The 112379-nt window shown below is 72.0% G+C and carries 109 protein-coding genes and 3 pseudogenes (1 of these 112 running past the window's edge); 65 read left to right on the plus strand and 47 right to left on the minus strand.

Annotated features, from left to right (window positions below; translation table 11 throughout):
* Positions 1-6: 6 nt before the first annotated feature.
* Positions 7-594: an Rv1733c family protein gene (locus SSP29_RS47960; protein ID WP_107436457.1), complete on the minus strand. Its 588-nt coding sequence runs from the start codon at positions 592-594 to the stop codon at positions 7-9.
* A 192-nt stretch (positions 595-786) separates the two neighbouring features.
* A complete protein-coding gene (locus SSP29_RS47965; RefSeq protein WP_089107325.1) occupies positions 787-1371 on the minus strand; it encodes a YcxB family protein in 585 nt (194 codons plus the stop codon).
* Between the two features lie 252 nt (positions 1372-1623).
* On the opposite strand from SSP29_RS47965, the gene SSP29_RS58990 reads away from it, so the two are divergent.
* On the plus strand, positions 1624-1794 hold the full coding sequence (locus tag SSP29_RS58990; RefSeq protein WP_167450189.1) for an alcohol dehydrogenase catalytic domain-containing protein: 171 nt from the start codon (positions 1624-1626) through the stop codon (positions 1792-1794).
* The gene (locus SSP29_RS47970; RefSeq protein WP_089107326.1) at positions 1791-2540 is read left to right on the plus strand and encodes a GNAT family N-acetyltransferase; all 750 of its coding nucleotides are present in this window, start codon (positions 1791-1793) and stop codon (positions 2538-2540) included. Before SSP29_RS58990 ends, SSP29_RS47970 begins: the two co-directional genes overlap by 4 nt.
* On the opposite strand, the gene SSP29_RS57950 is transcribed toward SSP29_RS47970, so the two are convergent.
* Positions 2501-2902: a MarR family winged helix-turn-helix transcriptional regulator gene (locus tag SSP29_RS57950; protein ID WP_245883574.1), complete on the minus strand. Its 402-nt coding sequence runs from the start codon at positions 2900-2902 to the stop codon at positions 2501-2503. The two genes, SSP29_RS47970 and SSP29_RS57950, sit on opposite strands and share 40 nt — an antisense overlap.
* 184 nt (positions 2903-3086) lie before the next feature.
* Between SSP29_RS57950 and SSP29_RS47980 the strand changes: the two genes are divergently transcribed.
* Positions 3087-4187 (plus strand): ABC-2 transporter permease, encoded by a 1101-nt coding sequence (locus tag SSP29_RS47980; protein WP_089107327.1) that lies wholly within the window; start codon positions 3087-3089, stop codon positions 4185-4187.
* A gap of 188 nt (positions 4188-4375) precedes the next feature.
* Positions 4376-5167, plus strand: coding sequence for a putative protein N(5)-glutamine methyltransferase (locus SSP29_RS47985; protein WP_089107328.1), 792 nt, complete (start codon positions 4376-4378; stop codon positions 5165-5167).
* 163 nt (positions 5168-5330) lie between these two features.
* Here SSP29_RS47985 and SSP29_RS47990 read toward each other — a convergent pair whose 3' ends face one another.
* The gene (locus SSP29_RS47990) at positions 5331-6011 is read right to left on the minus strand and encodes a hypothetical protein (RefSeq protein ID WP_150136372.1); all 681 of its coding nucleotides are present in this window, start codon (positions 6009-6011) and stop codon (positions 5331-5333) included.
* Between the two features lie 64 nt (positions 6012-6075).
* Between SSP29_RS47990 and SSP29_RS47995 the strand changes: the two genes are divergently transcribed.
* Positions 6076-6567, plus strand: coding sequence for a CGNR zinc finger domain-containing protein (locus tag SSP29_RS47995; RefSeq protein WP_218036977.1), 492 nt, complete (start codon positions 6076-6078; stop codon positions 6565-6567).
* Positions 6568-6727: 160 nt separating this feature from the next.
* Here the strand turns inward: SSP29_RS47995 and SSP29_RS48000 are convergent, their stop codons facing one another.
* Positions 6728-7477 (minus strand): hypothetical protein, encoded by a 750-nt coding sequence (locus SSP29_RS48000; protein WP_089107331.1) that lies wholly within the window; start codon positions 7475-7477, stop codon positions 6728-6730.
* A 135-nt stretch (positions 7478-7612) separates the two neighbouring features.
* Positions 7613-9691, minus strand: coding sequence for a SpoIIE family protein phosphatase (locus tag SSP29_RS48005; RefSeq protein ID WP_089107332.1), 2079 nt, complete (start codon positions 9689-9691; stop codon positions 7613-7615).
* A 275-nt stretch (positions 9692-9966) separates the two neighbouring features.
* On the opposite strand from SSP29_RS48005, the gene SSP29_RS48010 reads away from it, so the two are divergent.
* From SSP29_RS48010 to SSP29_RS48025, 4 genes are all read left to right on the plus strand, one after another.
* The gene (locus SSP29_RS48010; protein WP_089107333.1) at positions 9967-10839 is read left to right on the plus strand and encodes a hypothetical protein; all 873 of its coding nucleotides are present in this window, start codon (positions 9967-9969) and stop codon (positions 10837-10839) included.
* Positions 10840-10962: 123 nt separating this feature from the next.
* Positions 10963-11331 (plus strand): hypothetical protein, encoded by a 369-nt coding sequence (locus SSP29_RS48015; RefSeq protein ID WP_089107334.1) that lies wholly within the window; start codon positions 10963-10965, stop codon positions 11329-11331.
* A 105-nt stretch (positions 11332-11436) separates the two neighbouring features.
* The gene (locus tag SSP29_RS48020; protein ID WP_089107335.1) at positions 11437-13452 is read left to right on the plus strand and encodes an NADPH-dependent 2,4-dienoyl-CoA reductase; all 2016 of its coding nucleotides are present in this window, start codon (positions 11437-11439) and stop codon (positions 13450-13452) included.
* 23 nt (positions 13453-13475) lie between these two features.
* Positions 13476-14021: a PadR family transcriptional regulator gene (locus SSP29_RS48025; RefSeq protein ID WP_089107336.1), complete on the plus strand. Its 546-nt coding sequence runs from the start codon at positions 13476-13478 to the stop codon at positions 14019-14021.
* 123 nt (positions 14022-14144) lie between these two features.
* Here the strand turns inward: SSP29_RS48025 and SSP29_RS48030 are convergent, their stop codons facing one another.
* The gene (locus SSP29_RS48030) at positions 14145-14690 is read right to left on the minus strand and encodes a hypothetical protein (protein WP_089107337.1); all 546 of its coding nucleotides are present in this window, start codon (positions 14688-14690) and stop codon (positions 14145-14147) included.
* A gap of 168 nt (positions 14691-14858) precedes the next feature.
* Positions 14859-15821: a fibronectin type III domain-containing protein gene (locus SSP29_RS48035; RefSeq protein WP_089107338.1), complete on the minus strand. Its 963-nt coding sequence runs from the start codon at positions 15819-15821 to the stop codon at positions 14859-14861.
* Between the two features lie 385 nt (positions 15822-16206).
* Between SSP29_RS48035 and SSP29_RS57955 the strand changes: the two genes are divergently transcribed.
* On the plus strand, positions 16207-16893 hold the full coding sequence (locus SSP29_RS57955; protein ID WP_089107339.1) for a glycoside hydrolase family 75 protein: 687 nt from the start codon (positions 16207-16209) through the stop codon (positions 16891-16893).
* A gap of 61 nt (positions 16894-16954) precedes the next feature.
* On the opposite strand, the gene SSP29_RS48045 is transcribed toward SSP29_RS57955, so the two are convergent.
* Entirely contained in the window at positions 16955-17716 is a 762-nt protein-coding gene (locus SSP29_RS48045; RefSeq protein ID WP_089107340.1) for an SDR family NAD(P)-dependent oxidoreductase, read from the minus strand.
* Positions 17717-17877: 161 nt separating this feature from the next.
* Here SSP29_RS48045 and SSP29_RS48050 point away from each other — a divergent pair, with 161 nt between their 5' ends.
* Positions 17878-18513, plus strand: coding sequence for a TetR/AcrR family transcriptional regulator (locus tag SSP29_RS48050; protein ID WP_089107341.1), 636 nt, complete (start codon positions 17878-17880; stop codon positions 18511-18513).
* Positions 18514-18520: 7 nt separating this feature from the next.
* On the opposite strand, the gene SSP29_RS48055 is transcribed toward SSP29_RS48050, so the two are convergent.
* The 4 genes from SSP29_RS48055 to SSP29_RS58995 all read right to left on the minus strand — a co-directional run bounded on the left by SSP29_RS48055 (position 18521) and on the right by SSP29_RS58995 (position 21166).
* Complete coding sequence (locus tag SSP29_RS48055) at positions 18521-18931, minus strand: PTS-dependent dihydroxyacetone kinase phosphotransferase subunit DhaM (protein ID WP_089107342.1); 411 nt, start codon at positions 18929-18931, stop codon at positions 18521-18523.
* On the minus strand, positions 18924-19523 hold the full coding sequence (gene dhaL / locus SSP29_RS48060; protein ID WP_089107343.1) for a dihydroxyacetone kinase subunit DhaL: 600 nt from the start codon (positions 19521-19523) through the stop codon (positions 18924-18926). Before dhaL ends, SSP29_RS48055 begins: the two co-directional genes overlap by 8 nt.
* Before the next feature lie 51 nt (positions 19524-19574).
* Positions 19575-20567 carry a dihydroxyacetone kinase subunit DhaK gene (dhaK, locus tag SSP29_RS48065; protein ID WP_089107344.1) on the minus strand — a complete coding sequence of 331 codons (993 nt, stop codon included), beginning with the start codon at positions 20565-20567 and terminating at the stop codon, positions 19575-19577.
* A 323-nt stretch (positions 20568-20890) separates the two neighbouring features.
* The gene (locus tag SSP29_RS58995) at positions 20891-21166 is read right to left on the minus strand and encodes a hypothetical protein (RefSeq protein WP_089107345.1); all 276 of its coding nucleotides are present in this window, start codon (positions 21164-21166) and stop codon (positions 20891-20893) included.
* 741 nt (positions 21167-21907) lie between these two features.
* Here SSP29_RS58995 and SSP29_RS48075 point away from each other — a divergent pair.
* Entirely contained in the window at positions 21908-23287 is a 1380-nt protein-coding gene (locus SSP29_RS48075) for a DASS family sodium-coupled anion symporter (protein ID WP_245883571.1), read from the plus strand.
* A gap of 77 nt (positions 23288-23364) precedes the next feature.
* Here SSP29_RS48075 and SSP29_RS48080 read toward each other — a convergent pair whose 3' ends face one another.
* Together SSP29_RS48080 and SSP29_RS48085 are read right to left on the minus strand one after the other, a co-directional pair.
* Positions 23365-24501, minus strand: a complete 1137-nt coding sequence (locus SSP29_RS48080) for a DUF475 domain-containing protein (RefSeq protein WP_089107416.1) — start codon at positions 24499-24501, stop codon at positions 23365-23367.
* 106 nt (positions 24502-24607) lie between these two features.
* Entirely contained in the window at positions 24608-26197 is a 1590-nt protein-coding gene (locus SSP29_RS48085; RefSeq protein ID WP_089107346.1) for an oleate hydratase, read from the minus strand.
* 331 nt (positions 26198-26528) lie between these two features.
* Here SSP29_RS48085 and SSP29_RS48090 point away from each other — a divergent pair, with 331 nt between their 5' ends.
* The 7 genes from SSP29_RS48090 (at position 26529) to SSP29_RS48120 (ending at position 32943) form a co-directional block, all read left to right on the plus strand.
* Positions 26529-27749 (plus strand): PAS domain S-box protein, encoded by a 1221-nt coding sequence (locus SSP29_RS48090; protein WP_089107347.1) that lies wholly within the window; start codon positions 26529-26531, stop codon positions 27747-27749.
* Complete coding sequence (locus tag SSP29_RS48095; RefSeq protein WP_089107348.1) at positions 27746-28126, plus strand: STAS domain-containing protein; 381 nt, start codon at positions 27746-27748, stop codon at positions 28124-28126. Before SSP29_RS48090 ends, SSP29_RS48095 begins: the two co-directional genes overlap by 4 nt.
* A gap of 2 nt (positions 28127-28128) precedes the next feature.
* Positions 28129-28551 carry an anti-sigma regulatory factor gene (locus tag SSP29_RS48100; protein WP_089107349.1) on the plus strand — a complete coding sequence of 141 codons (423 nt, stop codon included), beginning with the start codon at positions 28129-28131 and terminating at the stop codon, positions 28549-28551.
* Complete coding sequence (locus SSP29_RS48105; RefSeq protein WP_438363850.1) at positions 28548-29555, plus strand: SpoIIE family protein phosphatase; 1008 nt, start codon at positions 28548-28550, stop codon at positions 29553-29555. The genes SSP29_RS48100 and SSP29_RS48105 overlap by 4 nt, the downstream gene beginning before the upstream one ends.
* A 41-nt stretch (positions 29556-29596) precedes the next feature.
* Complete coding sequence (locus SSP29_RS48110; RefSeq protein WP_167450190.1) at positions 29597-30805, plus strand: PAS domain-containing sensor histidine kinase; 1209 nt, start codon at positions 29597-29599, stop codon at positions 30803-30805.
* Between the two features lie 358 nt (positions 30806-31163).
* Positions 31164-31889 carry a hypothetical protein gene (locus tag SSP29_RS48115; protein ID WP_089107352.1) on the plus strand — a complete coding sequence of 242 codons (726 nt, stop codon included), beginning with the start codon at positions 31164-31166 and terminating at the stop codon, positions 31887-31889.
* 22 nt (positions 31890-31911) lie between these two features.
* Positions 31912-32943, plus strand: coding sequence for an Acg family FMN-binding oxidoreductase (locus tag SSP29_RS48120; protein WP_150136377.1), 1032 nt, complete (start codon positions 31912-31914; stop codon positions 32941-32943).
* Positions 32944-33035: 92 nt separating this feature from the next.
* On the opposite strand, the gene SSP29_RS48125 is transcribed toward SSP29_RS48120, so the two are convergent.
* Both SSP29_RS48125 and SSP29_RS48130 read right to left on the minus strand, forming a co-directional pair.
* Positions 33036-33485: a pyridoxamine 5'-phosphate oxidase family protein gene (locus SSP29_RS48125; RefSeq protein WP_089107353.1), complete on the minus strand. Its 450-nt coding sequence runs from the start codon at positions 33483-33485 to the stop codon at positions 33036-33038.
* A 250-nt stretch (positions 33486-33735) separates the two neighbouring features.
* Positions 33736-36159 carry a SpoIIE family protein phosphatase gene (locus SSP29_RS48130; RefSeq protein WP_089107417.1) on the minus strand — a complete coding sequence of 808 codons (2424 nt, stop codon included), beginning with the start codon at positions 36157-36159 and terminating at the stop codon, positions 33736-33738.
* Positions 36160-36778: 619 nt separating this feature from the next.
* Here SSP29_RS48130 and SSP29_RS48135 point away from each other — a divergent pair.
* Together SSP29_RS48135 and SSP29_RS48140 are read left to right on the plus strand one after the other, a co-directional pair.
* Entirely contained in the window at positions 36779-37651 is an 873-nt protein-coding gene (locus tag SSP29_RS48135) for a universal stress protein (RefSeq protein WP_174856073.1), read from the plus strand.
* Positions 37652-37801: 150 nt separating this feature from the next.
* Positions 37802-38428, plus strand: a complete 627-nt coding sequence (locus SSP29_RS48140; RefSeq protein ID WP_089107419.1) for a hypothetical protein — start codon at positions 37802-37804, stop codon at positions 38426-38428.
* A gap of 206 nt (positions 38429-38634) precedes the next feature.
* On the opposite strand, the gene SSP29_RS60715 is transcribed toward SSP29_RS48140, so the two are convergent.
* The 3 genes from SSP29_RS60715 to SSP29_RS48155 all read right to left on the minus strand — a co-directional run bounded on the left by SSP29_RS60715 (position 38635) and on the right by SSP29_RS48155 (position 40490).
* A complete protein-coding gene (locus SSP29_RS60715; RefSeq protein ID WP_245883572.1) occupies positions 38635-38784 on the minus strand; it encodes a hypothetical protein in 150 nt (49 codons plus the stop codon).
* Between the two features lie 161 nt (positions 38785-38945).
* Positions 38946-39521 (minus strand): 2-oxoacid:acceptor oxidoreductase family protein, encoded by a 576-nt coding sequence (locus tag SSP29_RS48150; protein ID WP_089107354.1) that lies wholly within the window; start codon positions 39519-39521, stop codon positions 38946-38948.
* 78 nt (positions 39522-39599) lie between these two features.
* Complete coding sequence (locus SSP29_RS48155; RefSeq protein ID WP_089107420.1) at positions 39600-40490, minus strand: universal stress protein; 891 nt, start codon at positions 40488-40490, stop codon at positions 39600-39602.
* 436 nt (positions 40491-40926) lie between these two features.
* Here SSP29_RS48155 and SSP29_RS48160 point away from each other — a divergent pair, with 436 nt between their 5' ends.
* Positions 40927-41154 carry a DsrE/DsrF/DrsH-like family protein gene (locus SSP29_RS48160; protein ID WP_150136383.1) on the plus strand — a complete coding sequence of 76 codons (228 nt, stop codon included), beginning with the start codon at positions 40927-40929 and terminating at the stop codon, positions 41152-41154.
* A gap of 87 nt (positions 41155-41241) precedes the next feature.
* Here SSP29_RS48160 and SSP29_RS59000 read toward each other — a convergent pair whose 3' ends face one another.
* From SSP29_RS59000 to SSP29_RS59005, 3 genes are all read right to left on the minus strand, one after another.
* Positions 41242-41766 (minus strand): universal stress protein, encoded by a 525-nt coding sequence (locus SSP29_RS59000; RefSeq protein WP_167450191.1) that lies wholly within the window; start codon positions 41764-41766, stop codon positions 41242-41244.
* A gap of 523 nt (positions 41767-42289) precedes the next feature.
* Entirely contained in the window at positions 42290-44599 is a 2310-nt protein-coding gene (locus tag SSP29_RS48170) for a heavy metal translocating P-type ATPase (RefSeq protein ID WP_089107356.1), read from the minus strand.
* Positions 44600-44630: 31 nt separating this feature from the next.
* Positions 44631-44780, minus strand: a complete 150-nt coding sequence (locus SSP29_RS59005) for a hypothetical protein (RefSeq protein ID WP_167450192.1) — start codon at positions 44778-44780, stop codon at positions 44631-44633.
* A 553-nt stretch (positions 44781-45333) separates the two neighbouring features.
* On the opposite strand from SSP29_RS59005, the gene SSP29_RS48175 reads away from it, so the two are divergent.
* Both SSP29_RS48175 and SSP29_RS48180 read left to right on the plus strand, forming a co-directional pair.
* A complete protein-coding gene (locus SSP29_RS48175) occupies positions 45334-46065 on the plus strand; it encodes a CBS domain-containing protein (RefSeq protein WP_089107357.1) in 732 nt (243 codons plus the stop codon).
* A 158-nt stretch (positions 46066-46223) separates the two neighbouring features.
* Positions 46224-47228: an Acg family FMN-binding oxidoreductase gene (locus SSP29_RS48180; protein WP_089107421.1), complete on the plus strand. Its 1005-nt coding sequence runs from the start codon at positions 46224-46226 to the stop codon at positions 47226-47228.
* 23 nt (positions 47229-47251) lie between these two features.
* Here SSP29_RS48180 and SSP29_RS48185 read toward each other — a convergent pair.
* Positions 47252-47476, minus strand: a pseudogene (locus SSP29_RS48185) (hydrogenase maturation protease); the annotation flags it as partial.
* 352 nt (positions 47477-47828) lie between these two features.
* Here SSP29_RS48185 and SSP29_RS61480 point away from each other — a divergent pair.
* Positions 47829-47999 carry a hypothetical protein gene (locus SSP29_RS61480; protein ID WP_167450193.1) on the plus strand — a complete coding sequence of 57 codons (171 nt, stop codon included), beginning with the start codon at positions 47829-47831 and terminating at the stop codon, positions 47997-47999.
* A gap of 274 nt (positions 48000-48273) precedes the next feature.
* Positions 48274-49299, plus strand: a complete 1026-nt coding sequence (locus tag SSP29_RS48190; RefSeq protein ID WP_089107359.1) for a 6-phosphofructokinase — start codon at positions 48274-48276, stop codon at positions 49297-49299.
* A 42-nt stretch (positions 49300-49341) separates the two neighbouring features.
* Here SSP29_RS48190 and SSP29_RS57970 read toward each other — a convergent pair whose 3' ends face one another.
* Positions 49342-50232, minus strand: a complete 891-nt coding sequence (locus SSP29_RS57970) for a universal stress protein (protein WP_089107422.1) — start codon at positions 50230-50232, stop codon at positions 49342-49344.
* Positions 50233-50856: 624 nt separating this feature from the next.
* Here SSP29_RS57970 and SSP29_RS57980 point away from each other — a divergent pair.
* The 4 genes from SSP29_RS57980 to SSP29_RS48220 all read left to right on the plus strand — a co-directional run bounded on the left by SSP29_RS57980 (position 50857) and on the right by SSP29_RS48220 (position 53726).
* Positions 50857-51072, plus strand: coding sequence for a hypothetical protein (locus SSP29_RS57980; RefSeq protein ID WP_089107360.1), 216 nt, complete (start codon positions 50857-50859; stop codon positions 51070-51072).
* A gap of 127 nt (positions 51073-51199) precedes the next feature.
* Positions 51200-52714: a DUF1254 domain-containing protein gene (locus SSP29_RS48210; protein WP_089107361.1), complete on the plus strand. Its 1515-nt coding sequence runs from the start codon at positions 51200-51202 to the stop codon at positions 52712-52714.
* Complete coding sequence (locus SSP29_RS60725) at positions 52711-53136, plus strand: hypothetical protein (RefSeq protein ID WP_150136385.1); 426 nt, start codon at positions 52711-52713, stop codon at positions 53134-53136. The genes SSP29_RS48210 and SSP29_RS60725 overlap by 4 nt, the downstream gene beginning before the upstream one ends.
* Before the next feature lie 380 nt (positions 53137-53516).
* The gene (locus SSP29_RS48220) at positions 53517-53726 is read left to right on the plus strand and encodes a hypothetical protein (protein ID WP_089107362.1); all 210 of its coding nucleotides are present in this window, start codon (positions 53517-53519) and stop codon (positions 53724-53726) included.
* A gap of 75 nt (positions 53727-53801) precedes the next feature.
* Here the strand turns inward: SSP29_RS48220 and SSP29_RS48225 are convergent, their stop codons facing one another.
* The gene (locus tag SSP29_RS48225; RefSeq protein WP_150136386.1) at positions 53802-53984 is read right to left on the minus strand and encodes a hypothetical protein; all 183 of its coding nucleotides are present in this window, start codon (positions 53982-53984) and stop codon (positions 53802-53804) included.
* A 329-nt stretch (positions 53985-54313) separates the two neighbouring features.
* Between SSP29_RS48225 and SSP29_RS48230 the strand changes: the two genes are divergently transcribed.
* The 4 genes and pseudogenes from SSP29_RS48230 to SSP29_RS60735 form a co-directional block, all read left to right on the plus strand.
* The gene (locus SSP29_RS48230) at positions 54314-55165 is read left to right on the plus strand and encodes a universal stress protein (RefSeq protein ID WP_089107423.1); all 852 of its coding nucleotides are present in this window, start codon (positions 54314-54316) and stop codon (positions 55163-55165) included.
* A gap of 35 nt (positions 55166-55200) precedes the next feature.
* Positions 55201-55356: a hypothetical protein gene (locus tag SSP29_RS60730; protein ID WP_174856074.1), complete on the plus strand. Its 156-nt coding sequence runs from the start codon at positions 55201-55203 to the stop codon at positions 55354-55356.
* A gap of 13 nt (positions 55357-55369) precedes the next feature.
* A complete protein-coding gene (locus SSP29_RS48235) occupies positions 55370-57769 on the plus strand; it encodes a glycoside hydrolase family 65 protein (protein WP_174856075.1) in 2400 nt (799 codons plus the stop codon).
* An 18-nt stretch (positions 57770-57787) separates the two neighbouring features.
* Positions 57788-57940: pseudogene (locus SSP29_RS60735) on the plus strand (universal stress protein); the annotation flags it as partial.
* Between the two features lie 245 nt (positions 57941-58185).
* Here SSP29_RS60735 and SSP29_RS57990 read toward each other — a convergent pair.
* Positions 58186-58343 (minus strand): annotated as a pseudogene (locus SSP29_RS57990) (DUF1918 domain-containing protein); the annotation flags it as partial.
* A 241-nt stretch (positions 58344-58584) separates the two neighbouring features.
* On the opposite strand from SSP29_RS57990, the gene SSP29_RS48250 reads away from it, so the two are divergent.
* Positions 58585-59613: an alcohol dehydrogenase catalytic domain-containing protein gene (locus SSP29_RS48250; protein ID WP_089107424.1), complete on the plus strand. Its 1029-nt coding sequence runs from the start codon at positions 58585-58587 to the stop codon at positions 59611-59613.
* Between the two features lie 38 nt (positions 59614-59651).
* Here the strand turns inward: SSP29_RS48250 and SSP29_RS48255 are convergent, their stop codons facing one another.
* Positions 59652-59864, minus strand: coding sequence for a hypothetical protein (locus SSP29_RS48255; RefSeq protein ID WP_089107364.1), 213 nt, complete (start codon positions 59862-59864; stop codon positions 59652-59654).
* A gap of 434 nt (positions 59865-60298) precedes the next feature.
* Here SSP29_RS48255 and SSP29_RS48260 point away from each other — a divergent pair, with 434 nt between their 5' ends.
* The 7 genes from SSP29_RS48260 (at position 60299) to SSP29_RS48290 (ending at position 67515) form a co-directional block, all read left to right on the plus strand.
* The gene (locus tag SSP29_RS48260; RefSeq protein ID WP_089107365.1) at positions 60299-61603 is read left to right on the plus strand and encodes a sigma-54-dependent transcriptional regulator family protein; all 1305 of its coding nucleotides are present in this window, start codon (positions 60299-60301) and stop codon (positions 61601-61603) included.
* Between the two features lie 66 nt (positions 61604-61669).
* Entirely contained in the window at positions 61670-63190 is a 1521-nt protein-coding gene (locus SSP29_RS48265; protein WP_089107366.1) for an aldehyde dehydrogenase family protein, read from the plus strand.
* Positions 63191-63205: 15 nt separating this feature from the next.
* Positions 63206-63583, plus strand: a complete 378-nt coding sequence (locus SSP29_RS48270; protein ID WP_089107367.1) for a DUF779 domain-containing protein — start codon at positions 63206-63208, stop codon at positions 63581-63583.
* Positions 63584-63593: 10 nt separating this feature from the next.
* The gene (locus tag SSP29_RS48275; protein ID WP_089107368.1) at positions 63594-64607 is read left to right on the plus strand and encodes a zinc-dependent alcohol dehydrogenase; all 1014 of its coding nucleotides are present in this window, start codon (positions 63594-63596) and stop codon (positions 64605-64607) included.
* A 51-nt stretch (positions 64608-64658) separates the two neighbouring features.
* Positions 64659-65774: an NAD(P) transhydrogenase subunit alpha gene (locus SSP29_RS48280; RefSeq protein ID WP_089107369.1), complete on the plus strand. Its 1116-nt coding sequence runs from the start codon at positions 64659-64661 to the stop codon at positions 65772-65774.
* The gene (locus tag SSP29_RS48285; protein WP_089107370.1) at positions 65771-66091 is read left to right on the plus strand and encodes an NAD(P) transhydrogenase subunit alpha part 2; all 321 of its coding nucleotides are present in this window, start codon (positions 65771-65773) and stop codon (positions 66089-66091) included. Before SSP29_RS48280 ends, SSP29_RS48285 begins: the two co-directional genes overlap by 4 nt.
* Before the next feature lie 5 nt (positions 66092-66096).
* Positions 66097-67515 (plus strand): NAD(P)(+) transhydrogenase (Re/Si-specific) subunit beta, encoded by a 1419-nt coding sequence (locus tag SSP29_RS48290; protein ID WP_089107425.1) that lies wholly within the window; start codon positions 66097-66099, stop codon positions 67513-67515.
* 218 nt (positions 67516-67733) lie between these two features.
* Here the strand turns inward: SSP29_RS48290 and SSP29_RS48295 are convergent, their stop codons facing one another.
* A complete protein-coding gene (locus SSP29_RS48295; RefSeq protein WP_089107371.1) occupies positions 67734-68315 on the minus strand; it encodes an Rv1733c family protein in 582 nt (193 codons plus the stop codon).
* A 377-nt stretch (positions 68316-68692) separates the two neighbouring features.
* Here SSP29_RS48295 and SSP29_RS48300 point away from each other — a divergent pair, with 377 nt between their 5' ends.
* The gene (locus SSP29_RS48300) at positions 68693-69523 is read left to right on the plus strand and encodes a universal stress protein (protein WP_150136391.1); all 831 of its coding nucleotides are present in this window, start codon (positions 68693-68695) and stop codon (positions 69521-69523) included.
* 144 nt (positions 69524-69667) lie between these two features.
* On the opposite strand, the gene SSP29_RS48305 is transcribed toward SSP29_RS48300, so the two are convergent.
* The 7 genes from SSP29_RS48305 to SSP29_RS48335 all read right to left on the minus strand — a co-directional run bounded on the left by SSP29_RS48305 (position 69668) and on the right by SSP29_RS48335 (position 80229).
* On the minus strand, positions 69668-70090 hold the full coding sequence (locus tag SSP29_RS48305) for a hypothetical protein (RefSeq protein WP_089107372.1): 423 nt from the start codon (positions 70088-70090) through the stop codon (positions 69668-69670).
* 78 nt (positions 70091-70168) lie between these two features.
* Positions 70169-71383, minus strand: a complete 1215-nt coding sequence (locus SSP29_RS48310; RefSeq protein WP_089107373.1) for a globin domain-containing protein — start codon at positions 71381-71383, stop codon at positions 70169-70171.
* A 97-nt stretch (positions 71384-71480) separates the two neighbouring features.
* The gene (gene adhE, locus SSP29_RS48315) at positions 71481-74150 is read right to left on the minus strand and encodes a bifunctional acetaldehyde-CoA/alcohol dehydrogenase (RefSeq protein ID WP_089107374.1); all 2670 of its coding nucleotides are present in this window, start codon (positions 74148-74150) and stop codon (positions 71481-71483) included.
* Between the two features lie 193 nt (positions 74151-74343).
* Positions 74344-75054 carry a CBS domain-containing protein gene (locus SSP29_RS48320; protein WP_150136393.1) on the minus strand — a complete coding sequence of 237 codons (711 nt, stop codon included), beginning with the start codon at positions 75052-75054 and terminating at the stop codon, positions 74344-74346.
* Positions 75055-75113: 59 nt separating this feature from the next.
* Positions 75114-77798 carry a pyruvate, phosphate dikinase gene (ppdK, locus tag SSP29_RS48325; RefSeq protein WP_089107375.1) on the minus strand — a complete coding sequence of 895 codons (2685 nt, stop codon included), beginning with the start codon at positions 77796-77798 and terminating at the stop codon, positions 75114-75116.
* A gap of 141 nt (positions 77799-77939) precedes the next feature.
* Positions 77940-79496, minus strand: coding sequence for an oxidoreductase (locus tag SSP29_RS48330; protein ID WP_089107376.1), 1557 nt, complete (start codon positions 79494-79496; stop codon positions 77940-77942).
* A 196-nt stretch (positions 79497-79692) separates the two neighbouring features.
* Complete coding sequence (locus SSP29_RS48335) at positions 79693-80229, minus strand: TetR/AcrR family transcriptional regulator (protein ID WP_089107377.1); 537 nt, start codon at positions 80227-80229, stop codon at positions 79693-79695.
* Between the two features lie 75 nt (positions 80230-80304).
* On the opposite strand from SSP29_RS48335, the gene SSP29_RS48340 reads away from it, so the two are divergent.
* The 7 genes from SSP29_RS48340 to SSP29_RS48375 all read left to right on the plus strand — a co-directional run bounded on the left by SSP29_RS48340 (position 80305) and on the right by SSP29_RS48375 (position 87336).
* Positions 80305-81354 carry an aldo/keto reductase gene (locus tag SSP29_RS48340; protein WP_089107378.1) on the plus strand — a complete coding sequence of 350 codons (1050 nt, stop codon included), beginning with the start codon at positions 80305-80307 and terminating at the stop codon, positions 81352-81354.
* Positions 81351-81887: a hypothetical protein gene (locus SSP29_RS48345; RefSeq protein WP_089107379.1), complete on the plus strand. Its 537-nt coding sequence runs from the start codon at positions 81351-81353 to the stop codon at positions 81885-81887. Before SSP29_RS48340 ends, SSP29_RS48345 begins: the two co-directional genes overlap by 4 nt.
* 10 nt (positions 81888-81897) lie before the next feature.
* Positions 81898-82920: an SDR family oxidoreductase gene (locus SSP29_RS48350; protein ID WP_089107380.1), complete on the plus strand. Its 1023-nt coding sequence runs from the start codon at positions 81898-81900 to the stop codon at positions 82918-82920.
* Positions 82921-83173: 253 nt separating this feature from the next.
* A complete protein-coding gene (locus SSP29_RS48355; RefSeq protein WP_089107381.1) occupies positions 83174-84076 on the plus strand; it encodes a universal stress protein in 903 nt (300 codons plus the stop codon).
* Between the two features lie 95 nt (positions 84077-84171).
* Positions 84172-85068 (plus strand): universal stress protein, encoded by an 897-nt coding sequence (locus tag SSP29_RS48360; RefSeq protein WP_089107382.1) that lies wholly within the window; start codon positions 84172-84174, stop codon positions 85066-85068.
* A 565-nt stretch (positions 85069-85633) separates the two neighbouring features.
* A complete protein-coding gene (locus SSP29_RS48370) occupies positions 85634-85864 on the plus strand; it encodes an SHOCT domain-containing protein (protein ID WP_089107383.1) in 231 nt (76 codons plus the stop codon).
* Complete coding sequence (locus SSP29_RS48375; RefSeq protein ID WP_150136396.1) at positions 85861-87336, plus strand: multicopper oxidase family protein; 1476 nt, start codon at positions 85861-85863, stop codon at positions 87334-87336. Before SSP29_RS48370 ends, SSP29_RS48375 begins: the two co-directional genes overlap by 4 nt.
* A gap of 103 nt (positions 87337-87439) precedes the next feature.
* Here the strand turns inward: SSP29_RS48375 and SSP29_RS48380 are convergent, their stop codons facing one another.
* The 4 genes from SSP29_RS48380 to SSP29_RS48395 all read right to left on the minus strand — a co-directional run bounded on the left by SSP29_RS48380 (position 87440) and on the right by SSP29_RS48395 (position 90151).
* Entirely contained in the window at positions 87440-87739 is a 300-nt protein-coding gene (locus tag SSP29_RS48380; RefSeq protein ID WP_150136397.1) for an SHOCT domain-containing protein, read from the minus strand.
* 127 nt (positions 87740-87866) lie between these two features.
* The gene (locus tag SSP29_RS48385) at positions 87867-88238 is read right to left on the minus strand and encodes an MFS transporter (protein ID WP_167450194.1); all 372 of its coding nucleotides are present in this window, start codon (positions 88236-88238) and stop codon (positions 87867-87869) included.
* A complete protein-coding gene (locus tag SSP29_RS48390; RefSeq protein ID WP_145969067.1) occupies positions 88187-88492 on the minus strand; it encodes an MFS transporter in 306 nt (101 codons plus the stop codon). Before SSP29_RS48390 ends, SSP29_RS48385 begins: the two co-directional genes overlap by 52 nt.
* An 87-nt stretch (positions 88493-88579) precedes the next feature.
* Positions 88580-90151: an oleate hydratase gene (locus tag SSP29_RS48395; protein WP_089107386.1), complete on the minus strand. Its 1572-nt coding sequence runs from the start codon at positions 90149-90151 to the stop codon at positions 88580-88582.
* Between SSP29_RS48395 and SSP29_RS48400 the strand changes: the two genes are divergently transcribed.
* A complete protein-coding gene (locus SSP29_RS48400) occupies positions 90056-90469 on the plus strand; it encodes a universal stress protein (protein WP_107436461.1) in 414 nt (137 codons plus the stop codon). The two genes, SSP29_RS48395 and SSP29_RS48400, sit on opposite strands and share 96 nt — an antisense overlap.
* Positions 90470-90833: 364 nt before the next feature.
* Here SSP29_RS48400 and SSP29_RS48405 read toward each other — a convergent pair whose 3' ends face one another.
* From SSP29_RS48405 to SSP29_RS48415, 3 genes are all read right to left on the minus strand, one after another.
* Positions 90834-91535 (minus strand): response regulator, encoded by a 702-nt coding sequence (locus SSP29_RS48405; protein ID WP_089107387.1) that lies wholly within the window; start codon positions 91533-91535, stop codon positions 90834-90836.
* A gap of 77 nt (positions 91536-91612) precedes the next feature.
* Positions 91613-92290: a CBS domain-containing protein gene (locus SSP29_RS48410; RefSeq protein WP_089107388.1), complete on the minus strand. Its 678-nt coding sequence runs from the start codon at positions 92288-92290 to the stop codon at positions 91613-91615.
* 39 nt (positions 92291-92329) lie between these two features.
* Positions 92330-92794 carry a cyclic nucleotide-binding domain-containing protein gene (locus SSP29_RS48415; protein ID WP_089107389.1) on the minus strand — a complete coding sequence of 155 codons (465 nt, stop codon included), beginning with the start codon at positions 92792-92794 and terminating at the stop codon, positions 92330-92332.
* A gap of 205 nt (positions 92795-92999) precedes the next feature.
* On the opposite strand from SSP29_RS48415, the gene SSP29_RS48420 reads away from it, so the two are divergent.
* The 14 genes from SSP29_RS48420 (at position 93000) to SSP29_RS48485 (ending at position 109841) form a co-directional block, all read left to right on the plus strand.
* Positions 93000-94469: an amino acid permease gene (locus SSP29_RS48420; protein WP_275539794.1), complete on the plus strand. Its 1470-nt coding sequence runs from the start codon at positions 93000-93002 to the stop codon at positions 94467-94469.
* A gap of 24 nt (positions 94470-94493) precedes the next feature.
* Entirely contained in the window at positions 94494-95699 is a 1206-nt protein-coding gene (locus tag SSP29_RS48425; protein ID WP_089107391.1) for an arginine deiminase, read from the plus strand.
* A 12-nt stretch (positions 95700-95711) separates the two neighbouring features.
* On the plus strand, positions 95712-96713 hold the full coding sequence (gene argF, locus SSP29_RS48430; protein ID WP_089107392.1) for an ornithine carbamoyltransferase: 1002 nt from the start codon (positions 95712-95714) through the stop codon (positions 96711-96713).
* Positions 96714-96716: 3 nt separating this feature from the next.
* On the plus strand, positions 96717-97640 hold the full coding sequence (locus tag SSP29_RS48435; RefSeq protein ID WP_089107393.1) for a carbamate kinase: 924 nt from the start codon (positions 96717-96719) through the stop codon (positions 97638-97640).
* A gap of 107 nt (positions 97641-97747) precedes the next feature.
* Positions 97748-100006 carry a formate C-acetyltransferase gene (gene pflB, locus SSP29_RS48440; protein WP_089107394.1) on the plus strand — a complete coding sequence of 753 codons (2259 nt, stop codon included), beginning with the start codon at positions 97748-97750 and terminating at the stop codon, positions 100004-100006.
* Positions 100003-100740, plus strand: a complete 738-nt coding sequence (gene pflA / locus SSP29_RS48445) for a pyruvate formate-lyase-activating protein (protein ID WP_089107395.1) — start codon at positions 100003-100005, stop codon at positions 100738-100740. Before pflB ends, pflA begins: the two co-directional genes overlap by 4 nt.
* 183 nt (positions 100741-100923) lie before the next feature.
* On the plus strand, positions 100924-101550 hold the full coding sequence (locus tag SSP29_RS48450) for a DoxX family membrane protein (RefSeq protein ID WP_089107396.1): 627 nt from the start codon (positions 100924-100926) through the stop codon (positions 101548-101550).
* A gap of 157 nt (positions 101551-101707) precedes the next feature.
* Positions 101708-102613 (plus strand): universal stress protein, encoded by a 906-nt coding sequence (locus SSP29_RS48455; RefSeq protein ID WP_089107430.1) that lies wholly within the window; start codon positions 101708-101710, stop codon positions 102611-102613.
* A 24-nt stretch (positions 102614-102637) separates the two neighbouring features.
* Complete coding sequence (gene adhP / locus SSP29_RS48460; protein WP_089107397.1) at positions 102638-103660, plus strand: alcohol dehydrogenase AdhP; 1023 nt, start codon at positions 102638-102640, stop codon at positions 103658-103660.
* Positions 103661-103665: 5 nt separating this feature from the next.
* On the plus strand, positions 103666-104526 hold the full coding sequence (locus tag SSP29_RS48465; protein ID WP_089107431.1) for a universal stress protein: 861 nt from the start codon (positions 103666-103668) through the stop codon (positions 104524-104526).
* Between the two features lie 166 nt (positions 104527-104692).
* Positions 104693-105706: a type I glyceraldehyde-3-phosphate dehydrogenase gene (gap, locus tag SSP29_RS48470; RefSeq protein ID WP_089107398.1), complete on the plus strand. Its 1014-nt coding sequence runs from the start codon at positions 104693-104695 to the stop codon at positions 105704-105706.
* Between the two features lie 179 nt (positions 105707-105885).
* The gene (locus SSP29_RS48475) at positions 105886-108582 is read left to right on the plus strand and encodes a bifunctional acetate--CoA ligase family protein/GNAT family N-acetyltransferase (RefSeq protein WP_089107399.1); all 2697 of its coding nucleotides are present in this window, start codon (positions 105886-105888) and stop codon (positions 108580-108582) included.
* Positions 108583-108602: 20 nt separating this feature from the next.
* Complete coding sequence (locus tag SSP29_RS48480) at positions 108603-109331, plus strand: CBS domain-containing protein (protein ID WP_089107400.1); 729 nt, start codon at positions 108603-108605, stop codon at positions 109329-109331.
* 15 nt (positions 109332-109346) lie between these two features.
* A complete protein-coding gene (locus SSP29_RS48485; protein WP_089107401.1) occupies positions 109347-109841 on the plus strand; it encodes a flavodoxin domain-containing protein in 495 nt (164 codons plus the stop codon).
* 152 nt (positions 109842-109993) lie between these two features.
* Here the strand turns inward: SSP29_RS48485 and SSP29_RS48490 are convergent, their stop codons facing one another.
* From SSP29_RS48490 to SSP29_RS48505, 4 genes are all read right to left on the minus strand, one after another.
* Entirely contained in the window at positions 109994-110914 is a 921-nt protein-coding gene (locus SSP29_RS48490) for a DUF1918 domain-containing protein (RefSeq protein ID WP_089107402.1), read from the minus strand.
* A gap of 86 nt (positions 110915-111000) precedes the next feature.
* Positions 111001-111657, minus strand: coding sequence for a potassium channel family protein (locus tag SSP29_RS48495; RefSeq protein ID WP_089107403.1), 657 nt, complete (start codon positions 111655-111657; stop codon positions 111001-111003).
* Positions 111654-112313: a potassium channel family protein gene (locus tag SSP29_RS48500; protein ID WP_089107404.1), complete on the minus strand. Its 660-nt coding sequence runs from the start codon at positions 112311-112313 to the stop codon at positions 111654-111656. The genes SSP29_RS48495 and SSP29_RS48500 overlap by 4 nt, the downstream gene beginning before the upstream one ends.
* Positions 112310-112379, minus strand: partial view of a cation-translocating P-type ATPase gene (locus tag SSP29_RS48505; protein WP_150136403.1) — the 3' end only. 2789 nt of this gene lie beyond the right edge of the window; only the last 70 of its 2859 coding nucleotides appear in the window; its start codon lies off the right edge, out of view — the gene reads right to left on this strand; its stop codon occupies positions 112310-112312. The genes SSP29_RS48500 and SSP29_RS48505 overlap by 4 nt, the downstream gene beginning before the upstream one ends.

A 112379-nucleotide genomic window follows, 5' to 3' on the forward strand; every position in this document is an offset into this window, starting at 1 on the left:
CGGGTTTCAGGCGCGCCCACGGGTCCAGTCCGGCCCGGTGCGCGCCCACTCCTGCTCCCACTCTGCGAGCCGGTGGCGCAGCGCCACCCGGCGCACCACGCCATGGCCGACCAGCACCAAGGCCGCCGCGCCGCTCGCCCCGCACAACCCCACGGTGACCGTGTGCTGCCAGACCGCGACGGCGTCGGGCGGCGGGGCGACCCCATGCCCCTGCCGGTCGAACCACACGTCCACCACGTCACCGGTCCGGGTCCCCGCCGGCACCCGGGCCAGGACGGTCTTCGTCCCCTTGCCCGGGACCGTCCAGCGCACATTCGTCTCGTAGGCGTGCGCCCGGTCGCCGCCCTGCACCGAGGGCAGCTGATCCGGGGAGCCGCCGACGACCGCGGCCCGGACCATGTGCCGCTCGGCCCGCTCCACCGCCGCCACCGACCGCGCCTGCTCGTAGGCCCACAGCCCCGTCAACGCCCCCGCCAGGGGCGCAGCCACGCCCAGCAGGACCGCGACGGCCAGCGCGATCCACGCCTCCACCACGTCGGACTTGCGCCGCAGCGGGTTCTGCCGCCAGCGCCAGCCACGCACCCGGGTACGCATGTCGACCTCCTCGCCGCCACAAGAGCCGGAGGGCCGGACAGCCGGTCCGCAGCTCCCAGCGTGCCCCCGCTCGCACGCGAGCGTCCACACGGGAGTGATACCCCGTACGGAGTACCCGGCCCACCGTCCTCGGGCACGGACGCGGTACCGGCTGAAGCGCGGGTTCCGCCGCGCGCCCCGGCCGGCCGCCGGTCAGGCACTGTGACCGTCGGGGGGAGCGGAGGGGGCAGGGGGAGCGGTGGGGTCTTCGAGGTACTGGGTGAGCAGGTCGCGGCAGACGGGGACGAGTGCCGCGTCGGACAGACCGCGCTTGGGCACGATCACGGAGGCTCTGTCCGTGCGGTCCAGGAGGACGAACTGTCTGTCGGACTCCGTGAACGAACCGAAGTGCGACCAGGCGAAGGCAGTGGTCTGCCCCTCCACACGGATCGTCAGGGCTTCCGGTCCGATCTCCACCTCGCGCGCCAGCCGCGTTCTCGGTGAGCGCCGCCCGATCGCGCGTGCCCTGCGGCGGAGACTCCGGCGGGTAGTGACGGCGAACGCTCTGACGACATGGTGGACGAGGACCATGGCGAGGAGCAGGGCGGGAATCCACCACTGCCAGGCCGGTGCGGCGACGGCCAGCAACACCAGCAGGCCCCACAGGGTCACGAGAACGACGACCGCCTGGCCCAGTGCCCGCCTCCGCAGACGCCGCCGCACGGGAGCGTCGGTCATCAACTCAAGGAGGTCGTCGGCCTCCGGGACGTACCTCAGCGTCAGCGTCGGCTGCATCATCCCCCCTGCCCTCGACGAGCGAGCCCGCGCATCGTAGTCGTGGGTGCCGGAGAAGGGGAGTGCCGTGCGGCGGGGGCCGGGAACGACCACCCGGAGGTGCCGGCGGGGCGGTGAAGGGACCAGGTCAGGCCCCAGATCATTGCGGTCGTATGAACGATCCGCGGGTGCGGGAATAGCTGCCGGGTGCTCGTCCTTGGCGCTGAGTGCCGCTGCCGGGACACCGGTGAAAGCACCAGAGAGCGAGGAAACACGATGCCCAAGGCGTACGTCCGCACGGCGGGGGTCGACCCCGTGGACCGGAACCTGCGGAACGGCTTCTGCCGCCCCGGCGAGGGAGGGACGCGCTTCCCGGGCGTCCTCGGCAGCGAGGCCGCCGGTGTGGTCGAGGCGCTCGGCGAGATCGTGATCGAGGTCGCCGGATGAGCGTCCCGAACTCCCGCGAGAGCGCCCCGCACATCCTGGACAACCCCGCCCGCGCCTCGCTCACCGGCCCGCACGCCCTCTTCGCCGAGCGGCGCGGCCGGATCCTGCGCTATCCCGTCGGCGTCTCCCCATGGCTGGCGCTGCCCGACGCGCCCGACGCGGACGACTGGGCGGATCTCGCCGCGCTGGCCGGCCCCGGCGCGGAGGTCCCGCTGCCCGGGTACCGCGGTGAGCTCCCGGACGGCTGGGAGCTCACCATGAACATCGCGGGCGTACAGCTGGTGGACGAGGGCATGGAAGCGGTCCCGGAGCCGGCCGCGGTCCGGCTGGGACCGGCCGACGTACCGGAGATCCTCGACCTGGTCGAACGCACCCGCCCCGGCCCGTTCCTGCCCCGCACCATCGAACTCGGCACCTACCTGGGCATCCGCCGGGACGGCAAGCTGATCGCGATGGCGGGGGAGCGGCTGCACCCGCCGGGCTGGACCGAGATCAGCGCGGTCTGCACCGACCCGGCGTACCGCGGCGAGGGCCTCGCGACCCGGCTCATCCGCGCGGTCGCGCACGGCATCCGGGAACGCGGCGAGACCCCGTTCCTGCACACCGGCGCCGAGAACACCACCGCGATCCGGCTCTACGAGTCGCTCGGCTTCCGCCTGCGCCGCCGTACCGCCTTCATCGCGGCCAGGGTGCCGGAGCCGCTCGGTCAGTCGCCGGCCGAGCCCGCCGAGGTCCCGGCGTTGTAGCGCTCCAGGTATCCGGCGAACCTGACCAGATCCGCCTCCGGCCAGTCCGCCAGCCGCTCCCGGAAGGCGGCCCGGCGGCTCTCCGTGACCTGGGCCAGGATCTCCTGCCCGGCCCCCGTCAGATGCAGCACCTGGACCCGGTGGTCCTCCGGGTCCAGACGCCGCTCGATCAGCCCCGCCCGCTCCAGCGCCGCCACCTGCCGGCTGACCGTCGACTTGTCCAGCGCGTAGTGCGCGGCCAGATCGGTGGCCCGGCAGCCGCCGCTCTCCTCCAGATGCCCGAGCAGCGTGTACGACACCAGCGACAGCTCGGGGTGCATGCGCCCGGCCGACGCCCGGGCCCGGCGCGCGAAGATCGTCATCTCGCGCTGGATGGTCTCGACTGCCGTCTCCGCCGTTGTCACGGGAACACCTTCGACGGCCGCGCCTTCCACAGCAACGCCCACACGGGAATACCTCCTCCGACGGTCTAGTTGTATAGTACAACTTGCCAGTGAGTTGTATAAGCCAACCAGTTTGGCCGGAAGGATCTGGAGGTCGTACGCGATGAGGTCACCGGCTCTGCGCCATGTGCTCACGCACCTGATCACCCCGCTGCTGATGTGCCTGGGCATGGGGCTCGCATATATGGGCGCCTTCGTCCACCCGGAGCCCCACCACATGCCGGTGGCCGTGGTCGGGGCCGGACCGGAAGCGAAGGTGTTGGCGCAGACCATCAAGGACACCGCCGGCGACAAGCTCGACGTCCGTACCGTCCCCACCCGCGCCGCGGCCGTCGACCTGCTCAAGTCCCGTACCGTGACCGGCGCCTATGTGCCGAGCGCAAAGGCTCCGGAGCTGATCGTCGCCAGCGCCGCCTCCGACATGGGCGCCACGGCCGTCGAGAAGGTCTTCACCCCGCTCGCCGACAAGCAGGGCGTCCCCCTCAAGGTCACCGACGTGGCCGAGCCGGTCGCCGACGACCCCACCGGACAGGGCCTCTTCTTCCTGCTGATCGCCGTGAGCATCGGCTCCTACGCCTCGGTCGCCGCCCTCGGTGCGGCCGGCGCGGCGCTCCCGATGCGGATACGCGCCCTGTTGGCGCTCGGTGTCTCCGCCGTCGTCAGCGGCATCGGCGCCCTGCTCGCCGGACCGGTGTTCCACCTCGCCCACCACGACCTGGCCGGGGTCTGGGGCATGGCCTGGCTCTACTCCGCCGGCATCCTCCTCATCGGCGTCGGCCTGCACACCTTCCTCAAGCGGTGGACCACGCTGACCATGATGGTGCTGTTCGTGATGCTCAACTTCACCAGCTCCGGCGGGTTGTTCCGCCCCGAGCTGCAGAACGGCTTCTTCGGCACCCTGCACGCCTTCTGGAACGGCGCCGGCTTCGTCGAGGGCGTCCGCAGCCTGCTGTACTTCGGCAGCGACGGCCTGAGCCGCAACGTGTGGACCCTCGCGGTCTGGCTGCTGGCCGGCCTCGCGGTCACCGCGATCGCCGCGGCCCACGAGCGGACCAAGGCGGCCCCGGCCGCCTCCGTGGCCGTACCCGACTCGCCTGCCGAACTGGCCGAACTGGCCGAACTGGCCGAACTGGCAGAGGAGGCCGAGCTGGCAGAGGAGGCTGAGGAGGCCGAGGAGGAGACCGCAGAAGCGGTCGGCGTCTGACCGCCCCGCCGTCCCACCACCCGTTCGCCCGTTCGCCCGCCCGTTCGCCCGCCCGCCCGCCCGCCCGCCCGACCGACCGTCCGACCGTCCGTCGGGCGGTCGGGCGGTCGGGCGGTCGGGCCGTGCGTGTGTCCGCACGGCCGGTAAACCATCTGACCAGCCCCCGGCGTCCGGATAGGCTCCCGTTGATGACCTCACTCTCCGACTCCGATACCGCCACCACCGCCGTCGTCTCCGCGCTGCGCGCCGCCGGTTGCGTCTTCGCCGAGGACGAGGCGGAGCTGATCCTCGGCACCGCCCGCACCCCGGACGAACTGGCCGCCATGGTGGACCGGCGAGCCGCCGGACAGCCCCTCGAACACGTCCTCGGCTGGGCGGAGTTCCATGGGCTGCGGATCCTGGTGGAACCCGGCGTGTTCGTGCCCCGCCGCCGCACCGAGTTCCTGGTCGACCAGGCCCTGGCCCAGGCCCCCGGCGCGTCCGTCGTCGTGGACCTTTGCTGCGGCTCCGGCGCGGTCGGCGCCGCCCTCGCCGCCGCCCTCGGGAACGTCGAACTGCACGCCGCCGACATCGACCCGGCCGCCGTCGGCTGCGCCCGCCGCAACATCGCCCCCTACGGCGGCCACGCCCACGTCGGCGACCTTTTCGACGCCCTGCCCGCCGCCTTGCGCGGCCGGACCGGCATCCTCGCGGCCAACGTGCCCTACGTCCCCAGCGACGAGGTGGGGCTGCTGCCCGCCGAGGCCCGCGAGCACGAGCCGCTGGTCGCCCTCGACGGCGGTGGCGACGGTCTCGACGTGCTGCGCAGAGTTGCCGCGGGGGCGTGCGACTGGCTCGCACCCGGCGGCTGCGTCCTGGTCGAGACGAGCGAGCGCCAGGCCGAGGACTCCGTGGAGACCTTCCGCCGCGCCGGCCTGACCACCCGGCTCGCCGCCTCGGAGGAGCTGTACGCGAACGTCGTGGTCGGCGTACGCGACTAGGCCCTCTCCGGAGTCGTGATCACGGGGCGGAGGCTGGGCACGGAGATGCCCGTGCCGCGCGGCCGAAGCCCGGCCGCGGAGTTGTCGTACGTCCTGTCGTAGCGGGTCGCCGGCCTTCGCCGGCCTTCGCCGGGCTTGGTTCCGGGCCGGAGTGCTCGGCGGATCAGTCCTCGGACAGGAGCCAGCCGATGCGCAGTTCTTCCGCACCGGGGCGGAAGGTCCGCATGAGCTCGGCTCGCTCGGGGTCGTCTTCGGGGAGGTTCTCGGCCAGGAGGGCCTGTGCGGCGACTGTCTGGGGCCGGGCGCCGAGCGCGGCGCGCAGGTGAAGTGAGCGGCGCAGCATCGCGAGCCGCTCGGCGGGTTCCTTGTGCGGTGCGAGGTGCCGGATGATGTAGGACTCGAAGTAGCCGTCGCCGGACTCCGTCGCGATCCGGAGAGCTGTCTCGTAGCGCGGGAGGGCGCCGGCCGCGTCCTCGTCGATGTTGTCCAGCAGGACGGCCCAGTGGTACTCGGCCCAACCGCGCAGCTTCTCGTCGCCGTGCTCGACCGCCGCGCGGTAGCCGGCCTCGGCCACGGTGCGGTCGTCGGCGCGGGGGACGCGCTGGAACAGCAGGCGGCTGTAGGCCAGTCGAGCCGTGAGCAGATGCGCGGTCGGCGATGCGGGATCGAGCGCCGCGACCGCTTTCTCGGCCTCCTCGTGACCTTCGATCCGGAAGAACCAGCGGTCGACGGCGATCTCCGCACGAAGCTCGGGCTCGGCGTCCGGGCCCAGGACGGCCAGCGCGGCGTCCCACTCCCCGAGCAGCAGCAGGCGGCGTGCCATGTAGGTGTCATCAGGTAACATGGCACCTACATTAGGAAGCTGCGATGTAGGTGGTCAAGTGCAATACGGTGACTACATTGGTAACGTGACGCGGTTGGCCGTCGAACTGGCCAACACCGGGACCCTCGACCAGCACGGCGAACTGGTCGCCGCGTTCTTCGCGGAACACGAGATCGCTCCGCCACCGGGCGGTGACTACGGCGAGCTGCCGGACCTCGTGCGTACGGCCCTGGCGCAGTCGGTCGACGGTGCCGCCCCCGAAGCCGTGCACCGCCTGCTGCGCGACTATCCGCCGGAAATGCACCTGTCCGACCATGACGGCCTCGGCGGCTGGCACATCCACTTCAGCCGCAACGGCACCCCGGCCGAGCGCTGGGCCGGCCAGCTGATCGCTGCCGAGCTCGCCCGGGTCGTGGCCGGGGATCCGGCGGTGACGCTGGGGCGGTGCGCCGCGGCCGGGTGCGGGAACTACTTCGTTGACCAGTCGCGGAACCGGACACGCCGGTTCTGCTCCAACGCGTGCGCGAGCCGGACGACGGTCGCGGCTCATCGGGCCCGGACGGCGAAGAACTCCTAGCGGGTCAGTTGTGGAGCAGGCGCCGGCAGACGATCGCCCGGCCCGCTTCGGTCTTCGGTCTCCGGTCCGGCGAAAGCGGTTCCCGTCGTGCCCGCTGTGTGTCGGCCGACCGCGCCACCGCGCCACCGGGCCGACGGCCCGGTGGTCGGCTGGAAACGGCCTAGGTGGTGGCCCCGCTCCCCGAAGGGCTCGGTGACGGTGAGCGGTCGCCGGGGCGCTGCCACGGGCCGCCGCGGTCGTGCATGCCGCTGCGTCCCATGCCCGTGAAGTCGCCCGAGAGGGCGCCGGACGCGGTCAGCTTGCCGTCGCCGCCGCGGGTGCCGATCAGGAAGGCCGTCGCGTCCTTCTTCAGCGCGTCGGAGTCGCCCCGTACCTTGACGTCCGAGCCCACGGTCCACGTCCACGACGTGCCGTCGTCGCTCTTCACCGTGACCTGGTCGCCGTCCACCTTCTGGACGGTGCCCCGCTGCCAGACCCGTACCACGTACTTGCCGGTGTCCGGGTCCTTGACGGTCGCCTCGCCGTGCACGCCCATGCCGCCCATGCCGAACCAGCCGGGCCCGGGGCCCCGCCCGTCCGGCGAGGAGGGCGCCGAGGGTGCGCCGGAGGCGGCCGGGGGCGTGGTGGAGCCGCTGTCGCCCGAGCCGGCGGCGAAGGCCACCGTGCCGCCCAGGGCGAGCGCCCCGGCGACGAAGGCCACGGTCACCGCGCGCACGCGGATCGACTGACGGCGCCACAGGTCGCGCAGCGGCGCGCCCGGCTCACGGTCCGGTCCCGGCCCGGCAAGGACCTCCGACGGGGCTTCCCACTCCGGGGCGGCGGCCTGCGGGGGACGGTCGGGCATCGGGGGGATCGACGGTTCGGTTCCGTCGACGTCACGGCGGTCTTCCTGCTCCGGTTCGTGCGTCACGGCTCGCTCCCATCGGCGAACGGCACGCGGCATCGCGCGATGCATGCCTCTCTGTGAATTGTGGGCGTTCGCCGATAAGAACCTGGTAATCAGTCCCTGTGAATTCGATGAATCCGGGACCTTTGGTCCTTTCCGCTACGGCAGTTCCCGGGCCCGTGCGATGAGCAGCGCCACGTCGTCGTGGTTGTCGGGGTGGTGCAGCTCCCGCAGCAGCAGGTCGCAGGCCTCCTCCAGGGGGCGGGCGGGATCGTCGAGCAGGGCCAGCAGCTCGTCCAGCCGTTCGTCCAGGGAGTGCCTGCGGGTCTCGACCAGACCGTCGGTGTAGAACACCAGCTCGTCGCCGGGTTCGAAGTCGACGGTCGTGGTGGCGAAGGGGATACCGCCCACGCCCAGCGGGACCCCGGTGGGCAGGTCGAGGAGTTCCGGCGGCCGGCCGGGGCGGACCCGGGCCGGCGGCAGATGGCCGGCGTTGGCGATCCGGCACCGGCGCAGATGCGGGTCGTACACGGCGTACACGCAGGTGGCGATGGAGTGGTCGAGGCCCGACGTGGTCTTGTCCAGGTGTTCGAGGAGCACCGCAGGATCGAGGCCGAGTGCGGCCAGGGTGTTCGTCGCGGTGCGCAGCCGGCCCATCGTCGCGGCCGCGTTGATGCCGCTGCCCATCACGTCGCCCACCACGAGGGCCGTTCTGCCGCCGTCCAGCGGGATGACGTCGAACCAGTCGCCGCCCACCTCGACGGTGGCGCCCGCCGGCTGGTAGCGGGAGGCGACCTCCAGGCCGGGGGTGACCCGGGGATGGGTGGGGAGCAGGCTGCGCTGGAGGGTCAGGGCGGTGGTGCGGGCGTTCTGGTACCAGCGGGCGTTGTCGATCTGCACCGCCGCCCGCGCCGCCAGTTCCCGGGCCAGCAGCAGATCGTCGTCGTCGAAGGAGGCCGGATTGCGGGTGCGCCTGAGGTCGAGGGCGCCCAGCACCTCGCCGCGCGCGATCAGCGGCACGGCCAGATACGAGTGCACCCCGGCCCGGGCCAGCAGCATCGCGGCCTCCCGGGAGGGTGCGATCCGCGCCAGGTCCTCGTCCTTGACCTGTGGGACGACGACGGCCTCCCCGGTCCGCACGCACTCGGTGATCAGCCGGTCCGGCGCGTACCGGGCGACCGTGCCCGGCGCCGCGGCGGCCTGGACCGCGTCCGCCTCCTGCTCCGCGCGCACGGCCAGGGCCCGGAGCACGGCCGGCTCACCCGGGCCGAGCGTGCTGCGCCGGCCCTCGACCACGGTGTCCAGCAGGTCCACGGCCGCGAAGTCGGCGAGCTCCGGCACGGCGACGTCGGCCAGCTCCCGGGCGGTGCGCTCCAGGTCCAGGGTGGTGCCGATGCGGGCGGAGGCGTCGGCGATCACGGCCAGGCGCCGGCGCGCGTGCTCGGCCTCGACCCCGGCCCGGTACGGCTCGGTGATGTCCACCACCGACGTGGCCACACCCAGCACGTTGTCCAGCGCGTCCTCCAGCCGGTAGACCGACACCGACCAGATGTGCTCCTCGTCCGGGTCGGCCGGCGTACGGCCCACCGCGGACTCGTCGATGACCGGCTCACCGGTGTGCAGCACCCGCAGGTACGCCGACTCCAGGGCGTCGGCGTCCAGGGAGGGCAGCACCTCGCGGATCGTCCGCCCCACGTGCTCCGCGGCCGGGACGCCGTTCATCTGTTCGAGGGCCGGGTTGACCGACACGAACCGCAGCTCCGTGTCGAGGACGGCCAGTCCGATCGGCGACTGCTTCACGATCCGCTCGGACAGCGCCACGTCCTGCTCCAGCCGGCGCACCGTCGACTGGTCGGCGGCCAGACCCAGCGCGAACACGTCGCCGTTGTCGTCCATGAGCCGCATGTTGCGGAACTCGACCACATGGGTGGTGCCGTCCTTGTGGCGGATCGGGAAACCGCCGGCCCAGCTCCGCCCGGTGCTCATCACGTCCGCGAACAGCTTGCCGACCAGTTCGATGTGGCGCTCGTCCACCATCAGCCGGGCCGCGTACTGCCCCAGTGCCTCCCGTGCCGTGTAGCCGAACAGCTCCTCCGCCTGCGGGCTCCACAGCACGATGCGCCCCTTGGCGTCCAGCACCACCGAGGCCACGCTCAGGACGTCCAGCAGCCCGCCCGGCCGTACGGGTCCGCGCACGGGCTCCCGGCCCTCCGGCGCCGAAGCCTCGGCTGAACTCATCGCACGCACCGCCTTCGAACCTCCGCACGGCACGCCGTCCCCCGTGCCGACTCCCCTTGTTCTATCGCGCTCACACCCGACTCTCCGACGCCGCCGCCGACTTTTCCACCATCTCTCAACAAGGCGGCATCCGTATGGCGAAGCGACCAGAGGGGCGGCAGGGGCGTGAGTTCACTTTCCCGTCCCGTCATTGGTCTGTACATGTCCGGCGGGCCCGCGCCAGACTGACCGGCGCACGCGCGTCCCACCCCCCAGATACCGAGGAGTAGGCTTCCATGCCCGCGTCCACCCGGCAACGTTGTCGCGCAGGCCTGACCGCCCTGGTCGCCCTCGCCACCACCCTGGTCCTCGCGACCGCCGCCCCGGCCTCCGCCGCCGACACCTGGACGGAGACCGGCTCCGACCGCGCCGACCCGCTCACCGAGAGCCAGGGCCTGACCTCGGTCGAGGTCCCGGCCAACAGCCCCAACCGGTACACCGGCATCGGCACCATCCAGCTCAGCGTCTCCAGCCGCGGCTGGAACCACGTGGGCGACCCCGACGAGTCCTACGACGGCTACTACGTCGAGCCCTACCAGGCGGACTCCGGCACCGCCAAGATGTACCGGGTGCAGGCCCCCGACGGCACCTGGTCGGAGTACGTCCACACGCTCGCCTCCGGCGAGGCCCTCAACAACTCCTGGGACGCCATCACGCCCGACAGCCAGTACATGCTCTCGGGCGAGTACGGCACGATGACCCGCTTCCTGGTCTTCCCGACGCCGGGCGCCAACAAGAGCACCTCGCCGTCCGCGAACCTCCCGCTCGCGTCCGTCGTCAACCTGGACCACGCCGTGCGTGACGTGCAGGGCTGCGACTTCTCCAGTGCCACCACGCTGCTGTGCTCCTCGGACGACCCGGACGGCAGCCTCTTCGGCTACACCAAGCCGCTCCTGCAGATCGACCTGTCGGCCCAGCCCGGCTCCGGCAACGTCACCGGGCATGTCACCGCGCTGCGCCAGCTCCCGCTGCGCAGCTCCTGCTCGGGCACCTTCGAGGCCGAGGGCATCGACTACGACCGGCGCAGCGGCACCCTGCGCGTCATCGTGATGTCGCCGAGCATCTGCATCCTCACGGACAGCAAGACCTACAAGTTCACCCGGGGCTGAGCCCTCTGCGGCTGCTCCCGACGGGTGGTGCACCGCCCGGAAATCGGTGCTTTTCTGTTGGCATGGCGCGGTTCGCGGGGGAACCCGTGGCACCGCGCCATCGCCATGAGAGGAGCGATCACGATGGTCCGTGAGCGACTGCACGAGGAACCCGTCTCGCTGGAGATCAGCGGATGCAACAAGGAGGACGCCCGGATCGTGTTCGACGCGCTGTGCCAGTGCTTCGAGTCCGACCGGGCCGCCGAGGACGTGCCGCAACAGCTCCACGAGACCCGCCCGATGGTGTGGCTCGGCACGTTCGAGGTCACCGACGCCCACGAGTGCACCCCGCCGCCCCGGCTCTCGGCCACGGTCGAGGCCGACGCGCAGGGCGGCTACTGGGCGATCAGCCGGCTTCATGCGACCCTCGACTCCCTGTTCGCCGTACGCAACCTGTCCTCCGCCTCGGGCGACCAGGAGAGGGAACTGCACGTCCTGCTCGAAAGCCGGTGACCGGTGATCTGAGACACGTCACACCGGAGCCCTTGTGCAACTAGTTGCATAATCCGTGCGCGGTCCTCTACAACTACGGTGACGACACCGCGCACGGAGGGCCCGATGAGCCGTTACCCGCACCTGCTGCAACCCCTCGACCTCGGCTTCACCACGCTGCCCAACCGCGTGCTCATGGGCTCCATGCACGTGGGCCTGGAGGAGGCCGAGCGCGGCTTCGAACGGATGGCGGAGTTCTACGCGGCCCGGGCCCGCGGGGGAGTCGGCCTCATCGTCACCGGCGGCATCGCACCCAACGACGAGGGCCGGCCGTACGAGGGCGGCGCCAAGCTCACCACCGAGGAGGAGGCCGAGCGGCACCGGACCGTCACGGAGGCCGTGCACCGCGAGGGCGGCCGGATCGCGATGCAGATCCTGCACTTCGGCCGGTACGCCTACCACCGCGACCTGGTCGCCCCCAGCCCCCTCCAGGCCCCGATCAGCCCCTTCCCGCCCCGCGAGCTGACCGACGCCGACGTCGAGCGCACCGTCGACGACTACGTCCGCGCCGCCCGCCTCGCCCGGCAGGCCGGCTACGACGGTGTCGAGGTCATGGGCTCCGAGGGCTACCTGATCAACGAGTTCATCGCGGCCCCGACCAACCGGCGCACCGACCGCTGGGGCGGCTCGTACGAGAACCGGACGCGGTTCCCCGTCGAGATCGTCCGCCGGGTGCGCGAGGCCGTCGGCGACGACTTCATCATCGTCTACCGGCTGTCCATGCTGGACCTGGTGCCCGGCGGGTCGACGCTGGACGAGGTCGTCACGCTCGCCAAGGCCGTGGAGGCCGCCGGGGCGACCATCATCAACACCGGCATCGGGTGGCACGAGGCCCGCATCCCGACCATCGCCACCTCGGTCCCGCGCGGCGCGTACACCTGGGTCACCAAGAAGCTGATGGGCGCGGTGTCCGTCCCACTGGTCACCACCAACCGCATCAACACCCCGGAGGTCGCCGAGGAGTTGCTCGCCGAGGGCTTCGCCGACATGGTCTCCATGGCCCGTCCGATGCTCGCCGACCCCGACTTCGTCAACAAGGCCGCGGCCGGTACCCCCGAGGCCATCAACACCTGCATCGGCTGCAACCAGGCCTGCCTCGACCACACCTTCAGCGGCAAGATCACCTCCTGCCTGGTCAACCCGCGCGCCTGCCACGAGACCGAGCTGGTCCTCGCCCCGACCCGGCTGAAGAAGCGCGTCGCGGTGGTCGGCGCCGGTCCGGCCGGCCTCGCCTGCGCGGTGTCCGCCGCCGAACGCGGCCATCAGGTCACGCTGTTCGACGCCGCGGCCGAGATCGGCGGCCAGCTGAATGTGGCCCGCAAGGTCCCCGGCAAGCAGGAGTTCGACGAGACCCTGCGCTACTTCCGTCACCAGCTCGACGCCCACGGCGTGGACGTACGCCTGAACACCATGGTCGAGCCCGAGGACGTCACCGGCTACGACGAGGTCGTGGTCGCCACCGGCGTCACCCCGCGCACCCCCGACATCCCCGGCGTCGACCACCCCCGCGTCCTCGGCTACCTCGACGTGCTGCGCGACAACGCCCCCGTCGGCGACCGGGTGGCGATCCTCGGCGCCGGCGGCATCGGCTTCGACGTCGCCGAGTACCTCACCGACGGCGGCGACAAGGCGAGCGACGACCCGGCGACGTACTTCAAGCACTGGGGCGTCGACATGGACTACCAGGGCCCCGGCGGGCTGGCCGCCCCCGAGCGCCCCGCGCCCCCGCGCACCGTCCACCTGCTCCAGCGCAAGACCGGCAAGGTCGGCGCCGGACTCGGCAAGACCACCGGCTGGATCCACCGCACCGAACTCAAGCACCGCGGCGTCACCATGGTCCCGGGCGCGCAGTACGACCTGATCGACGACGCCGGACTGCACGTCACCGTCGACGGGGAGAGCACCGTCCTGGAGGTCGACACCGTCGTGCTGTGCACCGGGCAGGAACCGCGCCGGGGCCTGTACGAGGAGCTGGTCGCCGCCGGCTGCAGCGCGCACCTCATCGGCGGCGCCGACGTCGCCGCCGAGCTGGACGCCAAGCGGGCCATCAAGCAGGGCACCGAGCTGGCGGCCGCCCTGTGAGCGGCCGTCCCTAGGATGAGCCCATGTCACTCCCGCACGCGATCCTCACCGCCCTGCTCGAAAGGCCGTCGTCGGGGCTTGAGCTGACCCGCAGGTTCGACAGGTCGATCGGTTACTTCTGGTCGGCCACGCACCAGCAGATCTATCGCGAGCTCGGAAAGCTGGAGTCCGAGGGCTACATCCGCACCCTGCCGGCCGAGCAGCCGGCCCGCGGGCAGAAGAAGAGCTACGAGGTCCTGCCCGCGGGCCGCGCCGAACTGGCCCGCTGGACCGCCGCCTCCCAGGACCCCAAGCCCCAGCGGGACGTGCTCCTGCTGCGGCTGCGCGCGGCCGCGGTCGTCGGCACCGAGGGTCTCGAAGCCGACCTGCGCCGCCATCTGGAGCTGCACCGGCGGCAGTTGGCCGAGTACGAGGAGATCCAGCGCCGCGACTTCCCGCCGGGCAAGGACGCCCGCGAGGACCGGCTGCGGCATCTGGTGCTGCGGGCCGGCATCGACCTGGAGACCTTCTGGACGCAGTGGCTCAGCCATGCCCTGGAGGAGTTCGGCGAACTGCCTGACCTGCCCTGAGGGCAGCGCCCCGTAAGGGGCGCGGGGCCGGATCCGATATGCGGCTGCCGCCGCGCGGGCGCGACCGGCCACGACGGCGCCGCAGCCGGCAGACGGCGGATCGCGGCGGTTCCGGCGGAGCGCTCAGAGCCGGTACGGCTTCGAGCGCTTGCGCAGGTACCAGCCCGTGGCGATGACGCCCGAGCCGACCAGCGCCGCGCCGATGCCCAGCGTGAGCGGCCCGTAGTCGCGGGCGGCGCCGCCCAGACCGCCCATCACGCCCCGGGAGGGCGCGGCCGACCTGGTGGTGGAGGAGGTCGTCGGCGCCGCGGCGGTGCCGGACACGATCACCGACTGGGTGCCCGCCGTTCCGCCGTTGGAGCAGACGACGACCACCGTGTAGGTGCCCGTCGGCACCCCCGACCAGGCCGCGGACTGGCTCACGGTGGTGCCCGCCAGAGCCACCTGCCGTCCCTGGGCGAAGGCGGTCTGGCCGCTGTTGAGCAGCGAGGCGTTGCCCCAGCTGCCGTTGCTCTGGGTGCAGGCGCTGGTGACCACCGAGACCGTGGTGCCGATGGTGCTCACCGAGATCCCCGAGAGCGCGGCGGACGGGCCGGCGAGCCAGGTCGGGAACGCGGCGGCGGCCGCCAGGGTCAGGCCGGAGCGGAGGAGAAGGCGTGTAGTGCGCATGGTCTGTCCTCCGGCGGCACGGTTGGCGGAACGTCCCTTGCGCCGCCGAGGGTCGGGAAACGCCCGTGCTGCCACAGGTTCAGCGAAAGGGGCCCCGGCGTGTACCGCACCCGGAGGGCGACCGGCCAGGTGACTTCTTCCCCCGTCCGGCCCAGGCCCGGATGCGCGTCAGGTGCCCGTCGTCACGGTCCGCTCTGCCGACCAGCCGCCCCAGGTGCCGTCCGGCAGCCGCGCCCGGAGCCGTACCCGGTGCACGGCCCCATGGTCCCGGCCCACATAGAAGCTATAGGTCGCACGGCCCTTCGGCGGGGTGCCTCCCCACACCAGGGAGGTGGTCGTACCGCCGTCGAGCCGGATCTGGTATTCCGTGACCACACCGTCCACCTGCGGCGGATCCCAGGCCAGATCGAGGTAGTAGGCCCCGCTCTCCTCGTGGGTCCGCGCCGTGAAGGCGGCCGGCGCGGTGTCCCGGCCGTCGCCGGTGCCCGGCGTGGTGAGCCGTACCGCGGTGCTGGCGGGCGAGAGGTTGTCGGCCGCGTCCCGGGCCCGGACGGTGAAGACATAGCGGGTGCCCGGCCGCAGCCCGGTGACCACCGTCGCGGTCTGGTTCCCGCCCACACTGTGGATCTTGGCGCCGCCCTGCCAGATCTCGTACGACACCACGGCCCGGTCGTCCTTCGAGGCGCCCCAGGACAGCTGTACCGCACGGCTGCCCACGGCCCGGCCGTCCGGCCGCGCGGGACGGGTCGGCGCCGAGCGGTCCGCCGCGACCATCGCCGGCGTGGTCGCCCGCACCGCACGGCTGCGCGGCCCGAGGCTGCCGTCCCCGCCCCGGGCCCGCACGGTGAACACATACACCGTGGACGGCCTGAGCCTGGTGACGTCCACCATGTGCTCGGACCCCGGGACTTCCTCGATCTTCGTGGTGCCGCGATATACCTCATAGCCGCGGATCCCGGAACCGTCCGGCAGCGCGTTCCACATGACGTGCACGCTGGTGGCGCTTCCGGCCGCCGCCGTGACCCCCGTCGGGGCACCGGGAAGCCGGCCGCTGTCACCGTCGGCGCCGCCGCCCCAGCCGCAGGACGACACCGACAACAGGACGCAGACCACGACGGCAACTCGGCGCACGGTTCCGCCTCCCCGGGGACGGCAGCACGGCAATGGTCCGGACCAATATGGCCTGCCCGGGATGCGGACATCAAGAGGGCCGTATTGCAGACGGCGGGGGAGAGTTACGTATGCTGAGTGCTCTGCGGTCGAACTTCCCCGGAGAAAAGGGGAGTTCGCGCCTGCGGCGCGGAACGCTGTCGTCGCTGATCCCGCGCCGGCACGGGCGGCCGGGGCGGCCTGGGCTGACACCGGCTCAGCGCCCCGGCCCTCGGCTGCCTCTCACGAAGTGTCAGTTTCGTTGCTCCGAACGGCCCTGTACGGCCTTCGCTTGCTGGCTCGGCCGCCGGACCAGCACCAGATTGTTCCGGTGACTCCATGTCCCCCACGAAAAGGGCTCCTCATCGTGCGTGTCCAGTCGCTGACGCTGGCCGCGGCCGGCGCCGCCCTGCTCGCCCCGGCCACACTGCCCGCCCCCGCCGCCTCCTACGCGGCCCAAGGTGACCGGCACCGGATCACCGCCACCGACCTGCTGGCCCGGGTGCAGGACTGCGCCCAGGTCTCCAAGGGCCGCTACCGCTCCGACGCCGGTACCGCCGCCACCGTCCCCGTGTGCGACACCCGGCAGGCCGTCTTCTGGAAGGCCGACCTCGACATCGACTGCGACGGCCGGCCCACCGCCCACTGCAACCGCACCGCCGACCCGGCGTTCTCCGCCGCCACCGCCTTCCAGCAGTCCGACGGCAGCCAGCTCAACGCCGAGAAGCTGCCGTACGTCGTCGTGCCCGGCGTCAGCGGCCGCTGGAACCACCGGGCGTCCGGCGTCCGGGGCGGCGCGGTCGCCGCGGTCATCTACAAGGACCGCGTGCAGTACGCCGTCGTCGGCGACACCGGACCGCGCGACATCATCGGCGAGGCCTCCTACGCCACCGCGAAGGCGCTGGGCGTGAACCCCGACCCGCGGGTGGGCGGGGTGCCTTCCGGCGTCACGTACATCGTCTTCAAGGACTCCGGGATCCAGCCCATCGAGGACCGCGAGGCGGCGGAGGCGGAGGGGGAGCGGCTGGCGGAGCAGTTCGCCGAGGACGACTGACCGGGCCGGTCGGCCGCCGCCGGCACTGCGGGCAGGGCGGCCGTACCTTCGGCGGTGCGGGTCAGACGGCCGCCCAGCCGTTGTCCACCGGCAGGATCGCGCCGTTGATGCTGCCGGCCGCGTCCGAGGCCAGGAAGACGATCGCCGCCGCCTGATCCTCGGGCTCGGAGACCTGGCCCACGTTGCCGAAGTACGGGCCGAGCGCGGCCGGCCCGTGCGCGCCGTCCTCCGGGTCGACGCTGATACCGGTCCTGGTGCCGCCAGGGGCGATCGCGTTGGCCCGGATGCCGTGGTTGCGGTACATCACCGCCAGGCTCTTGGTCAGGCCGACGACACCGTGCTTCGAGGCCGTGTAGGCGGCCCCCGCCGCGCTGCCGCGCAGGCCGGCCTCGGAGGCGGTGTTGACGATCGCGCCCCGGCCCGCCGCCAGCATGTGCGGCAGCACCGCCCGGGTGAGCAGGAACGGCGCGGTGAGGTTGACGCGTATCACCCGCTCCCACTCCGTGTCGGCGACGTCCGCGAGCGCCGACATCCGGTCCATGATCCCGGCGTTGTTCACCAGGACGTCCACCCCGCCGAACCGGTCCACGGCGGTCGCGACCACCTGGTCCACCACGGACTGCTCGCTGAGGTCACCGGTGACGGCCACGGCCGTACCGCCCGCCTTCTCGATCTCCTCGACCGCCGTGCCCGCGGCCTCGGCGTTCAGGTCGGCGACCAGGACCCGGGCACCCTCCCTGGCGAAGGCCAGGGCGGTGGCCCGCCCGATCCCCGATCCCGCCCCGGTGACGATGACGCCGCGCCCGTCGAGTCCGCTGGCCATGTGGTGCTCCCATCAGGTGGTTCGAGGGCGCGCTGCGCCCGGTGCGGTCACACCCTACGACTTAATGTCTTCGAGTGACATAAAGTCGTGGCGGGAATTTTCCGCCACCTGGTTCCTCGGGGAGAATCCCGGTACAGCAGTCACCGGCACCGGAGGGACAGATGACCGCAGGGGGACGCACGGGACGACCGCCCCTGACCGAGGAGCGCAAGGCCGAGACCAGACTGGAGATCGCCCGCGCCGCCGTGGACCTGTTCGTCGCCCAGGGGGTGGCCGCGACCACGGGCGAGCAGATCGGGCAGGCGGTCGGCGTCTCGGCGCGCACGGTGTGGCGCTACTTCCCGAGCAAGGAGGCCTGCGTACGACCGCTGTTCGCGGCCGGCATCGAGGCCGTCGCCGACTGTCTGCGCGCCTGGCGCCCCGGCCAGCCGCTGGAGGAGGCCTTCGAGGACGCCGTACCGACGGACAGCCGGCTGGTGCGCGGCCCCGACCGCGCCACCATGGGCGCCCTGGTCCGCCTGACCCGCGGCGAACCGGGCCTGCGCGCCGAGTGGCTGCAGTCCTACGACGAGGCCGAGCCGGCGTTCGCCCGCGCCCTCGCCGAACGCTCCGGGCTGCCCGCCGACGACCTGCGGCCCACCATCCAGGCGGCCATGTTCAACGCGGCACTGCGCGCGGCCGTCGAGCACTATGCCTGGCGCGTCGCCGACGAGACCACGGACCCCGCCGGGGCGGAGGCCGAGCTCACGGCGACCATGCGCTCGGCCCTCGCGGTGGCGGCGGAGGGGCTCGCTTAGGGGGTTCTCAGACCTTGCGGTAGGTGTATGCCTCGGCGGCTGCCGCCTCCACCGCGTCGAGGCCGGCCCCGGTGGCCGCCGTGACGACCGCGGCGATCGCGCCCTCGACGAACGGGGCGTCCACCAGCCGGGTGCCCTCCGGGAGTTCGTCGCCCTCGGCGAGCAGCGCCTTCACGGTGAGCACCGCGCTGCCCAGGTCGGTGAGGACGGCGACCCCGGCGCCCCGGTCCACGGACGCGGCAGCGGCGGCGATCAGCTCGGCGCTGGTGCCGAGCCCGCCGCCCTCGGTGCCGCCCGCCGGGGCGAGCGGCACCGCCGTGGCGCCGCCCGCCAGCCCCTTCGCCAGCTCCGCGACGGACGCCGCCACCTCCGCGCTGTGCGACACCAGCACGATCCCGACCAGCTTGTCGTCACTCACCGGCCGCCTCCGCGAGTGCCGCGACGAGCAGCGCCGACGAGGTGGCGCCCGGGTCCTGGTGGCCGATGCTGCGCTCGCCGAGGTAGCTCGCCCTGCCCTTGCGGGCCTGCAGCGGGATCGTCGCCTCGGCGCCCTGCTCGGCGGCGGCCCGCGCCGCCCCGAAACCGTCGCCGAGCGCGTCGACGGCCGGCACCAGGGCGTCGATCATCGTCTTGTCCCCGGGCGCGGCCCCGCCGAGCGCCATGACCTTGTCCACCCCGGCCCGCAGCGCCTCGGCGAGCTGAGCCTCACTGACCTCGGCCGCGTCGCCCAGCGCCTTGCCGGTGCTGCGCAGCAACGTGCCGTACAGCGGCCCGGACGCGCCGCCGACCGTGGAGATCAGCCGGCGTCCGGCGAGCGTCAGCACGGCACCCGGGGTGTCGGGGGCGTCCTTCTCCAGCGTGGCGACCACCGCCTTGAACCCGCGCTGGAGGTTGCTGCCGTGGTCGGCGTCCCCGATGGGGGAGTCGAGGGCGGTGAGCCGCTCCGCCTCGCGGTCGACGGAGGCGGCGGTCGCCGCCATCCAGCGGCGGAAGAAGTCGGCGCCGAGCACTGGGTCTCCTTGCGTTGCGGTACGGACGCGGGTCGGTGCTGTCTCTCTCGCTCACATTCCCCAGCGCAGCGCCGGTGTCCTCACCGGCGCGTCCCACAGTCGCAGCAGCTCCTCGTCGACCTGGCAGAGCGTGACCGAGGCGCCGGCCATGTCCAGAGAGGTGACGTAGTTGCCGACCAGTGTGCGGGCGACGGTGACACCCCGCTCGGCGAGCACCCGCTGGACCTCTGCGTTGAACCCGTACAGCTCCAGGAGCGGGGTCGCGCCCATGCCGTTGACCAGGACGAGGACCGGGTTGCGCGGCGGCAGGTCCTCCAGGACGGCGTTGACCGCGAAGTCGGCGATCTCGCCGGAGGTCATCATGGCCCGCCGCTCCCGGCCCGGCTCGCCGTGGATGCCGATGCCCAACTCCAGCTCGCCGGGCGGCAGATCGAAGGTCGGGGTGCCCTTCGCCGGGGTGGTGACGGCGCTCAGCGCGAAACCGAAGCTGCGGGAGTTCTCGTTCACCTGGCGCCCGACGGCCTCCACCCGCTCCAGCGGCTGCCCCTCGGCGGCTGCCGCGCCCGCCACCTTCTCGACGAACAGGGTGGCGCCGGTACCGCGCCGGCCCGCGGTGTACAGGCTGTCGGTGACGGCCACGTCGTCGTTGACGAGCACCTTCGCCACCTGGATGCCCTCGTCCTCGGCGAGTTCGGCGGCCATGTCGAAGTTGAGCACGTCGCCGGTGTAGTTCTTCACGATGAACAGCACCCCGGCCCCGCTGTCCACGGCCGCGGCGGCCCGGGCCATCTGGTCGGGCACCGGGGACGTGAACACCTCGCCCGGACAAGCGGCCGACAGCATCCCGGGGCCCACGAATCCGCCGTGCAGCGGCTCGTGCCCGGAGCCGCCTCCCGAGACCAGCGCGACCTGCCCGGCGACGGGGGCGTCCCGCCGGACGATCACCCGGTTCTCCACGTCCACGGCGAGGTCGGGATGAGCCGCCGCCATACCCCGCAGCGCATCCGCCACGACGGTCTCCGGAACGTTGATCAGCATCTTCATGTGATCCTCCAAATTACGTTACCAGACTAGTCTCTGACCTGCTCCTTCGCAGGTCAGAGTAGGTTTCGCGGGTTCTTGGTCCTGGCGCCCCGTGGCGGTCCGGAGCGGGTTGCAGCGAGGCTGATGCTGACTCAATGCCGACTTTGGTGACTGTTCGTCAGGTGCAGGTGGGGGCCGTGACCGCGAGCGGCGCAGTTCTCCTGAGCGCAGTATCGACCTTGCGCGCGCGATGGTCACCTGCGCGGGCTCGTCAGGCGCACTTGAGAGGCTCAGGCTGCTTCCTCGTTGCCTGTGATGCCGGGGACCGGTGCAGGCCGAACGGTTCAGCGAGGACTACCACGGCACGTACGCAAACCCGCCCGGCCCTGGGCGGTGCCGTTGCACTGGCACGGGGCCATCGGCGGGATGGAGGTCGCTCGGGTGCCGGCCCACATCTGTAAAATCCACGAGATTTCCAACGCCGCGCTGTATTGGCCGCCGGTGCGGTCGTAGACGACGAGACAGGGGTGGACGTCGGCATCGTGCACGCGGCCCAGGGCCACCGCCGCGGAAACGGGCACGGCGGCCAGAACGTGCAGTCGCCGCAGGAAACGTGCCACATCTCCGCCACGGCGTTGGTGATCTGCAAAAGATACAGGTCACCGGTTTCGGTGGCGGGACAGAGGGCCGCGGCGGTGTCCGTGCAGGCGGCGAGCGCCGCCGGGACGGCGAGGGGCACATGAGCGTCGCCGTCTGAGGTTCCCCAGCCGACCCGGACGGCGCCGCGCTCGTCGATGAGGATGCGGGAGTCATCGTCTCCCAGGCCCCGCAGCCCATTCACGCAGCCGGATGCGGTTGGCCGTCCGACGCACGTCCTGACTCTTCGGGGATGTCGGCGCGGTCCACCTCCGCAATCAGGAACTCCCCGTTGTCCAGCGGGATTCGCACCAACTGCGCCATCGATGTCCCCCGTCCTGCCGCGCTGCCACAGACCTCCGTCGTCATACGACGTGCCGTTGCCGGACACCGATCGGTCAGCCGTTTCCAGTGAGCCGACAGCACGACCGACGGCGCGACGAGCATCCCGTGCCCGCTGAAGGCGGTAGGCCCACGCGTGGTGCCGTTCGGCCCCCGGACCGGGGCCGGTCGCCCGCTGCCGGACCACGTTTCGCTCCTCCACCGTGGACACCAAAGCTCACCCCCAGCACCGGCCGGACGTACAAGGCGGGCTGGGCCCTACGCATGGGACGGACGCCATGACCCCTTTCCGCGACACCGAAGGATCACCTGCCGGAGCGGCACCGGGCGGCACGGCGGCTCCGCCTCGTGCGCCCGCGCTGTGGTCAGCGGCCAAATGGATCGTGCCGATCGTGGTCGGGCTGACCGTCTATCTGCTGCCACAGCCGGACGGGATCAAGTCCGGGGGATGGGCCGTGCTGGCCATATTCACCGGCACGGTGCTCGGCCTGATTCTGCAGCCGCTACCGCTCGGAGCGGTAGCCCTGGTCGGTCTGACCATGACGATGATCACCGGGACGCTCGAACCGGACGTCGCATTGGGCGGCTTCGCCGAGCCGACGATCTGGCTGATCGTGGCTGCCTTCTTCATCTCCCTCGGCATCACCAAGACCGGTCTCGGCCGCCGCATCGCCCTGATGTTCGTACGCGCCCTCGGCCGCAGCAGCCTGGGCCTCGCGTACGGCATCACCCTCACCGACCTGGTGCTGGCCCCCGCCACGCCCAGCAACACCGCCCGCTCAGGCGGTGTCATCCACCCCGTGATCCGCTCGCTGAGCACCAACGCCGGCTCGCACCCGGGCGATGAGAGCCGCCGTAAGCTGGGCGCCTACCTGAGCGTGACCGCGATGCAGATCAACGCCGTCACCAGCGCCATGTTCCTGACCTCCATGGCCGCCAACCCGCTGGTGCAGAAGCTCGCCGCCGACCATGGCATCCATCTCACCTGGACCAACTGGGCACTTGCGGCCCTGGTGCCCGGCCTGGTCGCCCTGCTGGTGCTGCCGGCCCTGCTGTACCGCGTCTTCCCGCCCGCCGAGCGCGCGACGCCCGAGGCACCGCGCCAGGCCCGCGAGCAGCTCGCCGCACTCGGACCGATGTCCCGTCAGGAGTGGACGATGGCAGGGGTGTTCGTGCTCCTGCTCCTGCTCTGGTCGGTCGGCGGCCAGGTCTGGGACCTCTCGGCCACTGTTTCCGCCTTCACCGGTGTGGCCCTGCTCCTCGTGACCGGGGTGCTGACCTGGGAGGACCTGGCGGCGGAGAAGGCGGCCTGGACCACCCTGGTGTGGTTCTCCGTCCTGGTGATGATGGCGGGTCAGCTGCAGGAACTCGGAGTGATCGACTGGTTCAGCCGCACCATCACCGACGCCACGTCGGGCGTGGGCTGGGAGTGGGCGTTCGTGGTCCTGACGCTGGTCTACTTCTTCTCCCACTACCTGTTCGCCTCCAACACCGCGCACGTGGCGGCGATGTACGCCGCCTTCCTCACCGCCGCCACCGCCACGGGCGCACCACCGGTCATGGCGGCCCTGGTCCTCGGTTTCGTCAGCTCCCTCTACGGCGGCCTCACCCACTACGCCTCCGGCCCGGCTCCCGTCCTCTTCGGCGGCGGCTACGTCACCCTCGGCGAGTGGTGGCGCACGGGTCTGATCGCCGCCGGCGCCGACATCGTGATCTGGATGGGTGTGGGCGGGGCGTGGCTGAAGCTGCTCGGCCGTTGGTGAGCCTCGCACCTGCGGGTGTGGGCCCCGGGTCTCGTGCCGGGGCCCACACCCGCATCACGGCTTCGTCGGATCCAGGGCTACGGGACCGAGACCCTGGCCGCTGTCTCCGTATCCGGTTCGGCCGCCGCGAGGGCCCGATTGTGGCGGACGGAGGACCAGAACGACCAGCCGATCAGGACGACGCCGACGAGGCCGGTGATGACCTCGTTGATCTCGTACTGGATGGTGACCATGAGGATGACGGCCAGGGCGCCGATCGCGTAGTGGGCGCCGTGCTCCAGGTAGACGTAGTCGTCCAGGGTGCCCTGGCGGACCAGGTACACGGTGAGCGAGCGGACGTATACCGCGCCGATGCCGAGGCCGAGGGCCATGAGGACGATGTCGTTGGTGATGGCGAAGGCGCCGATCACGCCGTCGAAGGAGAAGGACGCGTCCAGCACTTCCAGGTACAGGAACATGAAGAACGCGGCACGGCCGGCCAGGACGACCGCCGATCGCGGCCGGCCGGTCCGGGCGGCCGCTTCCTCCGCCTCTTGTTCCCGTTCCTCCTCATCATCCAACCGGTCCTCGAAGAAGCCGGAAAGACCGCCGACGATCAGGTACGTGATCAGACCGGCGATGCCCGCGACCAGGACCGTCTGCCCCTTGTCGACGTGCACGCCGCCCTCCTGGTGGGCGTGGGCGGCGAAGGTGAAGGACGTGACCAGCAGAACGACCAGGGCGATGCAGACCGACAGCATGTCGACCCTGCCGAGGCGGGCCAGCGGCTGTTCGATCCGGCGCAGCCACTGGATGTCCCGGTCCTCGAAGATGAAGTCGAGGAAGATCATCAGGAGGAACATGCCACCGAAGGCCGCGATCGCCGGGTGGGCGTCGGTCACCAGCTGCTGGTAGCGGTCCTTGTCGGTCAGGGCCAGATGGACCGCGTCGTACGGATTCAGCCGTGCGGTGATCGCGACGATGACGACAGGGAAGGCCAGTCGCATCCCGAACACCGCGATGAGCACGCCCACCGTGAGGAAGATCCTCTGCCAGAACGCGTTCATCTTCTTCAGTACCCCGGCGTTCACGACAGCGTTGTCGAAGGACAGCGATATCTCCAGGACGGCGAGGATCGCCACGACGCCGAGGGCGGTCCAGCCGCCGTAGAGCACTCCCAGAACCAGGCCGAGCGCCGTGCACACGAACGCCCCTCGAAAGGTCTTCACCAGCACGGCCATCCACTCCTGTCGTCATGCGGTCGCCAACGGACAGTACACACAAGGACATACGGCAGGCCCGGCCCGCGCCGCACTGCGCGGGCCGGGCCAGGTACCACCCTCAGCCCATGGTGGTCCTGAGGACGCCGAAGGCCGTCTTCGGGTCGGCCAACGCGTGGTGGATGCCGGGGATCTGCCTGTCGAGGCCGAGCAGCCCGTGTACGGCGTGCATCGCGCCGCGCACGGAGTACTCGACGGTGAAGACCACGTCCTCGGGAATCTCCGTGAACTGACCGAGGAAGGCGAAGTTGGCCGCGCCGCGCGGCAGGACCGGTGGCCGGTCGTGCACCGTGCGGGGGGCGAACTGACTCGTGATGTAGGGCATCATCACCGGAACCACGGTCGTGGTCATCGCGACCTGGTCCTCGATGTCCGACATGTTCAGGTGGCCGAGGAGCTCGGTGAGGATCTCCCTGCCGGTGGCCCCGGCCATCGGCTTGTCCACGAAGTCGCCGACGTTGTCGACGAACAGGCCGTAGCCCCACAGGGTGTAGACGTCCTCGGGCTGCCCCTCGAAGTGCGGTGCGTGCGGCACCACGATCGACATCAGCCAGTTGGAGTCCTTGAACGTCATCAGCGCGCCCGTCCCGGGCAGGTTGCCGGACAGCTCCTCGATGCGGTGCAGGAGCAGCGGGCTGCGCATGGTGAGGGTGAAGGACTCCCACTTCGCCTCGTCCACACTGCCGTTGAACGCGGACGGGCGCCCGAAGTCCTCGGCCTTGGCGGCGATCGTCTCCCACAGCCGCCAGCCACCGTCGCGCTTGTCGCGGATCAGCTCGGGCACGATGTCGTCGCCGCCGTAGGCCGCGTCGGCGGTCATCGAGCCCAGCGTGAGGAACGCGTAGTCCGTGTCCCCGACCTCGTAGGTGTCAGGCTGCCCGGCGCGCTCGACGTGCAGGCGCACGACGCGCCGGGCGCCCCGCTCGTCGGTGGTGAAGTCGACGTCGGTGACCCGCACGCCGTGCTCGAAGCGCACACCGTGGCCCTCCAGCCAGGCCCGCAGCGGACGGATGATCGAGTCGTACTGGTTGAGGCGGGTCCGGCGCACCCCGGACAGGGTGTGCATACGCGGGAACTCCTGCATGAAACGCAGGAAGTAGCGCTTGAGCTCGATGGCGCTGTGCCAGTTCTGGAAGGCGAAGGTGGTGCGCCACATGGCCCAGAAGTTGGTCTCGAAGAAGTGCGGGGAGAAGAAGTCCTCGATCCGCCGGGCTCCGATCACCGCCTCCGGCAGCATCAGCAGCCGGACCAGCTCCAGCCGGTCCCGGGCGTCGAGGCCGTAGTCCGAGGCGTCCAGGACGGTGGCGCCCTTGCCGATGAGGCGGGCCTTGGCATCGGTGGGCCACTTGGCGTTGAACGCCCGGATCTCGTCAAGCACCGTCACCGACGGGTCGGCCGGCGTGGGGATCGTCCCAAGGAGGTTCCACAGGCAGGTGTAGGCCTCCTCCTCCAGCATGCGTCCGCCCCGGGTGACGTATCCGGTGGGCGCGCCGCGACCGTCCATGGATCCGCCGGCCACCGGGAGCTCCTCCAGGACGAGGATGTTCTCGCCCGCGAAACCGCCGTCCCGGACGAGGAACGCGGCGGCCGCCAGTGATGCGATGCCCCCGCCGACGAGGTATGCGCGGGACTGCAGTGGAGCGTCTGACATGACGTCCCTCCGTTCTGCCGCCCGGACACGCCGGGCGGCCGGTTGTGATCGATTCCAGTCAACCCGGGGGCCGGTCGCGCAGGCAGGGGCCGGATGTCCCCGTCCCGGCGCCGATGGACCCACTCGGGAAACCGGTGTCGTCGAGGCCGTGTGCGGAGCGGACGAACCCTCGTGTGTCCGGCGGTGCCGGCAGGAGGCCTCCGGCCGGGCCGGGGGCTGGCTGACCGTCGGCTCCGGAGCCCGCTAGCATCAGTGCGCCGGGGGGCAGGTGGGCGTCGCTGACCAGGACGCCGGGGTGGAGTTTCACGAGGTGAAAAGGGGTGGGGCGGCCATGACTACGCCATCAGTGGACGAGCAGGATCCGCGGGCCGGACTGCGGGACCTGGTAACGATGCTGGACGCGCTCACCGACCATGCTGTCATCAAGCTGGGGCCGGACGGCGAGGTGGTTCGCTGGAGCCGTAGCGCCCAGGCGATGACCGGCTACACCGAGGACGAGGTCGTGGGACGTCCGCCGGCGCTGCTGCGCACCCAGGAGGATTGTGACGCGGGACTGCCGGAGCAGGAACTGGAGACGGTCCGGCGGGACGGTCCGCGGTCGTTCCAGGGCTGGTTGGTCCGCAACAACGGTGAGCGGTTCCTGGCGCACATCAGCCTGACGCCGGTGGCCGGCGGGGACGGGGCGGTGACCGGCTTCGTGGAGGTCCTGCGGGATGTCACCGAGACCGCCCGGGCGGAGTCGCTGTTCCACGGTCTGCTGGAGTCCGCCCCGGACGCCATGGTCATCGTGGGTACCGACGGACGCATCGCGCTGGTCAACCGGCAGGCCGAAGTGCTGTTCGGCTTCGACCGGGCCGAGCTGGTCGGCCGGGAGATCGAGATGCTGGTGCCGCCGCGGTTCCGGGACCGCCACGTCGGCCACCGCAACGGTTTCCTCTCCAACCCCAAGGTGCGGCCGATGGGCGCCGGCCTGGAGCTGTCGGGGCTGCGCCGCGACGGCACCGAGTTCCCCATCGAGATCAGCCTGAGCCCTCTGCAGACCGCCGAGGGCGTGCTGGTGGCGGCCGCGATCCGCGATGTCACCGAACGCCGGGAGACCGAGCAGCGGCTGCAACGGCAGCGCGACGAGATCCTGGAGCTGTCCACGCCGGTGATCCAGGTGTGGGACAAGGTGCTGGTGATGCCGATCATCGGGACGCTGGACACGCTGCGGGCCACCCGGCTGACCGAGGGGCTGCTGGAGAAGATCGCGCAGTCCCAGGCGGAGGTGGCCATCCTGGACATCAGCGGGGTGCCCACCATCGACACCCAGGTCGCCCAGCATCTGCTGAAGACGGTGCAGGCGGCCGCGCTGATGGGGACGGTCAGCATCATGAGCGGGGTGCGTCCGGAGACCGCGCAGTCCATGGTGCATCTGGGCATCGACATGGGACGCCTGCGCTCCCGCAGCACCCTGCAGGACGCGTTGCAACTGGCCCTGGCCGTGCTCGCCGAGCGTGCCGGGACGGCGGAGGCCGCCGCCCGCGCCCTGACGTCCGGAGAGCCGCGATGACCGACGACGTGGTACCTGTCATGCAGATCGGTGACACGTTGCTGGTGGCGTTGCAGGGCGACCTGGACGACACCACCGTGATCCGGATCGAGGAGCAGCTCACCCGGGAGGTCTCCCAGACCTCCGCCACCGGCATGCTCATCGACGTCAGCCGGCTGAGCGTCGTCGACTCCTTCATCGCCCGGGTGCTGGCCCGCATCGTGGCCATGGTTCGGCTGCTGGGCGCCCAGGCGGCCGTGGTCGGCATCCAGCCGGCCGTGGCCATCACCCTGGTCGAACTCGGTGTCCCCATGGGGCACTTGGACACTGCGCTCAACGCCGAGCAGGGCTTGGCACTGCTTCGTCGGCTGCGCCGCGGCGACACCGGTACGGACTGACCATGCCGACGGAGACGGGCCGGGAACCGGCTGTTTTCGACATGGTCGACGAGTCCGACCTGATACGCGTCCGCAAGGTGCTGCGCACCGAGGCCGAGGCGACGGGGCTCAACCTGGTCGACACGACCAAGCTGATCACGGCGGGCAGCGAGCTGGCCCGCAACATACTCAACTACGCGACCGGCGGCCGAGGCCGGATCAGGATCGAGCAGGTGTACCACCAGGGGAGACGCGGCGTGCGGGCCACGTTCGCGGACGACGGACCGGGCATCGAGGACATCGACCAGGCGATGACCGACGGGTTCAGCACCCGCGGAAGCATGGGTCTGGGGCTGCCCGGCGCCCGTCGTCTGGTGGACGACCTGACCCTGACATCTGCTGCCGGTTCGGGTACGACCGTGGTGATCGTGAAATGGCAGCGGTGAGCGGGACCGAGCACCGGCTGTGTGCGATCAAGGCCGAGGAGGACGTCGGCGCGCTGCGCCGAACAGTGGCCCGGATGGCGGCAACCCAGGACGGACTGCGTCCAGGTACCGCCGAGCTGGTCGCCACCGAACTGGGTACCAACCTCGTCCGGCACACCGGCGCCGGCGGTCATGTGCTGGCCCGCAGGAGCGGAGACGGGATCGAACTGATCTCCGTGGACCGCGGTCCCGGCATGCCTGCCGGGACCCTCACCCGCGTTGCTGACACGTCGACCCCCCCGGTGTGGGGGCAGGGGCTGAAAGCGGGCCTGAACGTCGTGCGGCGGCACGCAGCCGAGTTCGACAGCTACTCCACCCGGCGCGGCACGGTCGTCTACGCCCGGCTCGGCGCCTCGGTACCCGTCGACAACGGATGGCGTTCTGCGGGTGTCAACGTGCCGTACGGCGGTGACGGCGAGTCCGGTGACGCGTGGGCTGTCGTACCGGACCGCCGGCTGTCCGCCGTGGTCGTCGACGGTCTCGGGCACGGGCCGGCGGCCGCCGTCGCGGCTCATGCCGCGATCACAGTGTTCGAACGTGAGACGGTCGCCGATCCCGCCCGGTTCATCCAGCGTGCCCACGAGGCGATGCGAGCCACCAGGGGCGGGGTGCTGGGCGCCTGCCTGATCGACCCGGAGCGCGGCGAGCTGACCTTCGTGGCCGTCGGCAACATCACCGGACGGGTGCTCAACGGCGGTCGGGTCGTTCATCTGCTGGACCGGCCGGGCACCCTCGGCACGCACCTCCCGGTCCCCACCACCCGCCCTCAGCAATGCCCGTGGGGAGCCGGCTCGACCCTGATCCTGACCTCGGACGGGATCCGCTCCGGCTGGAACCTCGACGACTACCCGGGCCTGCTGGAACATCACCCGGCGGTCATCGCCGCCGTAGTCCACCGTGACCACGGTCGGCCCACCGACGATGCCACGGTGCTCGTGGTCCGCGACACCCGTGACGCGGCATGATGGACCAGGCTCAGCTCATCTCAGGCGAAGGACGATCAGGCATGGGAAACCCGGGAAGCCTCCGCCCGTATGACGGCTCGGACGCCTCGGCCCACGACGCCTCGGCCCGCGACGCCGGCCCACAGGCCGAGTCGACACGCCAAGCACTTCTGATCACCGAACTGCGCCAGGAGCTGGAGGACACCAACCGGGGCCTGATCGCCCTGCACACGGAGCTGGAGAACGTCCGGCTGGCCGAGGCTCAGCTCGCGGCCATCGTGACCGCGTCCGACGACGCGATGGTCGCCCTGGACACCGACTGCCGTGTCCAGACCTGGAACCCGGGAGCGCAGCGCCTGCTCGGCCATGCCCAGCAACACGTCGTCGGGCAACCGGTCGACATCCTCATGCCTGACGCGGCACGGGCGGCGTTCCGTACGGCGATGGAGCAGATCCGGTCCGACCGGCGTGCCCACTCCCACCAGAGCCGCTGGCGCCGCGCGGACCGTACCGAAGTCGACGTGGCTGTCGGTGTGTCGGCGATGCGCGACGCCGACGGCATCCTGATCGGCTACTGCGCCACGGCCCGTGACATCACCCACGAGCTCGCCGCCCAGGCCGAACTGGCCGCCGCCCGGGCCGACCGCGAAGTGATGGCCGAACGCGACCGCATCGCCCGTGACCTGCACGACATGGTCATCCAGCGGGTGTTCGGCGCCGGACTCGCCCTGCAGGGGACCGCCGTCCGGCTTTCCGGTCCCGACGCCGACCGCATCCACACCGTCATCGACGAACTCGACGCCACCATCGGTGAGTTGCGCACCGCAATTTTCGACCTCCATCAGCCCAACCAGAAGGCCGCCAGCCTCCGGGCCCAGATCCTCGACGAAACCGGCGTCGCGCATGACCGCCTCGGCTTCGCGCCCACCGTTCAGTTCGACGGCCCCGTGGACGCCGCGCTTCCCGACGCGACCGCGGCTCACCTGCTCGCCGTGCTGCGCGAGGCCTTGTCCAACGCCGCACGTCATGCCCACGCGTCCGCCGTCACGGTCTCCGTCACCGTCCAGGCAGGCGTGGCCCTGCTGCTGGAGGTCACCGACAACGGCCGTGGTCTGGACCCGGCAGTCACCCGCAGCAGCGGCCTGACCAACCTGCGCCGCCGCGCGGAGAAGCTGGGCGGTACCTTCCAGATCACGAGTCCCCCCACCGGCGGTACCCACCTGCGCTGGCGCATCCCCCTGTCCACGGCCGACTCGGCACGTACCTCCTGACGTTCGGACCACGCCTCCCGCTTGGCCGACGGCGGAAGGGGAAGCGGTCGAGGCGAGCCCGTCTCTGTTTCCACGCCCCACCACGGCTGCGACCGGAGAGGGGGGACCTTCGGCCCTGCTTGTGGAGACCTTCGGCCGCCGCGCCGAGCAGCACCGCCGGAGGATCCTGAGGGCGACCGATCCGGAGGTTTCCCGTGCGCGACCACGTCGACCGCCCTCAAGGCCGATGCCACCACCGTCACTCGTGGTGGGTGCCGTCGCACCCGGTCCGGTCCGGTCACCGTCCGGCCGCCCTCACCGTCTGCCCTGATACCGAGGCGGCCGGACACAGCACAGGTGCGCCGGGAAGGGCCGCGCGATGAGCACCGACACGGTGGCCGTGCGCCGCCGTCGGCGACACGACGCGGCCGACCGGCCGTTCACCGTCGTCTGGGAGCCCACCCGGGGCAGGCGGCGCGACCGCGGCGAGCCTGCCCCCGACCACTGCCGACGAGAGCTGGACACCGCGGCCGCCGAGGACCATGTGGCGGCACTCGGGCTCGGCGGGCTCTACCGGGAGTTGACCGACAGGGCGGCCGTCCTGGGCCTGGACTCGGACCGGCGTCGGACTCGTCGGCCGCCTTTGGAAGGCGACCCCGTCCGGGAGTGTGTCTTCGTCTCGCATACCGGCAGTGTTCACCCCAGCGGCTCGCTCCCGGTGAGCGCGCGGAACGTGCGTGAAAGGTCTTTGATGTCGATGTACCGGACCTCGCCGCTCTTCACGGGCCTGAGAGCCGACGGCATGCTCGGCGGCCGATGCGGCCGGTGCGAGTTCCGCCGCGTCTGCGGCGGCTCCCGCTCCCGGGCCCACCACGGCACCGGCAATCCGTTCGCCGAGGAGCCCTTGTGCCGCAACGCTCCCGGTTCCTTCCCGTACCAGCGCGAGGTGGCGGCACTGCTGTGCGCCGGAGAGCCGGCGGAGCCGGAGAGCGTGCCCGGTCCCTCCGCCGCCCGGGACGGCGAGGACCGTCGTACACCGGAACACCCGTCGGCTCCCTCGCTGTGGCATCGGTGGCTGGCGCCTCATCCGGGACACGACCTGTGAGCATGAAGAACGAGGAGGCATCATGGGTACCCAAGTCCTGCCGGACGCAGCCGTCATGGAGTCGCTGCTCTCGGCGGCCGTCATGGCTCCGTCGATCCACAACACGCAGCCCTGGCGATTCCGTCTGGACCCCGTCGGCCAGGTCCTGGAAGTCCATTCCGCACCAGGGCGCACTCTGCCGTTGACCGACCCGGTGCACCGTGCCCAGTTCCTGTCGGTGGGTGCGGCGGTCTTCAACATCCGGCTGGCGGCCGTTCACCAGGGCCGGCGGCCCGAGGTGACCCTGTTGCCGGACCCGCAAGTGCCCGGGCTACTGGCCGCCGTCCGGCTGACCGGACCGCTCGCCGCGGACGAACGGACCTCCGGTGACGGCCTCTACGAGGCGATTGCGCGGCGGCACACGAGCCGGCTGCCGTTCACCGGACGATCGGTACCCGAGCCGGTGGTGGCGGAGATGACGGCCGCCGCGCATTCCGCGGGCGCCCGGCTGCATGTGCCGGACTTCGCCGGGACGCGGCGGCTGCTGGGCCTGACCACCACGGCCGAAGCACGCAACAACGACACTCCCGCGCGCACCGCCGAAACCCGCTCGTGGCTCACCGCCCCGGGAGCGGTCGCACCCTACGGCATCCCCGTCACCGCCCTGGGACCGCCCGACGCCGCAGGCCGGATGCCGATGCGTGACTTCACCGGCGGTCCGCCCGTCCCCCGGCCGCCGGCACTCTGGTTCGAACGTCACGTTCAGCTCGCCTTGCTGTGGACGAGCCACGACCGGCGGGAGGACTGGCTGCGCGCGGGCCAGGCACTGCAGTACGTCCTGCTCACGGCCACCGCCCGAGGGCTGCGTACGTCGCTCCTGCATCAGGCCATGGAATGGCCTGAGCTACGGTCCGCGGCAGCACTGCCGGGGGTCAAACGGTGTCACCCGCAGCTACTGATCCGGTTCGGCTACGGTCCGGACGGCGGCAGCACACCACGGGCCGCCGGCGTGCTGAGGTGCGCCACCCGACCGCATTCGCACGAGCCTGACCGACGGCACCCGTCCGAGGATTGATCGTCTGCTCGGCGACAGCACAGCCGGGCCGGCGGGGCGCGAAGGTGGTGATGTCCGGCTGACGACTCCGGCCCCGGACCGTGTGGCCGGTGTCAGCCGTCCGGCGCCTGCTCCGGTGGGGTCTCAGGAGACTCCGGGCGCCCCAGTTCCCGCCCGGTGATCATCTCGGAATCGATCCGGACGAACACCGGATCCCGTGTCGGCATCCATGAGCGGGGGCCGGTCTGTGACAGCCGCGCGTGTTCCGCGGAGCCGCTCACCACGGTGGCCCGTCCGGTGACGACCACACTCCAGCCGGACCGGTTCTCGGCATCGAAGTCATCCGCCTCGAAGGCGACCACGACGCCTTCGACGGCACGGACCAGTTCTGACTCCGAGGCGGTGCACAGCAGCACCGAGGAATCCGCGTCCAGCGAGAAGTTGACCGGGAGGACTGCGGGCAGCGCCTGCCGGGTGTAGACCACGCGGCCGACCGGCACCTTGGCGAGCAGGCGCAGGCACTCCTGGCGGTCGAGTACGCGAAAGTCGTCGTCCCGGGGCATCTGGCCATCCTCCTCGTACCGCGGGCATGGATGTAGGGCCGACCGGCCCTTTCGCCAGAGCTGCTCGGGGGCTGCTCGGCCCGTGCTCAGGGGGCGTCCGCCCGCGCGTGGGTACCCAGGTGCTCACAGGCGAATCCGCATGCGCACGGCACGTGCACGGCAGGGGATGGGTGGACGGCATGGCCCTGCCGTCGAAGGCAGGGACGGGCAGTTCTGCGCCGGTCGTCCTGAGCCCGGGTGCCCGAAGCCGTCAGGTGTCTCGTTCCGTCAGTTCTATCTCGGCCCAGATGGTCTTGCCGGTGGGCTGGTGGCGGGTGCCCCAGCGGTGGGCGAGCTGGGCGATGAGCAGCAGGCCGCGGCCGCCCTCGTCGTAGGTGCGGGCGCGGCGCAGGTGCGGTGCGGTGCCGCTGGCGTCGGAGACCTCGCAGAGCAGTGTGGTCCCCCGGATCAGCCGGAGCTGGACGGGCGGTTGCCCGTAGCGGATGGCGTTCGTGACGAGTTCGCTGACCACCAGCTCGGCCGTGAACGCCACGTCCGGCAGGTGCCAGGCGTCCAGCCGGGCCAGCACCTGTGCCCGGGCGTCGGCGACCACGGCCGGATCGGAGGGCAGGTCCCAGGTGGCGACCTGGTCGGCGTCGAGCGCCCGGGTGCGCGCGACGAGCAGGGCGACGTCGTCCTCGGGCTGCGCAGGCAGCAGACTCCGGATCACCTCGTCGCAGAGAGTTTCCAGAGGCCGGGAGACGGGCTGGTCAAGGCATTGGAGCAGCCGAGCCTGCCCCTTGCCCAGGTCGTGCTCGGCGCCCTGGAGCAGGCCGTCGGTGTACAGCGCCAGGAGGCTGCCGGGGGGCAGTTCCCACTCGACCGTCTCGAAGGGCAGCCCTCCCACACCCAGCGGCGGGCCGGGCGGCACATCGACGAGCTCCGCCGGTCTGTCCGTCCTGGCGACGGCGGGCGGCGGATGGCCCGCGCTGGCGGCCGTGCACCGGCGGGAGACCGGGTCGTAGACCACGTACAGGCAGGTGGCGATGACATCGGCGGCGATGGCGAGGTCGGACTCGTGGTCCGCGGTGCTCTCCTCCTCGGCGGCCAGGAGGGTGACCAGGTCGTCGAGGTGGGTGAGCAGTTCGTCGGCGGGAAGCTCGACGTCGGCCAGGGTGCGCACCGCGGTCCGCAGCCGTCCCATGGTGGCCGACGCCCGCAGTCCGTGGCCCACCACGTCGCCCGCCACCAGCGCGACCCGGGCGCCGGAGAGCGGGATCACGTCGAACCAGTCGCCGCCCAGCCCGGCCCGGGTCCGGGCCGGGAGGTAGCGGTGGGCCACCTCGACCGCGTCCTGGGCCGAGATCCGCCGGGGCAGGAGGCTGCGCTGCAGGGCCAGCGCGGTGCCGCGTTCGAGGGTGTAGCGGCGGGCGTTGTCCACGGCCACGGCGGCGCGAGCGGCGATCTCCTCGGCCAGCAGCAGGTCGTCGTGGGTGAACGGGTCCTCGCGCCGGTGCCGGACGAGGACCGCCACGCCGAGGGTGATGCCGCGGGCGCGCAGCGGAATGACCATGAGGGAGTGGATGCCGAACCTGCGGACCACTGCCGCCCGCCCGGGATCGGCTTGTACCCAGCCTCTGGTCGCCTCGTCCTGGGTGCTGTGCAGCGAGGATGTGCCGGTGGCCAGGCAGCGGACGGGGGGTGCGGAGGAGGGGTAGTCGTCCACGTCTCCGGGCTCGATCAACGCTTCGGGCATACCGGGCAGGATCGACTGCTGCGCCGCACGCCGCAGCGGGACCGCGCCCGTCGTGGAAGGCTTCGGCTCGACTCCGCGGAACAGGGAGTCGAGCAGGTCGATGGTGACGAAGTCGGCGAACCGGCCCACCGCGAAGTCGGCCATCTCCTGCGCCGTGCGCATCACGTCCAGGGTGCTCCCCACCTGTGCGCTGACGTCGTTCAGCAGTGCGAGCCGCTCCCTGGCCAGGTACTGCTCGCTGACGTCGAGCGCGGAGACCTCCACGTGCCGCACCTGCCCGGCCGGTGTGACGAGCGGGGACACGGTGACGGACCAGACCTTCTCCGACGCGTCCGGCCGGGCTCTGCCCCGCACATGGAAGCGCTCGGCCTCGCCCGACACGAGCACCCGTCCCATGCCGTCCTCGACCCGGCTGCAGAGGTGGGGCGGCAGGATCTCGGTGACGCGCCGACCGCGCATCCATTCCTCGCCCAGCCCGAGCTCACGTGCGGCACCGGAGCTCGCCCGCACGGCCCGCAGCTCGGCGTCGTACACCATCACGGGCAGATGGCACTGCGCGAACGCCTCGTACGCCGTCACCAGGTCCGGCCGGGACCGTTCCGGTGGCGTCACGATGAGGACCCGCTGGGCGTGGCCTCGGTGGTTGACCGACGGATACACCCGCACCTGTGCCTCCACGGCCCGGCCGTCCCGATGCCGGAGCAGGGCCTCTGCGACGTGCGTGCCGAGGGCCGGAGGGCCGTCCTCGCTCCCCGCTTCCGAGACGATCAGACGGCTGACGGGGCTGCCGACGACCTCCTGACAGGAGTAGCCGAGCAGGCGCTCGGCACCGGGACTCCATCCCGTCACGACTCCCCGGTCGTCGACGACCGCCGTGGCCGAGTCCACCGGATCGGGCGGTGTGCCCGGGTTCCCGCTTGATGGGATGGCATCGCGCATGTCGGTCACCGCCCGTTCTGCCGGCTCGGCCACCGTGGCCCCGGACGAGCGCCAGGAGGTCACGGAGCGCCCGAGGCGACCGGTCCTCGCCACGTCGGCCTCGTACCTCGCTTCTATCGTTCTCCACTCGCTCCCGCGCGTCACTTCCATCGTTCATCGCAGCCTTCGCGCGTCATGCGGGACAAGTCCGGACACGTCCAGCCCCTGGAAGGCCGGCAGAGGCATGCAGCCAGGAGGCGGCGACGGTTCTCGGCCCACCGTGACAGCTTGGTCACCGTGTGTGCTGGTGCGGGGGCGGAATGGTCACGGAGAGTGAGGAAGGCCCATGAGCTCGCTCTGCTTGGACGAAACCACTGGTACAGCAGCGGAAGTCGTCTCACCGGCTCTCCACCGCGTAGCCACCGGCGCGCGATGAGCACGTGGCTGTGCCCCGGGACCACACGGCCTCGCGGCAAGGGGCCGAACGACGCATCGGCGGGGCCTGCGGCCCCTGCCGACGGCGGCGGGGCGGGGCCAGCATCGTCTGCGGAACCGCCGTGTGTCCCGGCGAGCCGTCATGAGGCGATCACGGCACTCGGCGGCCCCTTCCACCGTGCAAGGGAGCAGAAGGGAACGGGACATGACCCACCAGAACGTGGTCGTCGGAGTGGACGGTTCACTGGTCGCCGTACGGGCGCTGGACCAGGCCGCCGACGAGGCCGTGCGCCGCGCCGCCGGGCTGCACATCGTGTACGCCGTGGCCGATCGCGACGAGGCCCCGCCGGTGCTCGCCTCCGCCGCGGCACGCGTGCGCGGACGGCATCCGGGCCTGCCGGTCGTGATCAGCGCCGTCGAGGGCGACGCCGTGGAGACACTCGTCCACGAGGGCGCGGGCGCGGCCCTCACCGTCGTGGGCACCCGGGGGCTGGGCGGAATCACCGGCCGGCTGGCGGGTTCGGTCAGCCTGCGGCTGGCCGCGCAGACCCGGGGGCCCTTGCTGGTCGTGCGCGACGACTGCCCGCGCGACCGGGGTACGCCCGCCGCGGAGCGGGAGCGGGGAACACACGGCGGGCCTCCGGTGCTGCTGGGTCTGGAAGGCGACGCCGACGCGGACGTGGCCGCCTACGCCTTCCAGGAGGCGGAGCGGCGCCGGGTGGCGCTGCGCGTCCTGCACGCGGCGGCCCATCGGCACACCACTCCCGAAATGCCCTCGCCGATCCCGGCGGCCGGCCCCGGCCGGCGGCATGGCGACCTGGACGACCGGGCCGAGGAAGCCGTGCCCCGGTTCGGTGTGGCCCGGCTGCGGGAGCGGTACCCGGAGATCTCCGTGGACGCCCGTACGGTGCGCACCAGCCCGGCGCGGGCGCTGGTGGAGGCCACGCGGGAGTCGGCCGTCGTCGTCATCGGCGTCCATCGCCGGCCCGGCCCGCTCGGCCGGCGCCTCGGCCCCGTCGCGCACACCCTGCTGCACCGCTCCCACTGCCCGGTGCTGCTCGTTCCCGTCACCGGCTGACGGGTCCTCAACGTCCCTCGCGAAGCGGGACGTTCGGCCCTGTGAGGCGGGCGGGGCGGCCCCCTGCGGAGCGGTCACGACAGCGGGACATTGAAGGCGCAACGAGAGTCGTCGGATCCTACGCACCACCCCTTGGAAGGGATGACCATCATGGCAGTCCACCACGACCACCCCCGCCGGCACCTGGGGTTCCGCCTTCCGTCCCTGCGCAGGACGGGGACGGCATCCGAGTCCGGTGAGGTGACGACCGCGGCGGCGACGGCGACCACCGCGTACGCGCTCGCCGGGCTCCGCCTGGTGACCGGGTTCGTCTTCCTGTGGGCGTTCCTGGACAAGACGTTCGGCTTCGGCTACGCCACCCCGTCCGGAAAGGGCTGGATCGACGGCGGCTCGCCCACCAAGGGCTTCCTGAGCGGTGTCGCCGCCGGCCCGATGGAGTCGACGTTCCACGACTGGGCCGGACAGGGCTGGGCGGACTGGCTGTTCATGCTCGGCCTGCTCGGCATCGGCCTCGCGCTGACAGCGGGCATCGGCCTGCGCATCACCGCGCTCGCCGGCACCCTGATGATGGCGTTCATGTGGATCGCCGAGTGGCCGCCGGCCAAGCACCTCTCGGACGGTTCGCCGAGCATGTCCACCAATCCGTTCGCCGACTACCACCTCATCTACGCCGTCGTCCTCATCGCCCTCGCGGCCGCGGGTGCCGGCGCGGTCTGGGGCCTGGGCAAGATCTGGGCGCGGCTTCCCTTCGTCAGCCGCAACCGCTGGCTGCTCTGACCCCCCGGAGACCCTCCGGAACACACAGAAACACGGCAGGCCCCGCAACGGGGCCTGCCGTGTTGTGCCGGTGGCCCGACGCCGCGTCAGCCGTTGCAGAGGACGAGCAGGCAGGGGCGATCCGGGGGCGAGGGCGAGGGCGCTACGCCAGACAGCGCGCAGCATGCGCGGTGCCTCCGCGGGGATGCCGTCCCCTTCAGTCCTCTTCAGTCCTCGGGCACCATGTCGATCGCGAACCCCTTGCCGGCACCCGGCTTGGTGATCGCGTTGTCGGGACGGACGCCGTAGCAGTTGCCGCACGACATGCGGCGCCGGGCCTCGAAGAGCGCGGTCGACTCGTCGAGACCCTGCACCACCTCGTCGAACGTCGAGACGCGGCGTGCCAGTTCGAGCCGTGGCCGGACCGTGGCGGGCGCGTCCGAGCAGTACCAGGTGTTGAGCCGCGCGGCGTCGGCCGGCGGGTGCCTGGTCCCGGGGGGCGCGGGACACGACGGTCTCGGCGACCGCCCGTGACCCCTCAGTCCGCTTCAGCGGGGAGACGCTCCTCCCTGGCGATCCTGACGTGGTCGTACTCCTCCCGGGCCGCGTCCGCGGTGGCCTCCCCGACCGGGCCGGGGAAGCGGTCCTGGACTGCGGCGGCCAGGGAGTCGATCGTCACGCAGCCGGTGAGGGCCGCGAGGCCGCCGGGCAGGACGGCCCCGGGCACCGGACGGCCGGCATGGCGCAGCGCGAGCGTGGTGGCGGGGGCGGTGACGACGGGCCCGGTGAGCCTGTCCAGGCCCAGGTCGTGCGCGCCGCGCGGGGAGTTGTCCAGGACCGGGCCTCCCGGCCGCAGTCCCTCGAAGACGTTCACCTGGTGCAGCAGCGTCGCGTCCTGGATCACCAGTGCGTCGGGCCGCGTGACCGGCTCGCGGACGCGGATCGGACGGTCGTCGATCCGGCAGAACGCCGTCACCGGCGCACCCGTCCGCTCCGATCCGAAGCTCGGGAAAGCCTGCGCGTACCGGCCCTCCACGAACGCGGCCACCGAGAGCAACTCCGCGGCCGTGACGGCCCCCTGGCCGCCCCGGCCGTGAATACGTACCCGGAACACAGCACCCTCCAAAGGGCGAGGGCCGGATCGTGGCGCCGGGGCGGGCCCGTGCCGTACGACGCCCCGGCCCCGGGGAACTCACTCGTGCGGCACGACCGCGACCGGGCAGCGCACGTGGTGCATGACGGCGTGCGCGACGGGCCCGGTGTGCGGGCCCAGCCGGCCCGGACGGATCCGACGGCCGACGGCCAGCAGACCGGCGTCCTGCGCGGCGCACAGCAGCCGCTGCGCCGGATGCCCCTCCTCCGCCTGCTCGACGACCTCCACGGCGGGGAACTTCTCCCGCCACGGGGCGAGCGCCACATTCAGGGCCCGCCGGGCGGCGGCCTCCTCCGCCTGGTGCGCCCCGGCCTCCGCGGCGGCCCGCACCAACGGCAGCCGCCAGGCGTACACCGCCCGCAGCGGCGCGCCACGCAGGGCCGCGCTCTCGAACGCGAACGCGAGGACCTGCTCAGCGGGCCGCACCGCGTCGACACCGACGACCACGGCACGGTGCGGGGAGCCGGCCGACGGGCGCCCCTCCGCGTCCGGGGTGTGCTCGTCCTCGGCGGTCTGATCGGCACGGACGAGTACGACGGGCCGTTCCACCCGGGTCACCGTCTGCAGCGCCACCGAACCGGCCAGGAACCCGCCGAAACCGCTGAACGCCCGGCTGCCGAGCACCAGCAGTTCTCCGGCGTCGCCCGCGGTGACGAGTGCCTCGGCGGCGGGCTGGGCGATCTGCTCCGCGCTCAGGTACAGCTGCGGATACCGCTCGCTGATCCGGTCCATGGATTCGCGCAGGATCCGCCGGGCCCAGTGGCGCGGGATCGAGAGCTCCGGCAGTTCCGACTCACCGGCGGCCGGTACCTCGACCGCGTGCACCAGGCGGAGCGGCAGGCCGCGCCGCAGGGCCTCGCGCGCCGCCCAGTCGGCGGCGGTGAGGCTCTCCCGCGATCCGTCCAGTCCTACGACTACAGGGCGAAGCACGATCCTCACCTCTCTCGGATCCGCGCCCGCGCCCGGGTGGTGCGGGCTCCCTGCCACCAGCGTCTCTGAGCGGCGTCGGCCGGGGCAGGGGCTGCCCGGCCCCGGACACGGGCCGAACGTCCCCCGCGCCCGGGGGCGAAGCAGGTGGCCCTCCCCCCGGCCGTGGGCCCGGCCGGCGTGCGGAGGAGGAACAGTCCCCGGTCGGACTCCTCGTCCTGGGCGGTCCGGGGCGGCTGGTGCGTGGCCGTGACCGCCCTGGACCTGTCCGTTGCGGCGCACTCGTGGGCCGATCGGCCGGCGATCAGGTCTGCAACTCGACGGCGATCCCGGGTGGGTCCTGCCGCGTGCCGCTGGACGGTGCAGTGCGAGGCGACGGCCAGCAGGGCCGCGTGCCGCCGGGCGGCCTGCCGGGGGCCCGGACCTGGTCACCCGCTACATGGAACGCAAGACGGACCGGCTCGGCATCCCGCCGATCCCCGAGTTCATCGAGACGATCGCCGACACCGACACCGACACCGACACCGACGCCGGCGTCTACGCCTGCGAGGCGTCCGTCGACCTCTTCGAACTCGGCAAGGACGACCTCGTCGAGCAGGTCCAGGGCATCATCACCGTCGGCGAGTTCTACGAGCACGCGGCCGGCGGCCGGATCATCCACACCTGACACTGCCGGCCCGTGACCGCTTCGGCAGGGGCGCGGGACGTGATCTTCGCCCTGCCGGTCCGCGCGCCGCGCTGCGGCTGCGTCGGCTCAACCGGCGCACACGGGCCGCGGTGCGCGTGCCGGCCGCCCGGCCTCGGGTGCGGCCGCCGACGGCGCGGCCGGGTCCGGCGCGACGGGCACCATGACGACGGGAACCGTGGCACAGCGCACACAGGCGCGGCCGACCGTGCCGAGTGCGGGCAGCTCCCGCTGGGCGTACGCACTGCGCCCCAGCGCGAGAAGCAGGGCTCCGCTCGCCCGCGCCGGCAGCACCCTCGCGGGCGGCCCCTCCACCACGACGACCCGTATCGACCGGCCGCTTCGCGGGCCGAGGACCTCCCGCACCGCCGCGGCGAGCATCCTGGCGGCCTCCGCACGCTGCTCGGCGGCGGTCGGCCGGACCGGCACGGGAGCGTACGAGGCGAACCGGGCACCGGCCGGTTCCCAGGCGTGTACGGCGATCACGTCCGCATGCATCGAACTGGCCTGTTCGGCTGCCCAACGCAGCGCGGCCAGGGATGCTTCGGAGCCGTCGACGCCCACCACGATGCTGTTGTCGGCTGCTTCTGTCATGGCGGCCTCCCTCGACATGCCGTACTCCCACAGTGCCCGTGATCCGCTGGGAGGTGCGTGGGTCGAGGGGATCCCGGCCGGTGCCGAACGGTCCCTTGTCAAGGGATGGTTCACCCATGGGCTCCGGGCCCGACCGTGACCACCGCGGGGAGCGCGCCGGCGTCCGGCAGCAGACCGGGCGTCGGTCGCCTGCCGAACCACAGAGCCTTCCGCACCAGCCCCATGACCGCACCGGCGACCGCCGGACCGCCCGGCCTCCCTCCCGTGTCGCGCCGGCCACGCCCTGACTTCGAACAACGGTGCGGCGGCGGAGGTGAGGCCGACGGCGGTCAGCGCCCAGGAATGTCCGGGATCGAACGGCTGCTGTCCGTCGGTGTCCGTCGGCGGTCGTCGTGTTCGATCATGTGACGGCGTTCCGAACACCATGGCCGCGCCCAGCACGGCCGCGCCCAGCACGGCCGCGCCGATCAGGATGAGTGCAACCATGTCGCCTCGGCGCCCCCTGGGCGTTCACAGCGTCACCTCATGGCGCGAGGGAGAAATAGTTCTCCTCTTCCTGGGTGAAGTGCAGGCGCAGCACGGTGTGCAGCCCGTACAGACAGGCCCGGAGGTCGTCGAGTTGCTCCGGGGCCAGGGGCCCGGCCGTACCGGCGAGCGCGAGGTGGGTGGCGATGCGGCGGGCGAGGCGTCCGATCTCGGCGTGGGCGCGGCTCATCGTGGCGGTGGCCTCCGGGCCGCCGAGGGCGGGGGCGAGCGCCGGATAGAGCTCGTGCTCCTCCGCGTGCTCATGCGGCAGCAGCCGCTCGGTGAGCAGCCGGTGGACCTCCGCCACCGCCGCCAGGGACTCCGGTCCGGCGTCGGAGGAGAGACGGTCGGCGGCGGAGCGTACGGTCTCCAGCACGTCCCGCAGGTCGTCGTGCTCGGCCGCGAAGCGGTGGATGAGCGCCTCCGTGGAGGGCCGCAGAACGGGTCGCGCCGTCCGGTCGTCGCCCAGCGCCCGCAGGGCGTTGAGGATCACCACGGCGTCGATCCCCTCCTGGAGGAGCGCGCCGAGGGCGGGTGGGAGCAGACCGGCGGCGGCCGCGGCCATCGCGGCCAGGGACAGCGCCATCCCGCCGAGCGCGCTCTGCACGGCGATGTGCCGGGACCGTACGGCGACGGCGACGGCGTCGGCCAGGCGGTCCACCCGGTCGGTGGTCAGCACGACGTCGGCGGCCTCCGAGGACGCCGTGGCGCCGCGGGCCCCCATGGCCACGCCGATGTCGGCCGCCGCGAGGGCAGGGGCATCATTCACGCCGTCGCCCACCATCACGGTGACCGCGCGGGCGCGCTCTGCGCGGACCGAGGCGACCTTGTCGGCCGGGGTGAGCCCGGCCCGCACCTCGTCGAGGCCGAGCACGGCGCCGACCTCCTCAGCGGATTCGGGACGGTCGCCGGTGAGCATCACGAGCCGTTCGACGCCCGCCGCGCGCAGCCGGCGCAGGGTGCGCGGCGCGTCGGGGCGCAGCGGGTCGTGCAGCAGGACGGCGCCGACGGGGCGGCCGTCGACGCTCAGCCAGGCCACGGCCGCGCCGTCGAGCAGGGCCCGGTTGTCCACTGCGCGGACCCAGTCCGGCCTCTCGGCAGGGGAGTCGAGACGGCCGACCGCCATCCAGCGGCCCGCGAGCGTGCCGGCCGCGCCCCGGCCGGGTTCCTCGGACACATTCGCCGGCATGGACAGCCGCAGCCCCCGCGCACGTGCCGCAGCGACGACCGCCTGCGCCAGCACGTGCGGCGAGTACTGGTCGAGCGAGGCGGCCAGCCGCAGCACCTGGCTGGACTGCCAGCCGGGCGCGGCGACCACGTCGAGGACCTCGGGACGGCCCTCGGTGAGCGTGCCGGTCTTGTCCAGCAGCAGGGTCCGGGCCCGGCCCAGCGCCTCCAGCGCCCCGCCGTCCCGGACCACCACACCGAGCCGCGAGGTCCGCGACAGACCGGAGACGACGGCCACCGGAGCCGCCAGCAGCAGTGGGCACGGCGTGGCGACCACCAGGACCGCCACCGCGCGCACGGCGGAACCCGACACCAGCCAGGCCAGCCCGGCGGCCACCAGGGACACCGGCAGGAACCACGCCGCGTACCGGTCGGCCAGCCGGACGACCGGCGCGGACTCGGCGCCGGCCTGCCGCGCCAGCCGTACGATCCCGGCGTACGTGCTGTCCTGCTCGGTCGCCGTGACGCGCATCTCGAACGCGCCGCCGGCGTTCACGACGCCGCTGCGCACCGGCTCGCCGGCCGGGCGCCGCACGGTCAACGGCTCGCCGGTGAGCACCGATTCGTCCAGCACGGCCGTGTCGCCGGTGACACGGCCGTCGACGGGGACGACCTCGCCGGGGCCGACCACGAGCAGGTCGCCGGGCACGACGTCGGCCGAGGGCACGGTGCGTACCTCGGTGCCGGTGCGCCGCCGTGCGGTACGGGGCGCGTGTTCCAGCAGGGCACGCAGGTCCCGGGAGGCGCGCCGCTGCGCCACCGACTCCAGGGTGCGGCCGGTGGCGAGCATCAGTGCGATCAGCGCCCCGGCCAGGTACTCGCCGACGGCCAGTGTGCCGCCGAGGGCCACCACCGCGATCAGGTCCACACCCGCCTGCCCCCGGCGCAGGGCCGTCAGCACCCAGGCGACGGCGGGGACGACGGCGGCGATCGTGCCGAAGGCCCAGCAGAGGTCGGCGAGGTCGGGGGCGCCGAGCAGCCACGCGACGGCGCCGGCCGTGAGCGCGGCGGTCGTGACCGCCAGGAGAGCCGGTTCGGTTCCCGGGAGTCGGAACGGCCTGTTCCGCAGTGCGTGGTTCATGGGCGGTCCTCGATGGGGCGACCACAGGCAGTCAGCCGTGTGGGACGACGGTGACGGGACGTGCGGTGCGCGCGGAGGGCGGTTCGGCACGGGGGACGACGGCTCCTCCCGCCCGTACCGTCGCGCGGACGGACCGGAATCCGTGGAATCCGTCGAACCCGGCGAACGCGGAACCGGTCATGACGCGCACCTCCGGTGTCGGCGCGACGGCCGGGGCCGGGGCGCCGCGCGGCTGCCTCCGATCCCAGCCTCCGCGCCCGCACAGCCGGCGGGGGAGGGCCGGTCGGTGCGCTGCCGGGACCGTACGGCCCAGTGCGGGCGGGGCCGCTCGGACAGACGCTGACATCCGGACGGCGCGGCGGCCGCCCGCCCGCACACCGCTGCCGGTCCCGGCGTCCAGGACAGGACCCGCTGACATGGGGAAGACAAGGGGAAGGGGAGGACCCTGTCCGTCACCTGCGACGTCCTGATCGGCGACGCGGGGCACGGCCGTCCCGGTCCCAGCCCTTCCGGGCCGTGTTCCTCCGGCGTCTGACAGGCCGTACGCCCTGGTGACGTGGGTCCTTCGGGGCCGTAAGTCTGTCTGTGTGCCCGCCCGTCTGCCTGCCGTCCGCCCGTACTCGGGGCCGTTCGGCCCGAGTTGCCGCCGGACAGCCCATGGTTGCGCGGCCCGTTCCGCCGGACGATTGGCGTGCGATGAATTCAGGAGGAGTCGAGTCGGAGGAGGCGCGATCATGAAGCACCGGAAGGTCGGCTCCGTGATGACCACCGAGGTCGTCCGTGCCGAGCGGGGCACCCCGTTCAAGGAGGTGGCCCGCCTGCTCGGCGAACGCCACATCAGCGGAGTGCCTGTGGTCGACGGGAACGACAGGGTCGTCGGGGTCGTCTCCGAGACGGATCTGGTGTTCCGTCAGGCCGAGGTCCCTGACCCCTCCCTGCCCGCGAGGCGTCACCTGCTCGCGGGCCTGACGCCGGGGGGCCGCCGACGGGCCGCCAAGGCCAGGGCGCTCGCCGCGAACCGGCTGATGAGCGCGCCGCCGGTCACCGTCCACGCCGACGACACCGTCGTCGCGGCGGCCCGGACCATGACGGAGCATCACGTGGAGCGGCTGCCGGTCGTCGACGAGGAGGACCGGCTCGTCGGCATCGTCACCCGTGGCGACCTGCTCAAGGTCTACCTGCGGCCGGACGCGGAGATCCGCGAAGAGGTGACCGAGGAGGTGCTGGTGCGCGGACTGTGGGTGCCGAGGGGCAGCGTCCACGTCTCCGTGACCGAGGCCGTCGTCACGCTCTCCGGGCAGCTGGAACGCAGGAGCGACACGGAGATCGCCGTCTCCATGACAGGCCGGGTCGACGGTGTCGTCGCGGTCGTCGACAAGCTGACCTACCGGCTGGACGACTCCCAGGTGCAGCCCGACGAACAGGCGTACCACGGCGTGACCGAGGGCTGGCTGCGTCGGCTGTGACGGCCGCACGCATCAGCACGGCCGTACGGCGCCCTCGTGACCGTACGGCCGCGGCGCCGGCACACCCGGACCGGAACGCGGGGCCGGAAGGCCCGTGCGGCGGGGGAGCCGGGCCGGGGAGGCTGGTGACGGAAGATTCCCGAAAGGCGGTGTCGACCATGACCACGGCGTACCGGATCCCGTACCGGAACCCCGGCCACGCGGCTCTCCATCTGGCCCGGGCCGCCTCCCTGGCGCCCTCGCCGCACAACGTCCAGCCCTGGCTCTTCGCAGAGGTGGGGCACGATCGGGGCTTCGAGGTGCACGCCGACACCGGACGGCGGCTGCTGCTGACCGACCCGGGTGGCAGGGAGGCCACCATCGCCGGTGGGGCCGCGCTGTTCAACGCGCGGACAGCCGTACGGCAACTCGGTTTCCGGGCCGTCGTGGACGTGTTGCCGGTACCCCGCCGGCCGGATTTCCTCGCCCGCGTGGGCTTCGGCGCGCACGCTCCGGTCACCCGCCCCGAGGCGCGGATGGCGTGGGCGATCGGGCACCGGCGCACCCACCGCGGGCGGTTCGCGCCGGGGAGGCTGTCCGAGAGCCTGCTCGACGACCTGTCCGTTCAGGCCCGGGCCGAGGGCGCCGAACTCCAACCGGTGCACGACGCGGACCGGTTGGAGCTGCTCGCGGAGCTGGTGCGCACCGCGGAGGACCGGCACCGCACGGACCACGGGCACGCCGCCGAGCTCGCGCGCTGCGTCGGGCCGTGGGGACTGCCCGCCGAGGCCTGCCTCGGCCATCCAGATCTGACGGTGCTGGCCGGCCGCGACTACCTCGGCCTGGCTCACCGGTACACCGTGCCCGTCCGCAGCCGCCGCGTGGGGACAGGCACCGTTTTTGTGCTCTCCACCCCGGGCGACGGCCGCGCGGACTGGCTGCGGGCCGGTCAGGCGCTCCAGCGCGTCCTGCTGTACGCCGCCGCCCGGGACGTCGTGGCGGCCTTCCACACCCAGCCCCTCGAACTGCCCGCCCTGCGCGCCGAGGTGCGGACGTGGTTCACCCCCGGCCGGTTCCCGCAGATGCTGCTGCGGCTCGGTCACGCGGCACCCACCCCGCGCCTGCCCCGGCGCCCGCTCGACGGGCTGCTCGGGCACGAGAGCGCGCCGGCATCCGGTCGTTGACACAGGGCGGGCCGGCCCGGCCGCCGGTGCACCCGTCCGGGTGAGCCAGGGTGGGCGTGGGCGGCGTCCACCACCACGGCGAGACCGGCGCCCTCCCAGAGCGCGATCAGCCGCCCGGGACCGCCGTCGCTGGTGGCGAGCTCGGTACCGGGCGGCAGCGGCTGCTCACCGGCCCGCGCTCGCAGCCGGGCGACGACGGCCCAGCCCACGCCGTCGTCGTGCCGGAACTCGTTCCCGACGCCGACCACGGTGAGCCGCGTACGCTCTCCTCACGGTCCCCGGAGTCCGGTGCGCCGCGAGGACCGCACAGGGGCCGAACGACCCGTCCGAAGGGCCGGTGAGCTCCGCCCGGCACGGTCGGCCCTCGGCCGTGAGGCTTCCGCAGAGTCAGGTTGCGGGTGCCAGGTCGGTGGTGGTCAGGGGGATACCCCGGCGCAGGCGAGTGCCGCCCGCCGGGGGCTGCTGACGGCGAAGGCGCCGGGTTTCCCGGCATGACGGCGCAGGTCGGCAGGCCGCTGCCGCGGGTGACGGCCGGGCCGATGCCACGGTCGTTGTCGGTGACCTCCAGCAGCAGATCCCCCGTCGGCCCGGACAAAGACGGTGAAGGCCGAGGCGGAACGGCTCACGGGCGCCGTCGGCCGCGGAGACCTCCTCCGGGTCTTCCTGGGCCGGGACGAAGCCATCCGCGAGGAGATCGCCCGGGAGGTGCTGGGACACACGCTGGGCCTCGCACCCTCGGACGTGGGTGCCGAGGTACGCGGGGGCGGGTGACCCCCAAGGGAACCGCCGAGGCGAACAGCCTGATCCCGGTCATCGAGCGGTCGGCCGGGAACGTCGACGGCGTGGTCTCGCTCGCCAACCCACGTCGGGTACCGGACCGGCGCCGCCCGCAGGTCCCTCCCCGGGGCCTGAGCGGCACGTCCGAGGACGGGCCGGACGTTCCCCGGCACCCGGCCCCGGAGCGAGTCGCCGACAAGAGCGCCGTCGCTCAGAATGGATCTCACGGTCGACAAAGAGCCTCACCCATGCACAGGGGGAGGAAACCATGAAGGTAGGAGTGCTGACCGGGGGCGGGGACTGTCCCGGTCTCAACGCCGTGATCCGCAGCGTCGTCCGCAAGGGCGTCCAGGAGTACGGGTTCGAGTTCGCCGGTCTTCGGGACGGCTGGCTCGGCGCGCTCCGGGGCGATGTGGTGCCGCTGGGCATCCCGGACGTGCGGGGCATCCTGCCCCGTGGCGGAACCATCCTCGGGTCGTCGCGCACCAATCCGTTCAAGCACGAGGACGGCGTGCGCCGCATCCAGGACACCCTCGCCGCGCACGGCATCGACGCCCTCGTCGCGATCGGCGGCGAGGACACGCTCGGCGCGGCGGCCGAGCTGAGCCGTCAGGGCATCCCGATCGTCGGCGTGCCGAAGACGATCGACAACGACGTACCCGGCACCGACTACACGTTCGGTTTCGACACGGCCGTGGGCATCGCGACCGAGGCCATCGACCGCCTGCACACCACCGCCGAGTCGCACATGCGCACCCTGGTGGTGGAGGTGATGGGGCGGCACTCCGGATGGATCGCCCTGCACTCCGGCGTCGCGGGCGGTGCCAACGTGATCCTCATCCCGGAACGGCCGTTCGACATCGATCAGGTGTGCGCCTGGGTGAAGAGCCGCTTCGAGTTCCACTACGCGCCGATCGTCGTCACCGCCGAGGGGGCCGTGCCCAAGGAGGGGCAGATGGTCCTCAAGGACCGGTCGCTGGACGAGTACGGCCATGTACGGCTGTCCGGGATCGGCGAGTGGCTGGCCACGGAGATATCGCAGCGCACCGACACGGACGCCCGTACGACGGTGCTCGGTCACGTCCAGCGTGGCGGCACGCCGAGTGCCTTCGACCGGTGGCTGGCCACGCGCTTCGGACTGCACGCCGTCGACGCGGTCAGGGACGGTGACTTCGGGACCATGGTCGCGCTGAGCGGTACCCGGATCGTACGGGTTCCGATCCCCGGCGCCGAGACGAAGACCAAGATGGTCGATCCGTCGCTGTACGACGAGTTCGGGGTGTTCTTCGGCTGACGTCCGAGGAGTTCGGAGATCGGTCCGAGGGGTCCGTGGGCGTCAGCCGTCGTACGGTACGACCGTCACCGGGCAGTCGGCGTGGTGGAGTACGGCGTGCGTGACCGGTCCCAGCCGGCCCTCGCTGCCGTCCCGGCCGGCACCGCGGCCCACCACCAGCAGGTCGGCTCCGCGGGACGTGTTCAGGAGCGCCTCCGCGGGATGGAGCAGGACGACATCGGTGCGGACCGTCACCTCCGGGTACTTCTCCTGCCGGGTGCGCAGGGCGTCGGACAGCCGCAGGACCTCCTGGTCCTCCCAGGTGGCACGGTCCTCCTCGGTGACGAACAGCGTCCGGGGCGACACTGCCTCGGCGGGAAAGGCCCATGCCCCCACCACCCGCAGAACCGCACTTCGCGTCCGGGCCGCCCCGAACGCGAAGTCCGCCACCTCGTCGACCGGGCGATGTGCGTCGAAACCCACCACCACCTGAGGGACGGCGCCCGCCGAGCGCGTGCCGTTCCCGAAGCTGCCGAGCCGCCGTCCGGGCACCACGGTGACGGGGCAGCCGGCCGCAGCAGCCGCCCGAAGGGCCACCGAGCCGACCGCGAGGCCGTCGAAGCCGCCCGAACCCCGTGCCCCGACCACGAGCAGTCCGGCATCGTGCGCCGCGGACAGGAGAGCCTCGGCCGGGGCTTCGGGGCTCTGCTCGCCGCGCACCCGCAGATCCGGGTGGCGGGCACCGAGGTCGGCGACCACGCCCTGGACGATGCGCTCGCCCACGCGGCGCATCGTTTCCCCGGCCTGGTGCGAGACCGCGTCGCCGGGAAGCGGTGGAGCCGCGTGCACGAGACGCAGGGTAACGCCTCGCAGCACTGCTTCCCGCGCCGCCCACTCGGCCGCGGCGAGGCTGTTCTCGGATCCGTCGACGCCCGCCAGCACGGGGTGGCTCATCGTGTCCTCCTTCGCCCGCCGGGGCCCGTTCACGCGTTCCTCCACTGTGTTCCACGGCGAGGCCCTCGAAAGTCCCGGCAGGCGAGACGTTCGCCCGCTCGTGGGCCGTTCGGCCTCGACGCGGGACCCGACCGGCCCTGCCGGGCGCGCCGCCCGCGCGGATGATGGACAGGGAACCCGCGACACGGCCGCACGGACTGTGGCACGTCCTGCCGCCCCGCATGTGTGCGGCCGCCTCCATCGGCATTTCGCAGGACAGGAGAGGCGGAGACCATGACCGACATCCAGGAGTTGCTGGGCAACGAGGCCAAGGAGCTGCTGACCCACTCCGCCCAGGGGATACCGAGGGAGGATCTGGTACTGCCCGGGGCCCCGACTTCGTCGACCGGGTCGTGTCCGGGACCGACCGGTCCCCCCGGGTGTTGTGCAACCTGCAGTCACTCTTCGACCACGGCCGGCTGGCCGGCACCGGATACCTGTCGATCCTGCCGGCCGACCAGGGAATCGAGCACTCCGCGGCACCGTCAGCCCGCCGACAGCCGGACCTGCGGACGCGCTGCCATGGGAGAAGGGTGCCGGGGCGGACATGATGACCGACGCCGTGGGACTCGGCAAGCGCTGTAGATGTTTTGGGTCACCCCGAGAGTCTTCGCCGGCCGGGGCGGCGTACGGACCGACGAGGCCGGGACCGTCACGGGTGACCTGACCGTGCGCACCACGTGGGACGGCAAGGAGGCCGACGCGACGGTCCGGTGCACCCGCACCTCGGAGATCGCCGGCTGGTTCCGGGCGCGGTGGAGTGCTGCCTGCGCCCCCACAGCGGGAGGCAGCCGTGGGTGACGTGGTCGGGAATTCTCCGGCTGCGTCTGCCGGCAGAGTGGGGGAGGATGGCCGCTGAGGGGGAGCGACCACGCGGCCGGGGTCCGCAGACCCTGCCCTCGACACTGTTGAGTGAAGTGGTGTTGACATGCCGGAACCATCACAGAGCCCTGCCTGGCGGCGGATCCCCGCGGACGTGGCCGGCGCGGCCGTCACGGTGGCACGGGTCGCGGGGCACGCAGCTCTTCACCCGAAGTCCACGATCGAGCGCGCACGCCAGCTGCCGGACATCGTGCCCGAGCTGGGCCGGGCAGTGAAGCCGATCCTGACCGGGCGCGTGGACGACTGGCGTGGCGAGTACGCCTACACACTCGGTGAGCAGGCGTTCGTCTACGGGTTTCCGTACATCTACAACGCCAAGCTGAGGCACGACTGGGTGACGCAACCGCGGAGCCCCTCGACGGTTCCGTACGCGCCCGTCAACCATTTCTGGCACGCCGAGCAGCTGCTGGACGCGACCTACCGCGACGGCGGATGCCCCAACAACGACACCCTCTATTCGACGGCCTGGGTGAACCTCGGCAGCGAGCCGGTCGTCCTCTCCCACCCCGACATGGGTGACCGGTACTTCACCTTCGAGCTGGTGGGGATCACCTCCGACAACTTCGACTACGTCGGTCAGCGCACCACCGGCTCCGGCGCGGGCAGCTTCGCCCTCGTCGGCCCGGAATGGCAGGGAAGCCTTCCCGCCGGGGTGCGTCGCCTGAAGAAGGCCCCCAGCCCCTGGGTCCTCGTCCTGGGCCGCACCCTCGTCAGCGGCACCGACGACGTGCCACGCGTTCGGGAACTCCAGGAACAGTACCGGCTCACCCCGCTCAGCCTGTTCGGCAAGCCGGGCGCGAAGGTCCCCGAGAGCCGCGACGTCCTGACGCCGATCCTGGCGGAGGAGGATCCCCTGGGGCCGTGGAAGACCCTGAACGCGATGCTGGCCGAGAACCCTCCGCCGTCCCATCACCACGTTCTTCTTCAGCAGTTCGCCCAGATCGGTGTGGGCCCCGGCCTTGACGTCGAGGCCCAGCCGGACGCGGTGAGACGAAGCCTGGCCCGGGCCGCCGCCGTCGGCGTGCCCCTGCTCAGACAGCAGATCCTCAGCGGCGACTGGGCCCACCTCGTCCACGGCTGGCGCTACCCTCCGCCGCAGATGGGACGCTTCGGCGACGACTTCCTCAAACGCGCCGCCGACCAGTCGCTCATCGGCATCACCGCCAACGACCCGGCCGAAGCCGTCTACCTGCTCAACTTCGACGACGCGGACGGCAACAAGCTTGCCTCCGAAGGCCGGTACGAACTTCACTTCCCCGGCGACGCCCTGCCACCGGTCGACGCGTTCTGGTCGCTGACCGTCTACGGCGAGGACATGAACCTCGTCCCCAACCCGGCCGAGCGCTACTCGGTGGGCGACCGCACCGCCGGCCTGCGGTGCGACGAGGACGGCGGACTGACCATCCACCTGCAGAGTGAGCCGCCCGACCAGGAAAGGGAAGCCAACTGGCTGCCCACCGCGAAGAAAGGCACCTGGTTCGTGGCACTTCGCATGTACCGGCCCCGCCCGGAGGTGGTCGACGCGACCTGGGAGTGTCCTCCTCTGACCCGCGTCGCGTGACGTTCCATCACGTCGGCAGAGCGGTCGCCGATCCGCCGCCCGCACAGGGAGGCCGCCCGGCCCGGACCGACCTCGCGCTGCGTGCCGCCGGGTACGGCATGGCCTCCTGGGCCGTCGACGGCATGGACGTCCTCGCCGCAGGTGATCAAGGATTCGATCAAGCGGATCGTTCCGACGCCGACTTCACCTTCGTCCGGCCGGACGACAGGTTCCAGGACGTGCTCGAACTCGGCTGCCTCGACTTCCTCGGCCTGGTGGAGCTGCTGCCCGAGCACGGTGTCACCCCTGGCGCGGCGCGACTTCGACGCTCCCGAGGCGGTGCCGCAGTCGAGAGCGGCCAGGGAACGACGAAGGCACACGTGGCGCCGGCACCACGGAGTTCAGCAGCGGCCGAACCGTGCGCCGCCACCCGGCCGACATGAAGTTGACCGAGATCGGACCACTGGATGGCTGCCCTGAGCCCAGGCGGACGCGGACTCAGGAACCGGAAGGAGAGGGCCGGGCGTCATCCCTCCGCCATGCCAGGTTCCCGGCGACCGCGGCCACGCCGTCCACGCCTCGGCACAGCTGCTCGACGACGGGAACCTGACTCCGGTACCGGAGGCTCGGCCGGACCGCCGTGGTGACCCGTTCCGGGGAGCGGGTCCTGGTGAGGCGGGGGACCCGGAGGGAGTTGGGCCGAATGGCCCCCGGGCCGGGGACGGTCCGCGCCGTCGGCCGGACCGCTCGGCTCAAGCGCCCCCGGTGGCGACGGAGTTGGCTGTGAGTGAGGGGAAGGACCCCGAAAGGGAGGGCGAGGACAGTGGGTACGAGCCTCACGACGGAGTTCTGGGAGCGCTTCTCGGTCCTGCTGGTGGTGGCGCTGGCCGTGACGGCGATCCTCACCGCGGTCTTCACCGCGCTGTTCGACGCGCTCACCGCCCGGCTGCGCGGCCGTCCGCCGCACCGCACCGCACCACGGATCCCGCATCCGCGGGTGCCGGCCGACCGGAGGACCCCCGCACACCTCTGATCTGAACCCGAAGGGTCCGCTGCCGCCCGCACGGAACGGGCGGCAGCGGACCCTTCAGCGCCGTGGGGGCGACGGTCACGGCCTGCGCAACAAGTCCTCCGCCACTCCGTGCAACGCCTGCTCGGCCGGCCGCGGCCGCCTGTCGTCGAGCCGGTGGGTGAGGCGGTCGACCACCTCCACGACACCGTCCAGCCGGCGCGTCCCACCGACCGCGACGGGAATCTCGCTGCGCCGCTCCAGCCGACCGGAGAGGGGCACCACGCCCTCCCGGACCGTGACCTCGCGTCTGCGGGGGCGGCCAGAGTGTGTCGGCGAGGACCGACTGCATGAGGTCGGTCTCGGAGTGCATGCCGCCTTTCATGGGTTTCATGGCCGAGCCGCTTTCGGAGGGCGACCCCTTCCGGACGGGCCGTATCGAGGTTCTCCGGGCGGGGCCCGGCCCGGCTTCCGGCGGCGGGTCCGCAGGGGCTGAGCGGGTACGCGAACGGGCCGAGTGGCCCCTCCTGCCGACCGCCGACCGGTGCGAGGGTGAAGGGAGGACCCGCCTGCCGCACGAGGTGGCAGCCCGAGGAGAGGCGGTGGGGACGATGACGCTTCCCCTGGTCGTAGGCGTCGACGGATCGGACGGAAGTCTGCAGGCGGTCGACTGGGCGGTGGCCGAGGCCGCCCGCCACGACGTCCCGCTGCGGCTGGTGTACGCGTCCCTGTGGGAGCGCTACGAGAGCGGCATCCCCGGGACCGGCCCGGAACGCCCTTCCGAACGTGTGCGGGCCGAGCACATCGTCGCCTCGGCGGCGCAGCGCGCGGCACAACGCGACCCGGACGTGAAGGTCACCACCGACATCGTTCCCGAGGACGCGGTGGACGCCCTCCTGCACGAGGGCAACAACGCCTGCGCGGTGGTCACCGGATCGCGCGGCCGGAGCGAGCTGAAGGGACTGCTCCTCGGCTCGGTCGGCCTGGCGGTCGCCGGCCGGGCGCACTGCCCGGTGGTCGTGGTCCGCGGCGACAAGGCCGGCCTGTCCGGCACCCATGAGCGGATCCTGCTCGGCGCCGGTGGCCCGGCCTCCGGCGGCGCGGCCGCGCGGTTCGCCTTCCGTGAGGCGGCGGCGCGCGGATGTGCCCTGGACGTGGTCTGCGCCTGGCGCCGTCCCCTGACGGCTGAGGACCCCGCCCGGGAATACGAGCAGCAGGCCTCGGCCCGGCTCGACGCACTGCTGGGCGAACTCATGGCCGAGTACCCGGGTGTCAGGGTGCGCAGTGCGACGGCCGAGGGCCCGGCCCACCGGATCCTGGTGAACCGCTCCGCGGCCGCCGATCTCGTGATCCTGGGCTCCGGCCGCCGGCACGGCCACGGCGGCCTGCAGCTCGGCCGGGTGGTCCACACCCTGCTGCACCAGGCGGACTGCCCGGTGGCCGTCGTACCGCAATCGGTGTGAACGTTGCATTCGGCGCTCGGAGGAGGAGGTTGCGGATGGCAGCGCGGGACCACGATGGCGTCGCTCCCGCGCTGCGGGGCGTCGAGGCGGTGGACGCGGTGGAGGCGGTGGAGGACGCGCTCGCGGGCGTCGCGGGGGCCGGCCGGACGGCTTCGCTGTCGTCGTACTCGGTCCGGGAGAGCCGGCCGTGAGGGGAGCACCGAGGTGAGGTGGGAGTACGGCGGTTACGCGCCCGCCGACGAGCGGCTCAGGGAGTCGCTGTGCACGCTCGGCAACGGCTACTTCGCCACCCGGGGCGCGCTGCCCGAGTGCGCCCCGGACGACGTGCACTACCCCGGCACCTACGCGGCCGGCTGCTACGACCGGCTCACCACGGCCATCGCGGGACACCGGGTCGAGAACGAGGACATGGTCAACCTTCCGAACTGGCTGCCCCTGCGGTTCCGGCTGCCCGGCGGGGACTGGCTCACCCCGGACACCGGCACCGTGCTGGAGCACCGTCAGATCCTGCGTGTGCCGGACGCGGTGCTGGAGCGCCGGACCCGGTTCGCGCTCGGTGCCGGCCGGACCCTGGACGTCCGCCAGAAGCGGATCGTCCACATGGGAGATCCGCATCTCGCCGCCCTGCGCACCGAGTTCACCGCCGGGGGCTTCGCCGGCGAGCTGGAGGTCGAGGCGGCCCTCGACGGCGGCGTCCGCAACGCCGGGGTGCCGCGCTACCGTGACCTGGCCGGCCGCCATCTGGTCCGTGTGCGCACCGGGACCGCCGCGCCGGACACGGTGTGGCTGCGCTGCCGTACCCGCGCCTCGGACATCCGGATCGGCATGGCCGCACGGCTCACCGGGGACGCCCCCGTCGAGGTCGGTATCAACCCCCTGCAAGCCGTACAGCGGCTGCTCCTGCCACTGACGCCCGGCGGTACCTCCACCGTCGACAAGACCGTCGCCCTGCACACCTCCCGCGACCCCGCGATCGGCGACCCCCTGGGGGCCGCCGTCGACCGGATCGCGACCGCTCCCGGATTCGACGAGCTGCTGCGGACGCACCGGAGCGCCTGGGGCCGGCTGTGGCGCCGCACCGGTCTCGACGTCCCCGGGGAGGCGGGCCGCATCCTGCGGCTGCACCTCTTCCACGTGCTGCAGACGCTCTCCCCGCACACCGCCGACCTGGACGTGGGCGTGCCGGCCCGCGGGCTGCACGGCGAGGCCTACCGCGGACACGTCTTCTGGGACGAGCTGTTCGTCCTGCCCTTCCTCGACCTGCACTTCCCCGAGGTCTCGCGGGCCCTGCTCCGCTACCGGCACCGGCGCCTGGACCGGGCCTGTGCCGCCGCCCGTGCGATCGGCCGGCGCGGGGCGATGTACCCCTGGCAGAGCGCCGGCGACGGGCGTGAGGAGTCGCAGTCGCTGCACCTCAACCCGCGCTCGGGGCGCTGGCTGCCGGACCACTCGCACCTCCAGCGGCACGTCGGCTCGGCGGTGGCCTACAACGTGTGGCGGTACTGCGAGGCCAGCGGCGACACGGAGTTCCTGCACACCGAGGGAGCCGGGATGCTCCTCCAGATCGCCCGGTTCTGGGCGGACTCGGCCACCTGGGACGACCGCCTCGGACGGCACCGCATCCGTGGTGTGATGGGCCCCGACGAATACCATGACGCCTACCCCGACGCACCCGGACCCGGCCTCGACGACAACGCGTACACCAACGTCACCGCGGCCTGGGTCCTCACCCGCGCCCTGGAGCTGCTGCACACCCTGCCCGAGCCGCGCCGCCGTGAACTCGTCGAGCGCATCGGTCTGGACGACGGGGAACCCGACCGGTGGGAGAAGGTGTCACGCACCCTCCACGTCCCCTTTCACGACGGCGTCATCAGCCAGTTCGAGGGCTACGGCGAACTCGCCGAACTGGACTGGGACGACTACCGCAGGCGGTACGACGACATCCGCCGCCTGGACCGGATCCTGGAGGCCGAGGGCGACAGCGTCAACCGGTACAAGGCGTCCAAGCAGGCCGACGTCCTGATGCTCGGCTACCTCTTCTCGCCGGCCGAACTCCGCTCCCTCTTCGACCGTCTGGGCTACGCGCTCGACGAGAAGACCTGGGCGCGCACGGTCGACCACTACCTGTGCCGCACCAGCCACGGCTCCACGCTCAGCGGCCTGGTGCACGGCTGGATCCTGGCCCGCGACCGGCGCGCGGACGCCTGGACGTTCGTCCAGGAGGCGTTGCGCGGCGACATCGCCGACCTGCAGGGAGGTACCACCGGCGAGGGTATCCACCTGGGCGCCATGGCGGGCACCCTGGACCTCGTCCAGCGCGGGCTGACCGGGCTGGAGACCCGTGCGGGGGCGCTGTGGTTCGACCCGGTGCCGCTGCCGGAGCTGTCCTCGTACGGCATGTCCCTGCGCTACCAGGGGCACTGGGGCGTACGACTGCGACTGGAGCGTGGGCGGCTGGAGGTCACCGTGCCGTCCTCCGGCGAGTCACCGATCGACATCCGGCTGCCGGACCGCGCGGTGTGCGTAGAGCCGGGGGACACCTGCGTGCTGGTGCTGCCCGACCACGACGACGGGCCCGAGCACGGGCCCGTCGGCCCCGGGTGAGGGCGGCCCGTGAGGCCTTACGGCGCCGCCGCCGACGTCCTGCTGCGGGCCGCGGAGGGCGCCGAGGCGCGGGTCGTCGGCAGCCGGGGGCGGGGCGGGTTCGCCCGCGCCCGGCTCGGCTCCGTCAGCCGACAGGTCTCCCAGCCCGCCACCTGCCCGCTGGTGATCGTCTGTACCGGGCAGGTGGCCGGCGCCGTACCGGGCCTGCCACGCTGTCGCCTCGACCGGGGTGAGACCCCGGGGGAGCCGTCCAGGGCGGCGAAGACGGCTGTGGCCGGGAGGGAGGGGACGGAGGCACCTGGTTCGGGGTCCCGGTCGACTGATCGTCGGTCTCCGGCACGGTAGCCGACGCACCCCCGGTGCGGCGGACGGCCCGGCAGGCCGCCGGGCCGTCGTCGCCCGCGTCGACGGTGACCACCCGGGAACACGAGCGTCACTGCGTTCGTGTCCGCCCAGCGCACGTCGTAGGGAGGTGTGCCGTCCGCGTGATGGAGTCCGATGATCTCACCGTCGCGTCGGGTGGCGCCGGCCGCCGGCTCTCCACGACGAGTCGGTCGCCGAGGTGAGCTCGCATGATCGCTGCCCCTCTCCGCACACCGGGGCGGCGGCCGCGTCCTCGTCCGGTACCTCGCCGGACAACCGCACTCCGGGAGTGCTGTCCCCGGCCCGGGCCGCGGCGGCGCTCAGCAGACCGGGGACCTCGCGGCCACCGGCCGCCGCGTACCTACGCGATCGGTCGCGCGCGGGGCGGCCGTGTTGCCCGGGAGTACGGCCGGAGCGACCGTGGAGATGAGGGAGCGAGGGGAGTGAGTACCCTGCGAGCGCTCGTATACCACGGCCCGGCGCAGACCGTCTGGGAGACCGTCCCGGACCCCGCGATCGAGGAGGCGACCGACGCGGTCGTACGAGTCGACGCCACCACGGTGTGCGGCAGCGATCTGCGTATCCGGCGCGGTGACTTCCCGGAGGTGAAGCCCGGGACGGTGCTCGGCCACGAGGCCGTCGGCGAGGTCGTGGAGGTCGGTGCCGAAGTCCATCGTCTGCGCCCCGGCGACCAGGTGATCGTGTCGTCCGTGTCCGCCTGCGGTCATTGCGGGGAGTGCCGCGACGGCCGGTACGGGCAGTGCCGGGAGGGCGGCGGATGGATCCTGGGGAACCTCGTCGACGGAACCCAGGCCGAGTTCGTGCGGGTGCCCTTCGCCGATCACTCCGCCACCCTGCTGCACGGGGACCTCCGGATCGAGGACGCGGTACTGCTCGCCGAACTCCTCCCGACCGCCTACGAGGTCGGGGTGCGCAACGGGCATGTGGGCCCGGGGGACACCGTCGTCGTGGTGGGCGCGGGGCCCGTCGGTCTGGCCTCGATGGTCGTCGCACGGCTCTACTCGCCCCGTCGGGTCATCGTCGTGGACCTGGCGGACGCCCGGCTGGAGACCGCCGCCCGGGTGGGGGCGGACACCGCGGAGTCACCGGGGCGGATGATCGCAGACCTGTCCGAGGGGCCGGGCGCCGACGTGGCCATCGAGGCCTCCGGTGAACCGGACGGCTTCGTGCTGTGCACGCGTGCCGTCCGGACGGGAGGGCACATCGCCAACATCGGAACGCACGGCGGACCGGCGACGCTGCATCTCGAGTCCCTGTGGCGCAAGAACGTGACGATCAGCACGGGCCAGGTGGACACGTCCTCGACACCGTGGCTGCTGGAGATCATGCGATCCGGGCACCTGCCCGTCACGCCGCTGGTCACCCACACCTTCGGCCTCGACCGGATGGAGGACGCCTACGAGGTGTTCGCCGGCGGCTCTGCCTCGGGTGCCCTCAAGGTCGTGCTGTGCCGCGAGTGAGGGAGACGCCGCAACGGGGCCTGCCCTCGTCGCCCGTGTCAGCCGAACAGACCGCGCACCCGGATCGTCTCGACGCGCCGCCAGGTGCCGTCGGGCAGCAGGAGCCAGTCCTCGAACGCGGCCCTGGCGGCGAGGCGTACGGAACCCGCCGCCGGACGCCGGATCCGGACGTGTGCGGTCCTGCGCGGCGGCAACCTGGCGCCGCAGCGGGCGCGCTCGCCTCGCGGCTCGAACGAGATGTGTCTGTTCATCGCTCCTCCGGCCAGAATTCCGGCACGTACCCCGAACACCTGAACCACAGGAGGGAGCCAGGGCGGCGGTCGGCGTCGGCACATCCCAGTTTCGCTCCCCGGCAGCCCAGCCGGGTGGGGCCGAACGGCACTTATGAGGACCACGGGACCCATATCCGGAAGGCCGTCCGTCCGAGACGGGCGGACGGCGCGCCGCGCCGACGACGCCGGAGCGGAGGGGCCTGCCGTGCGGGCACCGCGCCCTCACCGGCGTCAGGCGCTCCGGTTCGTGGCGACCGCAGGCAGGGCGGCCGGGCGGAGCCGAATGGCGCATGGGCTGAGCCCAGGGGCCGATCGCCCCTCGTACAGGTGCCGTTCGGCCTCTGCGGCCGGTTCCCGGCAGGGGGCAGCCTTGGGAACGACCCGTCGAGCAGGAACGCGCAGGGGGTGGAGCCATGGACGCTTCCGGTGTCGGCGCGGTCTCCGTGCTGCGCGCCGCCCACGAGCAGTTCGTGACGTCGGCCGGCCGGGAGCCCGAGGTGCGGGGTCTCGTGGCCGACTCCTGGCGGCGCTGTGCGGCGAGCGGGATACGTCCCGACGGCGGCGCCCCGCCCCCGCTGCGCCGGGCCTCCGACGAATTGAACGCCTGCCGCCTGGCTCATCCGCTCGCCGCCGTACTGCCCCTCTTCCGCGACCTGCTGGGTCCCGGCGCGGCCGACGACGGGCATGTGTTCGCGGTCGGCGACGCAGACGGCACCCTGCTCTGGGTCGAGGGGGACGCGCGGGCCATGACGCGGGCCGCGCGGATGCGCTTCGTCGCGGGAGCCTGCTGGGCGGAGCGGCTGGCAGGCACCAACGCGCCCGGCACCGCACTGGAGTTGGGACGCCCCGTGCAGATCGTCACCGGCGAGCACTACAGCGCCGCCGTGCACGACTGGTCCTGTGCCGCCGCCCCGGTACGCGATCCCGCCACCGGACGGGTGCTCGGCGTGGTCGACCTGTCCGGCGGGGCCACCATCGCCACACCCCCGGCCATGGCCGCCGTACGCGGCGCCGCGCTGGCCGCCGAGGCGCACCTCGCCCGCACACCCGCCCCCGTACCTCTCGTGGGACCGTACGCGGCTCCGGGCGAGATGCGGCTCTCGGCGCTGGGCCGGGACGGCGCCGTGCTGGAGTACGGGGATCACGTGCTCCGACTCAGCCCACGCCACAGCGAGATCGTGCTGGCCCTGGCGTTCATGGGTCGGGGCATGACCGGGGAACAGCTCGCCGTGGACCTCTCCGACCGTGAGATCCCCGCCTCGACGCTGCGCGCCGAGATGACCCGGCTGCGTGCCGTGCTGGGACCGGATCTGCTCGGGTCCCGCCCGTACACACTGCTCCGCCCCACGCGCACCGACGTCGACGACGTGTCCCGGCTGCTGGCCGCGGGCCGCGTCCGCGAGGCGCTCGACCGCTATCCAGGCCCACTGCTGCCGCGCTCCGAGGCGCCCGTCGTCGTAGCACAACGCCGTTGCCTGGAACAGCAGTTGCGCGGAGCCGTGCTCGCCGCCGGGGACACCGGCCTGCTGCGCCGCTGGGTCGGCGCGGCCTGGGGCGCGGAGGACACCGCCGCCTGGACGGCGCTCGCCCACACCCTTCCCGGCGGCTCTCCGCAGCGCGCCGCCGCGGCCGCCCGCGCTCGCGCACTGGATCCCGAAACGCTTGCGTTCCCCCAGCTCCGCGCGCATGCAGCGGTGTTGCAGCGTCCCCGCTCCTAGCGTCCTGGGTATCACCACTCGTCGTGATCGAAACGGGACGCGACAGGGAGAGAGAAGGGGACGGTCATGAAGTACCAGCCTCCGGGCACCCCGGGCAGCGTCGTGGACGTCGCCCCCCGCTACGAGAACTTCATCGGCGGCAAGTGGGAGGCCCCCACCACCGGCGAGTACAAGCCCAACCTGTGCCCGGCCACCGCCAAGCCCCTCTGCGACATCCCGAAGTCGGCGGCCGAGGACATCGAACTCGCCCTGGACGCCGCGCACTCCGCGAAGGACAGGTGGGGCGAGGCCTCCACCGCCCAGCGCGCCGCGGTCCTCAACAAGATGGCCGACGCCATCGACGCCCATCGCGAGGAACTCGCCGTCGCCGAGAGCTGGGACAACGGCAAGCCGGTCCGTGAGACCCTGGCCGCCGACATCCCTCTCGCCGCCGACCACTTCCGCTACTTCGCGGCCGCGATCCGCGCCGAGGAGAGCGAGATCACCGAGATCGACAAGGACACCATCGCCTACCACTTCCACGAACCTCTGGGCGTGGTCGGCCAGATCATCCCGTTCAACTTCCCGCTGCTGATGGCCGCGTGGAAGCTCGCCCCGGCCCTCGCCGCCGGCAACGCCGCGGTGATCAAGCCCGCCTCGCCGACCCCGTGGTCGATCCTCAAGCTCATGGAGGTCGTCGGCGACATCGTCCCGCCCGGCGTGCTCAACGTCGTCAACGGACCCGGCGCCGAGATCGGCAAGGCCCTCGCCACCAACAAGCGCATCGCCAAGGTCGCCTTCACCGGCGAGACCACCACCGGCCGCCTGATCATGCAGTACGCGGCCCAGAACATCATCCCCGTCACGCTGGAGCTGGGCGGCAAGTCGCCGAACATCTTCTTCAACGACGTCGCCGACAAGGACGACGACTTCCTCGACAAGGCCGTCGAGGGACTCGTCCTGTACGCGTTCAACAAGGGCGAGGTCTGCACCTGCCCCTCGCGTGCCCTGATCCAGGAGGACATCTACGAGGAGTTCATGGGCCGCTGCCTGGAGCGGATCCGCGCCATCAGGCAGGGCGACCCGCTCGACACCGAGACCATGATCGGCCCCCAGGTGTCGAAGCAGCAGGTCGAGAAGATCGCGTCGTACGTCGAGATCGGTGAGAAGGAAGGCGCCGAACTCCTCGCCGGCGGCCACCGGCCCGCCATCGGCGGCGCGTTCACGGACGGCTACTTCTACGAGCCGACCGTCCTCAAGGGCCACAACAGGATGCGGGTCTTCCAGGAGGAGATCTTCGGACCCGTCCTCGCCGTCACCACGTTCAAGGACGAGGCCGAAGCCCTCGCCATCGCCAACGACACGCTGTACGGCCTCGGCGCCGGCGTGTGGACCCGTGACGGCGCCCTCGCCTACCGGATGGGCCGCGCCATCAAGGCCGGCCGGGTCTGGACGAACTGCTACCACCAGTACCCGGCGGGTGCCGCGTTCGGAGGCTACAAGGTCTCCGGCATCGGGCGCGAGACGCACAAGATGATGCTCGACCACTACAGCCAGACCAAGAACCTCCTGGTCAGCTACGGGACCAAGCCGATGGGGCTGTTCTAGAAGGAGCGCGGTGACATGACCGTCAGTGCGGCGAACGTCGAGAACGGCACCGCGGGACGCGTCACCGTCACCCGGGCGGCCCGCAGGGCGATCGACGCCCTGCTCGCCGCCCAGGGCGGGCCGGTGATGTTCGTCCAGTCCGCAGGCTGCTGCGACGGCAGCGACCCCATGTGCTTCTCCAGCGGTGAGTTTCTGCTGGGGGAGGGCGACATGCTCGTCGGCGTGGTGCACGGCTGCACCTTCCACATGAACGCCGACCAGTACGAGGCGCTCGGCCGCCCCCGCCTCGTCCTGGACGTCGAACCGGGCACCCCGGGCGGCTTCTCCCTCGCGGCCGGGGACGGACTGCGCTTCGTCACCCGGACCAAGGCGCCCGAGCGCCACACCAGTTGAGGAGCAGATCATGAAGGCAGCGGTCGTCACCGACTTCGGCAAGCCCCTGGAACTCCAGGACCTGCCCGTCCCCACCCCCGGCCCCGGCGAAGTGCTGGTCCGTATGGAGGCCTCCGGGCTCTGCCACACCGACATCCACGCCGCCCACGGCGACTGGCCGGTCAAGCCCAACCCGCCGTTCGTCCCCGGCCACGAGGGCATCGGCCCCGTGGAGGCCGTCGGCGCCGGTGTCTCCGAGGACCTCATCGGCAAGCGGGTCGCCGTCCCGTGGCTCGGCTCGTCCTGCGGGACCTGCCGCTACTGCGTCTCCGGCTGGGAGACCCTGTGCGAGTCCCAGGTCAACTCCGGCTATTCCGTGGACGGTTGCTACGCCGAGTACGCCGTCGCGAACGCGGGTGCGATCGTCCCGGTCCCCGACGGCGTGACGTCCTTCGACGCGGCCCCGCTGACCTGTGCCGGCGTCACCACCTACAAGGCGATCAAGGTCGCCCGGGTCGTGCCCGCCGAACGGGTCGCCGTCTTCGGCGTCGGCGGCCTCGGCCACCTCGCCGTACAGTACGCGCGGCTGGTCGGCGGACTGGTCACCGCCGTCGACCTGGAGCCGGACAAGCTGGGCCTGGCCCACCGCCTCGGCGCCGACCAGATCGTCAACGCCCGCACCCACGACCCCGTCGAGGAGATCAGGAAGGCGGGCGGCGCGGATGTCGCCGTCGTGCTCGCCGCGGCGCCCAAGGCCTTCGAACAGGCCTACCGGTCGCTCAACCGCGGCGGACGTCTGGTCATGGTCGCCCTCCCCGCCGACAACGCGGCGGTCACCGTGCCGATCTTCGAGACCGTCCTCGGCGGTATCTCCGTCATCGGCTCCATCGTCGGCACCCGCCAGGACCTCGCCGAGGTGTTCGCGCTGCATGCCGCCGGACGCACCCAGGTCATCGCCGAACCCCGGCGCCTGGACCAGGTCAACGATGCCTTCGACGAGGTCCTCGGCGGACGGGCCGAGGCCCGGCTCGTCTTCCGGTTCTGAGAGTTCCGCGGCCCGGCCAGGGCGCCGGGCCGCGGGGAAAGGCAGCAGATCATGGCCACTGTCACCGTGGGCGCCGTACGGGAGCGGGCGCCCGGCGAACGCCGCGTCGCGCTCGTCCCCGAGGCCGTCACCCTTCTGCGCCGGGCCGGCGTCGAGGTCCTGGTCGAGACCGGGGCGGGCTCCGGCGCGTGGTTCACCGACGCCGACTACGCCGATGCGGGCGCCACCGTCGTATCCCCGGACGAGCTGTACGCCCGGGCCGACGCAGTCCTGTGCGTGGCACCGCCCGACCAGGAGACCGCCGAGGCCCTGCGTCCCGGGCAGACCCTGATCGGCCTGCTCGAACCGCTGCGCCACCCCGACCTGGTCGCCGGCCTGCACCGGCGCGGCGTGCCCACGGTGAGCCTCGACCTGCTGCCCCGCACCCTCAGCCGCGCCCAGTCCATGGACGCGCTCACCTCACAGGCCAACGTCGCCGGCTACAAGGCCGCGCTGCTGGCCGCCGACTCCTACGACCGCTTTCTCCCGATGCTCACGACGGCGGCGGGCACCATGCGCCCGGCGCAGATCCTGGTCCTCGGCGCCGGAGTGGCGGGACTGCAGGCCGTCGCCACGGCCCGCCGCCTCGGCGCCGTCGTCACGGCGTACGACGTACGCCCCGAGTCACGAGGGGAGGTGGAGTCGCTGGGCGCCCGGTTCCTCGACATCCAGAACCCTCCTGAGGAGGAACCGGGTGCTCGACGGGGCGGTTACGCACGGGAGCTGACGTCCGAGGAGCAGCAGGCCCAGCGCGCCGCGCTCGACGCGCACATCGCCCGCTCCGACATCGTCATCACCACCGCCCAGGTGCCCGGCCGCAAGCCCCCGCTCCTGGTCACCTGCGCCGTACTGGAACGCATGCACCCCGGCTCGGTCGTCATCGACCTCGCCGCGAGCGAACTCGGCGGCAACGTCGAGGACTCCGAGCCGGACAAGACCGACGTCCTGCCGAACGGCGTGACCGTGATCGGCGCCGGACATCTGCCGTCCGCCATGGCCACGGCCGCGTCCACCGCCTACGCCCGCAACCTCGTCGCCCTGCTGCGCCACCTCGTGCGCGACGGCGAACTGGTCCTCGACCCGGACGACGAGATCACCAGTGCCCTCCTCGGAGGTGAACCGTCATGAACGACCTCGACCTCCTCACCGCGATCACCGTCTTCGTGCTGAGCGTCCTCGTCGGCGTCGAGGTGATCAGCAAGGTCCCGGCGACCCTGCACACGCCCCTGATGTCCGGCTCCAACTCGGTGCACGGCATCGTCGTCATCGGCGCCATGCTGATCGCCGCCGAGTCGCACACCTGGCTCGGCTATGTCCTCGCCTTCGTCGCCATGGTGTTCGGCGGGATGAACGTCGTCGGCGGCTACGCCGTCACCGACCGCATGCTGGAGATGTTCCGGGCCAGGCCGCCCGAGACACCGAAGAACGAGAAGGCCGAGGTGTGAGCGCCATGGATACCGTCTCCAACGCCGTCCACTACGTCTTCCTCGCCACGGCCGTCTGCTTCGTCCTCGGCCTGCACCTGATGAACCATCCCCGCACCGCCCGCCGTGGCAACGCCCTCTCCGCGGGCGGGATGGCCGTGGCGATCGCCGCGACCGTCTGGCTGGTCATACACGAGGGCAGCATCACCACGACCGGCTGGCTCGTCCTCGTCTCCGGCGGCCTCGTCGGCGCTGCGCTCGGCCTGTACGCCGCACGCGAGGTCAAGATGACCGCCATGCCCCAACTGGTCAGCGTCTTCAACGCCGTCGGCGGCGGAGCGGCCGCGCTCATCGCGGTCAACGATCTGCTTCAGGCCGATGACGCGGCCGCGCTCGGTGCCCGGGTGTCCCTGCCCGGCGCGCTGGACATCGTCATCGGCGCGGTCACCTTCTCCGGGTCGCTCATCGCGGCGGGCAAGCTCCAGGGCGTCGTGTCCGGGGCGCCGGTGGTGTTCCCGGGAGCGCGGCTGCTCAACGTACTGCTGCCGGCGTCCTTCGTCGCCGGCACGGTCTGGCTGGTACTGTCCCCCGACTCCCGTACCGCGCTGTACGGGCTGACCGCCGTGGCCCTGCTGTTCGGTGTGACCATGGTGCTGCCCATCGGCGGCGCCGACATGCCCGTGGTCATCGCCCTGCTGAACGCGTTCACCGGATCCGCGGTCGCGATGGCCGGCTTCGTCCTGGACGAGACCGCCCTGATCATCGCGGGCATGCTGGTCAGCTCCTCGGGCGGCATCCTCACCAAGCTGATGGCCGACGCCATGAACAGGTCCGTCCTCAACATCGTCGTCGGCGGCTTCGGTACGGGTGACGGCGCACCGGCGGCGACCGGCGCGGACGGTGCCCCGGCTCAGGTCCGCCCGGTCTCCGCGGACGATGTGGCGATCCAGCTGGCGTACGCGGGCAAGGTCGTCTTCGTCCCCGGGTACGGCCTCGCCGCAGCCCAGGCCCAGCACGAACTCGGCGACCTCGCCAAGCTGCTGACCGATCACGGCGTCGACGTCAGCTACGCCGTCCACCCGGTGGCCGGCCGGATGCCCGGGCACATGAACGTGCTGCTGGCCGAGGCCAACGTGCCGTACACCCAGCTGAAGGAGATGGACGAGGTCAACCCCGAGTTCCCGCAGGCGGACGTGGCCCTGGTCGTCGGCGCCAACGACGTCACCAACCCCGCCGCCCGCAGGCCCGGCAACGCGATCTCCGGGATGCCCATCCTCGACGTGGACAAGGCGAAGAGCGTCGTCGTCATCAAGCGCTCGATGGGCCATGGCTACGCGGGCATCGACAACGAGCTCTACACCAATCCCAGGACGGGGATGTTCTTCACCGACGCGAAGCGGGGACTGGCCGAACTCAAGGCGGCGGTCGGCGAGTTCGTCGGCTGACCGCCGCCACGGGTGGGCCCGGCCGGAGACGGCGGGGCCCACCCGTCGCGTCCTCGGGCCGTTGCCCGGCGTCGTCCCCGTCGCACGGTTCCCGACCCAGCTGGTCACAGCCCATCCGGCCCGCGAAAGCGCAGGTCAGAAAGGTTCACCGGGAACACCGGGCGTACGCGTCCGCAGGAAACCGCGCCGGGTCCGGGAGCCCGGGATCTGTCGTGCAGTCAGCTGGTCTGGTGGCCCCAGCGGGGTCCTACCAGCGCCCATTGCCTCCCCCATGCGTCGATGCGTCGCCTGTCGAGCAGCCGCCGGGCGACCCCGCCACCTCCGAACACCAGGCCGCCGAGAGCGGCCGCCGCCGTGGCACCCAGGAAGCCCGACTCGATCGCTGCTTCTGTGGGGTCCGGTGGCGCCGGGGCGAGACGGCCATGGCCGTCCTGCCAGACCGTGACCTCGGACCCGCCCTTGAGACCGGCGTCCACCAAGGTCCGGCCCGTGCGCGTCGAGCCGGCGGGGGTGGTCCAGCGCACCGCAGCCGTCCGGCGATCGGTCGTCGTGCCGATCGCAGGTGCGGCTCGCGGGACGGTCTCGAGGAGCACGGCTCGGACGGGCTGCCGTTCGGCTCGCTGCTGTGCGAACACCTCGTCCGCGGCGTGGGCCGTCACCAGCCCGGCGACGGCACCGCCCACGGCGAAGACCGCCCATACGGCCAGCACGATCCAGGATTCCACGATGTCGTCGTGGCGCCGCAGCGGGTTGCTCCGCCACCGCCACAGCCACTTCCTCGCGTACTTGCCACTGGGCATCGGTCCGCACCTCCTTCATGTCGTCGTGGTGACATTCCTGAAGGTGACAGCCACTGCTGTGGTGGCGCATGAGCCGACCAGGTGTTGCCACCGGGCCACTCGGCACCAACTCCGCTCCTGGGAAGTGCTGTTCGGCCCGGTCCAGCCCGTCGCCCATCAGACGTCCGCAGCCCGGCCCCGGGCCGCGGACGTCTGCCCGCGCCGGGACCGTGCCGACCGAACGGCCCTTGCGGCAAGGGCCGTTCGGCGGATGCCGGGGTTCGACCGGCATCTGACCAGGGCGACGGTGCACGAGGAGCATCGACCGAAGAATCCGCCGCGCGGTGTCGAGTGGCGCTGCCACCGCTCTGCCGGCCGAGGGAAGGAGAGGTACGACCATGACCCTGCAACACATCGTCGTCGGAGTCGACGGCTCCGTGACCTCCGTGCGAGCTCTGGACCGGGCCGCGGCCGAGGCCGTACGCCATGGCAGCGCGCTGCGCGTGCTGTATGCGGTTCCCGACCGTGACGAGGCGACACCGGTCCTGGCCTACGCCACCTCGCGCACACGAGAGCGGTATCCGGGGCTGCTTGTCCAGACCGTTGCGGTCGAGGGAGGCGTGGTGCATGCGCTGGCGCGCGAGAGCGAGGGCGCGGTCCTCACCGTGGTGGGAACACGCGGCTTGGGCACCGTGGCGGGTTCGGCGTTGGGCTCGGTGAGCCTGAGGCTGGCCGCCGTCGCACAGGGACCGCTCCTGGTCGTCCGCGGGGACCACCCCTGCGACGAGGGCCTGCCCGTGCTGCTGGGCTTTGCCGACGACTCGGACCTGCAGGCGGCGGAGTACGCCTTCCAGGAGGCCGAGCGGCGTGGCGTGCGCCTCCGCGTCCTGCATTCCTGGAGCCATCGGCACATCACCCCCGAACTGCCCTTGCTCACCGCTGCGCGCAGCCCCGGCCAGGAGCGGATGGCCAGGGAGAGCCGGGCCGAGGAGGCCGTGGCCCACTACGCCCTCACCCACCTGCGGGACCGGCATCCCGGTGTCGTCGTGGAGTCCCACGCGGTCCGTACCGCTCCCGCTCCCGCACTGCTGACGGCGTCCCAGGAAGCCGCAACAGTGGTCGTCGGCGCCCACCGGCGTACCGGTGTGTTCGGACCACGCCTGGGTCCGGTCGCGCACACGCTGTTGCACCGGTCGCACTGCCCCCTGATTGTCGTACCGGAGAGGTGACGGCCCCTTCCCACGACTGACGTCGTTCACCATGCGACCGGAGCGGCACCGCGAGGGAACGGTGCCGCTCCGGTCGTTCTTCTCTCCCGGCCCACTGCTGCGGGCGGTGCGTGGTTTGCGGAGCCGGTGCCGGAGGCGGTGATGTCACGCCGGGCGAGCGCTTTCGTCGGTGCTGTCGGTGTCCGTACCGCGGGACTGTGTGGGTCCGCCGCGCCATGGCGGGGTGGTCGTACGACGTCCGTCGTGCCAGGCCTGGGCGGCCCTGTCCATCTGGCGGCGCAGCCGGTCCTGGAGCCGGTCGACGGTCTCCGCGCCCGTGGCCTCCTCGGCCACCGTGACGACCACCTGACGGCCGCCGATGTGCAGATCCGCCGTGGCCGACCACGGGTGGCCGGCGTGGTGGGCGGCCGCACGCAGGATGCGCACCTCGCCGGTGACGGCGGGCAGTCCCGCCCTGCTCAGGACGGCGTCGATCTTCGTGCGGGCGTAGGCCAGGGTCTCCTCGTCCACGGCGCCGTCGGAACGCAGCTCGACCGCGGGCGTCGCCTGGGAGTTGTTGGTGATCATGCGGGTTTCTCCTCGGAAATCAGGAACTCAGGAACTCAGGAGCTGACGGATTCGGTAAGGGCGGAACAGTGGGGTGATTCAGACCGGGGAGCCCGGCAGCCACAGGTCGGGGCCGAACACCTCGTAGCGGATGCGCCGCGCGGGCACGCCGGCGTTCAGCAGCTGCCCCCGTACGTCCCGCATGAAGGGGAGCGGGCCGCACAGGAACACCGTGGCGTTGTCGGGGAGTTCGGTGTCGCTCAGGTCCATCGGCCCGGTGCGGGCGGCGGGTTCCTCCGCTCCGGGACGCTCGTACCAGAAGACGGCCCGGGCGTTCCGTAGTTGATCGACGAGTTCGTGCGTCTCGGCGCGCAGGGCGTGGTCGGCGGGGGAGCGGTCGGCGTGCAGGACCAGGACCCGGCGGATCGAGCGGAGGCCCGCCAGATGGGCGAGGATGCCGGTCATGGGGGTGCAGCCGATGCCTGCCGAGACCAGCACGACGGGGGTGGTGGTGTCCACGGGGTCGTCGAGGAAGATGTCGCCGAACGGTGCGGACAGCAGCAGTTCGTCGCCCTCACGGACGGTGTCGTGCAGCAGGTTGGAGACTTCGCCGTCCGGCCCGGCGGTGTCACCGGTGACCCGCTTCACGGTGATCCGCCGCAGCTCGTCGCCGGGGTCCGAGGAGAGGCTGTACTGGCGCAGCTGGTGCACCCCGTCCGCCATGCACACGCGGACGCTCACGTACTGGCCGGCGCGGGCTCGCGGGATGCGTTCGCCGTCCGCCGGGCGGAGCAGGAAGGAGACGACGTCGGGGGTCTCGGTACGGCGTTCGACGACTGTCCAGGGCCGCCAGATCCCGCCGGGCTGGACGCCCGCGTCCTGGTAGAGGAGCGCCTCCCGGCTGATCAGGGCGCCGGCCATGAGCCAGTAGACCTCGTCCCAGGCGGCCGCCACCTCCGGGGTGACCGCGTCCCCGAGGACCTCGGCGATCGCGCCGAACAGGTACTTGTGCACGATCGTGTACTGGTCGTCGGTGACGCCGACGGCGGCGTGCTTGTGCGCGATCCGGGACAGCAACTGGTCCGGCCGCGTCCCGGGGTTCTCCAGCAGCGCGCCGGCGAACCCGGCGATCGCACCGGCCAGCGCGCGGCGCTGGTCCCCGCCGGCCTGGTTGCCGCGGTTGAACATGCCGTCGAGCAGCTCCGGCCGGTCGTGGAACATCGTGGCGTAGAAACGGGTGGTGATCTCGTCGAGCGCTCCGGCCACGGCGGGCAGGGTGGCGCGTACGAGGGCGGCGGATTCGGCGGACAGCATGGGATCTCCCGGACGGGACGGACGATGGAGGAGGAAGCGGCCGCATCGCCGTGGGGTCGGCGGCCTTCTGCACGGCGGTCGGGCACCGCCGGGCGGGCTATGCGTCGCGCCCGTAGTAGGCCGCGCGCATGAGCTGCCGCATGTCGTCGAGCATGGGCATCCGAGGGTTGGCGGGGGCGCACTGGTCCTCGAAGGCGTTCAGGGCCTGCTGGGGCAGTGCGTCGAGGAAGGACCGCTCGTCGACGCCGAGGGCCTGGAACGACGGCTCGATGCCCACGGCGTCCCGGAGCCGCTCCACGGCCGAGGCCAGTGATTCGACGCCCTCCGCCGCGGTGGCGGCCGGCAGGCCGAGGGCGCGGGCGATGTCCTGGAAGCGCTCGGGGGCACGGTAGTGCTCGTACTTCGGCCAGCCGGTGAGCTTCGTGGGGACGGTGCCGTTGTAGCGGATGACGTGCGGCAGCAGGACCGCGTTGGTGCGGCCGTGCGCGATGTGGAAGGTGGCACCGAGCGTGTGGGACATGGCGTGGACGATGCCGAGGAAGGCGTTGCCGAAGGCCATGCCGGCGATAGTGCCGGCGTTGTGCATCTTCTCCTGTGCGTCGGGTCGCCGGGTGCGGTCGTTGACCGCCGCCTCGATGTTCTCGAAGATCAGCCGTATCGCGTGCAGGGCGAGGCCGTCGGTGAAGTCGTTGGCGTAGACGGACACATACGCCTCGATGGCGTGGGTGAGGGCGTCGAAGCCGCTGTCGGCCGCCAGCGCGTGCGGGAGTTCGGCGGTGAGCAGCGGGTCGATGATGGCGACGCTGGGGGTGAGGGCGTAGTCGGCGAGCGGGTACTTCTTGCCGGTGGCCGGGTCGGAGATCACCGCGAAGGGGGTGACCTCCGCGCCCGTGCCGGAGGTGGTGGGGATGCACACCAGGCGGGCGAGCTTCCCGAGGACGGGGAAGCGGAAGGCTCGCTTGCGGATGTCGGAGAACTTGTGCCGCATGTCGGCGAAGTCGACGTCCTTGCCCTCGGCCTGCTGCTCGTACAGCAGCCACATCACCTTGGCCGCGTCCATCGGGGAGCCGCCGCCGAGGGCGATGATGGTGTCAGGGCGGAAGTCGCCCATGAGGCGGGCGCCGCGCCGGACGGAGTCGATGCTCGGCTCGGGCTCGACGTTGTCGATGACCTGGATGGTGACCGGCTCCCGGCGCCGCCGCAGCACGCGCTCGACCCGGTCGACGAGTCCGAGGCGGGTCATCGTCGCGTCGGTGACGACGGTGACGCGGTGGACGTCCGGCATGGAGGTCAGGTAGCGGATGGACTGCGGCTCGAAGTAGATCTTCGGCGGGACCTTGAACCACTGGAGGTTGTTGCGGCGCACGGACACCCGCTTGACGTTGAGCAGTTGGGCGGCGGAGACGTTGTTGGACACCGAGGTGCTGCCCCAGGAGCCGCAGCCCAGGGTGAGCGACGGCAGCAGGCTGTTGTAGATGCCGCCGATCGCGCCCTGTGAGGAAGGGGCGTTGACGATGATCCGTACCGTCTTCATACGATGGCCGTACGCCTCGGCGAGTTCGAGGTCGCCGGTGTGGATGACGGCGCTGTGGCCCTGCCCGTGGAAGGCGACCATGTCGGCGGCCAGGTCGAAGCCCTGCTCCGTGGAGCCGGCCCGCAGGACGGCGAGGACCGGGCAGAGCTTCTCGCGGGTGAGCGGCTCCTGCGGACCGACCTGACCGGCCTCGACGAGGATGAGCGAGGTGTCCTCGGGCACGGTGAACCCGGCCTGTTCGGCGATCCACGCGGGGCTCTGCCCGACGGCCGCGGAGTTGACCTTTGGCTCGCAGCCCGCGCCCCCGCCTGCGGCCTTGTCCGCCGGGAACAGGAAGACCTCCAGCTTCGCCTTCTCCTCGGCGGTTGCCAAGTGGGCGTGCAGCGTGCGGAATTCGGTGAGGACCGCGTCGTAGATCTGCTCGTCCAGGATGACGGCCTGTTCCGAGGCGCAGATCATGCCGTTGTCGAACGACTTCGACAGCACCAGGTCGTTCACGGCCCGGCGCACGTCGGCGCTGTGGTGGACGTAGGCGGGCACGTTGCCGGCGCCCACGCCGAGCGCGGGCTTGCCGGCCGAGTACGCGGCCTTGACCATGGCGTTGCCGCCGGTGGCGAGGATGAGCGAGACGCCGGGGTGGCGCATCAGGGCGCCGGTCGCCTCGACGGACGGGGTCTCGATCCACTGCACGCAGTGCTCCGGAGCGCCCGCCGCGACCGCCGCGTCCCGCACGACGCGGGCCGCCTCCGCGCTGCAACGCTGGGCGGAGGGGTGGAAGGCGAAAACGACCGGGTTGCGGGTCTTCAGCGCCATCAGGGCCTTGAAGATCGTGGTGGAGGTCGGGTTGGTGACGGGGGTGATGGCGCACACCACCCCGACCGGCTCGGCCACCTCGACCATGTCGTCGATGTCGTCACGGGCGATGACCCCGACCGTCTTCATCGGGCCCATGCTGTGCGTGACGTACTCGCAGGCGAACATGTTCTTGGCGGCCTTGTCCTCGAAGACTCCGCGTCCGGTCTCGTCCACGGCGAGTCGTGCCAGCCCGGTGTGCTGGTCGAGGGCGGCGACCGAGGCCTTCTTCACGATGTGGTCGACCTGTTCCTGGTCGAGCCCCTCGTAGTCCGCGAGTGCCTTGAGCCCGTTGGTCACCAGGCGGTCGACCGCGATGGCGATGTCGGACGGCGCGTCGGCGGGTTCGGTGGTCGCGCTGCGGTCGTCGTGGCGGGTCATGTCGGCAGGCCTCCGTCGTGGAAGGGCGGCAACCGCACGGATGGCGGCGCGGGAGGGAGCGGCACCTCGGGGGATGGGCACCGCTCCCATCAGCAGCTTCTCTCTTCAGCGGCGGCGCTCCCAGGTCCCGTTGGTCCCCGTGCGGGACTGATCGGCCCCGGGGTGCCGGGGCCAGGTGTCCCATGCGGCGGGACTAGCCAGAGGGCGCGCCGGAGGAGGGGGCGCCCTCGACCCGGCGGGCGGCGTCGGCGCGGCAGGCCAGGCCGTTGACCACGCCGACCACTCCGTCCACCCGGTACGTCAGCCGGATGGCGGTCGGAATGTCGCCGTGGTGCGGTACGGCTCCTGCCAGGGTGACCATGCCGTCCCTGACCGAGACGGTCACGCTGCCGGCCGGGAGTCCGAGCGCGAGGTCCAGTACTTCCTCGCGGACCTCCCGGCCGATCTCCTCGTCCGTGCGCAGGAAGACCCGCAGCAGGTCACGCCGGGTGGCGATGCCGATCAGCCGGTCCTCCTCGTCCACGACCGGCAGGCGCTCGACGCCGTGACGCTCCATGACACGTGCGGCGTCCGCTATCCGTTGTTCCGGATGAACGGTGATCGCGGGCGTCGACATCAGATCCCGGGCCGTGACGGCGCGGGCGACGGCACCGGAGCGCGGACGCCTGAGGCGACTCGACGGGTGTCGCCGCGACCGCCGCGCCCGGTCGTCCGGGGACCGGGCCGCCTGACGACGGACCAGATCCGTCTGCGAGACGACACCCACGACCTTGTCGTCGTCGTCCACGACGGGCAGGCCGCTGATCCGGTGCCGGTCCAGCAGCCGTACGACGTCCTTGAACGACGTCTCCGGGTGCGCCTCGACGACGTCCGAGGTCATCACCTCACCGACGATGCGGGCCATGGCGGCCACCTCCTTTCCGGCCGGGCCCTGGCTCGGGGACGCGAGCCCGGGCCCGGTGCTCACCTGCTGTCGCTCGACCCCGTCCCGGACAGTGCGGCCCGGCCGGCCTCCAGACGGGCGACCGGGACGCGGAAGGGCGAGCAGGAGACGTAGTCCAGTCCGGCTCCGTGGAAGAAGTGGACGGACTCTGGGTCGCCGCCGTGTTCGCCGCACACGCCGATCTTCAGGCCGGGGCGTGTGGCGCGGCCCTCGTCGACGGCGATGCGGACCAGCCGGCCCACGCCGTCACGGTCGAGGGTCTCGAACGGCGAGGTGGCGAAGATGCCCTTGTCGAGGTAGGCGGAGAAGAACGCCGCCTCGACGTCGTCGCGGGAGAAGCCCCAGGTGGTCTGGGTCAGGTCGTTCGTGCCGAAGGAGAAGAACTCCGCCTCCTCGGCGATCCGGCCCGCGGTGAGCGCGGCCCTGGGCAGCTCGATCATGGTGCCGACCGGGCAGTGCACGGGCACACCGGTCTCCTCGGACACCTCGGCCAGGACCCGCTCCACCTCCGTCCGCTCGATGCGCAGTTCCTCGACGGCGCCGACCAGCGGCACCATGATCTCCGCCTCGGGGGAGCCCCCGGCCCTCGTACGCGCCACGACCGCCTCGGCGATCGCCCGTACCTGCATGGCGACCAGACCGGGCACCACCAGGCCAAGGCGCACGCCCCGCAGCCCGAGCATCGGGTTCTCCTCGTGCATGCGGTTGACCGCGCCGAGCAGTTCGGTGTCGTGCGGGTCCGGGTGTTCGCCCCGGGCCTCGGCGGCGGCGATCCGCACGGCGAGGTCGGTGCGGTCGGGCAGGAACTCGTGCAGGGGCGGGTCGATGAGCCGGATGGTGACCGGCAGGCCGTCCATCGCCTCCAGGATGCCGGTGAAGTCCTGGCGCTGGAGCGGCAGCAGTGCGCCCAGCGCATCCTTGCGCTCGGTCTCGTCGCGAGCCAGGATCATCGCCTCGACCAGCTTGCGCCGCTCGCCGAGGAACATGTGCTCGGTACGGCACAGCCCGATACCGCGTGCGCCGAACCGCCGGGCGCGGGCGGCGTCCTCCGGGGTGTCGGCGTTCGCGCGCACCTCCAGCCGGGCGGTGCGGTCGGCCTGCTCCATGGCGTCGGCCACGGACTCGACCAGCCCGGCCGACCGCTCGCCCGTCTCGAAGTACCGCATCACCGCGGAGTCGACCAGCGGAGCGGCGCCCAGAAACACGGTGCCTTCGGAGCCGTCGACGGAGATGACCGTGCCCTCCTCGACGACGATCTCGCCCACGGTGAAGCGACGGCCCGTGGCGTCCACGGTGATCTCCTCGGCGCCGCAGACGCACACGGTGCCCATGCCGCGGGCGACCACGGCGGCATGGCTGGTCTTGCCGCCGCGGCTGGTGAGCACCGCCTGTGCGGCGATCATGCCCGGCAGGTCGTCGGGGGTGGTCTCCTGGCGGACGAGCACCACCTGCTCGCCCGCGGCGGCCCGGCGGACGGCCTCGGCAGAGTCGAACACGGCGGCGCCCACGGCCGCGCCCGGTGAGGCGGGAAGGCCGTGCGCGAGCGCCTCGCCGACGGCGGAGGTGTCGAAGCGGGGGAACATCAGCCGGGCGAGCCCGTCCCCGGCGACTCGGCCCAGCGCCTCGGCGGGGCTGATCAGGCCCTCGTCCACCAGCTCGGAGGCGATGGCGAACGCGGCTTCGGCGGTCCGCTTGCCGACCCGGGTCTGCAGCATCCAGAGGCGGCCGCGCTCGATGGTGAACTCGATGTCGCACAGATCCCGGTAGTGCGTCTCCAGGGTCTCCATGTGATCGCGCAGCTGAGCGTACGAGACAGCGTCGAGCTCTTCCAGGCCGGCCAGTGACACGGTGTTGCGGATACCGGCCACGACGTCCTCGCCCTGGGCGTTCGGCAGATAGTCGCCGTACAGGCCGGGGCGCCCGGTGGCGGGGTCGCGTGTGAAGGCGACACCGCTGCCCGAGTCGGAGCCGAGGTTGCCGAAGACCATGGTCTGCACGTTCACCGCGGTGCCGAGGTCGTCGGCGATGTGTTCGCGGCGCCGGTAGATCCGGGCCCGCTCGCCGTTCCAGGACTCGAAGACGGCGAGGACGGCCCGGCGCAGCTGCTCGTCCGGGGACTGCGGGAAGTCCTCGCCGGTCTCCCGGCGGATCAGAGCCTTGTACGTCTCGACGAGCTCGGTCAGGTCCGCCGCATTCAGGCCCAGGTCGTCCGTGGCGCCCCGGTCACGCTTGAGGTCGGACAGTGCGCTCTCGAAGAGTCCGCTGTCGACGCCCATGACCGTACTGCCGAACATCTGTACGAGGCGACGGTAGGAGTCCCAGGCGAAGCGCTCGTTCCCGGACACCTTCGCGAGGCCGAGCACGGAGTCGTCGCCGAGACCGATGTCCAGGATCGTCTCCATCATGCCGGGCATGGAGAAGCGTGCCCCGGAGCGGACGGACAGCAGCAGCGGATCGTCGGGCTGTCCCAGCTTTCGACCGGCCGCCTTCTCCAGGGCGGTCAGATGCCCGGAGATCTCCTCGGCCAGTCCGTCCGGCTCGCTGCCGGCGCTGAAGAAGGCCCGGCAGGCCTCGGTCGTCACGGTGAAACCCGGTGGCACCGGCAGTCCCAGCCGGATCATCTCGGCCAGGTTCGCCCCCTTGCCGCCGAGCAGGCCGGCCAGGTCCCGGCCGCCTTCTGCGAAGTCGTACACGTAACGGACCATGATCTCGGTCTCCTCCGTCGGGCTTCGGCTGGATGCTCTCTCCAGCGTCCGCCCGCCGGTGTCGGAGGGGGCAGGTGCTGTCGGGCCCCTCAGGGGGGCCGGTCGGCCCAGGCGCATGTGTCGCCGCCCGGCTTTCGTCGGCTAGTTCTTCTGCAGTGCGCGGGTGACTCCCGCGATGACGGAGGTGGTCAGCACCCAGCCGAAGGCGATCAGCAGGTAGGCCAGCCACTGGAGAGTGCCGTTCGACCAGTACCAGGCCGTGCGCTGGCCGAGGCCGCCGATGGGGATCAGCAGGTCGAGCGTGTAGACGAGGGGCTGGAACGGGGGCCCCTCGCCTCGCTGGACCGGACGCGGGGAGTGACCGCCGAAGGACAGGGTGCCCAGCAAGGTCAGCGCGAGGAGCCAGACGCCGGCCAGCCAGGGGCGGTAGCCGTAGCCGACGGTCACGTCGAGCAGGTGCCCCCACGCACGCGCGGCCGGGGGCAGCGTCCGACGCCGGTGGCGCTGTTTGGCGAGGAGTACGCGGCGGGCGTCGTCGTCGTGGCCGGCCTTCCGGTACCAGGTCGCCAACTGCTCGTAGGGCTGGGGGTTGTAGCCGGGGCTGCGTCGTATCCACGCCACGCGCTGGGCCACGGAGTTCCGCCGCCCCACTGCCTCCCGACCCCCGCCCGCCTCGGCCGACTTGACGGAGCCGTAGACGAAGCCGTCCAACTCCACGGTCTCGGGCCAGCTGTGCTTGTTGTCGTGCAGGTACGACACCTGCGCCCCCTGTAGGTCCACGGTGCCGGACGGCGGTGCGGCGAGGGTGAAGTCGAAGTCGACGGCCTGCATCAACGGGGCCGACAGGGACGGGCCGTTGCCGTCGGGCGGCCCGTTCAGGACGGCCCCCGCGAAGCTCAGACCGGCCGAGACCCGGGCGCCCCGCAGCCCCACGGTCCCGTTCGCGACGAACCCGTCGGAGAGGACGACCGTCGAGGCCGCGGAGTTCTCCAGGTTGAGCGCCAGGCCACGCGGGCCGGGCTCCTCCAGCCGCGCGCCGTCCATGTACAGCCCTCCGGGCAACTGTGCACCCGGAAACCGTACTTCGCCCCGTGCGACGAACCCGGGCCGGCAGAAGAACCCCCCTTCCATGACCAGGCCGCCGGCGGCCAGGGCCCACCCGCCGGGCGCGTTGAGCTCGGCCTTGTTGAGGATCACGCCGCCGGCCACCCGGGCGTTGGTGAGGGACAGGGCGGTGATGCGATGGTGGAAGTGAGAGGGGGCACCGGTCTCGATGACCGAGCGTCCCAGGTCGAAGTTCCCCTCGATACGGGTCGCTCCGGCCTCGATGCCAGGCACCTGGCAGCCTTTGAACACGAGCGTCTGGGTCGTCGCCCCGAGCAGGTTCACCGCCTCCTCGAACCAGCACTCCTCCAGCCAGATGGCGTACGTGAGCTGCGCTCCGGCGAGGTCGAGCGGTCCGACGATCCGCGCCCCGGCGAGCCGCAGACACGGCACGGCACCGGGCTGCCCGCTGCGCGCGCCCAGCATCAGCGCCGCGATCACGGGGGCCCGAACCGTCCGCTCCGGCCCCCACTGGCCGCCCTCGGCGACCTGGTCGTCCCCAGGCGCACCCGCGCGCAGGTCCACGGTCCGCCCTTCGGGGAACGCGTTCCACAACTCACGCTCCGGTGAGGTCAACTCGTCGTATGAGAACACTCGTGCAGAGTAGTGATCCTCCTGCGCGGTCGCCCTGCCCCGCCGTGCGCGAATCCGAGGGTGAGCCGTTCTGCCAGGCGTTCTTGGCGCCGACGTGAGTCGGCTGGGCCACTGGGGTGTTCTGTGGCTCGGCCGGTGACGCGTCTCTGCGTGGAGGTCTGATGGTCGACCCGTCGGCAAACCGGAGGCACGGCGTCTACCGGTGTGCTCGGAGTCCGTCGAGGATGAGCGCGAGCATGTGGGGTGCCCGGTCCTCGGGGCTGGACGCGGCACGCCACAACGCCCCGGTCAGCTGGAGGAAGTCGCCGGGGTCGGCGTCCGCGCGGATGCTTCCGTCCTTCTTGCCGGCGTCGAGGAGCTCGGTGATCGCGGCGATGACCGGCCCGTAGCTCTGCTCGGTGATCGTCTGGTGCGCGCCCGGGCCGAGGGCGTCGCCGAGGCCGTGCTTTCTGCGCATGGCCTCGACGAGGTCGGTCGTCCAGCGGCGGAGCGCTTCCAGTGGCGGCACCTGGGCCAGCAGGTCGGGCACGGTGCCGGTGATGCGTGCGACCTCGTCCTGGTAGACGGCCAGGACCAGCGACTCGCGTGTCGGGAAGTTGCGGTACAGGGTGCCCGCGCCGACTCCCGCGCGCTGGGCGATCTGGTTCATCGACGTGCTGCCGTCCGCCGCGAACGCGTCGCGTGCGGCGGCGAGGATGCGCGCCTTGTTCTCACGGGCGTCTGAACGGACCACAGGACCTCACCTTGCTAAGCGGAGAGCTCTCCACTACGTTATCCGGAGAGCTCTCCGCATACCTTAAGGAGCGTCATGCATTACATCAAGCTCGGCACGACCGGCCTCGACGTGTCCCCGATCGCGATCGGCGCGATGACCTACGGCGAACCCGACCGCGGCCACCCCGTCTGGTCGATGGGAGAGGAGGACGCGCGCCCGCTCGTCAAGCACGCGCTGGAGGCGGGGATCAACTTCTTCGACACCGCGAACATGTACTCCAACGGTTCCAGCGAGGAGATCCTCGGCCGCGCGCTCAAGGACTTCGCCGACCGCGACGCCGTGGTGATCGCCACGAAGCTGCGCCATCCGATGCGGCTGGGACCGAACGGCCGCGGCCTGTCGCGCAAGGCGGTCATGACCGAGGTCGACCACTCCCTGCGCCGCCTCGGCACGGACTACATCGACCTCTACCAGATCCACCGCAACGACCACGCCACCCCGTGGGAGGAGACCCTGGAGGCGCTCAGCGACCTCGTGAAGGCCGGCAAGGTCCGCTACCTCGGTGCCTCGTCCATGCACGCCTGGGAGTTCGCGAAGGCGCTGCGCCTGCAGAGGCAGCACGGCTGGGCGCGGTTCGTGTCGATGCAGGACCACTACAACCTGCTCGCCCGCGAGGAGGAGCGGGAGATGATCCCGCTGTGCCTGGACGAGGGCGTCGGCACGATCATCTGGTCGCCGCTGGCCCGCGGCCGCCTCGCCCGCGCGTGGGACGACGCCCGCTCGACGGCGCGCTCCGAGACGGACGGCGCGTACGCGGACACCCTCTACTCGACCGAGCAGGAGGCGTCCAACCAAGCGATCATCGACGCGGTCGGACAGGTCGCGGACGCCCACGGCGTCAGCCGCGCACAGGTCGCACTCGCCTGGCTGCGCCGCCGGCCGGTCGTCACCGCACCGCTGGTCGGCGCCGGCTCGATCCGGCAGATCGACGAGGCCGTGGCCTCCCTCGACATCGAGCTCACCGACGACGAAGTGCGCGCTCTGGAAGCCCCGTACACCCCCCGCCACGACTGGCAGGGCGTCTCCGACGAGGCCGAGATGGAGGCCATTCGCAGGCGCGTTCCCGGCATGGCTCTCGCATGACACCCATCGTCCGCTCCGGTGCCGCTGCCCGCGCCGAATCCGTCCCGATCCTCCTCGGCCCGCTCGTGTCCCGGGACGCAGAGTTCGTCACCGCCGAGGCACGGCAGGGGCCGCCGTCCTCGCCCGTGCACAACCGGGTCGGCCGCTCGGGCCTGACCGGCCCGGCGCAGACCGCGTTCGGACAGGGCGCCGACTCCACCCTCGGCACCGTCACGGACACCGGCTGGGTGAGCTACGGCATCCTCCTCCTGATCGTCGGCGCCTTCCTCCTCTTCGACCCGCGCAAGGGCACCCGCCCGATCGTCGTCGTGAGCCTCGCCGTCCTCGCCGGCGTCGGCAACGGCCTGATCGCGTTCCCCCTCTTCATGGCCAATGCGTTCACCGGCCGGATGGGGAACAACGGGATCTTCGAGCGCGCCGTGGTGTACCCGTTCATGATCGGCCACGCCCTCCTCGGAAGCAGAGTGGCCGCTGCCCGGCGGCGTCATGCGACGCGCCCGCCGACACCTTTTCACATTCGAGTCGCGAGCTGAGGAGACACAGATGGCACAGGTACTGGTCACCGGAGGGACAGGGTTCATCGGGAGCTGGTGCGTCCTGACCCTCCTCGACGCCGGGCATACCGTCCGCACCACAGTCCGCGACCTGCGACGCGAGCCGGCACTGCGCTCCTGGCTCCACGCAGCCGCGCTCTTCGACGACGACCGTCTCACGGTCGTACGTGCCGACCTCGAACACCCCGAGGGCTGGGACGACGCCGTCTCCGGCTGCGACTTCGTCCTCCACGTCGCCTCGCCGACCCTGCGCCGCACGCCGACGACCGACGACGACTTGGTGGTCCCGGCACGGGAGGGCGTCCTGCGGGTGCTGCGCGCCGCCCGTGACGCCGGTGTGCGCCGGGTCGTCCTGACGAGCGCCTTCGGCGCCATCGGCATCGGGCATCCCCCGCGCTCGACCCCGTTCACCGAGGAGGACTGGACCGACGTCGACAGCGACATCCCGCCCTACCAGCGGTCCAAGACGCTCGCCGAGCGCGCCGCCTGGCAGTTCGTCACAGACGAGGGTGGTGGGCTGGAACTGGCGGTGGTTCATCCCGTGGGGGTCCTCGGCCCCCTCCTCGGCCCCGACGACCCGCCCTCCCTGCGCCTGGTGCGCAGAATGATCGAGGGACGGGTGCCTGCGTGTCCTCCCTTCGGGATGGGCTTCGTCGACGTGCGCGACGTCGCGGATCTGCACCTGCGCGCGATGACCGATCCGGCGGCCGCCGGCGAGCGCTTCCTGGCAACCGCCGGGCACAGCCTGCGGGTTGTGGAGATTGCGCGCATTCTGCGTGACCGCCTGGGGGAGCGCGCTGCGCAGGCCCCGGTCCGTGAACTGCCCGTGTGGCTCGCCCGAGCGCTGGGCACCGTGAACCCGGAACTGCGGTTGCTGAGGCACCAGTTGGGCCGGGATCTCGACGCCACAAGCGCCAAGGCGGAGCGGCTTCTCGGGTGGCGGGCACGTCCCATCGAGGACACCATTGCGGAGACCGCCGAGAGCCTCCTCGCCCACGGCATCGGGAAATAACCGGTTCGCGACCGACCGATGCGGCAGCCTTACGCGCCGAAGCAGTGTGGGCCCAGCCCCGTGAAGCGGCCTGTCCAGGACGACACCGGCGTCGCATCCGTGGGCCTGGGACTTGATCCCAGGCCCCGACCGGCGGCGGACAGAACGCCGAGGGGCCGTACGGCCCTTGGCAGGGACCGGGCAGCCCCTGCCCTCGTACAAGCCGCGGCGCGACGCTGGTACCGACAGCAGACCGAGTGCTGGAGGTGTCGAGATGCTTCGCCCCGTTGTCGCCGGAGTCGACGGATCCAACGAAAGCCTCGCCGCCGCCGCTTGGGCGGCGCGCGAGGCTCTGCGGCAGGACCGGCCGCTGCACCTGGTACACGCCTGGAACTGGCACCCCCGCCAGGAGGAGGGGGAGATCGCCACGGCCGCTCAGCGGCATCTGGCCCGGCGCGCCCTGCGCCAGGCGGAGGACCTGGTGCACAGGGATCACCCTCAAGTCCGCCTCACCGACGAGCAGATGGAGGGGCCGGCCACCCCCGCCCTGCTGAAGGCCGCGGACCAGGCCGAGCTGATCGTCCTGGGCTCGCGCGGCCTCAGCGGCTTCACCGGATTCCTCGTGGGTTCGGTCGCCCTCGGGGTGGTGGCGAAGGCCACCCGTCCCGTCGTGCTCGTCCGGTCGGACGAGCGGGCCGCGGACGAACACCTCCCGGCCGACGACGGAAGCGAATCGACGCTCACCGGCTACCGGGACGTCGTGCTCGCGATCGGCCTGGACGACCCCTGCGACGAGGTCATCGAGTTCGCTTTCGAGGCGGCCCGGCTCCGCCACGCCCGGCTGCGGGTCGTGCATGCCTGGCACATGGCCGGGCCTGTCGGCCTCGGAGCGGGCGAGGTCGGTCTGCTGCAGGAGTCCTGGCAGGGCGAGGAGTGGCTGGGCTTCCTCAAGGCCGTGCTCCAGGTGTGGCAGGACAAGTATCCGGACGTGGAGGTCCTGGCCACCGTGGTGGAGGACAGGCCCACGACCGCGCTCGTGCGGGCCTCGACCGGTGCGAGCCTCCTCGTCGTCGGCCACCGTCTTGCCGAACGCCCGGTCGGCCCGCGCACGGGACCTGTCACCCACGCGGCGATCCACCACGTCGGCTGCCCCGTGGCCGTCGTCCCCCATGCGTAGTCGTCCCCCATGTGCACAGGAGTCCCGGACCCTGCCGACGGGGCACCTCGCCGAAGATTCCGCGGCAGCGCGGACGCACGAAGGAGGTGACGGTCATGACGAGACATGTCGTGGCCGGTCTGGACGGTTCGAGGGAAAGCCTCGCCGCGGCCGACTGGGCGGCCAGGGAAGCACTCCGACGAGGGCTGACCCTCCGCCTGGTCCATGCCTGGGAAGGCCTGCCGGACGACGGCGCCGACGCGAACCTGCCCGAGCTCAGGGCACCGCAGTACCACGCGCGCCGGGTGCTGCGCCAAGCCCTTGACGTGCTGAGCGAGCGCTATCCGCAGCTGTACATCGCCGCCGAACAGGTGCGAACGCAGCCCGGACCCGCACTGCTGGCCGAGGCGGCGGACGCCGAGCTGCTGGTCATCGGGAACAGGGGGACGGGCGGGGTCGGCGGCTTCATGTCCGGATCGGTCGCCATGGCCACCGTGGCCCATGTCGACCGGCCGGTCGTTCTCGTCCGGGCGGACGAGACGGCAGCGGACGAACACCTCCCCGACGATTCGGGAAAGGCGTCGACGCGGACGCCCCTGCGTGACGTCGCGGTCGCCGTCGACATCGGCGGACCCTGCGACGACATCCTCGACTTCGCGTTCCGTGCGGCGGAGCTCCGCCGGGCGCCACTGCGCGCCGTGCATGCCTGGCACATGCCGCTCACCGGCGTCGTCCCGGGCGTCGAGGAACGCACGAGGATCAGGGAGGAGGCCGAGCGTGAACTCACGGGCCTGCTCCGGCCCTGGCGCGCGAAATACCCCGACGTGATCGTCCTGGAGAACCTGCACGAGGGGCGCGCGGCGCACGTCCTCGCGCGCGCCGCCGGCGGGGCCGGTCTGCTGGTCGTGGGCCGCCGCAGGCGGCGTACGGCGATCGGTTCGCACACGGGCCCGGTGGCGCACGCGCTGATCCATCACGTGAGTCGGCCGGTCGTACTGATCCCGCACGACTGAAGTCGACGTCGGATCAGAGGAAGGGCGGTCCACGATCATGTCCGACGTCCCTACGGAGCCCTGCCACGCGTCCGCATGCCTCGTCCGGGCCGCCCTCACCGCGCCCCCGATGTCCAACGACGACCGGCCGGCCTTGGCCAGGCACCAGGTTGGGGCCGCGTTCACCACGATGCCGGCGAGCGCGGTGGCGAGCATCAGGCCGCGCTCGGCCTGCGGCGGGGAGAGCAGGCGGCGTACGGCCTCGTAGGCGGGCCCCCCGAGCAGGAGCAGGATCAGCCCGTTGACCTGGGTGAGGGCGATGGCCGGCCAGCGGCGGTCGGCGTTCGCCGAGACACCGTGGGAGTGCCCGGCGTGCCCGCCCGCACCGTGGCCCGAATCGTGTTCGTGCCTCGAACCGTGCCCGTGGTCGTGGCCGTGCTCGCTCATGCTGACGTCTTCGCCGTCGCAGCCGTTGCCGGGACGCGTCGGGCTTTGCAGGTCGGGGCCGTCAGCCCGACGGTGATCTGCCGCCGGTCCTAGCCTTGAGGTACGCGAGGCGTTTCCTGCGCGAGGAGCGTGATCGGCGATGACGGGCAATGGCTTGATGACAGGGTGGATGTGGGCCTGGCCGGTGTTCATCGTGGGCGGCCTGCTGCTTGTCGGCTTCGTCGTGGTGCGGCCGGCACAAGGGGGGACGCACGGCCGTGCCGCACCCCGTCCGGTCGGCTCGGCAGCACGGCGGATCCTCGACGAACGCCAGGCTCGCCGGGAAATCGACGAGGACGAGTACCCGCGTCGCCGGAGTCTGTCGCCGTGAGCGGCCGGCCGATCAGCCGACGCCAGGCGTTGGCGTTGCTCGGACTCGGTACAGCCGGCATGGCGGCCGGCACCGCCGGCTGGGCAGCCGGTGCGGATACGCCCACCGAGCGGAACCGTTGGCAACCCGGTGCCTCCGGGGAGCGTCTGCGCCAGCCGCAGGTTGCGGCCGGCCGCGGCGGGGTGCTCGATGTGACCCTCACCGCGGCCCCGGGAGCCCGACTGGCCGGCCGGGAGACGTCGGCGTGGGCGTTCAACGGCACCTGCCCGGGGCCGACCTTGCGGGTGCGGCCCGGGGACCTGCTGCGAGCGCGGTTGATCAACCACATCGACCAGCCGACGAACCTGCACACCCACGGCCTGCACGTGTCTCCGCACGGCAACGGCGACAACCCGTTCGTCACCATCGAGCCCGGCGACAGCTTCGACTACGCCATCGCCGTCCCGGCCGACCATCCGGCCGGCACGTTCTGGTACCACCCGCACCACCATGGCACCGTCGCCGACCAGATCTTCGCCGGCCTTGCCGGAGCACTGCTGGTCGACGGCGGTCCCGACCCGGATCTGCCGGTGACCGACGACCTGGTTCTGCTGGTCACCGACATCACCCTGGACGGGGCCGGCCGGGTCGCCTCGCCGAACATGATGGCCAGAATGACGGGCCGCGAGGGCGAGCTGGTGCTGGTCAACGGCCAGCACCAGCCGGTCATCACCGCCGCGCCCGGGGCGGTGCAGCGGTGGCGGGTCGTCAACGGCTGCGTCTCCCGGGTCCTCGCGCTGCGTCTGCGGGGTCATCGGCTGACTCAGGTCGCCCTGGACGGGATGTTCCTGCCCGCCCCGACCGATCGGGACCAGGTGGTGCTGGCTCCGGGAAATCGCGCCGACCTACTCGTGCGTCCCACCCGCAGTGGCCGGTACGCGCTGGTCAGCGAACCGTACGACCGCGGCAGCCTGGGCATGATGGGCGGCATGATGGAGGGCGGTCCCTCCGCCGCCGGCCCGGTCACGCTGGCGACCCTGGCCGCGTCCGGAGCCGCCACGGCATCGGCCGCGTTGCCTGCGAGGCTGCCTGCCCCGTCGATCCCGTCGGACAGCGTGAGCAGACGGCGTCAGATCACCTTCGCGATGGGCATGGGCGGGATGGGCATGGGCGGCATGGCCTTCACCATCGACGGGCGCACCTTCGACCCCGGGCGCGACGACCAGACCGTCACACAGGACACCATCGAGGAGTGGACCGTGGTCAACACCAGCCCCATGGACCACGCGTTCCACCTGCACGCCTGGCCGTTCCACGTGCTGACCGGCGCACCTGCCGCAGGCGTGCGGCAGGACGTCGTCCTGGTGCCGGCCCGCGGCTCGGTGCGACTCCGCATCCCGTTCACCGACTACCCCGGCCGTAGCGTCTACCACTGCCACGTCCTCGATCACGAGGACCTGGGCATGATGGCCACTGTCAACGTCCGCCCCTGACGGGCTGCCCCGAGTGGTGCACCAGGCCTTCCGGCGGCGGCTCGGTGCGCCCGTCGTGGTCCGGCGCCCCGGTCGGAGTCCGGCCCGGCGGCAGACGACGCGGTCAGCTCTTGGCCGGTCCCGACGGCGCACCGCGCAGGATGTCCAAGCGGCGCCGGTACTCCTCTTCGTCGATCTCGCCGCGCGCGTACCGTTCGGCGAGGATCTGCTCGGCGCCCGGGCTGCCGGGTACGGACGGTGCACTCCAGCCAGGGTGCCCGCCCACGTGCGTACCAGGGCGCAGCACAGCACGGAAGAGCAGCACCACGGCGGTGATGAGCGCCGCCCAGAACAGCAGATTGCCGGCGGTCATCCAGAACCAGGCCCAGCCGCTCATGCCATGTCCGTACCAGTACATCATCATGGTTCACTTCCCCGGTTCAGAGACGTCCGGGTGACGCCTGTGGGATCGATTCGTTTCCATGGTTCCTGCGGGAGGCGGGCGGATGACAGGGCCCGGACGGCCCTCCTGAGGACCGGTAGACCCTGGTTCACCGCAGCACCGGGCGCCCGCCGCCCGGTGCCGGAGCGATGCTTGCCACCTGCCACAGCCCGCACGCGACGGCCACCAGCCCCGTACCGACGACCGCCTCGGTGCCCGCCCGGCGCACGAGAACCGGAGACAGCGGCGCGACGACCGCCAGCAGCCCGGCCACCGGCAGCACGCGCAGCCCGGTCTCCTGGGCGCTGTGGCCGAGGCTGGACTGCAGGTACCGGGTCAGGACGAACAGGGCTCCGAACAGCCCGAACATCGCCAGGGACACCGACCAGGTGGCGATCGAGAACCGGCGCTCGCGGAAGAAGCCCAGGTTCAGCATGGGATGGGTGCCGGCCCGCTCCCACAGGGCGAAGCACACCAGCACCGCCAGTCCGCTGCCGCCGGCACCAGCATCAGCCCGGTGAAGACCAGGGCGTAGGCGTCCACGATCCACTGCAACCGGGTCGTCGACGCGTCCAGTTCGCGGACCAGAGTGGGCAGTGCCACGTTCAGGATCGTGTTGTCCAGGGTCACGATCAGCAGTGACACACAGAGCACGAGCAGTGCCGCCCAGCGGTTGGCCGGACCGCGGTTCCCCGGTGTTGCGGCCTGGTCCGGTACCTCTCGTAAATTCGGCACGGGTCCGGGCAAGGCCGCGGGCCCGGTGGCGGGGCGGGTACCGAACGTCCCCGGGAGGGGCCGAGCGGCCCTCCCGGGGCGCGTGGGTCACCGGCGGTGCATGGTCTCCAGCGCGGCCGCCAGGACGTGGGGGTCGTGGTGGCCCTTGTAGACGGGCGGCGGTTGCCTGTCGAGGTGGAGAAGCTGGGACACCGCCGTCCACGCCGTGCGTACGGAGTACTCGACCGTGAAGACGACGTCGTCCGGCACCTCGGCGAACTGCCCGATGAAGGCGAGGTTGACCGAGCCCTCGGGCACGACCTCGGGGCGGTCGTCGCGGCGGCGGTTCAGGAACTGGCTGGTGATGTAGGGCATCACGCAGGGAATGACGGTCGAGGTCGCCAGGACGCGGGCACTGGTCGGGTCGTCGAAGTGCAGGTGGTGCAGGACCTCTTCCAGGATCTCCCGGCCGGAGCACATCGTCATCGGTTTGGGCGTGTGGTTGCCGGCCCGGCCGGGGAAGAGGCCGTAGCCCCACCAGACCGAGACACCGTCCGGCTGGTCGCGGTAGGCGGGCTGGCGGTTGGCGACGATGGTGAGCAGCCAGTTGGAGTCGGTGAAGGTCATCAGGCCGCCCTTGCCGGTCTCCCGGCCGCTGAACCCGGCCAGCGCGTCGAGGAAGACGGGGTCCTTGGCCGTGACCGTGAAGGACTCCCAGCGGGACTCCTTCACGTGCTTGTCGAAGGCGCCCGGGTTCCCGAACTTCTCGTGTCCCCGGGCCAGCCGGTGCCAGAGCAGCCAGGCGTCCGAGCGCTGGGAAGGCGGCGGCGGGGGAGACGTGTGCGTGCCCCGGCTGGAGGCGTCGGTCATGGAGCCGTTGGTGACCAGCACCAGATCCTCGGGGGCGACGGCGATCCGCTCCTCGCGGCCGGCCCGGATCAGGCGGACGGCCTGCACCGTCCTGCCGTCCTTCCCAGGGGCGAAGTCGAGGTCGGTGACCTTGCAGCCGGGGTGGATGGTCACGCCGCGCTCGCGCAGCCAGGACGCCAGGGGGCGCACGATCGAGTCGTACTGGTTGTACCGGGTCCGGTGGATCCCGGACATGGAGCCGAACTCCGGGAACAGGTGGATGAAGCGGCGGAGGTAGCGGCGGAACTCGATCGCGCTGTGCCAGGGCTGGAAGGCGAACGTGGTGCACCACATGAACCAGAAGCTGGTGGTGAAGAAGTGCTCGCCGAAGCAGTCGGTGATCCGCTTGTCGTCCAGGTGCCCCTCGGGGGTCGCCAGACACCGGACCAGCTCCAGGCGGTCGCGCTCGGAGAACCCCATCGAGCGGGGGTCGACGATCTTTCCGTCCCCGTCGACCAGCCGGGCGATGTCGTCCCAGGCGAACTCCTCGTGCCCGGCCAGGATCTCCTGGGTCACGGTCACCGAGGGATCGTCCAGCGTGGGAATGCCGGACAGCAGGTCGTACGTGCAACGGAACTCGGCCTCGAACATCCGCCCGCCGCGCATGGTGTAGCCGGCCTCCGCGCTGCCGCCCGCGTCCAGGCTGCCCCCGATGCCCATCTGCTCCTCGAAGAGATGGATGTCCGCGCCGTCGAACCCGCCGTCGCGGATCAGGAAAGCCGCCGCGGCGAGCGCCGCGATTCCGCTGCCCACCAGATATGCCTTCGCCATCACAAGTCTCCTCGTCGCTCACGTCTGCGGATCGGGAACCGCACCTCCTACGTTTTCGTGCGCGGGCGGCGCCGTCAGTGGGCCGTTGGTCACCGGTCGGGCCCGGTCGGCCCTGGCCTCGTCGCCAGATCGCGGCCGCGCCGTCGATCTGGCGCACGGCAACCCGGTCGACGTGCCGTTGCCAACCGCGGAGGGCGCCGACGTGCCGGCCGTCGGGGCAGAGGGGGGTTCGCTCGTGCGCCGTTCGGGTCGGTCAGGATGCAGGTCTCGCAGCACGCGAGCTGTCCTGTGGTGATCGTGCGTCCCGAGGGGCCGTGAGCGAAGACCCGCGGGTTCCGCGTCGTGGACGTGGTCACGGACCGCGTGGCGGGGCACCGGTGAGCGGGCTGGTGTGCGGGCGCACGGCCCCCGAGCCTGCTCAGGTTCATGCCGTCGACCGGCACGCCGCCGCGGTGGGCGGCCACCGCATGCGTACGCGGGCAGGCCACCGGAGGTTGCCGCAGGTTCGGTCAGCGGATCGGGTCGGCCCTGTCCGTGACCGTGAACGGACCGTGATCGTCGTCGCAGGGCATGCCGACAACGATCACGGTCCGTCGGACGGAGCGGTGGCGGGCAGGGCAAAGAAGTGTGGGCGCCCGGAGAGCCGGTGCGTGGCCCCCGTGGACCCGGCTCCGCGCACGGCTCACCTCGCCGGTCGGCCCTGGGTGTCCGGTTGTTCCAGGTGGGTGGCGAGGACGGCGGCCTGGACGCGTCGTTGGACGCCGAGTTTGGCGAGGAGGCGGGAGATGTGGTTCTTGACGGTCTTCTCGGAGAGGTAGAGCTTCTTGCCGATCTCGCGGTTGGTGAGGCCGTCGCCGATGAGGGCGAGGATGTCGCGTTCGCGGGGGGAGAGGCTTGCCAGTTCGGGTGGCGTGGACGGGGTCTCGGCGGGGTCGGCGCGCAGGGAGCGCATGAGGCGGGCGGTGGTCGCGGGGTCCAGCATGGACTGGCCCGAGGCGACCGTGCGGACCGCCGAGACCAGGTCCGAGCCCTTGATCTGCTTGAGGACGTAGCCGGAGGCTCCGGCCATGATCGCGTCGAGCAGGGCGTCCTCGTCGTCGAACGACGTCAGCATGAGGCAGGCGAGGTCGGGCATCTGGTCGCGCAGTTCGCGGCAGACGGTGATGCCGTCGCCGTCGGGGAGGCGGACGTCGAGGACGGCGACGTGCGGGCGCAGGGCGGGGCCGCGGGCGAGGGCGTGCTGGACGGTGCCGGCGTCGCCGACGACGGTGATGTCGGGTTCGGCGTCGAGCAGGTCGGTGATGCCGCGCCGGACGACCTCGTGGTCGTCGAGCAGGAAGACGCGGATCGGGTCCTGCTCCGAGAAGGTGCGCGGCTCTGCCATGACGTCCCCTGGTTTCCCGGATGAAGGGCAGACTGCGTGCTGCCCGGGATGATCATCGCCCGCCGGGGCCGCTTGTACTAGGGCCGACCGGCCCCAGTTGCCTCCTCGGGGTGGCCGGTCGTGAGCTCGAATTCCACGTCGACCACGCCTTCGACGGCCCGGACCAGCCGCGCCGCCACGGGGACGAGGGCCGTGTCCCGGATCCGGCCGACGAGCTTGACCACTCCCTCCTGGACGTCGACGCGCAGCGCGGAGGAGGGTGGCGGGAAGAGGTAGGAGACGACCTCGCGCCGTACCTCCTCGGCGATCTCCTCGTCACCGCGCAGGAAGACCTTGAGCAGGTCGGCGCGGCTGACCACACCTTGCAGCACACCGAACTCGTCCACCACGGGGAGCCGCTTGACCTTGGCCCGTGCCATGGTGCGGGCGGCCTGTGCGAGGGTGGCGTCGGGGCGGGTGGTGAGGGCGGGGGAGGTCATCAGCTGTTCGGCCGCCACCGCGCCGGCCTTCGTCAGGTCGGTGATCCTGTGCAGCTGTGTGTACCGCTCGGGGTCGCCGTCCCGGAACTCCTCCTTGTGCAGGAGGTCCGCCTCGGAGACGACGCCGACGACGCGGCCCTCTCCCTCGACGACCGGCAGGGCGCTGACCTGCCAGTCCCGCATCAGCTGCACGAGTTCCTTGAAGGACGCCTGACGTCCGACGCTGACGACGGTCTGTGTCATGACGTCGCTCACGATGTGCGGTGTGCCGTGCATGGTCACTCCCAGGAGAGCCGATGGGGCCGAGGGACGTCGTCAGATGCCGGCGTCGGCCCCGTACGGGGCGTACAGGTCCAGCAGCCGGGTACGGGAGGCGCGCAGGCGGTGGGCGAGCACCTGGCCCACCCACTGGCTGACGGCGTTGCCCAGCGCCGGGTCGTCCTGGCACATGGACCGGACGGCGACGGCGTCGAACTCGTAGGCCCGGACCGGTGTGGTGGCCTCGGCGCCCAGGTGCCACACGTACGGTGCGAACAACCAGGACCAGCCGACCAGTTCGTCGTGGCCGAGGTTCTCGATGACGGCCGCCCGGCGGCCGGGAACGTGCATGTCGAGTTCGACACGGCCGGAGCGGATGATCCAGAACCGGTCGGCGCGAGCGCCTTCCTCGAAGAGCCGCGTCCCCTGGGGGAAGGAGACCTCCCGGGCGAGGCGCATCAGCCGTTCCCGATGTCCGCCGGGAAGGGCGCGCAGCATGGTGGGGGTCGGTGTGGTGCTCATGGCGTACCTCCCTGGCGGGCCGTACTGACTGCTACTGCCAGCGTGCGGCGGATGCCGCGGAAGCGGCATGGGCCGAACGGTCCCGGCCGCCCGGGACCATCAGTACGTCTCTGAGCCCGTACGGCCGCTCCCCGCACCCCGCTGTGGCGCAGACGATCAGTCCCACATCGATTCGTCCGCAGCGCCACGCACAAGGAGCACAGCCATGTCCACGACCCCGACGAGCGGGAGACGAGCCGCCCCGGTGGCGGCGGCCCTCGGTCTCCCCGCCGCCTCCGCCCTCGTGATCGGCAGCATCATCGGCACCGGCGTCTTCGCCCTGCCCTCGGCTCTGGCGCCGTACGGGCCGATCGCGCTGGTCGCCTTCGGCGTCGTCACCCTCGGAGCGCTCGCCCTGGCGCTGACCTTCGGCTCGCTCGCCGGGCGGACCACCGCGAGCGGCGGGCCCTACGTCTACGCCCGCGAGGCGTTCGGCGAGTTCGCGGGGTTCCTGAACGCCTGGTCGTACTGGATCACCGCGTGGGCCGGCAACGCGGCGATCGTGGTGGCCTGGGTCGGCTATGTCGAGGTGTTCGTCAACACCGGCCACAAGACGTGGATCTCGGTGCTCCTCGCACTGACCGGCCTCTGGATCCCGGCCGCGATCAACCTCACCGGCGTACGGAACATCGGCGCCTTCCAGGTCGTCACCACGGTGCTGAAGTTCGTCCCGCTGGTCTTCATGGCCACTGTCGGGCTGTTCTTCGTCGACCCGGACAACTTCGGCTCCTTCAACGCCAGCGGCCACTCGGCGCTGGGCGCGATCTCCGCCGCGGGGGCCATCGCCCTGTTCAGCTACCTGGGCCTGGAGGCGGCCTCGGTCGTCGCCGGCCGGGTGCGGGAGCCGGGCCGCAACGTGCCGAGGGCCACCGTGTACGGCACGCTCGTCTGCGCGGTCATCTACATCCTCGGCACCCTCGCGGTCTTCGGGACCGTCTCGCACGCCGGTCTCGGTTCCTCCACCGCGCCCTTCACCGACGCCGCGAACAACATCTTCGGCGGCACCTGGGCCGGTGACGTGGTCGCCGTCGCCGCCATCGTCTCCGGCATCGGCGCCCTCAACGGCTGGACCATGCTGTGTGCCGAGATGCCGTACGCCGCCGCCCGTGACGGACTGTTCCCCACCGCCTTCGCGCGGCTGCGCGGCAAGAACGGCGTGCCGGCCTTCGGGATTGTCGCCTCGACCGTGCTGGCCTCGCTGATCACCGTGTTCAGCTACACCCGCTTCGACGACGTCTTCACGAAGATCGTGCTGCTGAGCGTGCTGACCGCCGTCATCCCGTACCTCTTCTCCGCCGCCGCCCAGCTGTACTGGCTGCTGGTGCACGGCAGGGAGTCGCTCAGCCCGAAGCGGCTCGCCCGCGACACGACCGTCGCCGCGCTGGCGCTCGCCTTCTCCTACTGGTCCATCCAGGGCAGCGGCTACCAGACCGTCTACTACGGGCTGTTCGTCGTGCTGCTCGGTGTGCCGGTCTACGTCTGGCTCAAGCGCGGCCAGAGTCTGGCCGCCGCCGGCACCGGTGCCCCGCGGCGCGCCCCGGAGACGGCGGTCCCCAGCCCCCGGCGCCCCCGCGGACTGCGCACCAACCGCGTCGGCGGCGCCCGCAAGCCGCACCCCCTCAACCAGCAGGACTGACCCAGCGCCCCCGGAAAGGCCACCATGAACACCTTCCACGTCGACTCCGAGGTCGGCCCCCTGCGCCAGGTGATCCTGCACCGCCCCGGCCTCGAACTCTCCCGCCTCACCCCGCGCAACGTCGACGCGCTGCTCTTCGACGACATCCTGTGGGCCAAGCGGGCCCGCGAGGAGCACGACGCCTTCGCCCAGGTCCTGCGCGACCACGGCGCCCGCGTCCACTACTTCGCCGACCTGCTTGCCCAGGCTCTCGACGCCGACGGCGCCAGGGACTGGCTGCTCGACCGCGTCATCACCCCCGCCACCGTCGGTCCGGCGCTCATCGACCCCGTCCGCGCGCTGTGCGCCGAACTCGACGGGGAGACCCTGGCCGGCTACCTCATCGGCGGGATCCTCAAGAGCGACCTGCCCCTTGCCACCCCGCACAGCCTGGTCTGGAACGCCCTGGGCGCCGACGACTTCGCCCTTCCGCCGCTGCCCAACCACCTCTTCCCGCGCGACAACTCCTGCTGGATCTACGACCGGTTGTCGGTCAACCCGATGGCCAAGCCGGCCCGCCGCCGCGAGAGCCTGCACGCCGAGGCCATCTACCGCTTCCACCCGCTGTTCGCCGGCACCCTCGTGCCGGACGGCGTGGCCGGCACCCTGGAGGGCGGTGACGTCCATGTCCTCGGCAACGGGGCCGTGATGGTCGGCATGGGGGAGCGCACCACCGCCCAGGCCGTGGAGAACCTGGCCGCCCGGCTGTTCGCCGACGGCACGGCCACCCGGCTGATCGCCGTCCAACTGCCCTCCGCGCGGGCCTACATGCACCTGGACACGGTCCTGACCATGGTCGACCGCGACGCCTTCGCCATCTACCCCGGGCTCGCCGACTCCCTGCGCTCCTGGACCCTCACCCCGAGCGCCGATCGCGACACCGGCTTCGAGGTGACCCCCGACTCCGACCTGGCGACCGCGCTCGCCGAGGCCCTCGACCTCGACAAGGTCCGCATGCTCTCCGCGCCGCAGGACATCCGGGGCGCCGAGCGCGAACAGTGGGACGACGGCAGCAACTTCCTCGCCGTCGCGCCCGGCGTGATCGTCGGCTACGAGCGCAACGTCACCACCAACACCTACCTGCGCAAGCAGGGCATCGAGATCGTCACCATCGCCGGTGCCGAACTCGGCCGCGGGCGCGGCGGACCGCGCTGCATGAGCTGCCCGATCCAGCGCGACCCGGCCAACTGACAGGACATCACCATGACCGTCGACCTGCGAGGCCGCTCCTACCTGAGCGAACTCGACTTCACCGCCGCCGAGATCCACCACCTCCTCACCCTCGCCGCCCGCCTCAAGGCCGAGAAGCGCACCCGCACCGAGCGGCCCCGGCTCACCGGCCGGAACCTCGCGCTGATCTTCGAGAAGACCTCCACCCGCACCCGCTGCGCCTTCGAGGTCGCCGCCGCCGACCAAGGAGCCCACACCACCTACCTCGGCCCCGGCGACACCCACATCGGCGGCAAGGAGTCCATCGCCGACACCGCCCGCGTGCTCGGCCGCATGTTCGACGCCATCGAGTACCGCGGCAGTGCCCAGTCGATCGTCACCGAACTCGCCGCCCGCTCCGGCGTCCCCGTCTACAACGGGCTCACCGACACCGCCCACCCCACCCAGAGCCTGTGCGACGTCCTGACCATGCACGAGCACAGCGCCAAGCCCCTGCAGGACATCGCCTACTGCTACCTCGGCGACGCCCGCAACAACATGGGCAACTCGCTGCTCTCCATGGGCGCCCTGCTCGGCATGGACGTCCGCATCGCCGCCCCGCGCGCGCTGTGGCCGCACAGCGATCTGGTCACCCGGTGCCGGGCGCTCGCCGAGCGCAGCGGCGCCCGCATCGCCCTCACCGAGGACGTCGAGACCGCCGTACGCGGTGCCGACTTCCTGCACACCGACGTCTGGGTGTCGATGGGCGAACCCGCCGACACCTGGCGGGAGCGCATCGAACTGCTCCTGCCCTACCAGGTCAACGACAAGACGCTGGCCGCCACCGGCAACCCCGACGTCAAGTTCATGCACTGCCTGCCGGCCCTGCACGACCGCAGCACCCACCTGGGCCGGGACCTCTACGACGCCCACGGCCTGGACGGCCTGGAGGTCACCGACGAGGTCTTCTCGTCCCCGGCGTCGATCGTCTTCGACCAGGCGGAGAACCGGCTGCACACCATCAAGGCCGTCCTCGTCGCCACCCTGGAGGACTGAACCATGCGCATCGTCGTCGCCCTCGGAGGCAACGCCCTGCTGCGTCGGGGCGACCGCCCCGACGCAGCCGTCCAGCAGGAGAACGTCGACCGGGTCGTCACCGCCCTCGCCGCGCTCGCCCACGACCACGAACTGGTCATCACCCACGGCAACGGCCCGCAGATCGGCCTGCTCGCCATGGAGAGCGCCACCGACCCGGCGCTGACCGTCCCCTACCCGCTCGACATGCTGGGTGCCGAGACCCAGGGCATGATCGGCGCCCTCTTGGCCCGCGCCCTGCACAACGCCCTGCCCGGCCGCCGTATCGCCACCCTGGTCACCCACACGCTGGTCCGGGCGGACGATCCGGCCTTCGCGCGGCCCACCAAGTTCGTCGGCCAGGTCTACGGCCAGGACGTCGCCAAGGCCCTCGCGCGCCGCCGCGGCTGGCGCATGGGGCGGGACGGCAAGGGCTGGCGCCGCGTCGTGCCCTCCCCGATCCCGCAGGGCATCGTCGAGACCGAGACCCTGCACGAACTCCTCAACGGCGGCACGCTGGTGATCTGCGCCGGCGGCGGAGGCATCCCCGTCACCGCCGACCGGGACTCCGGGGCCCTCACCGGCGTCGAGGCGGTCGTCGACAAGGACCTCACGGCCGCCCTGCTCGCCGAGGAACTGAAGGCCGACTTCCTGCTCATCCTCACCGACGTGCCCTGCGTGTACGCGGGTTACGGCACCCCGGACCAGCGCCCGGTGCTCGACGCCACCCCGGACGAGCTGCGCGGCGCCGGCTTCCCCGAGGGCTCCATGGGGCCCAAGGCGGAGGCGGCCGCCCGCTTCGTGGAGCGGACCGGGGGACTGGCCGCCATCGGAGCACTGGACGCGGCGTACGAGATCGTCCACGCCCGCTCGGGCACGCTCGTCCGCCCGGACCTCGACGGCGAGTGACCGACCGAGCAGGGCCGTCCGGCCCCGGTCCGGGGGACCGGGCGGCACTCCCGGCGAGCGCGGTGAGCGAGAAGCATTCCAAGTGAGAGATCGGGAGAGGACCGACGATGACCGCAACCATGACAGCCGGCAACCGCACGACAGACGCCTGGCGGGGCTTCGCCGGGACGCTCTGGCGCGAGCGGATCGACGTACGCGACTTCATCCAGGCCACCTACACACCGTACGAGGGCGGCCCGGAGTTCCTGAGCGGACCCACCGACCGGACCCGTGCGGTCTGGGCGAAGGTCAGCTCGCTGTTCCCGGAGGAGCGCCGCCGGGGCATCCTCGACGTCGACACCGCCACCCCGTCGACCATCACCTCGCACGCGCCCGGCTACATCGACCGCGACCGCGAACTGATCGTCGGCCTCCAGACGGACGCCCCGCTCAAGCGCGCGATCATGCCGAACGGCGGCCTGCGGATGGTGGAGAACGGGCTCCGCGCGTACGGCTACGAGGCCGACCCGTTCGTGACCCGCGTCTTCGGCACCTACCGCAAGACCCACAACGACGGGGTCTTCGACGCCTACACGCCCGAGATGCGCGCCGCCCGCAAGGCCGGCGTCATCACCGGACTGCCCGACGCCTACGGCCGGGGCCGGATCATCGGCGACTACCGGCGCGTGGCGCTCTACGGCACCAACCGGCTGATCGAGGCCAAGAAGGCCGAGCGGGCCAAGCTCGACGCCTGCGGGTCCGGCACCGAGGTGATCCGGGACCGGGAGGAACTCGCCGAGCAGATACGGGCGTTGGGCGAGCTGACGCAGATGGCGGCGACGTACGGCTGTGACGTCTCCCGGCCCGCCGCCACCGCCCACGAGGCCGTGCAGTGGCTCTACCTCGGCTATCTGGCCGCCGTGAAGGAGCAGAACGGCGCCGCGATGTCGCTGGGCCGCACCTCCACCTTCCTCGACGTCTACCTCCAGCGCGACCTGGCGGACGGGATCCTCGACGAGACGGGCGCCCAGGAGCTGATCGACGACTTCGTGATCAAGCTGCGGATCGTCCGCTTCCTGCGCACCCCCGAGTACGACGCCCTGTTCTCCGGCGACCCGACCTGGGTGACGGAGTCCATCGGCGGCATGGGCGCCGACGGCCGCACCCTGGTCACCCGCACCTCCTTCCGGTTCCTGCAGACCCTGTACAACCTCGGCCCTGCCCCCGAACCCAACCTGACCGTGCTCTGGTCGCCCCAACTGCCCGCCGGTTTCAAGGAGTTCTGCGCCCGGGTCTCGATCGACACCAGCGCCGTCCAGTACGAGTCCGACGAACTGCTGCGCCCGTGCACCGGCGACGACACCGCGATCGCCTGCTGTGTGTCGGCGATGCAGGTCGGCCGGCAGATGCAGTTCTTCGGCGCCCGGGTCAACCTCGCCAAGGCCCTGCTGTACGCGGTCAACGGCGGCCGCGACGAGATGACCGGCGAACAGATCGCCCCCGCCGCGCCCCCGCTGACCGGGGAGTACCTCGACTACGAGGAACTGTCGGCGGCCTACGACCACGTCCTGGACTGGCTGGCCCGGACGTACGTCAACGCCCTCAACGTCATCCACTACATGCACGACAAGTACGCCTACGAACGCATCGAGATGGCCCTGCACGACTACCCCGTGCACCGCTTCATGGCGTGCGGCATCGCCGGCCTCTCGGTCGCCGCAGACAGCCTGTCCGCCGTCAAGCACGCGCGGGTGAAGGTGTTCCGGGACGCCACCGGACTCGCCGTCGACTTCCGGACCGAGGGCGACTTCCCGGCGTACGGCAACAACGACGACCGCGCCGACGACATCGCCGTCGGCCTGGTGGAGTCCTTCATGGCCAAGGTGCGCCAGTACCCCACCTACCGCAACGCCGAACACACCCAGTCGGTCCTCACCATCACCTCGAACGTCGTCTACGGCAAGCACACCGGCAACACCCCCGACGGCCGCCACGCCGGCCAGCCCTTCGCCCCCGGCGCCAACCCGATGAACGGCCGCGACCGCCACGGCGTCGCCGCCTCCGCCCTCTCGGTGGCCAAGCTGCCCTACGAGCAGGCCCGCGACGGCATCTCCCTGACCACGACCATCACGCCCGAGGGCCTGGGCCACAACCCGGCCGAACGCGCGGGCCACCTGGTGGGCATCCTCGACGCCTACACGGCGGCCGGCGGCTTCCACATGAACGTCAACGTCCTCGACCGGGCCACACTGGAAGACGCGATGGAACACCCGGAGAACTACCCGGACCTGACCATCCGGGTCTCCGGATACGCCGTCAACTTCGTCCGCCTGACCCGCGAGCAGCAACTCGACGTGATCAGCCGCACCTTCCACGGTTCACTGTGAGCACCGTTCAGCGCGGCCGGATCCACTCCTGGGACCTGTCCACCGGCGTGGACGGTCCCGGGACCCGGTTCGTCCTCTTCGTCTCCGGCTGCCCGCTGCGCTGCCTGTACTGCGCCAACCCGGACACCTGGCACATGCGCGACGGGCGCTCGACGACCGTGGACGAGGTGATGGCGGAGATCGAGAAGTACCGCGCCTTCATCACCACGGCCGGCGGCGGGGTGACCGTCACGGGCGGCGAACCGCTTCTCCAGTCCGCCTTCACCGGCGAGATCCTGCGCCGCTGCAAGGAGGCCGGCCTTCACACGGCCCTCGACACCTCGGGTTTCCTCGGCGCCCGCGCCACCGACGAACTTCTCTCCCACACCGACCTGGTCCTGCTGGACATCAAGTCCTTCGACGTCCGCACCTACCGCACCCTGACCGGCGGCGAACTGTCCCCGACTTTGAACTTCGCCACCCGCCTCGACCATCTCGGCGTCCCGATGTGGATCCGCTACGTCCTGGTCCCCGGCTGGACCGACGCCCCGGAGCCCATCGACGGGCTGGCCCGCTTCGTCTCCGAGCTCCCCGCGGTCCAGCGGGTCGACGTCCTGCCCTTCCACAAACTGGGCGCGTCGAAGTACACGGCACTCGGCATTCCCTTCGCGTTGCAGGACGCGCCCGGTCCGTCGCCGGAACTGGTCGAGCGGGTGCGTGGGCAGTTCCGTGGGCAGGGGGTGGAGGCCTACTGACAGAGGTGGGTCCGGGCGCGGCGCAAGCGTCGTGGGCATGTCCAACAGGCCTTGCGGACAGGGCCGTTCAGCCCAAGGGGTGCGGACCTTCGGCATCCGGTGCGGACGTTCGCGGAGCACGAGAGTGAAGGACGTAGGGCAAGGAACGAACCGCCCCCCCGACTCCCCGAAGGGATCACCACCATGGCCGTGCACGAGCACCCTCACCGTAGCTCCGGATTCCGGGTTTCGTTCCGCAGGAACCGGACCGGCTCCTCGTCCGAGCTCGCCGTGTCGGCGGTCAGCGACACGGTCACCGTAGGGGCCTACGTCCTCGCCTCCCTGCGGCTGCTCACCGGGTTCGTCTTCCTGTGGGCGTTCCTCGACAAGTCCTTCGGCCTCGGCTACGCCACCCCCTCCGGCAAGGGCTGGATCGACGGCGGCTCGCCGACCAAGGGCTTCCTCAGCTCCGTCGCCGCCGGCCCGCTGGAGTCCACCTTCCACTCCTGGGCCGGGGACACCTGGGCCGACTGGCTGTTCATGCTCGGCCTCCTCGGCGTCGGCCTGGCCCTGACCGCCGGCGTCGCGCTGCGCCTGGCCGCCGTCGCGGGCACCGCGATGATGGCGCTGATGTGGATGGCCGAGTGGCCGCCCGCCAGGCACCTCTCGGACGGCTCCGTGAGCATGTCCACCAACCCGTTCGCCGACTACCACCTCATCTACGCCGTGGTCCTGATCGCCCTGGCCGTCGCGGCCGCCGGCGACACCCTCGGCCTGGGACGGCTGTGGGCCCGGCTGCCCTTCGTCCGCAGCAACGGGTGGCTGCGCTGAACGCCCGCCGGGCGGTGGGACCACCATCGGTCCCGCCGCCCGGGCCCGGGGCCGAACGGCCCCTGTCCGGGACTTGTGGCCCCTGCCCGCCGGACCCCCTGAACACGACGCTGGAACCGGATCCCCCACAGGGGTCCTTGCGCAGGAGGTGAAGACCATGCCCCGTACCGTCACCGCCGGTCTCGACGGCTCGGCCGAGAGCCGGGCAGCCGCCGAATGGGCGGCCCGCGAGGCGGAGTTGCTCGGTCTGCCGTTGAAGATCGTCCACGTCTGGGAACCGGTCCCCGACCCCATGGCACAGGCCCCGCTGCTCGGCCCCGAGACCCTTCAGCACTGGACTGAGCGGATCCCGCGGGAATCCGCGGAGGGACTGCGGCTGCGTCACCCCGGTATCGAGGTGGCCGGCGAGCAGCTGTCCGGCAACCCCGGCGAGGTTCTCGCCGAGGCGTCGAAGACGGCCTCCCTCCTCGTCCTCGGCTCCCGGGCCCTCGGCGGTGTCGGCGGCCTCCTGGTCGGTTCGGTGAGCCTGAGCGTCGTGGCCCACGCCGAGTGCCCCACGGTGCTGGTGCGGGCTGGGGAGCAGGCCGCCGACGAGCACGAGGCCGACCCGGCGGGTATTCCGTCCGCCGCGACACCCTTCCGGCCCGTCGTCCTCGGTCTCGACACCGACCACCCGGACGAGACGCTGATCGAGTTCGCCTTCGAGGCCGCACTGCGCCGCGCCACCTCGCTGCGGGTCGTGCACGCCTGGTTCCCGCCCCCGTACTACGCGTACGGGATGCCGGTGAACCCGCCCCTGTACGAGGCACTGGCCCTGGAACAGTCCCGGGCCCTCGCCGAGGTGCTGAGCCCCTGGCGGCAGAAGTACCCGGACGTGAAGACCACAGAGGAGTCCCGCTTCGGCAGCGCCGCAGAGCAGCTCGTCGAGGCGTCCCGGGAGGCCTCGCTGGTCGTCGTCGGCCGGCGGATCCGCCACGGTGCCCTGGGCGCCCACATCGGCCATGTCACCCACGCCGTCCTGCACCACTCCACCGCCCCCGTCGCCGTCGTAGCCCACGGCTGACCCACCCTGAGGAGAGAACAGATCATGAAGGCAGCGGTCGTACGAGCCTTCGGTGAGCCCCTGGTCATCGAGGAGCGCCCCGACCCCGAGCCCGGCCCCGGCCAGGTCCGCGTCCGTGTCGAGGCCTCCGGGCTGTGCCACACCGACATCCACGCAGCGCACGGCGACTGGCCGGTCAAGCCGAACCCGCCGTTCGTGCCCGGACACGAGGGCGTCGGACTCGTCGAGAAGCTCGGCGAGGGCGTCACCCACCTGAGCGTCGGCCAGCGGGTCGCCGTGCCCTGGCTGGGCAAGGCCTGCGGGCGGTGCGAGCACTGCCTGTCCGGCTGGGAGACCCTGTGCGAGCAGCAGGTCAACACCGGCTACGGCTGCGACGGCGGATACGCCGAGAAGATGCTGGCCTGGGCCGACTTCGCCCAGCCGGTCCCGCAGGGTGTCACCCCCTTCGACGCCGCCCCGCTGACCTGCGCCGGCGTCACCACGTACAAGGCGCTCAAGGTCGCCGGCGTACGGCCCACCCAGCTCGTCGCGATCTCCGGCGTCGGCGGACTCGGCCATCTGGCCCTGCAGTACGCGAAGATCGCCGGCGCCCAGGTGGCCGCCATCGACGTCACCGACGACAAGCTGGAGCTCGCCGCCGAGCTCGGCGCCGACCTCGTCATCGACGCCCGCAAGGACGACGTCGGCGCGGTGCTCAAGCAGCACGGCGGAGCGCACGCCGCGATCGCGCTCGCCGTGAACGACGCCGCCTTCGAGGCCGTCAACTCCGGCCTGCGGCGCGGCGGCAAGCTGGTGATGGTGGCGCTGCCCGCGCACGGCACGGTCCGGGTCCCGATCTTCGACACCGTGCTGAACGGCACGAGCGTGATCGGCTCGATCGTCGGCACCCGGCAGGACCTCGCCGAGGTGTTCCAGTTGCACGCGGCCGGCCGGACCAGGGTCGTCTACGAGACCCGTCCGCTGGGCACCGTCAACGAGTCGATCGAGGACGTGCTGCGCGGCCAGGTCAAGGCCCGGATCGTGTTCGACATGGGCGCGGGGCGGTGAGCACGGTGGACCTGCCCGTCGTGGTCGGGGTCGACGGCTCCGAGTCCAGCCTGCGGGCCGTCGACTGGGCGGCCGACGAGGCCGTCCTGCGCGGGGCACCGCTCCGGCTGGTGTACGCCTCGCTGTGGGAGCGCTACGAGGGCGAATCGCTCACCGACGACCTCACCAAGCCGTCCGACGAGCTGATGGCGGAGGACGTGGTCGACATCGCCGCTCGGCGGGCCCACCGTCGGCAGCCCGACCTCAAGGTCACCACCGACATCCTGCCGGAGGAGCCGGAGTACGCGCTGGTGCACGAGAGCCGCGAGGCTGCTGCGCTGGTGCTGGGCTCCCGGGGACGCAGCGGCTTCGTCGAGATGCTGCTCGGCTCGGTCGGCCTGACCGTCGCCGCGCAGGCCCACTGCCCGGTGATCGTGCTCCGCGGCAGCCACGACAACCAGGTCCGCACCGGGAGCGGCGGCCGGATCGTGCTCGGCGTCGGCGGCAAGGAGGCCGTGGCCTTCGCCCTGCGGGAGGCCGAACTGCGGGGCGCCGAGGTCGACGCCGTACGGGCCTGGCGGGCCCCCGCGCGTGAGACCACGGATCACCCTCTGCTGGCCGGCGAACCCGCCCGGCTGCACGAGCAGCAGGCCTCCGACACCCTGGAGGAGGCACTGAGCGAGGTACCGGAGAAGGTCCGCGTGCACCGTCAGACCGTCGAAGGCCCCGCCCGCCAGGTGTTGTTGGCCGCCTCCCACACCGCCGACCTGCTGGTGGTCGGGGCCCGGCGCAACACCGGGCACCTCGGGCTCCAACTCGGCCGGGTGGCCCACGGGGTCCTGCACCACGCCGCGTGCCCGGTCGCCGTCGTCCCCGAACGGACGTGAGGTGCGGTGACGGGCCGTTCCGTGGCTCGCCGGCGTACGCCAGCAGACGGCCGATGCCCGTACCCGTCACCAGGCGTGGATCCGTGAGCACGGCACCGATCTGCCCGAGGTCGCCGACTGGACCTGGAACGACTGAACACCCCACCCCAGAAAGGAGTTCGTCATCATGACCGTACGCGTCGGCATCAACGGCTTCGGCCGGATCGGCCGTACCTACCTGCGCGCGGCACTCGACCGCGCCGAGGCGGGCACCCAGGACGTCGAGGTCGTCGCGATCAACGACATCACCTCGCCCGCGACGCTCGCCCATCTCCTTGAGTACGACTCGACGTTCGGGCACATCGGGCGGGACGTCGTCCACGACGACAGTTCGATCACCGTCGACGGGCGCCGTATCGCCGTCACCGCCGAGCGCGACCCGGGCGCCCTGAACTGGCTGGACTACGGCGCCGGGATCGTCATCGAGTCCACCGGCCGGTTCCGTGACCGGGACTCCGCCGCCCTGCATCTGAAGGCCGGCGCCCACACGGTCCTGCTGTCCGCGCCCGGCAAGGGCGTCGATGCCACCATCGTCATGGGCGTCAACGACCGGACCTACGACCGGCACCAGCACCGGATCATCTCCGCCGCCTCCTGCACCACCAACTGCGTCGCCCCGATGGTGAAGGTCCTCGACGAAGCCTTCGGTATCGAACGCGGCGTCATGACCACCATCCACGGCTACACCAACGACCAGTCCCTGCTCGACAGCCCGCACAAGGACCTGCGCCGGGCCCGCTCCGCCGCCCTCAGCATCATCCCGACCAGCACCGGCGCCGCCCGCGCGGTGGGCCTGGTGGTGCCGGAACTGGCCGGGGCGCTGGACGGCATCGCGGTCCGCGTACCGGTGGAGGACGGCTCGCTCACCGACCTCGCGGTGGTGCTCGGACGTGAAGCGAGCCCGGACGACATCAACGCCGCGTTCGAGGCGGCTGCCGAGGGCGCGCTCAACGGCATCCTGCGGGTGTCGAAGGCCCCGATCGTCTCCCGCGACGTCATCGGCGACCCCTCCTCCTGCGTCTTCGACCCGGCCCTGACCCAGGCCAACGGCACCCTGGCCAAGGTCTTCGGCTGGTACGACAACGAGTGGGGCTACACCAACCGGCTCCTGGACCTCACCGCCCTGGTCGCCGACGACTGACCACGCTCTGGAAGGGGCCGGTGCCGCCGATCACCGGCCCCTTCCGCATGCCCGGGACCCGGGACGACCGGCGGAGAACGTTGGGCCGACCGGCCCCCGGTACGCCCCGGACAGCCCATGGGACCAGGCCCCGCCGCGCTGGATGCTCGAAGTGTCAACCGGTATGGAGGAGACCCGCGATGACCGACGACCTGCTCGAACGATCCCCCGCCCACGCGCTGCTCGCGGACGGCACCACCGTGTGCATCCGGGCCGCGGCCCCCGGCGACCACGACCGGCTGAAGGGGTTCTACGACGAGATGTCCTCGGAGAACCTCCGCCTGAGGTTCTTCTCGGTGAGCCGGCGCTCGGCCGGCATGGCCGCCGACCGGGCGTGTGCCCCGGCCCGCCCCGGTTACCGGGCGCTGCTGGCCGAGACACGGGGCCGGGTGCTCGGCCTCGCCGAGTACGACACCGGCGGGGAGAAGGACGCCGCGGAGATCTCCATCGCCGTCGCCGACGGACTGCACCACCGGGGCGTCGGCACCCTCCTCGTCGAACACCTGGTCTCCGCGGCCCGCGCCGACGGCATCACCACCTTCACAGCCGACGCGCTGAGCGAGAACCGCGAGGTGCTCCGCCTCTTCGCCGACCTCGGCCTGCGCACGTCCCGCCGCTTCGAGGGCCCCGAGACACGCTGCACCATCCACCTCGACGAGGACGACGCCTACCTCTCGGCCGTCGAGTCCCGGGGCCGCGCCGCGGACGTGGCGAGCCTGCGGCCGCTGCTGTGCCCGGAGGCGGTCGCCGTCGTCGGCGCCGGACGCAAACCGGGCTCGGTCGGCCGGGCGATCCTCCACCACATCCACACCGGCGGCTACACCCGCCGCCTCTTCGCCGTGAATCCCAGCGTGACCTCGGTCCTCGGCGTGCCCTGCTACCCGTCCGTCAGCGCCCTGCCAAGGACCCCGGACCTGGTGGTCGTGGCGGTGCCCGCGGCGGCGGTCCCGGCGACCGCCGAGGAATGCGGCAAGGCCGGTGTCCGCGCCCTCCTCGTCGTCACCTCGGGCCTCGACGCCGACCAGGCACAGGCGCTGCGCACCGCATGCCGGACCTACGGCATGCGCATGGTCGGCCCCAACTGCCTCGGCATCTCCCACACGGACCCCGGCCTGCGCCTCGACGCCACCTTCGCCGATGGCCACCCCAGCCCCGGCAGTGCCGGCGTCGCCGTCCAGTCCGGCGGTATCGGCATCGCCCTGCTCGACGGCCTGTCCCGGCTCGGCATCGGCGTGTCCTCCTTCGTCTCGCTCGGCGACAAGTACGACGTCAGCGGCAACGACATGCTCCAGTGGTGGGAGACCGACGGCCGTACCGACCTCGCCCTGCTGCACCTGGAGTCCTTCGGCAACCCGCGCGCGTTCTCCCGTACCGCCCGCCGGGTCGCCCGCCGGATGCCGGTGCTGACCGTGGACGCCGGCCGGTCCGCTGCCGGTCGCCGGGCCGCCGCCTCGCACACCGCGGCCGCGGCCACCCCCACCATGACCCGCCGGGCCCTGTTCACCCAGGCCGGCATCACCGCCACCAGCTCGGTCGGCGAACTCCTCGAAGCGGCCGCCCTGCTGTACTCCCAGACGTTGCCGGAGGGCAAACGCCTCGCCATCGTCACCAACGCGGGCGGCGCCGGAGTACTGGCCGCCGACGCCTGCGCCGAGGCCGGGCTCGCCCTGCCGCCGTTCACCCCGACGATGATCGACGAACTGCTCGCCGTGCTGCCGGACGGAGCGGCCATCGGCAACCCGATAGACGCCACCGCCGCCGTGACCGAGGAACAGCTCACGGACTGCGTCGACGCGCTCATGGAGTATCCGGGCGTCGATGCCGTCCTGGTGGCCCTGGTCCCGACCGCTCTCGCCACCGCGACCGGCGACAACCTGGTGCGGGCCCTCACCGGGGCGCCCGGCCGCAGGTCCAAGCCGGTCCTCGCGGTACGCCTGGAGCAGGACCTGCCGGTGAGGCTGCTGCCCGCCGCCGACGAGGGCGGCACCGTCCCGGCCTACGCCGAACCGCAGGCGGCGGCACGTGCGTTGGCCCACGCGGCCGACCGCGCGGCCTGGCTGGCCCGGCCGGCCGGCACCGTACCGGCGCTCGACGACGTCGACACCGAGCGGGCCCACGCCATCGCCGACGCCCACCTGGCCGCACACCCGGACGGCGGCTGGCTCGACCCGCGCACCTGCGCCGACCTGCTCGCCTGCTACGGCATCCCGCAGATCCCCTGGGCCTGGGCCGAGACCGAGGACGACGCCGTCCGCGCCGCCGAACGACTGCAGGGCGCCGACGGGCGGGTGGTCATGAAGGCCCACTGGCCGGGCCTCGTCCACAAGAGCGAGGAGCGGGCGGTCCACCTCGACCTGCGCGGCGAGCCGCAGGTCCGCGCCGCCTTCCGGGACCTGGACACTCGCTTCGGCAACCTGATGACCGGCGTGGTCGTCCAGTCGCTGGCCCGGCGCGGCACCGAGCTGTTCGCCGGTGTCGTCCAGGACGAGGTGTTCGGCCCACTGGTGCTCTTCGGACTCGGCGGTACGGCCACCGAGATCCTCGCCGACCATGCGGCCCGGCTCGCGCCGCTCACCGACCACGACGTGCACGACCTGATCACGTCCCCGCGCTGCGCGCCCCTGCTCTTCGGCACCCGCGGCAACGGACCCGTCGACCTCGAAGCCCTGGAGCAACTGCTCCTGCGACTGTCCCGCATGGCGGCGGACCTGCCGCAGCTCGCCGAGGCCGACTTCAACCCCGTCCTGGCCACGCCGGGCGGCGTCACCGTGCTCGACGCACGGGTACGACTGCTGCCGCGCCGGCCCCAGGACCCCTATCTGCGCCGGCTCCGCTGAGGGCTGAGGAGGAGACCTAGATGAGGCACAACAAGGTGGGCTCCGTGATGACCACGGACGTCGTCCACGCCGCCTACGGCACGCCCTTCAAGGAGGTCGCGCGACTCCTCGCCGACCACCGGATCAGCGGCCTGCCGGTGATCGATGACGACGACAAGGTCATCGGGGTCGTCTCCGAGACCGACCTGATGGTGCGCCAGGCCGCCGCTCCCGACCCCTGTGGGGAAAGGCCCCGCACACCGCTCGGCCAGCTGACGCGCGGCGCCAGGAAGCAGGCGGCCAAGGCACAGGCCCGTACGGCCGGAGAGCTGATGTCGGACCCGCCGGTCACCGTGCACGCCGAGGACACCATCGTCGAGGCGGCCCGGACCATGGCCGCACGCCACGTGGAGCGGCTCCCGGTCCTCGACGAGGAGGACCGGCTGGTCGGCATCGTCACGCGCCGCGACCTGCTCCAGGTGTTCCTGCGCCCCGACGACGAGATCCGCGACGAGGTGATCGAGGAGGTCCTCGTAAGGGCCCTGTGGATGCCGCCCCGCAGCATCGAGGTGGCCGTGGCGGAGGGCGTCGTCACGCTCACCGGCCACATGGAACGCAGGACCGAGACCGAGATCGCCGTCTCCATGACCCGTCAGACGGACGGCGTGGTCGACGTGGTCGACAAACTGACCTACCGCCAGGACGACGCCCGCATCCGCGAGGAGCAGGCGCTGCACGGCGCAGCCGACGACTGGCTGCGCGGACTTTGAGAGGAGGGCCGTCCCATGACCGGCACCGTGTTGGTCACCTACGGCACCAAGAACGGATCGACGGCGCACATCGCCGAGTCGATCGCCGACGCCCTGCGCGAGAAGGGGCTGACCGTCGAGACGATGGGGGCCGCGTCCGTGCCCTTCGTGGACCGGTACGACGCGGTCGTGGTCGGTGGCGGCCTGTACGCCGGCCGCTGGCACAAGGACGCCCGGACATTCGTCCGCCGTCACCGCCGCGACCTCGCCGAGCGGCCCGTGTGGTTCTTCAGCAGCGGCCCGCTCGACGCTTCCGCATCCGAACGGGACATCCCGCCCGTGCGCGGGGTGCGCCGCGCGATGCAGGACCTGCACGCCCGCGGCCACGCCACCTTCGGTGGCTGCCTGGACGACGACGCGGACGGCTGGCTGGCCCGCAGGATCCTGCGCTCCGGGAACGGCGGGGACTTCCGGGACTTCGACGCCGTGGAGGCGTGGGCGTCCGGGATCGCCGGGGAGCTGAAAGGCTGACAGGCGCTCGCCGCGCCTCGGCCTCGACCCAAGCCGCAGACCATGAGTCCATCACGAGCGGGCCTCGCCAGGATGACCTGGCGAGGCCCGCTCGTGATGGACGAGTGCGGGCGGCGTCATGACGCCGACGACGTGAACTCCGCAGTCCTCGGCTACTCATCCGCCGGTGTGATGCGGCGGCCCGTGAGACTTCTGGGCCGGATCGACACCCACATGGCGCGCTCGCCGCCCGCCCATGGTGTGGCGTGGGCGTACTGAACCAGCCTGCGTACCGCCTCGGGCTCCGTCACGATGCTCGCCCGCCCGACGGCGAGTACGCTCCAGCCCACGCTGCGTCCCTCGTCCACACGGTCGACCTCGAAGGCGACCTCCTCGTCCACCACCGTCGCGGTGACGGACTCCGGCGCGGTCCGGAAGACGATGGCGCCGTCGATGACGTCGTAGTTGACCGGGACGACCGCCGGGTGACCGTCCGGCGTCGAGACCGTGACGCGTCCGACCCCGTGTGTGGAGAGCAGGGCCCTGCATTCCTCCGGGGCGAGGTCGCGCAGCCGTGGGTGGAGCAGGGCGTGTCCCTGGCCGGGCGGGAGGTCGACGCCGGCGTTGTACAGCGCGCTGACGCTGGTGCCCAGTGCCTCTGCCAGCCTGACGACCGTCCCCAGGGCCGGGGCCGTGGGGCGCTGCTCCAGACGATCGAGGTATTCGGGGGCCATACGGGCCCGAGCGGCCGTCACCTCTCGGCTGAGGCCCAGCCGTCGCCGTTCCGCGGCCACCCACCCGCCGAAGTCTCCCGGACTGGCGGCCCCGCCCGATGGCGGGGGCGCGGACCAGTTCTCCGCCTCACTCGTGTTCCCCGGTGATTCGTGTGGGGAACCGGGCGGTCCGGGCCGGAGATGGTGGATGTGCGCGTCGGGCCCGGGAAAGACGAGCGTGACCTCGCCCGAATCCGACCACCGCACGTCGTAGGGGGGTGTGCCGTCCTCGTGGTGGAGGCCGATGATCTCCCCGTCGCGCCTGGTCGCGCCCGTGGCCGGGCTTTCGATGACGAGTTGGTCGCCGAGGTGAGCTCGCATGGTCGCCGCCCTCTCCTCAGAGTGGTGCTGTATCCACCCTGCCACGCGGGACACCGCACAGCGCGGGGCGGCCACCGCCGCCGCGTTCACTGGAAGGCCGCGTGGATCTCCCGTTCGGTGGCCTCGTGCGACACGAGCAGGAGTTCGTCACCCGGCAGGAGCCGCACGTCAGGACCCGGCACCGTGGGACGCCCGTCGCGCACGATGGTGGCGACGACGGTGCCGGCCGGCAGGGCGATCTCGCCCAGAGCGTGACCCGCCGCCCGGGAGTCCTCGGTGATCGCCGTCTCGATGACGTCGACGCCCGCCTTGCTCAGCCGCAGCAGCGCCACCGTGTCCGTCGCCCCGGTCGCCTCCTCGATCAGGGAGATCAGCGGCGTGGCCGCGGGCACCGCCACGTCCACTCCCCACCGTGCGTCGAAGAGCCAGGCGTTCTCCGCGTCGTTGACCCGCGCGGCGACGCGCGCGACGCCGAACCGGCGCTTGGCGAGCAGGCCGATGACGAGGTTGTCCTCGTCCTGGCCGGTGGCGGCGATGAGGAGGTCACAGGTCAGTGCGCCCGCACGTTCCAGGAGCACCGGATCGCACGCATCCCCGGCCATCAGACGCACGGAGGGCGTCTTCTCCATCTCGGCGATCCGTTCCTCGTCGAGATCGACGAGGGTGACGTCGTTGCGCGCGGCCGCGAGGACCTGGGCGACCTGGGTACCGAGGCGGCCCGCGCCGGCGATGAGGACCTTCACGTTCCCAGCTCCTTGTCCAGAAAGCCGCGCAGCCGGCTCAGGGCGGTCGCGGCGACGGCGAAGGTGACCAGGTCACCGGGTTCGGCCAGGACACCGTGGCCGGGCAGCATCGAGCGGCCGGCACGGGTCACCTCCACGACGCGGATCTCCCCCTCGACATCGAGGTCGGTCAGCCGCCGTCCGGTCAGATGGGCCGGCAGCGGCGAGCGCACCACGACGGTCTCGCCGCTGCCGAAGGAGAGTTCCGTGGCCAGGTGCCGGTGCAGCAGCATCTGGTGCATACGGTCGACCGCCCACCGGACGCTGGAGATCGCCGGAATCCCCAGGTCCCGGTAGATGTCCGCGCGGCGGGGATCGTGGATGCGGGCCAGGACGATCGGTACCCGGTACGTCTCCTTCGCGGTGCGCGCGCTGACGATGTTGCCGTTGTCCCCGGAAGTGACCGCGACGAGCGCGTCCGCATGGTCGACGCCGGCCGCTTCCAGCACCGGCCTGCTGAAGCCGTTGCCCGCGTGGAAGGCGCCGGGGAAGCCGGGCGGGAGCCGTCTGCGTGCTGTGGACTGCCGGTCGACGAGGCGCACGTCGTGGCCTTCGGCGGCGAGCTGGACGGCGAGGGCGGCTCCCACCCGGCCGCACCCCACGATGATCACTCTCATCGGGTCTCTCCCTTCGGGGCGGCGACGCGCCGTCGCAGCACCCATTTCCGCAGTTCTTCGGCGGCC

Source organism: Streptomyces hyaluromycini, assembly GCF_002217755.1.
Classification (GTDB): domain Bacteria; phylum Actinomycetota; class Actinomycetes; order Streptomycetales; family Streptomycetaceae; genus Streptomyces; species Streptomyces hyaluromycini.

Bases quoted from the DNA above. Each gene is read 5' to 3' on its own strand.
- SSP29_RS47960 (WP_107436457.1), bottom strand. From the start codon at position 594: ATGCGTACCCGGGTGCGTGGCTGGCGCTGGCGGCAGAACCCGCTGCGG.
- SSP29_RS47965 (WP_089107325.1), bottom strand. From the start codon at position 1,371: ATGATGCAGCCGACGCTGACGCTGAGGTACGTCCCGGAGGCCGACGAC.
- SSP29_RS58990 (WP_167450189.1), top strand. From the start codon at position 1,624: ATGCCCAAGGCGTACGTCCGCACGGCGGGGGTCGACCCCGTGGACCGG.
- SSP29_RS47970 (WP_089107326.1), top strand. From the start codon at position 1,791: ATGAGCGTCCCGAACTCCCGCGAGAGCGCCCCGCACATCCTGGACAAC.
- SSP29_RS57950 (WP_245883574.1), bottom strand. From the start codon at position 2,902: ATGACGATCTTCGCGCGCCGGGCCCGGGCGTCGGCCGGGCGCATGCAC.
- SSP29_RS47980 (WP_089107327.1), top strand. From the start codon at position 3,087: ATGAGGTCACCGGCTCTGCGCCATGTGCTCACGCACCTGATCACCCCG.
- SSP29_RS47985 (WP_089107328.1), top strand. From the start codon at position 4,376: ATGACCTCACTCTCCGACTCCGATACCGCCACCACCGCCGTCGTCTCC.
- SSP29_RS47990 (WP_150136372.1), bottom strand. From the start codon at position 6,011: ATGTTACCTGATGACACCTACATGGCACGCCGCCTGCTGCTGCTCGGG.
- SSP29_RS48005 (WP_089107332.1), bottom strand. From the start codon at position 9,691: ATGAGTTCAGCCGAGGCTTCGGCGCCGGAGGGCCGGGAGCCCGTGCGC.
- SSP29_RS48010 (WP_089107333.1), top strand. From the start codon at position 9,967: ATGCCCGCGTCCACCCGGCAACGTTGTCGCGCAGGCCTGACCGCCCTG.
- SSP29_RS48015 (WP_089107334.1), top strand. From the start codon at position 10,963: ATGGTCCGTGAGCGACTGCACGAGGAACCCGTCTCGCTGGAGATCAGC.
- SSP29_RS48020 (WP_089107335.1), top strand. From the start codon at position 11,437: ATGAGCCGTTACCCGCACCTGCTGCAACCCCTCGACCTCGGCTTCACC.
- SSP29_RS48025 (WP_089107336.1), top strand. From the start codon at position 13,476: ATGTCACTCCCGCACGCGATCCTCACCGCCCTGCTCGAAAGGCCGTCG.
- SSP29_RS48030 (WP_089107337.1), bottom strand. From the start codon at position 14,690: ATGCGCACTACACGCCTTCTCCTCCGCTCCGGCCTGACCCTGGCGGCC.
- SSP29_RS48045 (WP_089107340.1), bottom strand. From the start codon at position 17,716: ATGGCCAGCGGACTCGACGGGCGCGGCGTCATCGTCACCGGGGCGGGA.
- SSP29_RS48050 (WP_089107341.1), top strand. From the start codon at position 17,878: ATGACCGCAGGGGGACGCACGGGACGACCGCCCCTGACCGAGGAGCGC.
- dhaK (WP_089107344.1), bottom strand. From the start codon at position 20,567: ATGAAGATGCTGATCAACGTTCCGGAGACCGTCGTGGCGGATGCGCTG.
- SSP29_RS48085 (WP_089107346.1), bottom strand. From the start codon at position 26,197: ATGTCAGACGCTCCACTGCAGTCCCGCGCATACCTCGTCGGCGGGGGC.
- SSP29_RS48090 (WP_089107347.1), top strand. From the start codon at position 26,529: ATGACTACGCCATCAGTGGACGAGCAGGATCCGCGGGCCGGACTGCGG.
- SSP29_RS48095 (WP_089107348.1), top strand. From the start codon at position 27,746: ATGACCGACGACGTGGTACCTGTCATGCAGATCGGTGACACGTTGCTG.
- SSP29_RS48100 (WP_089107349.1), top strand. From the start codon at position 28,129: ATGCCGACGGAGACGGGCCGGGAACCGGCTGTTTTCGACATGGTCGAC.
- SSP29_RS48110 (WP_167450190.1), top strand. From the start codon at position 29,597: ATGGGAAACCCGGGAAGCCTCCGCCCGTATGACGGCTCGGACGCCTCG.
- SSP29_RS48115 (WP_089107352.1), top strand. From the start codon at position 31,164: ATGAGCACCGACACGGTGGCCGTGCGCCGCCGTCGGCGACACGACGCG.
- SSP29_RS48120 (WP_150136377.1), top strand. From the start codon at position 31,912: ATGGGTACCCAAGTCCTGCCGGACGCAGCCGTCATGGAGTCGCTGCTC.
- SSP29_RS48125 (WP_089107353.1), bottom strand. From the start codon at position 33,485: ATGCCCCGGGACGACGACTTTCGCGTACTCGACCGCCAGGAGTGCCTG.
- SSP29_RS48130 (WP_089107417.1), bottom strand. From the start codon at position 36,159: ATGCGCGATGCCATCCCATCAAGCGGGAACCCGGGCACACCGCCCGAT.
- SSP29_RS48135 (WP_174856073.1), top strand. From the start codon at position 36,779: ATGACCCACCAGAACGTGGTCGTCGGAGTGGACGGTTCACTGGTCGCC.
- SSP29_RS48140 (WP_089107419.1), top strand. From the start codon at position 37,802: ATGGCAGTCCACCACGACCACCCCCGCCGGCACCTGGGGTTCCGCCTT.
- SSP29_RS48160 (WP_150136383.1), top strand. From the start codon at position 40,927: ATGGAACGCAAGACGGACCGGCTCGGCATCCCGCCGATCCCCGAGTTC.
- SSP29_RS59000 (WP_167450191.1), bottom strand. From the start codon at position 41,766: ATGACAGAAGCAGCCGACAACAGCATCGTGGTGGGCGTCGACGGCTCC.
- SSP29_RS48170 (WP_089107356.1), bottom strand. From the start codon at position 44,599: ATGAACCACGCACTGCGGAACAGGCCGTTCCGACTCCCGGGAACCGAA.
- SSP29_RS59005 (WP_167450192.1), bottom strand. From the start codon at position 44,780: ATGACCGGTTCCGCGTTCGCCGGGTTCGACGGATTCCACGGATTCCGG.
- SSP29_RS48175 (WP_089107357.1), top strand. From the start codon at position 45,334: ATGAAGCACCGGAAGGTCGGCTCCGTGATGACCACCGAGGTCGTCCGT.
- SSP29_RS48180 (WP_089107421.1), top strand. From the start codon at position 46,224: ATGACCACGGCGTACCGGATCCCGTACCGGAACCCCGGCCACGCGGCT.
- SSP29_RS48190 (WP_089107359.1), top strand. From the start codon at position 48,274: ATGAAGGTAGGAGTGCTGACCGGGGGCGGGGACTGTCCCGGTCTCAAC.
- SSP29_RS57970 (WP_089107422.1), bottom strand. From the start codon at position 50,232: ATGAGCCACCCCGTGCTGGCGGGCGTCGACGGATCCGAGAACAGCCTC.
- SSP29_RS57980 (WP_089107360.1), top strand. From the start codon at position 50,857: ATGTTTTGGGTCACCCCGAGAGTCTTCGCCGGCCGGGGCGGCGTACGG.
- SSP29_RS48210 (WP_089107361.1), top strand. From the start codon at position 51,200: ATGCCGGAACCATCACAGAGCCCTGCCTGGCGGCGGATCCCCGCGGAC.
- SSP29_RS48230 (WP_089107423.1), top strand. From the start codon at position 54,314: ATGACGCTTCCCCTGGTCGTAGGCGTCGACGGATCGGACGGAAGTCTG.
- SSP29_RS60730 (WP_174856074.1), top strand. From the start codon at position 55,201: ATGGCAGCGCGGGACCACGATGGCGTCGCTCCCGCGCTGCGGGGCGTC.
- SSP29_RS48255 (WP_089107364.1), bottom strand. From the start codon at position 59,864: ATGAACAGACACATCTCGTTCGAGCCGCGAGGCGAGCGCGCCCGCTGC.
- SSP29_RS48260 (WP_089107365.1), top strand. From the start codon at position 60,299: ATGGACGCTTCCGGTGTCGGCGCGGTCTCCGTGCTGCGCGCCGCCCAC.
- SSP29_RS48265 (WP_089107366.1), top strand. From the start codon at position 61,670: ATGAAGTACCAGCCTCCGGGCACCCCGGGCAGCGTCGTGGACGTCGCC.
- SSP29_RS48270 (WP_089107367.1), top strand. From the start codon at position 63,206: ATGACCGTCAGTGCGGCGAACGTCGAGAACGGCACCGCGGGACGCGTC.
- SSP29_RS48275 (WP_089107368.1), top strand. From the start codon at position 63,594: ATGAAGGCAGCGGTCGTCACCGACTTCGGCAAGCCCCTGGAACTCCAG.
- SSP29_RS48280 (WP_089107369.1), top strand. From the start codon at position 64,659: ATGGCCACTGTCACCGTGGGCGCCGTACGGGAGCGGGCGCCCGGCGAA.
- SSP29_RS48285 (WP_089107370.1), top strand. From the start codon at position 65,771: ATGAACGACCTCGACCTCCTCACCGCGATCACCGTCTTCGTGCTGAGC.
- SSP29_RS48290 (WP_089107425.1), top strand. From the start codon at position 66,097: ATGGATACCGTCTCCAACGCCGTCCACTACGTCTTCCTCGCCACGGCC.
- SSP29_RS48295 (WP_089107371.1), bottom strand. From the start codon at position 68,315: ATGCCCAGTGGCAAGTACGCGAGGAAGTGGCTGTGGCGGTGGCGGAGC.
- SSP29_RS48300 (WP_150136391.1), top strand. From the start codon at position 68,693: ATGACCCTGCAACACATCGTCGTCGGAGTCGACGGCTCCGTGACCTCC.
- SSP29_RS48305 (WP_089107372.1), bottom strand. From the start codon at position 70,090: ATGATCACCAACAACTCCCAGGCGACGCCCGCGGTCGAGCTGCGTTCC.
- SSP29_RS48310 (WP_089107373.1), bottom strand. From the start codon at position 71,383: ATGCTGTCCGCCGAATCCGCCGCCCTCGTACGCGCCACCCTGCCCGCC.
- adhE (WP_089107374.1), bottom strand. From the start codon at position 74,150: ATGACCCGCCACGACGACCGCAGCGCGACCACCGAACCCGCCGACGCG.
- SSP29_RS48320 (WP_150136393.1), bottom strand. From the start codon at position 75,054: ATGGCCCGCATCGTCGGTGAGGTGATGACCTCGGACGTCGTCGAGGCG.
- ppdK (WP_089107375.1), bottom strand. From the start codon at position 77,798: ATGGTCCGTTACGTGTACGACTTCGCAGAAGGCGGCCGGGACCTGGCC.
- SSP29_RS48340 (WP_089107378.1), top strand. From the start codon at position 80,305: ATGCATTACATCAAGCTCGGCACGACCGGCCTCGACGTGTCCCCGATC.
- SSP29_RS48345 (WP_089107379.1), top strand. From the start codon at position 81,351: ATGACACCCATCGTCCGCTCCGGTGCCGCTGCCCGCGCCGAATCCGTC.
- SSP29_RS48350 (WP_089107380.1), top strand. From the start codon at position 81,898: ATGGCACAGGTACTGGTCACCGGAGGGACAGGGTTCATCGGGAGCTGG.
- SSP29_RS48355 (WP_089107381.1), top strand. From the start codon at position 83,174: ATGCTTCGCCCCGTTGTCGCCGGAGTCGACGGATCCAACGAAAGCCTC.
- SSP29_RS48360 (WP_089107382.1), top strand. From the start codon at position 84,172: ATGACGAGACATGTCGTGGCCGGTCTGGACGGTTCGAGGGAAAGCCTC.
- SSP29_RS48370 (WP_089107383.1), top strand. From the start codon at position 85,634: ATGACGGGCAATGGCTTGATGACAGGGTGGATGTGGGCCTGGCCGGTG.
- SSP29_RS48380 (WP_150136397.1), bottom strand. From the start codon at position 87,739: ATGATGATGTACTGGTACGGACATGGCATGAGCGGCTGGGCCTGGTTC.
- SSP29_RS48400 (WP_107436461.1), top strand. From the start codon at position 90,056: ATGGATGTCCGCGCCGTCGAACCCGCCGTCGCGGATCAGGAAAGCCGC.
- SSP29_RS48395 (WP_089107386.1), bottom strand. From the start codon at position 90,151: ATGGCGAAGGCATATCTGGTGGGCAGCGGAATCGCGGCGCTCGCCGCG.
- SSP29_RS48405 (WP_089107387.1), bottom strand. From the start codon at position 91,535: ATGGCAGAGCCGCGCACCTTCTCGGAGCAGGACCCGATCCGCGTCTTC.
- SSP29_RS48410 (WP_089107388.1), bottom strand. From the start codon at position 92,290: ATGCACGGCACACCGCACATCGTGAGCGACGTCATGACACAGACCGTC.
- SSP29_RS48415 (WP_089107389.1), bottom strand. From the start codon at position 92,794: ATGAGCACCACACCGACCCCCACCATGCTGCGCGCCCTTCCCGGCGGA.
- SSP29_RS48420 (WP_275539794.1), top strand. From the start codon at position 93,000: ATGTCCACGACCCCGACGAGCGGGAGACGAGCCGCCCCGGTGGCGGCG.
- SSP29_RS48425 (WP_089107391.1), top strand. From the start codon at position 94,494: ATGAACACCTTCCACGTCGACTCCGAGGTCGGCCCCCTGCGCCAGGTG.
- argF (WP_089107392.1), top strand. From the start codon at position 95,712: ATGACCGTCGACCTGCGAGGCCGCTCCTACCTGAGCGAACTCGACTTC.
- SSP29_RS48435 (WP_089107393.1), top strand. From the start codon at position 96,717: ATGCGCATCGTCGTCGCCCTCGGAGGCAACGCCCTGCTGCGTCGGGGC.
- pflB (WP_089107394.1), top strand. From the start codon at position 97,748: ATGACCGCAACCATGACAGCCGGCAACCGCACGACAGACGCCTGGCGG.
- SSP29_RS48450 (WP_089107396.1), top strand. From the start codon at position 100,924: ATGGCCGTGCACGAGCACCCTCACCGTAGCTCCGGATTCCGGGTTTCG.
- SSP29_RS48455 (WP_089107430.1), top strand. From the start codon at position 101,708: ATGCCCCGTACCGTCACCGCCGGTCTCGACGGCTCGGCCGAGAGCCGG.
- adhP (WP_089107397.1), top strand. From the start codon at position 102,638: ATGAAGGCAGCGGTCGTACGAGCCTTCGGTGAGCCCCTGGTCATCGAG.
- gap (WP_089107398.1), top strand. From the start codon at position 104,693: ATGACCGTACGCGTCGGCATCAACGGCTTCGGCCGGATCGGCCGTACC.
- SSP29_RS48475 (WP_089107399.1), top strand. From the start codon at position 105,886: ATGACCGACGACCTGCTCGAACGATCCCCCGCCCACGCGCTGCTCGCG.
- SSP29_RS48480 (WP_089107400.1), top strand. From the start codon at position 108,603: ATGAGGCACAACAAGGTGGGCTCCGTGATGACCACGGACGTCGTCCAC.
- SSP29_RS48485 (WP_089107401.1), top strand. From the start codon at position 109,347: ATGACCGGCACCGTGTTGGTCACCTACGGCACCAAGAACGGATCGACG.
- SSP29_RS48490 (WP_089107402.1), bottom strand. From the start codon at position 110,914: ATGCGAGCTCACCTCGGCGACCAACTCGTCATCGAAAGCCCGGCCACG.
- SSP29_RS48500 (WP_089107404.1), bottom strand. From the start codon at position 112,313: ATGAGAGTGATCATCGTGGGGTGCGGCCGGGTGGGAGCCGCCCTCGCC.